At 72.6% G+C, this 112416-nt stretch carries 100 protein-coding genes, 1 tRNA gene, 3 pseudogenes and 1 riboswitch (1 of these 105 cut by a window edge); of the genes and pseudogenes, 47 read left to right on the top strand and 57 right to left on the bottom strand.

Annotation, left to right across the window (positions count from 1 at the left end):
- Nucleotides 1–35: 35 nt before the first annotated feature.
- On the top strand, nucleotides 36–464 hold the full coding sequence (locus ABTY04_RS00230; RefSeq protein WP_352211032.1) for a hypothetical protein: 429 nt from the start codon (nucleotides 36–38) through the stop codon (nucleotides 462–464).
- Nucleotide 465: 1 nt separating this feature from the next.
- Here ABTY04_RS00230 and ABTY04_RS00235 read toward each other — a convergent pair whose 3' ends face one another.
- From ABTY04_RS00235 to ABTY04_RS00285, 11 genes are all read right to left on the bottom strand, one after another.
- Nucleotides 466–963, bottom strand: coding sequence for a methylated-DNA--[protein]-cysteine S-methyltransferase (locus ABTY04_RS00235; RefSeq protein WP_352211033.1), 498 nt, complete (start codon nucleotides 961–963; stop codon nucleotides 466–468).
- A gap of 15 nt (nucleotides 964–978) precedes the next feature.
- On the bottom strand, nucleotides 979–2460 hold the full coding sequence (locus ABTY04_RS00240) for an AlkA N-terminal domain-containing protein (RefSeq protein ID WP_352211034.1): 1482 nt from the start codon (nucleotides 2458–2460) through the stop codon (nucleotides 979–981).
- A gap of 185 nt (nucleotides 2461–2645) precedes the next feature.
- Entirely contained in the window at nucleotides 2646–3428 is a 783-nt protein-coding gene (gene pssA, locus ABTY04_RS00245; RefSeq protein ID WP_352211284.1) for a CDP-diacylglycerol--serine O-phosphatidyltransferase, read from the bottom strand.
- Nucleotides 3429–3501: 73 nt separating this feature from the next.
- Nucleotides 3502–4158 carry a phosphatidylserine decarboxylase gene (locus ABTY04_RS00250; RefSeq protein WP_030868027.1) on the bottom strand — a complete coding sequence of 219 codons (657 nt, stop codon included), beginning with the start codon at nucleotides 4156–4158 and terminating at the stop codon, nucleotides 3502–3504.
- Between the two features lie 186 nt (nucleotides 4159–4344).
- A complete protein-coding gene (locus ABTY04_RS00255; RefSeq protein WP_030868030.1) occupies nucleotides 4345–5550 on the bottom strand; it encodes an acyl-CoA dehydrogenase family protein in 1206 nt (401 codons plus the stop codon).
- A gap of 2 nt (nucleotides 5551–5552) precedes the next feature.
- A complete protein-coding gene (locus tag ABTY04_RS00260) occupies nucleotides 5553–6065 on the bottom strand; it encodes a MaoC family dehydratase (protein ID WP_030155134.1) in 513 nt (170 codons plus the stop codon).
- Between the two features lie 15 nt (nucleotides 6066–6080).
- Nucleotides 6081–7055 carry an HpcH/HpaI aldolase/citrate lyase family protein gene (locus tag ABTY04_RS00265; RefSeq protein ID WP_352211035.1) on the bottom strand — a complete coding sequence of 325 codons (975 nt, stop codon included), beginning with the start codon at nucleotides 7053–7055 and terminating at the stop codon, nucleotides 6081–6083.
- Nucleotides 7052–9103, bottom strand: coding sequence for an ethylmalonyl-CoA mutase (locus tag ABTY04_RS00270; protein WP_352211036.1), 2052 nt, complete (start codon nucleotides 9101–9103; stop codon nucleotides 7052–7054). The genes ABTY04_RS00265 and ABTY04_RS00270 overlap by 4 nt, the downstream gene beginning before the upstream one ends.
- Before the next feature lie 31 nt (nucleotides 9104–9134).
- On the bottom strand, nucleotides 9135–10472 hold the full coding sequence (ccrA, locus tag ABTY04_RS00275; RefSeq protein WP_352211037.1) for a crotonyl-CoA carboxylase/reductase: 1338 nt from the start codon (nucleotides 10470–10472) through the stop codon (nucleotides 9135–9137).
- 403 nt (nucleotides 10473–10875) lie between these two features.
- Nucleotides 10876–11697 (bottom strand): TetR family transcriptional regulator, encoded by an 822-nt coding sequence (locus tag ABTY04_RS00280; RefSeq protein WP_352211038.1) that lies wholly within the window; start codon nucleotides 11695–11697, stop codon nucleotides 10876–10878.
- A gap of 175 nt (nucleotides 11698–11872) precedes the next feature.
- Nucleotides 11873–13675 carry a 3-hydroxyacyl-CoA dehydrogenase family protein gene (locus tag ABTY04_RS00285; protein WP_352211039.1) on the bottom strand — a complete coding sequence of 601 codons (1803 nt, stop codon included), beginning with the start codon at nucleotides 13673–13675 and terminating at the stop codon, nucleotides 11873–11875.
- Between the two features lie 398 nt (nucleotides 13676–14073).
- Between ABTY04_RS00285 and ABTY04_RS00290 the strand changes: the two genes are divergently transcribed.
- Both ABTY04_RS00290 and ABTY04_RS00295 read left to right on the top strand, forming a co-directional pair.
- The gene (locus tag ABTY04_RS00290; protein ID WP_352211040.1) at nucleotides 14074–14634 is read left to right on the top strand and encodes an adenylosuccinate lyase; all 561 of its coding nucleotides are present in this window, start codon (nucleotides 14074–14076) and stop codon (nucleotides 14632–14634) included.
- Nucleotides 14635–14647: 13 nt separating this feature from the next.
- On the top strand, nucleotides 14648–15106 hold the full coding sequence (locus tag ABTY04_RS00295) for a RidA family protein (RefSeq protein ID WP_352211041.1): 459 nt from the start codon (nucleotides 14648–14650) through the stop codon (nucleotides 15104–15106).
- Between the two features lie 9 nt (nucleotides 15107–15115).
- On the opposite strand, the gene ABTY04_RS00300 is transcribed toward ABTY04_RS00295, so the two are convergent.
- From ABTY04_RS00300 to ABTY04_RS00310, 3 genes and pseudogenes are all read right to left on the bottom strand, one after another.
- Nucleotides 15116–16522: an acyltransferase family protein gene (locus ABTY04_RS00300; protein WP_352211042.1), complete on the bottom strand. Its 1407-nt coding sequence runs from the start codon at nucleotides 16520–16522 to the stop codon at nucleotides 15116–15118.
- Nucleotides 16523–16651: 129 nt separating this feature from the next.
- Nucleotides 16652–18244 carry an alpha/beta hydrolase gene (locus ABTY04_RS00305; protein ID WP_352211043.1) on the bottom strand — a complete coding sequence of 531 codons (1593 nt, stop codon included), beginning with the start codon at nucleotides 18242–18244 and terminating at the stop codon, nucleotides 16652–16654.
- 112 nt (nucleotides 18245–18356) lie between these two features.
- Nucleotides 18357–18671, bottom strand: a pseudogene (locus ABTY04_RS00310) (Rv2578c family radical SAM protein); the annotation flags it as partial.
- Between the two features lie 812 nt (nucleotides 18672–19483).
- Between ABTY04_RS00310 and ABTY04_RS00315 the strand changes: the two are divergent.
- From ABTY04_RS00315 to ABTY04_RS00330, 4 genes are all read left to right on the top strand, one after another.
- Nucleotides 19484–19927 (top strand): SRPBCC family protein, encoded by a 444-nt coding sequence (locus tag ABTY04_RS00315; RefSeq protein ID WP_352211044.1) that lies wholly within the window; start codon nucleotides 19484–19486, stop codon nucleotides 19925–19927.
- Nucleotides 19928–20163: 236 nt separating this feature from the next.
- Nucleotides 20164–20997 carry a M55 family metallopeptidase gene (locus tag ABTY04_RS00320; RefSeq protein WP_352211045.1) on the top strand — a complete coding sequence of 278 codons (834 nt, stop codon included), beginning with the start codon at nucleotides 20164–20166 and terminating at the stop codon, nucleotides 20995–20997.
- A gap of 1 nt (nucleotide 20998) precedes the next feature.
- Nucleotides 20999–22369 (top strand): M20/M25/M40 family metallo-hydrolase, encoded by a 1371-nt coding sequence (locus tag ABTY04_RS00325; RefSeq protein ID WP_352211046.1) that lies wholly within the window; start codon nucleotides 20999–21001, stop codon nucleotides 22367–22369.
- Nucleotides 22370–22382: 13 nt separating this feature from the next.
- Nucleotides 22383–24377, top strand: a complete 1995-nt coding sequence (locus tag ABTY04_RS00330) for a S9 family peptidase (RefSeq protein WP_352211047.1) — start codon at nucleotides 22383–22385, stop codon at nucleotides 24375–24377.
- Here the strand turns inward: ABTY04_RS00330 and ABTY04_RS00335 are convergent.
- A complete protein-coding gene (locus tag ABTY04_RS00335; RefSeq protein ID WP_352211048.1) occupies nucleotides 24374–25186 on the bottom strand; it encodes an NAD(P)H-binding protein in 813 nt (270 codons plus the stop codon). The two genes, ABTY04_RS00330 and ABTY04_RS00335, sit on opposite strands and share 4 nt — an antisense overlap.
- An 85-nt stretch (nucleotides 25187–25271) precedes the next feature.
- On the opposite strand from ABTY04_RS00335, the gene ABTY04_RS00340 reads away from it, so the two are divergent.
- On the top strand, nucleotides 25272–25685 hold the full coding sequence (locus tag ABTY04_RS00340) for a winged helix-turn-helix transcriptional regulator (RefSeq protein WP_352211049.1): 414 nt from the start codon (nucleotides 25272–25274) through the stop codon (nucleotides 25683–25685).
- 114 nt (nucleotides 25686–25799) lie between these two features.
- On the opposite strand, the gene ABTY04_RS00345 is transcribed toward ABTY04_RS00340, so the two are convergent.
- Both ABTY04_RS00345 and ABTY04_RS00350 read right to left on the bottom strand, forming a co-directional pair.
- Nucleotides 25800–26117 carry a hypothetical protein gene (locus ABTY04_RS00345; protein WP_352211050.1) on the bottom strand — a complete coding sequence of 106 codons (318 nt, stop codon included), beginning with the start codon at nucleotides 26115–26117 and terminating at the stop codon, nucleotides 25800–25802.
- Nucleotides 26118–26381: 264 nt separating this feature from the next.
- Nucleotides 26382–27086, bottom strand: a complete 705-nt coding sequence (locus tag ABTY04_RS00350; RefSeq protein ID WP_352211285.1) for a hypothetical protein — start codon at nucleotides 27084–27086, stop codon at nucleotides 26382–26384.
- 38 nt (nucleotides 27087–27124) lie between these two features.
- On the opposite strand from ABTY04_RS00350, the gene ABTY04_RS00355 reads away from it, so the two are divergent.
- From ABTY04_RS00355 to ABTY04_RS00365, 3 genes are all read left to right on the top strand, one after another.
- Nucleotides 27125–27703 carry a GNAT family N-acetyltransferase gene (locus tag ABTY04_RS00355; RefSeq protein ID WP_352211051.1) on the top strand — a complete coding sequence of 193 codons (579 nt, stop codon included), beginning with the start codon at nucleotides 27125–27127 and terminating at the stop codon, nucleotides 27701–27703.
- A 4-nt stretch (nucleotides 27704–27707) separates the two neighbouring features.
- Nucleotides 27708–28607, top strand: coding sequence for an arginase family protein (locus ABTY04_RS00360; protein WP_352211052.1), 900 nt, complete (start codon nucleotides 27708–27710; stop codon nucleotides 28605–28607).
- An 89-nt stretch (nucleotides 28608–28696) separates the two neighbouring features.
- Nucleotides 28697–30664 (top strand): DUF5107 domain-containing protein, encoded by a 1968-nt coding sequence (locus ABTY04_RS00365; protein ID WP_352211053.1) that lies wholly within the window; start codon nucleotides 28697–28699, stop codon nucleotides 30662–30664.
- Between the two features lie 104 nt (nucleotides 30665–30768).
- Here the strand turns inward: ABTY04_RS00365 and ABTY04_RS00370 are convergent, their stop codons facing one another.
- Nucleotides 30769–31587 (bottom strand): methyltransferase domain-containing protein, encoded by an 819-nt coding sequence (locus ABTY04_RS00370; RefSeq protein WP_352211054.1) that lies wholly within the window; start codon nucleotides 31585–31587, stop codon nucleotides 30769–30771.
- Between the two features lie 193 nt (nucleotides 31588–31780).
- Here ABTY04_RS00370 and ABTY04_RS00375 point away from each other — a divergent pair, with 193 nt between their 5' ends.
- The 3 genes from ABTY04_RS00375 (at nucleotide 31781) to ABTY04_RS00385 (ending at nucleotide 34864) form a co-directional block, all read left to right on the top strand.
- Nucleotides 31781–32353: a TIGR03086 family metal-binding protein gene (locus ABTY04_RS00375; RefSeq protein ID WP_352211055.1), complete on the top strand. Its 573-nt coding sequence runs from the start codon at nucleotides 31781–31783 to the stop codon at nucleotides 32351–32353.
- 110 nt (nucleotides 32354–32463) lie between these two features.
- Entirely contained in the window at nucleotides 32464–33681 is a 1218-nt protein-coding gene (locus ABTY04_RS00380; protein ID WP_352211056.1) for an aminotransferase class I/II-fold pyridoxal phosphate-dependent enzyme, read from the top strand.
- A gap of 58 nt (nucleotides 33682–33739) precedes the next feature.
- Nucleotides 33740–34864: an MBL fold metallo-hydrolase gene (locus tag ABTY04_RS00385; RefSeq protein ID WP_352211057.1), complete on the top strand. Its 1125-nt coding sequence runs from the start codon at nucleotides 33740–33742 to the stop codon at nucleotides 34862–34864.
- A gap of 18 nt (nucleotides 34865–34882) precedes the next feature.
- Here the strand turns inward: ABTY04_RS00385 and ABTY04_RS00390 are convergent, their stop codons facing one another.
- Nucleotides 34883–35518 carry a DedA family protein gene (locus ABTY04_RS00390; protein ID WP_352211058.1) on the bottom strand — a complete coding sequence of 212 codons (636 nt, stop codon included), beginning with the start codon at nucleotides 35516–35518 and terminating at the stop codon, nucleotides 34883–34885.
- Nucleotides 35515–36291, bottom strand: coding sequence for an MBL fold metallo-hydrolase (locus tag ABTY04_RS00395; protein ID WP_352211059.1), 777 nt, complete (start codon nucleotides 36289–36291; stop codon nucleotides 35515–35517). The genes ABTY04_RS00390 and ABTY04_RS00395 overlap by 4 nt, the downstream gene beginning before the upstream one ends.
- A 153-nt stretch (nucleotides 36292–36444) precedes the next feature.
- Between ABTY04_RS00395 and ABTY04_RS00400 the strand changes: the two genes are divergently transcribed.
- From ABTY04_RS00400 to ABTY04_RS00415, 4 genes are all read left to right on the top strand, one after another.
- Nucleotides 36445–36849, top strand: a complete 405-nt coding sequence (locus tag ABTY04_RS00400; RefSeq protein WP_352211060.1) for a recombinase family protein — start codon at nucleotides 36445–36447, stop codon at nucleotides 36847–36849.
- 156 nt (nucleotides 36850–37005) lie between these two features.
- Nucleotides 37006–39111, top strand: a complete 2106-nt coding sequence (locus ABTY04_RS00405; protein WP_352211061.1) for a phage holin family protein — start codon at nucleotides 37006–37008, stop codon at nucleotides 39109–39111.
- 74 nt (nucleotides 39112–39185) lie between these two features.
- Entirely contained in the window at nucleotides 39186–40613 is a 1428-nt protein-coding gene (locus ABTY04_RS00410; RefSeq protein ID WP_502996520.1) for an amino acid permease, read from the top strand.
- Between the two features lie 54 nt (nucleotides 40614–40667).
- Nucleotides 40668–41108: an SRPBCC family protein gene (locus tag ABTY04_RS00415; protein WP_352211062.1), complete on the top strand. Its 441-nt coding sequence runs from the start codon at nucleotides 40668–40670 to the stop codon at nucleotides 41106–41108.
- A gap of 59 nt (nucleotides 41109–41167) precedes the next feature.
- Here ABTY04_RS00415 and ABTY04_RS00420 read toward each other — a convergent pair whose 3' ends face one another.
- Together ABTY04_RS00420 and ABTY04_RS00425 are read right to left on the bottom strand one after the other, a co-directional pair.
- Nucleotides 41168–42754: an RNA polymerase sigma factor gene (locus tag ABTY04_RS00420; RefSeq protein ID WP_352211063.1), complete on the bottom strand. Its 1587-nt coding sequence runs from the start codon at nucleotides 42752–42754 to the stop codon at nucleotides 41168–41170.
- A gap of 234 nt (nucleotides 42755–42988) precedes the next feature.
- Nucleotides 42989–43240, bottom strand: a pseudogene (locus ABTY04_RS00425) (SAM-dependent methyltransferase); the annotation flags it as partial.
- A gap of 188 nt (nucleotides 43241–43428) precedes the next feature.
- Nucleotides 43429–43508, top strand: a riboswitch (ZMP/ZTP riboswitch).
- A 64-nt stretch (nucleotides 43509–43572) separates the two neighbouring features.
- Between ABTY04_RS00425 and ABTY04_RS00430 the strand changes: the two are divergent.
- A complete protein-coding gene (locus ABTY04_RS00430) occupies nucleotides 43573–44463 on the top strand; it encodes a bifunctional 5,10-methylenetetrahydrofolate dehydrogenase/5,10-methenyltetrahydrofolate cyclohydrolase (RefSeq protein ID WP_352211064.1) in 891 nt (296 codons plus the stop codon).
- A gap of 320 nt (nucleotides 44464–44783) precedes the next feature.
- On the top strand, nucleotides 44784–46073 hold the full coding sequence (locus ABTY04_RS00435) for an NADH:flavin oxidoreductase/NADH oxidase family protein (protein WP_352211065.1): 1290 nt from the start codon (nucleotides 44784–44786) through the stop codon (nucleotides 46071–46073).
- Between the two features lie 22 nt (nucleotides 46074–46095).
- Here the strand turns inward: ABTY04_RS00435 and ABTY04_RS00440 are convergent, their stop codons facing one another.
- The 4 genes from ABTY04_RS00440 to ABTY04_RS00455 all read right to left on the bottom strand — a co-directional run bounded on the left by ABTY04_RS00440 (nucleotide 46096) and on the right by ABTY04_RS00455 (nucleotide 50485).
- Nucleotides 46096–47289, bottom strand: a complete 1194-nt coding sequence (locus ABTY04_RS00440) for an MAB_1171c family putative transporter (protein WP_352211066.1) — start codon at nucleotides 47287–47289, stop codon at nucleotides 46096–46098.
- Complete coding sequence (locus ABTY04_RS00445; RefSeq protein WP_352211067.1) at nucleotides 47286–48782, bottom strand: NAD(P)/FAD-dependent oxidoreductase; 1497 nt, start codon at nucleotides 48780–48782, stop codon at nucleotides 47286–47288. The genes ABTY04_RS00440 and ABTY04_RS00445 overlap by 4 nt, the downstream gene beginning before the upstream one ends.
- A 108-nt stretch (nucleotides 48783–48890) precedes the next feature.
- The gene (locus tag ABTY04_RS00450) at nucleotides 48891–49454 is read right to left on the bottom strand and encodes a toxin-antitoxin system, toxin component (RefSeq protein WP_352211068.1); all 564 of its coding nucleotides are present in this window, start codon (nucleotides 49452–49454) and stop codon (nucleotides 48891–48893) included.
- Nucleotides 49451–50485: a hypothetical protein gene (locus ABTY04_RS00455; protein WP_352211069.1), complete on the bottom strand. Its 1035-nt coding sequence runs from the start codon at nucleotides 50483–50485 to the stop codon at nucleotides 49451–49453. Before ABTY04_RS00455 ends, ABTY04_RS00450 begins: the two co-directional genes overlap by 4 nt.
- Nucleotides 50486–50784: 299 nt before the next feature.
- Here ABTY04_RS00455 and ABTY04_RS00460 point away from each other — a divergent pair, with 299 nt between their 5' ends.
- On the top strand, nucleotides 50785–51207 hold the full coding sequence (locus ABTY04_RS00460; RefSeq protein ID WP_352211070.1) for a hypothetical protein: 423 nt from the start codon (nucleotides 50785–50787) through the stop codon (nucleotides 51205–51207).
- On the opposite strand, the gene ABTY04_RS00465 is transcribed toward ABTY04_RS00460, so the two are convergent.
- Together ABTY04_RS00465 and ABTY04_RS00470 are read right to left on the bottom strand one after the other, a co-directional pair.
- Nucleotides 51193–51984, bottom strand: a complete 792-nt coding sequence (locus tag ABTY04_RS00465) for a helix-turn-helix domain-containing protein (RefSeq protein WP_352211071.1) — start codon at nucleotides 51982–51984, stop codon at nucleotides 51193–51195. The genes ABTY04_RS00460 and ABTY04_RS00465 overlap by 15 nt on opposite strands.
- Nucleotides 51985–52008: 24 nt before the next feature.
- Nucleotides 52009–53793 (bottom strand): hydroxysqualene dehydroxylase, encoded by a 1785-nt coding sequence (locus ABTY04_RS00470; protein ID WP_352211072.1) that lies wholly within the window; start codon nucleotides 53791–53793, stop codon nucleotides 52009–52011.
- A 215-nt stretch (nucleotides 53794–54008) separates the two neighbouring features.
- On the opposite strand from ABTY04_RS00470, the gene ABTY04_RS00475 reads away from it, so the two are divergent.
- Complete coding sequence (locus tag ABTY04_RS00475; protein ID WP_352211073.1) at nucleotides 54009–54314, top strand: 4a-hydroxytetrahydrobiopterin dehydratase; 306 nt, start codon at nucleotides 54009–54011, stop codon at nucleotides 54312–54314.
- Between the two features lie 136 nt (nucleotides 54315–54450).
- Here the strand turns inward: ABTY04_RS00475 and ABTY04_RS00485 are convergent, their stop codons facing one another.
- The 6 genes from ABTY04_RS00485 to ABTY04_RS00510 form a co-directional block, all read right to left on the bottom strand.
- Nucleotides 54451–54918 carry an RICIN domain-containing protein gene (locus ABTY04_RS00485; RefSeq protein WP_352211074.1) on the bottom strand — a complete coding sequence of 156 codons (468 nt, stop codon included), beginning with the start codon at nucleotides 54916–54918 and terminating at the stop codon, nucleotides 54451–54453.
- 7 nt (nucleotides 54919–54925) lie between these two features.
- Entirely contained in the window at nucleotides 54926–55774 is an 849-nt protein-coding gene (locus tag ABTY04_RS00490; protein WP_352211075.1) for an aldo/keto reductase, read from the bottom strand.
- Nucleotides 55775–55875: 101 nt separating this feature from the next.
- A complete protein-coding gene (locus ABTY04_RS00495) occupies nucleotides 55876–56706 on the bottom strand; it encodes an ATP-binding cassette domain-containing protein (protein WP_352211076.1) in 831 nt (276 codons plus the stop codon).
- A 281-nt stretch (nucleotides 56707–56987) separates the two neighbouring features.
- A complete protein-coding gene (locus ABTY04_RS00500) occupies nucleotides 56988–58811 on the bottom strand; it encodes an AMP-dependent synthetase/ligase (RefSeq protein WP_352211287.1) in 1824 nt (607 codons plus the stop codon).
- A gap of 285 nt (nucleotides 58812–59096) precedes the next feature.
- Nucleotides 59097–60755 carry a serine/threonine-protein kinase gene (locus tag ABTY04_RS00505; RefSeq protein WP_352211077.1) on the bottom strand — a complete coding sequence of 553 codons (1659 nt, stop codon included), beginning with the start codon at nucleotides 60753–60755 and terminating at the stop codon, nucleotides 59097–59099.
- A 309-nt stretch (nucleotides 60756–61064) separates the two neighbouring features.
- On the bottom strand, nucleotides 61065–61841 hold the full coding sequence (locus ABTY04_RS00510; RefSeq protein WP_352211078.1) for a helix-turn-helix domain-containing protein: 777 nt from the start codon (nucleotides 61839–61841) through the stop codon (nucleotides 61065–61067).
- A 593-nt stretch (nucleotides 61842–62434) separates the two neighbouring features.
- On the opposite strand from ABTY04_RS00510, the gene ABTY04_RS00515 reads away from it, so the two are divergent.
- The 3 genes from ABTY04_RS00515 to ABTY04_RS00525 all read left to right on the top strand — a co-directional run bounded on the left by ABTY04_RS00515 (nucleotide 62435) and on the right by ABTY04_RS00525 (nucleotide 64619).
- Nucleotides 62435–62899: a glycine-rich domain-containing protein gene (locus tag ABTY04_RS00515; RefSeq protein WP_352211079.1), complete on the top strand. Its 465-nt coding sequence runs from the start codon at nucleotides 62435–62437 to the stop codon at nucleotides 62897–62899.
- A gap of 6 nt (nucleotides 62900–62905) precedes the next feature.
- Complete coding sequence (locus tag ABTY04_RS00520) at nucleotides 62906–63646, top strand: class I SAM-dependent methyltransferase (protein WP_352211080.1); 741 nt, start codon at nucleotides 62906–62908, stop codon at nucleotides 63644–63646.
- A 280-nt stretch (nucleotides 63647–63926) separates the two neighbouring features.
- Nucleotides 63927–64619, top strand: coding sequence for a tyrosine-type recombinase/integrase (locus tag ABTY04_RS00525; protein WP_352211081.1), 693 nt, complete (start codon nucleotides 63927–63929; stop codon nucleotides 64617–64619).
- A gap of 88 nt (nucleotides 64620–64707) precedes the next feature.
- Here the strand turns inward: ABTY04_RS00525 and ABTY04_RS00530 are convergent.
- A tRNA-Leu gene (locus tag ABTY04_RS00530) sits at nucleotides 64708–64795 on the bottom strand.
- Between the two features lie 394 nt (nucleotides 64796–65189).
- On the opposite strand from ABTY04_RS00530, the gene ABTY04_RS00535 reads away from it, so the two are divergent.
- Nucleotides 65190–66356 carry a low temperature requirement protein A gene (locus ABTY04_RS00535; protein ID WP_352211082.1) on the top strand — a complete coding sequence of 389 codons (1167 nt, stop codon included), beginning with the start codon at nucleotides 65190–65192 and terminating at the stop codon, nucleotides 66354–66356.
- Here the strand turns inward: ABTY04_RS00535 and ABTY04_RS00540 are convergent.
- On the bottom strand, nucleotides 66340–67281 hold the full coding sequence (locus tag ABTY04_RS00540) for a beta-ketoacyl-ACP synthase III (protein WP_352211083.1): 942 nt from the start codon (nucleotides 67279–67281) through the stop codon (nucleotides 66340–66342). The genes ABTY04_RS00535 and ABTY04_RS00540 overlap by 17 nt on opposite strands.
- Before the next feature lie 219 nt (nucleotides 67282–67500).
- On the opposite strand from ABTY04_RS00540, the gene fdhD reads away from it, so the two are divergent.
- Together fdhD and ABTY04_RS00550 are read left to right on the top strand one after the other, a co-directional pair.
- Complete coding sequence (fdhD, locus tag ABTY04_RS00545) at nucleotides 67501–68364, top strand: formate dehydrogenase accessory sulfurtransferase FdhD (protein WP_352211084.1); 864 nt, start codon at nucleotides 67501–67503, stop codon at nucleotides 68362–68364.
- A gap of 576 nt (nucleotides 68365–68940) precedes the next feature.
- Nucleotides 68941–70800, top strand: a complete 1860-nt coding sequence (locus ABTY04_RS00550) for a choice-of-anchor P family protein (protein WP_352211085.1) — start codon at nucleotides 68941–68943, stop codon at nucleotides 70798–70800.
- A gap of 191 nt (nucleotides 70801–70991) precedes the next feature.
- On the opposite strand, the gene ABTY04_RS00555 is transcribed toward ABTY04_RS00550, so the two are convergent.
- Together ABTY04_RS00555 and ABTY04_RS00560 are read right to left on the bottom strand one after the other, a co-directional pair.
- The gene (locus ABTY04_RS00555) at nucleotides 70992–71414 is read right to left on the bottom strand and encodes a (2Fe-2S) ferredoxin domain-containing protein (RefSeq protein ID WP_352211086.1); all 423 of its coding nucleotides are present in this window, start codon (nucleotides 71412–71414) and stop codon (nucleotides 70992–70994) included.
- Between the two features lie 9 nt (nucleotides 71415–71423).
- Nucleotides 71424–72476, bottom strand: a complete 1053-nt coding sequence (locus tag ABTY04_RS00560; protein WP_352211087.1) for a bile acid:sodium symporter family protein — start codon at nucleotides 72474–72476, stop codon at nucleotides 71424–71426.
- A gap of 165 nt (nucleotides 72477–72641) precedes the next feature.
- Between ABTY04_RS00560 and ABTY04_RS00565 the strand changes: the two genes are divergently transcribed.
- Entirely contained in the window at nucleotides 72642–73493 is an 852-nt protein-coding gene (locus ABTY04_RS00565) for a LysR substrate-binding domain-containing protein (protein ID WP_352211088.1), read from the top strand.
- 415 nt (nucleotides 73494–73908) lie between these two features.
- Here ABTY04_RS00565 and ABTY04_RS00570 read toward each other — a convergent pair.
- Both ABTY04_RS00570 and ABTY04_RS00575 read right to left on the bottom strand, forming a co-directional pair.
- Nucleotides 73909–74625, bottom strand: a pseudogene (locus ABTY04_RS00570) (IclR family transcriptional regulator domain-containing protein); the annotation flags it as partial.
- Between the two features lie 791 nt (nucleotides 74626–75416).
- Nucleotides 75417–75938, bottom strand: coding sequence for an RNA polymerase sigma factor (locus tag ABTY04_RS00575; RefSeq protein WP_352211089.1), 522 nt, complete (start codon nucleotides 75936–75938; stop codon nucleotides 75417–75419).
- A 520-nt stretch (nucleotides 75939–76458) separates the two neighbouring features.
- Between ABTY04_RS00575 and metG the strand changes: the two genes are divergently transcribed.
- Nucleotides 76459–78174, top strand: a complete 1716-nt coding sequence (metG, locus tag ABTY04_RS00580; protein WP_352211090.1) for a methionine--tRNA ligase — start codon at nucleotides 76459–76461, stop codon at nucleotides 78172–78174.
- A gap of 134 nt (nucleotides 78175–78308) precedes the next feature.
- Here metG and ABTY04_RS00585 read toward each other — a convergent pair whose 3' ends face one another.
- Nucleotides 78309–79676, bottom strand: a complete 1368-nt coding sequence (locus tag ABTY04_RS00585; RefSeq protein ID WP_352211288.1) for a M20/M25/M40 family metallo-hydrolase — start codon at nucleotides 79674–79676, stop codon at nucleotides 78309–78311.
- A gap of 275 nt (nucleotides 79677–79951) precedes the next feature.
- Here ABTY04_RS00585 and ABTY04_RS00590 point away from each other — a divergent pair, with 275 nt between their 5' ends.
- The 4 genes from ABTY04_RS00590 (at nucleotide 79952) to ABTY04_RS00605 (ending at nucleotide 83646) form a co-directional block, all read left to right on the top strand.
- Nucleotides 79952–80371 (top strand): DoxX family protein, encoded by a 420-nt coding sequence (locus ABTY04_RS00590; protein ID WP_352211091.1) that lies wholly within the window; start codon nucleotides 79952–79954, stop codon nucleotides 80369–80371.
- 193 nt (nucleotides 80372–80564) lie between these two features.
- A complete protein-coding gene (locus tag ABTY04_RS00595) occupies nucleotides 80565–81995 on the top strand; it encodes an amidohydrolase family protein (RefSeq protein ID WP_352211092.1) in 1431 nt (476 codons plus the stop codon).
- Nucleotides 81996–82264: 269 nt separating this feature from the next.
- On the top strand, nucleotides 82265–82816 hold the full coding sequence (locus ABTY04_RS00600) for a hypothetical protein (protein WP_352211093.1): 552 nt from the start codon (nucleotides 82265–82267) through the stop codon (nucleotides 82814–82816).
- A gap of 50 nt (nucleotides 82817–82866) precedes the next feature.
- Nucleotides 82867–83646, top strand: coding sequence for a bestrophin-like domain (locus ABTY04_RS00605; RefSeq protein WP_352211094.1), 780 nt, complete (start codon nucleotides 82867–82869; stop codon nucleotides 83644–83646).
- Between the two features lie 57 nt (nucleotides 83647–83703).
- On the opposite strand, the gene ABTY04_RS00610 is transcribed toward ABTY04_RS00605, so the two are convergent.
- The 3 genes from ABTY04_RS00610 to ABTY04_RS00620 form a co-directional block, all read right to left on the bottom strand.
- Nucleotides 83704–84891, bottom strand: coding sequence for an MAB_1171c family putative transporter (locus ABTY04_RS00610; protein WP_352211096.1), 1188 nt, complete (start codon nucleotides 84889–84891; stop codon nucleotides 83704–83706).
- Nucleotides 84888–85445, bottom strand: a complete 558-nt coding sequence (locus tag ABTY04_RS00615; RefSeq protein WP_352211097.1) for a toxin-antitoxin system, toxin component — start codon at nucleotides 85443–85445, stop codon at nucleotides 84888–84890. Before ABTY04_RS00615 ends, ABTY04_RS00610 begins: the two co-directional genes overlap by 4 nt.
- 64 nt (nucleotides 85446–85509) lie before the next feature.
- On the bottom strand, nucleotides 85510–86178 hold the full coding sequence (locus ABTY04_RS00620; RefSeq protein ID WP_352211098.1) for a helix-turn-helix domain-containing protein: 669 nt from the start codon (nucleotides 86176–86178) through the stop codon (nucleotides 85510–85512).
- Between the two features lie 219 nt (nucleotides 86179–86397).
- Here ABTY04_RS00620 and ABTY04_RS00625 point away from each other — a divergent pair, with 219 nt between their 5' ends.
- From ABTY04_RS00625 to ABTY04_RS00635, 3 genes are all read left to right on the top strand, one after another.
- Nucleotides 86398–87384, top strand: a complete 987-nt coding sequence (locus ABTY04_RS00625; protein ID WP_352211099.1) for a helix-turn-helix domain-containing protein — start codon at nucleotides 86398–86400, stop codon at nucleotides 87382–87384.
- 114 nt (nucleotides 87385–87498) lie between these two features.
- On the top strand, nucleotides 87499–88854 hold the full coding sequence (locus ABTY04_RS00630; protein ID WP_352211289.1) for a 6-phospho-beta-glucosidase: 1356 nt from the start codon (nucleotides 87499–87501) through the stop codon (nucleotides 88852–88854).
- A gap of 94 nt (nucleotides 88855–88948) precedes the next feature.
- A complete protein-coding gene (locus ABTY04_RS00635) occupies nucleotides 88949–91021 on the top strand; it encodes an MDR family MFS transporter (protein WP_352211100.1) in 2073 nt (690 codons plus the stop codon).
- Between the two features lie 33 nt (nucleotides 91022–91054).
- Here ABTY04_RS00635 and ABTY04_RS00640 read toward each other — a convergent pair whose 3' ends face one another.
- The 3 genes from ABTY04_RS00640 to ABTY04_RS00650 form a co-directional block, all read right to left on the bottom strand.
- A complete protein-coding gene (locus ABTY04_RS00640) occupies nucleotides 91055–91312 on the bottom strand; it encodes a hypothetical protein (RefSeq protein ID WP_352211101.1) in 258 nt (85 codons plus the stop codon).
- A complete protein-coding gene (locus ABTY04_RS00645) occupies nucleotides 91299–91580 on the bottom strand; it encodes a DUF6400 family protein (protein WP_352211102.1) in 282 nt (93 codons plus the stop codon). The genes ABTY04_RS00640 and ABTY04_RS00645 overlap by 14 nt, the downstream gene beginning before the upstream one ends.
- Nucleotides 91581–91665: 85 nt before the next feature.
- Complete coding sequence (locus ABTY04_RS00650) at nucleotides 91666–92151, bottom strand: NUDIX domain-containing protein (protein WP_352211103.1); 486 nt, start codon at nucleotides 92149–92151, stop codon at nucleotides 91666–91668.
- A gap of 76 nt (nucleotides 92152–92227) precedes the next feature.
- Here ABTY04_RS00650 and ABTY04_RS00655 point away from each other — a divergent pair, with 76 nt between their 5' ends.
- Both ABTY04_RS00655 and ABTY04_RS00660 read left to right on the top strand, forming a co-directional pair.
- Nucleotides 92228–93268 carry an NAD(P)/FAD-dependent oxidoreductase gene (locus tag ABTY04_RS00655; RefSeq protein WP_352211104.1) on the top strand — a complete coding sequence of 347 codons (1041 nt, stop codon included), beginning with the start codon at nucleotides 92228–92230 and terminating at the stop codon, nucleotides 93266–93268.
- Between the two features lie 104 nt (nucleotides 93269–93372).
- A complete protein-coding gene (locus tag ABTY04_RS00660) occupies nucleotides 93373–94767 on the top strand; it encodes an NAD(P)/FAD-dependent oxidoreductase (protein WP_352211105.1) in 1395 nt (464 codons plus the stop codon).
- Between the two features lie 109 nt (nucleotides 94768–94876).
- On the opposite strand, the gene ABTY04_RS00665 is transcribed toward ABTY04_RS00660, so the two are convergent.
- Nucleotides 94877–95950, bottom strand: coding sequence for an ATP-dependent DNA ligase (locus tag ABTY04_RS00665; RefSeq protein WP_352211106.1), 1074 nt, complete (start codon nucleotides 95948–95950; stop codon nucleotides 94877–94879).
- A 74-nt stretch (nucleotides 95951–96024) separates the two neighbouring features.
- On the opposite strand from ABTY04_RS00665, the gene ligD reads away from it, so the two are divergent.
- From ligD to ABTY04_RS00680, 3 genes are all read left to right on the top strand, one after another.
- Nucleotides 96025–97044, top strand: a complete 1020-nt coding sequence (gene ligD / locus ABTY04_RS00670; RefSeq protein WP_352211107.1) for a non-homologous end-joining DNA ligase — start codon at nucleotides 96025–96027, stop codon at nucleotides 97042–97044.
- Between the two features lie 168 nt (nucleotides 97045–97212).
- The gene (locus tag ABTY04_RS00675; protein WP_352211108.1) at nucleotides 97213–98106 is read left to right on the top strand and encodes an alpha/beta fold hydrolase; all 894 of its coding nucleotides are present in this window, start codon (nucleotides 97213–97215) and stop codon (nucleotides 98104–98106) included.
- Nucleotides 98103–99629 carry an MFS transporter gene (locus tag ABTY04_RS00680; RefSeq protein WP_352211109.1) on the top strand — a complete coding sequence of 509 codons (1527 nt, stop codon included), beginning with the start codon at nucleotides 98103–98105 and terminating at the stop codon, nucleotides 99627–99629. Before ABTY04_RS00675 ends, ABTY04_RS00680 begins: the two co-directional genes overlap by 4 nt.
- Here the strand turns inward: ABTY04_RS00680 and ABTY04_RS00685 are convergent.
- A complete protein-coding gene (locus ABTY04_RS00685; protein WP_352211110.1) occupies nucleotides 99610–100275 on the bottom strand; it encodes a TetR/AcrR family transcriptional regulator in 666 nt (221 codons plus the stop codon). The two genes, ABTY04_RS00680 and ABTY04_RS00685, sit on opposite strands and share 20 nt — an antisense overlap.
- Before the next feature lie 97 nt (nucleotides 100276–100372).
- On the opposite strand from ABTY04_RS00685, the gene ABTY04_RS00690 reads away from it, so the two are divergent.
- Both ABTY04_RS00690 and ABTY04_RS00695 read left to right on the top strand, forming a co-directional pair.
- Nucleotides 100373–101164 carry a VOC family protein gene (locus ABTY04_RS00690; protein WP_352211111.1) on the top strand — a complete coding sequence of 264 codons (792 nt, stop codon included), beginning with the start codon at nucleotides 100373–100375 and terminating at the stop codon, nucleotides 101162–101164.
- An 81-nt stretch (nucleotides 101165–101245) separates the two neighbouring features.
- Nucleotides 101246–101485: a WhiB family transcriptional regulator gene (locus tag ABTY04_RS00695; protein ID WP_352211112.1), complete on the top strand. Its 240-nt coding sequence runs from the start codon at nucleotides 101246–101248 to the stop codon at nucleotides 101483–101485.
- A gap of 140 nt (nucleotides 101486–101625) precedes the next feature.
- On the opposite strand, the gene ABTY04_RS00700 is transcribed toward ABTY04_RS00695, so the two are convergent.
- On the bottom strand, nucleotides 101626–102597 hold the full coding sequence (locus ABTY04_RS00700; protein WP_352211113.1) for an acyl-ACP desaturase: 972 nt from the start codon (nucleotides 102595–102597) through the stop codon (nucleotides 101626–101628).
- Nucleotides 102598–102917: 320 nt separating this feature from the next.
- Between ABTY04_RS00700 and ABTY04_RS00705 the strand changes: the two genes are divergently transcribed.
- A complete protein-coding gene (locus tag ABTY04_RS00705) occupies nucleotides 102918–103394 on the top strand; it encodes an ATP-binding protein (RefSeq protein WP_352211114.1) in 477 nt (158 codons plus the stop codon).
- 44 nt (nucleotides 103395–103438) lie between these two features.
- Here the strand turns inward: ABTY04_RS00705 and ABTY04_RS00710 are convergent, their stop codons facing one another.
- The 3 genes from ABTY04_RS00710 to ABTY04_RS00720 all read right to left on the bottom strand — a co-directional run bounded on the left by ABTY04_RS00710 (nucleotide 103439) and on the right by ABTY04_RS00720 (nucleotide 106325).
- Nucleotides 103439–105079 carry an ABC-F family ATP-binding cassette domain-containing protein gene (locus ABTY04_RS00710; protein ID WP_352211115.1) on the bottom strand — a complete coding sequence of 547 codons (1641 nt, stop codon included), beginning with the start codon at nucleotides 105077–105079 and terminating at the stop codon, nucleotides 103439–103441.
- 235 nt (nucleotides 105080–105314) lie between these two features.
- Nucleotides 105315–105767, bottom strand: a complete 453-nt coding sequence (ssgD, locus tag ABTY04_RS00715; protein ID WP_502996521.1) for a spore wall synthesis regulator SsgD — start codon at nucleotides 105765–105767, stop codon at nucleotides 105315–105317.
- Nucleotides 105768–105908: 141 nt separating this feature from the next.
- The gene (locus ABTY04_RS00720; RefSeq protein ID WP_352211117.1) at nucleotides 105909–106325 is read right to left on the bottom strand and encodes a (4Fe-4S)-binding protein; all 417 of its coding nucleotides are present in this window, start codon (nucleotides 106323–106325) and stop codon (nucleotides 105909–105911) included.
- 74 nt (nucleotides 106326–106399) lie between these two features.
- Here ABTY04_RS00720 and ABTY04_RS00725 point away from each other — a divergent pair, with 74 nt between their 5' ends.
- Nucleotides 106400–107536, top strand: a complete 1137-nt coding sequence (locus tag ABTY04_RS00725) for a WD40/YVTN/BNR-like repeat-containing protein (protein WP_352211118.1) — start codon at nucleotides 106400–106402, stop codon at nucleotides 107534–107536.
- A 54-nt stretch (nucleotides 107537–107590) separates the two neighbouring features.
- On the opposite strand, the gene ABTY04_RS00730 is transcribed toward ABTY04_RS00725, so the two are convergent.
- Entirely contained in the window at nucleotides 107591–107890 is a 300-nt protein-coding gene (locus tag ABTY04_RS00730) for a YciI family protein (RefSeq protein ID WP_352211119.1), read from the bottom strand.
- Nucleotides 107891–107916: 26 nt separating this feature from the next.
- Here ABTY04_RS00730 and ABTY04_RS00735 point away from each other — a divergent pair, with 26 nt between their 5' ends.
- Nucleotides 107917–108594, top strand: a complete 678-nt coding sequence (locus ABTY04_RS00735) for an endonuclease V (protein ID WP_352211120.1) — start codon at nucleotides 107917–107919, stop codon at nucleotides 108592–108594.
- A 13-nt stretch (nucleotides 108595–108607) separates the two neighbouring features.
- On the opposite strand, the gene ABTY04_RS00740 is transcribed toward ABTY04_RS00735, so the two are convergent.
- From ABTY04_RS00740 to ABTY04_RS00750, 3 genes are all read right to left on the bottom strand, one after another.
- Nucleotides 108608–109831: a saccharopine dehydrogenase family protein gene (locus ABTY04_RS00740; protein ID WP_352211121.1), complete on the bottom strand. Its 1224-nt coding sequence runs from the start codon at nucleotides 109829–109831 to the stop codon at nucleotides 108608–108610.
- Between the two features lie 136 nt (nucleotides 109832–109967).
- Nucleotides 109968–111584, bottom strand: a complete 1617-nt coding sequence (locus ABTY04_RS00745; RefSeq protein WP_352211122.1) for a PKD domain-containing protein — start codon at nucleotides 111582–111584, stop codon at nucleotides 109968–109970.
- A gap of 245 nt (nucleotides 111585–111829) precedes the next feature.
- Nucleotides 111830–112416, bottom strand: the final stretch of a protein-coding gene (locus ABTY04_RS00750; RefSeq protein WP_352211123.1) for a hypothetical protein. It continues 1069 nt past the right edge of the window; the window shows 587 of its 1656 coding nt (coding positions 1070–1656); its start codon lies off the right edge, out of view — the gene reads right to left on this strand; its stop codon occupies nucleotides 111830–111832.

Below are 112416 nucleotides of genomic sequence, written 5' to 3' on the forward strand. Positions count from 1 at the left end.
CACCGGGCTTACTCGAAGCAGGACAGAATCATCTGATGATCACGATGTACGCCTGGCCCAGCACCGCCGACGGGCCCGATGCCCTGCCCATGGTCCACTTCACCACCGAGCAGCAGGAGGGCGGCGAGGTCACCCCCGAGGGGACGCCGGTGTGGCTGTTCGACACCGCGATACGCGAGGGCGGCTGGGCCCAGTTCACCGATTTCGAGGGCTGGTCCGTCCCGGCCGCCGACTGGCAGGCGTTCTACCGCCGTGAGGACGACCTCCTCGCCGTCACCGGCCCCGGCGCCTGCGAGGGCTGGTACCAGGGCAACCTCGGCGCCGACGCCGACTGGGTGGCGGCGGCCACCGCGCAGCAGAGCGTGGTCCTGCTCGCCGCCCCCGTCCCGCACCCCTCGCTCTACGGCTACGCGGTGGAGGCGGGAGCCGCGTTCGCCCTGCTCGTGCCGCTCGCGATCGTCTGACTCAGGAGGTGAGCCCGCCGGCCTCGAACGCCAGCAGGCGCACCTTGCGCTCGACGCCGCCGCCGTAGCCGGTCATGCTGCCCGAGGCGCTGATCACGCGGTGGCACGGCACGATGATGCTGACCGGGTTCTTCCCGTTGGCCAGCCCCACCGCACGCGAGGCGTTCGGCTTGCCGAGCCGGGCCGCGAGCTCCCCGTACGACCAGGTCTCGCCGTACGGGATCCGGACGAGCTGGTCCCACACGCTGCGCTGGAACGCGGTGCCCTCCAGCCGGACGGGCACCTCGAACTCGGTGAGCTCCCCGGCGAAGTACGCGGTCAGCTGGCGGGCCACCTCGTCGAACGGCTCCTCGGTCGCGGCGACCCGCTCCCCGAAGGACTCCTCGGCCGGCCGGTGCCGCTGCCCGGCCATGTACAGGCCGCTGAGGACGCCGTCCGTGGCGACCAGGGTGAGCGGGCCGTAGGGGCTGTCGACGACGGTGTGCTGCTTGGTGCTCATGACGGGATGCACTCCTCAGACGGGCAGGTGGTTGACGGGGTGGGCGTCCGTGGCCCACAGGTACTGCACGGCGTACGCGCGCCAGGGCCGCCAGCGGGCCGCCCGGGCGGTGAGCGCCGCGGGCGTGGACGGCAGCCCGAGCCCCTTCGCGGCCCGCCGGACCCCGAGGTCGGACGGCAGGAAGGCGTCGGGATCGCCCAGCGCCCGCATCGCGATCACCTCGGTGGTCCACGGGCCGAACCCGGGCAGCGCGCTCAGCTGCGCGCGGGCCGCCGCCCAGTCGCTGTCGATGCCGAGGGGGAGGGAGCCGTCGGCCAGCGCGCCGACGAGGGTGGTGAGGGTGGCGCGACGGCCGGCGGGGAGGGCCAGGGACTGCGGGTCCAGGCCGGCCAGCGCCTGCGGCGAGGGGAACAGGTGCGTCAGCCCGCCCTCGGGATCGGGGTCGGCCACCGGTTCCCCGTACGCGGTGACCAGCCGGGCGGCGTGCGTCCGGGCCGCCGCCGTGGACACCTGCTGGCCGAGCACCGCCCGTACGGCGAACTCCGCCGCATCGACCGTGCGCGGCACCCGGCGCCCCGGGGCCTTGTCCACGAGCGGGGCCAGCAGCGGGTCGGAGCGCAGCTGCTCGTCGACGGCCTCGGGGTCGGCGTCGAGGTCGAGCATCCAGCGGCAGCGGCTGATGGCGATGGTGAGGTCGCGCAGGTCGGTCAGGGCGAGCCGGCAGCCGATGTGGTCGGGCTGCGGGCTGAGGGCGACGACCCCGGTGCCGTACGGGAGCCGCAGCGTCCGGCGGTAGGCGCCGGACCGCCACTCCTCGACGCCGGGGACGGCGGTCGCCGCGAGGTGGCCGAAGAGGTTGTCCGGGTTGAGCGGGGCCCGGTAGGGCAGGCGCAGACTGATGGTCCCGGGCACCCTGGGCTCCCGCCGGCCGGCCTTCTCCGCCCGCAGGCGCAGCTCACCGGGCGCGAGGGCGAAGACCGCCCGGACGGTTTCGTTGAAGGTCCGGATGGAGGAGAACCCGGCGGCGAAGGCGACATCGCCCATGGGCAGCCCGGAGGTCTCGATGAGCAGCCGGGCGGTCTGGGCGCGCTGCGCCCGCGCGAGGGCGAGGGGCCCGGCGCCGAGCTCGGCGTTCAGCTGCCGCTCGACCTGGCGGGTGGAGTACCCCAGCCGGGCGGCCAGGCCGGGCACGCCCTCGCGGTCCACGACCCCGTCCTGGATGAGCCGCATGGCCCGGGCGACGGCATCGGCGCGGGCGTTCCACTCGGGGGAACCGGGGGAGGTGTCGGGCCGGCACCGCTTGCAGGCCCGGAAACCCGCCTGCTGGCAGGCGGCGGCGCTGGGCAGGAAGGTCATGTTCTCGACCTTGGGGGGCACCGCGGGGCAGCTGGGGCGGCAGTAGATCCGCGTGGTCAGGACGGCTGTGAAGAACCAGCCGTCGAAGCGGGCGTCCTTCGACTGCACGGCCCTGACGCAGCGGTCGGTGTCGGTGTACATGGCTCCAGCATCCCGGGGCGGGAGCGGTCGGGCTGGCGGTTTTCCGACATCAAGCGTAGCCCTGGCAGGGCCGTCAGGGGTGGCGCGGGATCGTCTCAGGAGCCCGCCCCCTCCGCAGCCCCCGGGCACGCGAAAGGGCCCCCGGTGCCACATCGGCACCGGGGGCCCTTCGCAAAGCAGCGGCGTTACGGGAGCTGCGCCGCACGCGCCTCGCGGCGGTTGTGGCGGATCGTGTTCGCCCGACGGGTCGTCGCGAACAGCGGGATGGTGGCCGCCAGGGCGATCTGGAGCGCGCAGCCGGTCTGGAGCAGCAGCTGACCGCCCGGGGCGTCGAACGCCCAGGCCGCCAGCAGGCCCATCGCACCGACGATCCAGCTCAGCATCGCCACCGCGAGGACTCCCCGCGGCTTCGGGTATTCGACCCGGCTCACCATCAGCCAGGCCACCCCGATGATCGCCAGCAGCGTCGGGACGAACGGCAGCTCCAGCAGCACGATCGAGACGACCGTCAGCGCGCCGAAGGGGCTCGGCATGCCCTGGAACATGCCGTCCTTCATCGTCACGCAGCTGAATCTCGCCAGGCGCAGCACCACGGCGAGCAGCACGACGATCGCCGCCAGTGCCGACATCTTCTGGTGCGCGTCGTCGGCGACCATGCCGTAGACCAGCACGAAGTACGCCGGCGCCAGCCCGAAGCTGATCAGGTCGGACAGGTTGTCCAGCTCGGCGCCCATCGGCGAGCTGCGCAGCTTGCGGGCCACGATGCCGTCGAAGAGGTCGAAGACCGCTGCGAGCAGCATCAGTATCACCGCGGTCGCCGCGCTGTGCCGGGCCATGCCCGACTCGCCGCTGCCGGTGAGGTGCGGGATGAGGATACCGGTGGTGGTGAAGTACACCGCCATGAATCCGCACGTGGCGTTGCCGAGGGTGAGGGTGTCCGCTATCGACAGCCGCAGCGAGAGCGGCATGTCGTCCTCTGCGGACTCCTCCTCGGCGCCCTCGGGGACCCACCCACCCGACGGTGTGGTGGGAGTCTCAGGGTCAGTCACGGTCAATTCGGGTCACCCCCGCGGTGGTGGCCTGACCGACCTCGACCGCGACCTCGACACCCTCGGGGAGGTAGATGTCGACGCGGGACCCGAAGCGGATCAGACCGATGCGTTCGCCCTGCTCCACCTTGGTGCCGGCCGGCAGGTAGGGGACGATGCGGCGTGCGACGGCACCGGCGATCTGCACCATCTCGATGTCGCCGAGCTCGGTGTCGAAGTGCCAGACAACGCGCTCGTTGTTCTCGCTCTCCTTGTTGAACGCCGGGACGAACCCGCCGGGGATGTGCTCCACGGACGTCACTGTGCCCGCGAGGGGCGCGCGGTTGACGTGGACGTTCAGCGGGCTCATGAAGATCGCGACGCGGGTCCGTCCGTCCTTCCACGGCATGATGCTCTGCACCACACCGTCGGCGGGCGAGATGACCCGGCCCTGCGTGATCTCACGCTCGGGGTCGCGGAAGAACCACAGCATGCCCGCCGCGAGCGCGGTGGTGGGCACGGCCACTGCCGCCCAGCGTCCGGACTTGCGGGCCCGGGTGAGGCTGAGCGCAGCGGTGGCGACGGTCGGCAGGAGCCACGGCGATGCTCCGCGTGCGAGACGTCCACCGAGGATGCCGACGCGAGGTGCAGAGGTTTGGCTGTGGGGCATGGATGACCTTCGTAGCGGGTGATTGCCGCGCCGCAAACAGGGGGACGGGACGGCGGCTTTACTGGAATGCTATCGGTTGCACGCAACAACTGGGCAAGCCAGAAGCCGAGTCGATGGCCGCCAGCCAGTGACTGCGAGTGATTCTTTTGCGACGGACCCCCGGAGGATCCGCCGCAAAAGGTACTTTCAGCCCTGGAGTCGGTACTCCTCAAGCAGGCGCCGACCGATGATCATCTTCTGGATCTCGGCCGTTCCTTCACCGATCAGCAGCATCGGTGCCTCCCGGTAGAGACGCTCGATCTCGTACTCCTTCGAGAACCCGTAGCCGCCATGGATACGGAAGGCGTCCTCCACCACCTCCTTGCAGTATTCGGAGGCGAGGTACTTCGCCATCCCTGCTTCGAGGTCGTTTCGTTCCCCGGAGTCCTTTTTGCGTGCTGCGTTCACCATCATGGCATGGGCGGCCTCGACCTTGGTAGCCATCTCGGCCAGCTTGAACTGAATGGCCTGGTGTTCGGCGATCGCCTTGCCGAAAGTGTGACGTTGCTGGGCATAAGAGACGCCCAGTTCGAATGCACGCTGAGCGACGCCGCAGCCACGTGCCGCCACGTTGACGCGGCCGACCTCGACCCCGTCCATCATTTGGTAAAACCCTCGGCCGGTCTGGCCGCCGAGGACGCGATTGGCCGGAATGCGAAGTCCGTCCATGATGAGCTCGGTCGTGTCGACGCCCTTGTAGCCCATCTTGTCGATCTTGCCCGGGATGGTCAGGCCCGGACGGACCTCTCCGAAGCCCGGCTCCTTCTCGACCAGGAAGGTCGTCATCGACTTGTGCGGCGCGGTGCCCTCGGGGTGGCCTTCGTCACTTCGCACGAGGACCGCCACCAGGGTGGAGCTGCCGCCGTTCGTCAGCCACATCTTCTGGCCGTTCAGGACGTACTCGTCGCCGTCCTTGACCGCCTTGGACGTGATGGCCGACACATCGGAGCCCAGGCCCGGCTCGGACATCGAGAAGGCGCCGCGCACCTCGCCCAGCGCCATACGGGGGAGGAAGTGGTCCTTCTGCTCCTGCGTGCCGTGCTGCTTGAGCATGTACGCCACGATGAAGTGGGTGTTGATGATGCCCGAGACGGACATCCAGCCCCGCGCTATCTCCTCCACGCACAGCGCGTAGGTGAGCAGCGACTCACCCAGGCCGCCGTACTCCTCGGGGATCATCAGCCCGAAGAGGCCGAGCTCCTTGAGGCCGTCGACGATCTGCTGGGGGTACTCGTCACGGTGTTCGAGCTCGGTCGCGACCGGGATGATCTCCTTGTCGACGAACTCCCGGACGGTCTTCAGGATCTCCCGCTGGACGTCGGTCAGCCCGGCGGTCTGGGCGAGTCGGGCCATGGCTACTTCCCCTGTTCCTTCAGCTGCGGGCGGCCGGGCTGCTCGCCGCCGCGCTCCTTGATGTACGTCTCGGTCGGGACCATCACCTTGCGCCGGAAGACGCAGACGAGGGTGCCGTCCTGCTTGTAGCCCTTGGTCTCCACGTAGACGATCCCGCGGTCGTTCTTCGACTTGGACGGGGTCTTGTCGAGGACCGTGGTCTCGCCGTAGATGGTGTCGCCGTGGAAGGTCGGCGCCACGTGCCGCAGGGACTCGATCTCCAGGTTGGCGATGGCCTTCCCGGAGACGTCCGGCACGGACATGCCGAGCAGCAGCGAGTAGATGTAGTTGCCCACGACCACGTTCTTGCCGAAGTCGGTCGTGTTCTCGGCGTAATTGCTGTCCATGTGGAGCGGGTGGTGATTCATGGTCAGCAGACAGAAGAGGTGGTCGTCGTACTCGGTGACCGTCTTTCCGGGCCAGTGCTTGTAGACCGCGCCGACCTCGAACTCTTCGTAAGTGCGTCCGAACTGCATAGTGCTCTGTCCTTGTCAGCTGGCGGGGATCTCGAACTTGGTGGTGCGCTGCATCCCGGCCGCGCGGCCCTTGCCCGCGATGACCAGGGCCATCTTGCGGCTCGCCTCGTCGATCATCTCGTCGCCGAGCATGGCCGAGCCCTTTTTGCCGCCGGCCTCGGAGGTGCACCAGTCGTACGCGTCGAGGATCAGCTCGGAGTGGTCGTAGTCCTCCTGGGAGGGGGAGAAGACCTCGTTGGCCGCGTCGACCTGGCCCGGGTGCAGCACCCACTTGCCGTCGAAGCCCAGCGCCGCCGCCCGGCCCGCCACCTCGCGGTAGGCGTCCACGTCGCGGATCTGGAGGAAGGGGCCGTCGATCGCCTGGAGGTTGTGCATGCGGGCCGCCATCAGGATCCGCATCAGGATGTAGTGGTAGGCGTCCGCGGGGTAGCCGGGCGGCTGCATGCCCACGACCAGGGACTTCATGTTGATCGAGGCCATGAAGTCGGCCGGGCCGAAGATGATGGTCTCCAGCCGCGGCGAGGCGGCCGCGATCTCGTCGACGTTGACCAGGCCCTTGGCGTTCTCGATCTGCGCCTCGATGCCGATCTTGCCGACCTCGAAGCCCATGGTCTTCTCGATCTGGGTCAGCAGGAGGTCGAGCGCCACGACCTGCTGGGCGTCCTGGACCTTCGGCAGCATGATGCAGTCGAGGTTCTGGCCCGCGCCCTCCACGACCGTGATGACGTCGCGGTACGTCCAGTGCGTCGTCCAGTCGTTGACGCGCACGACCCGGGTCTTGCCGGTCCAGTCGCCGTTGTTCAGCGCGTCCACGATCGTGTGGCGGGCGCCTTCCTTGGCGAGCGGGGCGCAGGCGTCCTCAAGGTCGAGGAAGACCTGGTCGGCCGGCAGGCCCTGGGCCTTCTCCAGGAAGCGCGGGTTCGAGCCCGGGACCGCGAGGCAGGAGCGGCGCGGCCGCAGCCGGTTGACCGGGGACGTGGGCGTGGTCATGCGGGGACCTCCAGAGGGTCGAGCTTGTTCGCTTTCCGGATCTCGTCGACGATACGTCCGATGATCTCCGTGATACCGAAGTCCTTGGGTGTGAATACGGCGGCGACTCCGGCCGCCTTGAGCGCGATGGCATCGGCGTTCGGAATGATGCCGCCGAGGACGACGGGGATGTCACCCGCCCCCGCGGTCCGGAGGCGTTCCAGCACGTCCGGCACGAGCGCGCTGTGCGAACCGGACAGGATGGACAGTCCCACGCAGTGCACGTCCTCGGCCAGCGCCGCCGTGGAGATCTCCTCGGGCGTCAGTCGGATGCCCTGGTAGACCACCTCGAAACCGGCGTCGCGGGCCCGTACGGCGATCTGCTCGGCGCCGTTGGAGTGCCCGTCCAGGCCGGGCTTGCCGACCAGCAGGCGCAGCCGGCCGGAGCCCAGGTCCTCGGCGGTACGGGAGACCTTCTCGCGGACGAGGGCCATCGGCGTGCCCTCCTCGGCGGTGACGGCCACCGGGGCCGAGGAGACCCCGGTCGGGGCGCGGAACTCGCCGAACACCTCGCGCAGGGCGTTCGCCCACTCGCCGGTGGTGACACCGGCCCGGGCGCACTCCAGGGTGGCCTCCATCAGGTTCTCGGTCCCGGCCGCGGCCTCCTTCAGCCGGTCCAGGGCCTGCATCACCGTCGGGAAGACGAACGGGTCGCCGCCCCCCTGCCGGTCCGAGGACTCCTGCCGCTCGGCCCGCCAGCGGCCGATCCGCTCCACGGTCAGCGCCTCCACGGCCCCGTCCACCGTCATGATCGCGCCGTCGAGATCGGCGGTGAGCGGGTTCGGCTCGGTCTGCTCGAAGCAGTTGACGCCGACGATCTTGTCCTCGCCGGCCTCGATCCGGGCGCGCCTCTCGGCGTGCGAGGAGACCAGCTGGGACTTCAGGTATCCGGACTCGACGGCGGCCATCGCGCCGCCCATCTCCTGGATCCGGTCGATCTCGGCCAGGCAGTCGGCGACCAGGGAGTCGACTTTGGCCTCGATGACGTGGGATCCGGCGAAGATGTCCTCGTACTCCAGCAGGTCGCTCTCGTGCGCCAGGACCTGCTGGATGCGCAGCGACCACTGCTGGTCCCAGGGCCGGGGCAGGCCCAGTGCCTCGTTCCAGGCGGGCAGCTGCACGGCGCGGGCGCGGGCGTCCTTGGAGAGGGTGACCGCGAGCATCTCCAGCACGATGCGCTGGACGTTGTTCTCCGGCTGCGCCTCGGTCAGGCCGAGGGAGTTGACCTGGACGCCGTACCGGAAGCGGCGCTGCTTGGCGTTCTCGATGCCGTAGCGCTCGCGGGTGACCTGGTCCCAGATGCGGCCGAAGGCGCGCATCTTGCACATCTCCTCGATGAAGCGGACGCCCGCGTTCACGAAGAACGAGATACGGGCGACCACTTCGCCGAAACGATCCTCCGGGACCTGGCCCGAGTCGCGCACGGAGTCGAGCACGGCGATCGCGGTCGACATCGCGTACGAGATCTCCTGGACCGGGGTGGCCCCGGCCTCCTGGAGGTGGTACGAGCAGATGTTGATCGGGTTCCACTTCGGGATGTGGTTGACCGTGTACGCGATCATGTCCGTCGTCAGGCGGAGCGAGGGCCCGGGCGGGAAGACGTGCGTCCCGCGCGAGAGGTACTCCTTGACGATGTCGTTCTGAGTGGTGCCCTGGAGCTGCGAGATGTCCGCACCCTGCTCCTCGGCGGCCACCTGGTAGAGCGCCAGCAGCCACATCGCGGTGGCGTTGATCGTCATCGAGGTGTTCATCTGCTCCAGGGGGATGTCCTGGAACAGCCGCCGCATGTCGCCCAGATGGGAGACCGGGACCCCGACCCGGCCCACCTCGCCGCGGGCGAGGATGTGGTCGGGGTCGTAGCCGGTCTGCGTCGGAAGGTCGAACGCGACCGACAGGCCGGTCTGGCCCTTGGCGAGGTTCCGGCGGTACAGCTCGTTGGACGCCTCGGCCGTGGAGTGGCCGGCGTACGTCCGCATGAGCCACGGACGGTCTTTCTGGCGCTCTGTCATCTCAGGCTGTCCCTTTGGCCCTTGAAGGATCTCAGACGTTGCGGAAGCGGTTGATGGCCTCGAGGTGCGTCGCGCGCATCTCGTGGTCGCGCACGCCCAGGCCCTCCTCGGGGGCCAGCGCGAGGACGCCGACCTTGCCCTGGTGGAGGTTGCGGTGGACGTCGTACGCGGCCTGGCCGGTCTCCTCCAGGGAGTAGACCTTCGAGAGGGTGGGGTGGATCTTGCCCTTGGCGACCAGGCGGTTGGCCTCCCAGGCCTCGCGGTAGTTGGCGAAGTGCGAGCCCACGATCCGCTTGAGCGACATCCACAGGTAGCGGTTGTCGTACTCGTGGTTGTAGCCGGAGGTCGAGGCGCAGGTGACGATCGTGCCGCCCTTGCGGGTGACGTAGACGCTCGCGCCGAAGGTCTCGCGGCCCGGGTGCTCGAAGACGATGTCCACGTCCTCGCCGCCGGTCAGCTCGCGGATGCGCTTGCCGAAGCGCTTCCACTCCTTCGGGTCCTGGGTGTGCTCGTCCTTCCAGAACTTGTAGCCCTCGGCGTTGCGGTCGATGACCGCCTCGGCACCCATGGCCCGGCAGATGTCCGCCTTCTCCGGAGAGGAGACGACACAGATCGGGTTGGCGCCGCCGGCCAGCGCGAACTGGGTGGCGTACGAGCCGAGGCCGCCGCTGGCGCCCCAGATCAGGACGTTGTCGCCCTGCTTCATGCCGGCGCCGTTGCGGGAGACCAGCTGGCGGTAGGCGGTGGAGTTGACCAGACCGGGGGAGGCGGCCTCCTCCCAGCTCAGGTGGCCGGGCTTCGGCATCAGCTGGTTGGACTTGACGAGTGCGATCTCCGCCAGGCCGCCGAAGTTGGTCTCGAAGCCCCAGATGCGCTGCTCGGGGTCGAGCATCGTGTCGTTGTGGCCGTCCGAGGACTCCAGCTCGACCGAGAGGCAGTGCGCGACGACCTCGTCGCCCGGCTTCCAGGCATTGACGCCGGGGCCGGTGCGCAGCACGACGCCCGCGAGGTCGGAGCCGATGATGTGGTACGGGAGGTCGTGGCGCTTGGTGAGCTCCGACAGGCGCCCGTAGCGCTCAAGGAAGTTGAAGGTGGACACGGGCTCGAAGATCGAGGTCCACACGGAGTTGTAGTTGACCGACGAGGCCATGACGGCCACGAGGGCCTCGCCCGGGCCGAGCTCCGGCACCGGGACCTGGTCGAGGTGCAGGGACTTGCGCGGGTCCTTCTCACGGGTGCTGAGCCCCGCGAACATCTCCGCCTCGTCCTTGTGCACGGTGATCGCGCGGTACGAGTCGGGGAGCGGCAGGGCCGCGAAGTCGGCGGCCGTTGCGGCCTGCGACTGGATCGCGTCCAGGATGTCCTTCACGGTGTTGCCTCCGGCGAAGCGCTGATGAGGGTGCGCTGAGGGGTACGCGGGTACGCGGGTGCGTGGAACGGGTGTGGCGTGGTGCTGCGGGTGCTGCGAGATGCCGTCGGTCTGGCGAAGCTGTTTGCGGCGCCCGTGGTGGGGCGTGCGGTGCCTGGTGACGCAGGCATCCGGGGCGCGGTTCGTGCCGTGTGGGCGAGGACCGCGGGGACATCCGGATGAGATTCAACGTATGGCACCCCGTGTCACTCGGCAAGGCACTGCGTGCCAAAACTTTCTCTCATTTGCCTATTGACCTGCACAGATGAGCGATGATCGATCAGAGTTACCCGCGAGTAGGGGCAAGTCGGACAAACAAAAGCGGCCGCCCCCGGAACGGGAGCGGCCGCTGTGATGCGTGCGACTACTGCTTGTTTCTCAGTGCTTCCTCGATGGTCCGCATGACCTCGTCGAGCGGGGCGTCGGTACGGGCCACCGCGACCAGCACCTCGCCCTGTGCCCGGACCTCCGCCGGCGCGGCGTGGGCCGGTGCGGTGCTCACGGTCCGGCCCGCGCCGATGCCCGTGCCGAAGGTCTTGCGCACGATCGCGAAGGCGTGGTCGAGCTGCGCCTCCACGTCCCCCTGGCCGCCCGCCCGCAGCCACCGCCGCAGCACGTGGTTGTGGGCCGTGACCACGGCCGACGCGGCCACCTCGGCCAGCAGCGGATCGTCGTTGCCGTCGTGGTGGTCGGTCTCGTCGAAGTGGGCCAGCAGATAGCGGGTGAACAGCCGCTCGTACCGGGCCACGGAGGCGATCTCCCGCTCCCGCAGCGCCGGCACCTCGCGGGTCAGCCGGTAGCGCTCCACCGACACCGCCGGCGAGGCGGCGTACATCTTCATGACTTCCTTGATCCCGCGGCACACCGTGTCGAGCGGGTGCTCGTGCGCCGGGGCCACGTCCAGCACCGCTTCGGCCCTGGTCAGGGTGTCGTCGTGGTCCGGGAAGATCGCCTCTTCCTTGGACCGGAAGTGCCGGAAGAAGGTCCGGCGCGCCACCCCCGCCGTCGCGGCGATCTCGTCGACCGTCGTCGCCTCGTACCCCTTGGTGGCGAACAGCTCCATGGCGGCGGCGGCGAGCTCGCGGCGCATCTTGAGCCGCTGCGCGGCCGCCTTGGTGCCGGCCGTGCTCTCCGGACTGTCGGAGGCCGTGGCGGCGCGGGGCGAGGTCTTGGCGGGCTGGGACATAGACCGAAAGTACTTCATTTGCGCCGGGGAGCGCGCCTGAGGGGGGTGGGACAGGGGTGGATGCGGGGGAGAGCCCGCACTGGGCTCGGAGGGAACGGCCTGCCGTGAGGGTGCGGCAGACCCGAGCAGCCCTCCCCACGCATCCGGCTCTGGGGGCCCTTGGCCAGGGCGCTGCTTACCGGCGGGCGTACTCACGGAATCCGCGGCCGGTCTTCCGGCCCAGGCAGCCCGCCGCCACCAGGTGCTCCAGCAGCGGGGACGGAGCCAGACCGGGGTCGCGGAACTCCTTGTGGAGGACCTTCTCGATCGCCAGCGAGACGTCCAGGCCGACGACGTCGAGGAGCTCGAACGGGCCCATCGGGTAGCCGCCGCCCAGCCGCATCGCGGCGTCGATGTCGTCGAGGCTCGCGTAGTGCTGCTCGACCATCTTCACGGCGTTGTTCAAATACGGGAACAACAGCGCGTTCACGATGAAGCCGGCCCGGTCCCCGCAGTCCACGGGGTGCTTGCGCACCTTCGTGCAGATCTCGCGGACCGTTGCGTGCACGTCGTCCGAGGTGAGGACGGTCCGGACCACCTCGACCAGCTTCATCGCCGGCGCCGGGTTGAAGAAGTGCATGCCGATCACGTCCTGCGGACGCGTGGTGGCGCGGGCGCAGGCGATCACCGGGAGCGAGGAGGTCGTGGTGGCCAGCACCGCGCCCGGCTTGCAGATCTTGTCGAAGGCCGCGAACAGCTCCTGCTTGACGGCCAGGTCCTCCGCGACGGCCTCCACGGCCAGGTCCACGTCCGCGAAGGCGTCCAGCGAGCCGGCCGGGGTGATCCGGTCCAGCGTCTGCGCCGCGTTCTCCTCGGTCAGCCGGCCCTTGGACACCGCACGGCCCAAGGACTTGCCGATCGCGGCCTTCGCGGCGTCCGCCTTCTCCTGGCTGCGGGCGGCGAGCACCACCGCGAAGCCGGCCTGCGCGAAGACCTGCGCGATACCGCTCGCCATGGTGCCGGAGCCGGCCACGCCGACGGAGGTGACCGGGCGGCCCTCGCCGAGCCGGGCCCCGTCCAGCGGGGTCTGCGCGTCGCGGACGATCGTGGAGCTGCCCGGCTCCTCGTACGTGTAGAAGCCGCGCCCGGACTTCTGCCCGGTCAGGCCGGCCTCGGCGAGCTGGCCCAGGATCGGGGCCGGGGCGTGCAGCCGGTCGCCGGAGGAGGCGTACATGGCCTCCAGGACGGTCCGGGCGGTGTCCACGCCGATCAGGTCGAGCAGGGCCAGCGGGCCCATGGGCAGGCCGCAGCCGAGCCGCATCGCCGCGTCGATGTCCTCGCGGGAGGCGTACTTCGACTCGTACATCGCGGCGGCCTGGTTGAGGTAGCCGAAGAGCAGGCCGTCCGCGACGAAGCCGGGGCGGTCGCCGACCGAGACGGGCTCCTTGCCGAGCTCGCGGGCCAGCGCCGTGACCGCCTCGACGGCCGGCGGGGCGGTCAGGACACAGGAGACCACCTCGACCAGCTTCATCGCCGGGGCCGGGTTGAAGAAGTGCAGGCCGAGGACGCGCTCGGGGCGCTGCGACTCGGCGGCGAGCCGGGTCACCGACAGGGCGTTGGTGCCGGTGGCCAGGATCGTGTCGGGCCGGACGATCGCGTCGAGCTCGCGGAAGAGGCGCTGCTTGAGCTCGTAGTCCTCCGGGACGACCTCGATGACGAGATCGGCATCGGCGGCGGCGCTCAGCTCGGTGAAGGTGCGGAAGCGGGCGAGCACGCCCTCCCGCTCCTGCTCGGTGAGGCGCTCGCGGGTCACCGAACGGGCCGTGGCGGCCGCGAGGGCGGCGGTGGCCCGGCGGGTGGCGGTGTCGCTGATGTCGATGCCGATGACCTCGCGGCCGGCCTGGGCGAGGACCTCGGCGATGCCGGTGCCCATCGTGCCGAGGCCGACGACGGCGATGGTCTGGAGGGTGGACTGACTGGACGTGGACGGAAGGTCCATCGCGGGACTCCAGTGGAAGAGGGTGACGACTGAGGGCGGCGCGCGGTGCACGACTCGCGGCCGGAGAACGGAGCATCGGCAGCCCCGGAGCCCGGGGATCCGAGGATCCGGAGATGCCGCACGAGAAGCCCGGAGGGCGGGCGGTGCGGCGGGCGGCGGACCCTGTCCCGGGGCCGCGCCGTACACGAGAGATACCTGAGGTACCGGACCGACTGATACGGGGCGGCTGCGTCACCAGGCCTGCCTCGTACGTTGAAGGGAGCGTAACCCGCCGGTAACTGGCGCGCCAGAGCGCGGAGATGTGAGCTGTACCGCCCAAATGTACCGATCATCGATCATCGATCACCCATCTGTGGAAACCCCCCGCGGCCACGGCCCCGCCCGCCTAGGGTGGCCGGGTGAACGACGTGCTGGAGCGCCTGCGGGCGGAAGCCGCCGGCTCGGCGGAGTACCCGGAGTACGAGGCGCTGCTCGCGGCCGGCCCGGACGCCCTGGCCGCCTCCCTCACCTCGGCAGGGCTGCCCCTGTGGGCCCGTGAACTGGCCGCGTACCGCCTCGGCCTGGCCGGCGACCGGCGCGCCTTCGAGCCGCTGGTGCTGCTCCTCAACCACCGCGACCCGCCGCGCTGCGCGGCCGCCGCCGAGGCCCTCGCCGTACTGGGGGACCCGCGCACCGCCCGGGCGGCGGCCGCCCTCGCCACCAACACCCTGCGCACGGCCTACGCCCTCCAGCCCGTCCGGCTCCTCACGGCGCTGCGCGCCCCCGAGTCGGCGCCCGTCCTGATGGCCACCCTGTCCCGGCTGCTGTCCCCGCACGACCCCTACTGGCGGGTGGCCCTGGCCTGCGTCGAGGGACTCGGCGCCCTCGCCGACGCCCGGTCCCGCGAGGTACTGACCCGCGCCCAGTCCCACCCGCGCCTCGCCGTCGCGGCGACGGCGGCGCTGCGCGCGCTCGGCTGACATGATCGCCCGCATGAGCGAACACGGCGAACACGGCGGACACGACGACGGCCACATCACCCGCATACCGGCACCGGACGGCGTCCACCCCGGTACGGGCTACAGCCATGTCGCCTGGGGCACCGGGCGGTTCATCGCGGTCTCCGGCCAGTGCGCCTTCGACGAGCAGGGCCGGATCGTCGGCGCGGGCGACGCCTCCGCGCAGGCCCGCCAGGTGTTCGAGAACCTCCGGCGCTGCCTGGCCGCGGCCGGGGCGACCTTCGACGACGTGGTGAAGCTGACCTATTTCGTCACGGACGTCGCCCACCTCCCGGCGGTACGGGAGGCGCGCGACGCCGTCATTCCCGCCGACCGGCTGCCGGCCTCCTCGGCCGTCCAGGTCGCCGCCCTCTTCCGGCCCGAGCTCCTGCTGGAGGTGGAGGCCTTCGCGGTGCTGCCGGTGCCCGCGACGCAACCGGTCCGCCCGGCCTGACCTGTTCGGTCAGCTCCGGGACGCCGCCGTCCCGCCCGGTGCGCGGGCGGGCTCGCGGTCCGCGCCCCCCGGCTGCCGGGGCACGAGACCACCGGGTACGAGCGCACCGGGCCCGGCCGCGGCCGCCCCGGCCGAGGCGGCCGGCCGGCGCCGGTCCGCAGCCTGCTGGACCCGCCGGCCGAGACGCTGCGCCGGCAGCTCGACCAGGCGGTACATCAGGTGGCTCGCCGCCAGCAGCACGGTGAGGAAGACAGCCGTCCAGGCGATCTTCCCGGGTGTCGACGAGGGCATCGGCGGAACTCCCACCAGCGGTCCGACGGCGCGCATCAGCGGGAAGTGCAGCAGGTACAGCGAGAAGCTGATCGTGCCGAGCCAGGTCAGCACCTTCGGGAAGCGCCGGCCCCGCAGCAGGAAGCCGAGGCCGAACAGGGCCCAGGCGGCGAGGTAGGAAGCCGACCACGCCTTCCAGCCGGAGGTCCAGGTGTGCACCTGGACCCCGTCCCGGTTGTACAGCCAGCCCACGAGCACGCCCGCCACGATCACGAAGGCGCAGCCGAGCAGGGCCGGGACCCGGCGGATCCCGCCGTGCTGGGCCCGGTACACCGCGGTTCCGGCGAACATGGTCGCGAAGATCGTCAAGGTCTCGAACGGGACGGCCCGGCCGTTCAGCGCGATCAGGACCAGGCCGAGCCCGCCGAGCAGCAGGGCCCCCGCCCCGGTCGCCTTGCGGTTGCCGCTGAGCACCCCCCAGAAGCCGATGAGGACGACCGGGGTGACGATCAGCAGGAGCAGCCGGACCGAGCCGAGTTCCGCGACCAGCAGCCCGGAGCCGACGGACGTGCCGACCGCAACCGCGGCGCCGGCGAAGACCACCGCGATCGTGGTGCTGTGCCGGTGCAGGCCCCGGGTGAACAGGGCGGTGACGAAGAAGTAGAAGACCATCTCGTAGCAGAGCGTCCAGGTGACGTTCATGCCGTTGACGACGCCGAGCAGGTCCTGGAGCAGCAGGCCGTTCGCGACCAGCGAGGCGAGGTCGTCGCCGGTCTGCAGCAGCGAGACCGAGAAGTCCCCGGCCGGCACCATCATGACCGAGACGGCCAGGGCGACGACGAGGGCCGGGTGGATCCGGAAGATCCGGCCGATCCAGAAGGCCCGGACGTCCCCCCGGCGCTCCAGCGAGGCCGGGACGATGTAGCCGCTGACGATGAAGAAGAGCATGACCCCGAACAGACCGAGGTCGAAGTTCTGCCGCACCGCAGCGCCGAAGGGCAGCATCCGCAGCACGTTGAAGTGGTGCAGGGCCACGACCAGGGCGGCGATGCCGCGCAGCGCGTCCAGCCAGCCGAGCCGGGCAGGGGCGCCGGCCGGTGCCCCTGCGGACTTCGGCAGGGCGGGAAGGGGTGTCGGCGTCTTCACCGCAGGGACCCTAGCCGATGACCCGGCCGCCCCGTCCCGTTCACCGGGGCGTAGGGGACGGGACGGGCCGATTGGGATCTAATCAGTGCAAACCAGGGCGTTCCGGCTGCCTGGCCCGGCCCCCGTGTCTCAGCCGCGGAAGCCGAGCAGGCCGTGCAGGGCCGCGCCGCCCGCCGAGGCGGGGACGGCGCGGGTGGACGCGGCCGGCGTCGGGTCCGCCGGGGCGGGGCAGGTCGCGTCCGAGGCCTGGCCCGTCCGCAGGTACGCCGCCACCTTCTCGTCCAGGCATTTGTTGCCGCTGAGGGCGACCCCGTGGTTGCCGCCGCCCTCCTCGACCACCAGGGCCGCGCCCTTCAGCTTCCCCTTCATGCTCAGGGCCCCGTCGAACGGGGTCGCGGCGTCGTCCGTCGCCTGGAGGAGCAGGGCCGGCGGGAGGCCGGCGTTGGTCACGTCCGGCGCCGCGAGCGGTTCCGTCTGCCAGAACGCGCACGGGGCGTTGTACCAGGCGTTGTTCCAGGTCATGAAGGGCGCCTTGGCGTGGGTGCGCCACATGTCCGCGCGCCAGCGGTTCCAGTCCTTCGGCCAGGCCGAGTCACGGCACTGCACCGCCGTGTACACGCTGTAGCTGTTGCCCGCCGACGGCTCCACCGCCCCGAACCGCTCGTACGCCGCCACCAGCGGCTTCGGGTCCGCGGACACCTCGTACGCCGAGAAGGCCTCGGCGAGGATCGGCCAGTAGCCGTTGTAGTACCCGCCCGGCATGTACGTGTCCTCCAGCTCCGCCGGGCCCACCTTGCCTCCCGCCGGGGTCGTGCGCAGGGCGTCCCGCATCGCGTACCAGCGCTCCTCGACGCCCGCAGGGTCGGTGCCGAGCCCGTACTTCTCGTCGTAGCGGGCCACCCAGGCCAGGAACGCCTTGTGCCGGGTGTCGAAGGCCTGGTCCTGCGCGAGGTTGTCCTCGTACCAGACCCCGCCCGGGTCGACCACGGAGTCCAGGACCAGGCGGTGCACCCGGTCCGGGTGGAGTTTGGCGTACACCGCGCCCAGGTAGGTCCCGTACGAGTAGCCGAAGTAGCTGACCTTCGCCGCGCCGAGGGCGCCGCGCAGCACCTCGATGTCGCGGGCGGCCGAGACGGTGCCGATGTACGGGAGCACGTCCGCGTGCCTGGCCTGGCAGGACTCGGCGAAGGACTTCACCCGGTCCAGGTTGGCCTGCTCGGTCTGCGCGTCGAGCGGTACGGAGTCCGGGCGCACGGGGGTGAAATGGCCGGACCCGCAGTCGAGTGCGGGTTCGCTCTTGCCGACGCCGCGCGGGTCGAAGCCGATCACGTCGTACTGGGCGGCCACGTCCTTGGGCAGCGCGGAGGCGATGAACCCGGCCAGGGTCCGGCCGCTGCCGCCGGGTCCGCCGGGGTTGACCAGCAGCGGGCCCTGGGAGGTGGCGGCGGTGTGCGGGACCCGGGTCAGCGCCAGGGTGATCTGGCGGCCGGCCGGGTGGTCGTGGTCGAGCGGGACCTTGAGGGAGGCGCACTGCAGCGTCGGGTAGCGCGGGGTCGCGCAGCCGGTCCAGCCCAGATCGGCGGGCGCGGCGGCCGGGGCCGCAGCCGCCGGGGCTGCGCCGACCGGGCTCGTGACGGCGGCGGCCACGGTCGCGGTCGCGATCGACAGCAGGACGGCGGCGCGCTTGGTGAAGGGGCCGCGCTTCTTCGCGGGGTGCAGCATGGGGCCTCCCAGCCGAGGGTTCTGGGCGGAATCGTCCCGGAAACCGTGTCCGGAAGACGGGATTGGAGTGCTGATTGGCCCGATGTGATGAGCTTTCAGGGGCCGTACGAGGTCACAGGGGGCCGAGCCGGACGGGGCCGGCCGGCGCGGCCTCGGCCGGGCGTTCGGGGACGGGGGTCCTGCGGGCCGCGGACCGCCGGGTGGGGCCGATGCCGAATTCCGCCGCGAGTTCGTGGACTTGGCGGGCGATCCGGCGCCGGTACCGGGCGGGCGCGTACGAGCCGCCCTCGTACAGCCGCTCGTACCGTTCGGCCGGCCGGGGGCGGTGGGCCCCCGGCCAGGCCGTCAACCACTCGCGGGCGCCCGGCCGCAGATGGAGTACGAGGGGTGTCACGGAGGTCGCCCCGGCCTCGGCGACGGCCCGGAATACCCGGTTGATCGGCGCGGCGGCCATGTGCCAATTTCCGGCCATGGCGAAAATGCGGATCGTGGTGTGCCTGCCGGGCGAGGCCCGGAGCCGGCTGGAAGAGGCCGTGGGCGAGGCCATGGCCCCGTTCGAGCTCGACTACAGCCGGGGCGAGGAGCTCGACATCTGGGACGGCTGGTCCGTGTACGGCGGCGCCGACGGGGGCGGCTTCCACCTCGCGGCCGGTTACGAGGCCGACCCGCGGATCGTGCACGACGGCCCGGACCTGGAAGGCGTCCGCCGGCCGGGCCGGCCCGGGATGTGCGCCGGAGGCCCCCGCGAGGCGCTGGCCTTCGCCGAGGTCCGGGCCGAGGCGGCCGCCTTCGCCGGCTCGGCCTGGGACCTGTGGCGGGAGCTGTCCCGCAGCCACCCGCCGGCCGAACCGCGGGCCGGTGCGCGGACCCGGCCCTGGAACACCGAGGCCGAGCGCGACGAGGGCGCCGCCGAGGACGTCATGTCCCAGGGCCGGGCGGATTTCGCCGCCAGGCAGGCCTCGCACGTGCTCGTCGCGAGCAGTGTCCTCACTCTGGACGGCTGGTGGTGCGAGAGCGGCGACGAGCCCGTCCACGGGGCCTGCGACGGCCCCGCCGCCTGCCCGCACACCCACCCGCTCACGGAGCCGAGCTGGAACGCCGCGCACCGGTACCTGGAGGCCTCCCCGGGGACACGCTCCTCGTCTGCGTCCGCTGTCACGTCCGACCCGGATTTGGGCGGTCGCCCCGGAGGTGGTTGGCTTGCCGCGACGAGCGAACACAACTGCTGGAGGAACAGCTATGGCGCAGGTCGAGGCCACCACGGAGCGGATCATCGCGGCCGACGCGGAGACCGTGTTCGACGCGCTGGCGGACTACACCGGGACCCGGGCGAAGCTGCTCCCCGAGCACTTCAGCGAGTACGAGGTGCGCGAGGGCGGCGACGGCGAGGGCACCCTCGTCCACTGGAAGCTCCAGGCCACCAGCAAGCGCGTGCGCGACTGCCTGCTGGAGGTCACCGAGCCCACCGACGGCCAGCTCGTGGAGAAGGACCGCAACTCCAGCATGGTCACCACCTGGGTCGTCACCCCGGCCGGCGAGGGGAAGTCCAAGGCCGTGGTCACCACCGTCTGGAACGGCGCCGGCGGCATCGGCGGCTTCTTCGAGCGGACCTTCGCCCCCAAGGGCCTCGGCCGGATCTACGACACCCTGCTGGCCAACCTGGCCGCCGAAGTCGAGGGCTGAGCAAGGCCGTTGCCCGACCGGGCGCCGGGCGGCTCACCGGATCGGGTGGAATTCCCGGCGGAGGCGGGCCGCCGGCCCCGGGCGCGGCCCCGGGCGCGGCCCCGGGCGCGGCCCCGGGCGCGGCCCCGGGCGCGGCCCCGGGCCCGGGCGGGCCCGGACGGCTAGGCTGTACGCCTGCGTGGACGACGCCGTCCGTGTCGGCCGCGCCCATGCGCAGCCGACCGCCTGGAGGCCCGATGAAGATCCTCGTCTCCGCCGACATGGAAGGCGCCACGGGCGTCACCTGGCCCGCCGACGTACTGCCCGGCACACCCCAGTGGGAGCGTTGCCGCCCCCTGTTCACCTCCGACGTGAACGCGGCCGTGGTCGGCTTCCTCGACGGCGGCGCCGACCGGGTCCTCGTCAACGAGGCGCACTGGACCATGCGCAATCTGCTGCTCGAACAGCTCGACGAGCGGGCCGAGATGCTCACCGGCCGCCACAAGTCCCTCAGCATGGTCGAGGGGGTCCAGCACGGGGACGTCGACGGCGTCGCCTTCGTCGGCTACCACACGGGCGCCGGCGCGCAGGGCGTCCTCGCGCACACGTACCTCGCCAACTCCATCACCGGGGTCTGGCTGAACGGGGTCCGCGCGAGCGAGGGGCTGCTCAACGCGCACGTCGTCGCCGAGTTCGGCGTGCCCGTCGTCCTCGTCACCGGCGACGACCTGACCTGCGCCGACGCCGATGGATACGCGCCGGACGCCGTGAAGGTCGCCGTCAAGGACCACGTGTCACGCTACGCCGCCGTCTGCCGCACACCGGCGCGCACCGCCGCCGACATCCGGGCCGCCGCCAAGGAGGCCGCGGCGCTCGCCGTGCGCCGGGATCCCGTGCGCGGCGGGCCGTACACGGTCGAGCTGGAGTTCGACGCCGAGCACCTGGCGATGGCCGCCACCGTCGTCCCGGGCGCCGAACGCTCCGGGGAACGCAGGGTCGCGTACACCAGCGAGACGATGTACGAGGGGATCCGGACGTTCAAGGCGGTCACGACGGTCGTCTCGGCGGCCGTGGAGGAGCAGTATGGCTGACATGCCCGCAGTCACCCAGGAGAGCCCCGCCGAGGAGTCCCCGGTGGACCAGGCGGCGCTCGACGAAGCCGTCGAGTTCACCTCCGACCTGATCCGCATCGACACCACCAACCGGGGCGGCGGCGACTGCCGCGAGCGCCCCGCCGCCGAGTACGTCGCCGAGCGGCTGGCCGCGGCGGGCCTGGAGCCGGTCCTGCTGGAACGCACGCCGGGCCGCACCAACGTGGTGGCCCGGATCGAGGGCACCGACCCCGCGGCCGAGGCCCTCCTCGTCCACGGCCACCTCGACGTGGTCCCCGCGGAAGCCGCCGACTGGAGCGTGGACCCCTTCTCGGGGGAGGTCCGCGACGGGGTGGTCTGGGGCCGCGGAGCCGTCGACATGAAGAACATGGACGCGATGGTGCTGGCCGTCGTACGGGCCTGGGCGCGCGCCGCCGAGAGAGGGCAGCACTGCAAGCCGCGCCGGGACATCGTGATCGCCTACACCGCGGACGAGGAGGACAGCGCGCTCGACGGTTCGGGTTTCCTCGCCGACCGGCACGCGCACCTCTTCGAGGGCTGCACGGAGGGCCTGAGCGAGTCCGGCGCGTTCACCGTGCACAACGGCCCCGGCCAGGCCCTCTACCCGATCGCGGCGGGTGAGCGAGGCACCGCCTGGCTGAAGCTGACCGCCCACGGCACGGCCGGCCACGGCTCCAAACCCAACCGCGCCAATGCCGTCAGCCGGCTCGCCGCGGCCGTGGCCCGGATCGGCGAGTACCGGTGGCCCGTCCGGCTCACCGCCACGGTCGCCGCGTGCATCACCGAACTCGCCGCCCTCCAGGGCCTGTCGGTCGACCCCCGAGCCCGCAGCTTCGACCTCGACGCGGTCCTCGGCAAGCTCGGCCCGGCCGGTCTCCTCGTCGAGGCGACCGTGCGCAACAGCGCCAACCCGACCATGCTCAGCGCCGGATACAAGCTGAACGTGATCCCCGGACAGGCCACCGCGTACGTGGACGGCCGGACGCTGCCCGGTGGCGAGGCCGAGTTCATCGCCACCCTGGACGAGCTGACCGGCCCGGACGTCACCTGGGAGTTCCACCATCGCGAGGTGGCCCTCGAAGCCCCCGTGGACGGGCGCACGTTCGGGATCCTGCAGAGGTCCGTGGAACGCTTCGACCCCGAAGGCCGCGTGGTGCCGTTCTGCATGGCGGGCGGCACCGACGCCAAGCAGTTCTCCCGCCTCGGGATCACCGGCTACGGCTTCTCCCCGCTGAAGCTGCCGCCGGGCTTCGACTACTGGTCCCTCTTCCACGGCGTGGACGAGCGGGTTCCGGTGGACGCCCTGCACTTCGGGGTGCACGTCCTCGACCACGCCCTGCGGACCTTGTGAGGGGGAGCCGGCGATGACGGTTCCGACCGGGCCCTACGGAAGCTGGCCCTCGCCCATCGACGCCGCGGTCGCCGCCTCGCTCGACGGGCGGCCCGAGTACGTCGGCACGGTCGGCCCCGAGGTGTGGTGGACCGAACCCCGGCCGGCCGAGGGCGGCCGCCGCACCCTGGTGCGCCGGACGGCGGACGGCGGTCCCGAGGCCTCGGTGCTGCCCGCCCCGTGGAACGTCCGCAGCCGCGTCACCGAGTACGGCGGCCGGCCGTGGGCCGGCACCGAACGGCCCGCGGGCGGTCCCTTGGTGGTGTTCGTCCACTTCGCCGACCAGCGGATGTACGCGTACGAGCCCGATGCGCCCGGCGGCCCCGCCCCTCGGCCCCTGACCCCCGTCTCCGCGGTCGGCGGCGGACTGCGCTGGGCCGACCCCGTCCTGCGGGACGGCGAAGTCTGGTGCGTGCTGGAGGAGTTCACCGGCCCGGCCCCGACGGACGTGCACCGGATGCTGGCCGCCGTACCGCTGGACGGCTCGGCCGCCGAGGACCGGTCCCGCGTACGCGAACTCACCGACGACCGGCACCGGTTCACCACCGGACCCCGGCTGTCCCCCGACGGGCGCCGCGCGGCCTGGCTGGTCTGGGACCACCCCCGGATGCCGTGGGACGGCACCGAGGTGCGGCTCGCCGAGGTCGCCGCCGACGGGACGCTGACCGGGGCCCGTACCGTACTGGGCGGCCCCGAGGAGGCCGTGGCCCAGGTGGAGTGGACCCCGGGCGGGGCCCTCCTCGCCGTGAGCGACCGCAGCGGCTGGTGGAACCCGTACCGGGTCGACCCGGACACCGGCGAGGCGGTCAACCTGTGCCCGCGCGAAGAGGAGTTCGGCGGCCCCCTCTGGAAACCGGGGCTCAGCTGGCTGGCCCCGCTGCCCGGCGGGCTGCTCGCCGTCCTGCACGGCCAGGGCTCCTCCGCGCTCGGCGTCCTCGACCCGGAGAGCGGCGACCTGGTGGACGCCGCCGGTCCGTGGACGGCCTGGCAGCCCACGCTCGCCACGCACGGGACCCGCGTCTACGGGGTCGCGGCCAGCCCGCGCAGCGCCTACGAGGTGGTGGAGCTCGACACCGCGGACGGGCACGCCCGCGTGGTCGGCTCGGCCGGTGTGGACCCGGTGGACCCCTCCTACTACCCGGAACCGCAGAGCCGGACCTTCCTCGGCCCGGGCGGCCGGGAGATCCACGCCCACGTCTACCCGCCGCACCACCCCGCGCGCCGGGCCCCTGCCGACGAACTGCCCCCGTACGTGGTGTGGGCGCACGGCGGCCCCACCGACCACGTGCCGCCCGTACTCGACCTGCACATCGCGTACTTCACCTCGCGCGGCATCGGCGTGGCCGAGGTGAACTACGGCGGCTCCAGCGGCTACGGGCGCGCCTACCGGGAGCGGCTGCGCGAGCAGTGGGGCGTCGTCGACGTGGAGGACTGCGCGGCGGTGGCCCGGTCGCTGGCCGCCGAGGGCACCGCGGACCCGGACCGGCTCGCCATCCGGGGCGCCAGCGCGGGCGGCTGGACGGCGGCGGCCTCGCTGGCCGCCACCGATCTGTACGCCTGCGCCGCGATCATCTACCCCGTGCTGGACCTGCGGGGCTTCGCCGAGGAGACCCACGACCTGGAGTCCCGGTACGTCGACGGCCTGGCCGGACCCCCGCAGACCCTGGCCGTACGCTGCCGCGAGCGCTCCCCGGTGGCCCGCGCCGACCGGATCACCGCGCCCTTCGTGCTGCTCCAGGGCCTGGACGACCCGGTGTGCCCGCCGTCACAGGCCGAGCGCTTCCTGGCCGCCCTCCGGGGACGGCCGGTCCCGCACGCGTACGTCGCCTTCGAGGGCGAGGGCCACGGATTCCGGCGGGCGGACACCATGATCCGCGCACTGGAGGCGGAACTCTCCCTGTACGTCCAGGTGTTCGGCGTCGAACGGACGGACGTCCCCCGCCTGGCCCTGGAACCGGCCGGACCCTAGGCGAGGGCGGCCGCGAGGGCGGATCGGGGCGCGCGCCCCAGCAGTCGACGCAGGTCACCGCCGGTGCGGGACATGAATCCGGCAGCGATGGCGGAGTAGGTGCCCACCACCATCGGCACCTGGAACGGTTCGGCGCCGGAAGCGGCGATGCGTGCACGGGCCGCGGCGAGTGTCTCCGGCTCGTAGGCGACGTGCGGCCCGTGCGCGCGGGCCAGGTCGGCGCCGCCTATGGCGTGCTCGCCGACGAGTTCATGGATGCGCCCCGCATGAACGGATGCCTCCACCGCCACGCGCGCCGCTGCGTCGGCCAGATCCGCGCGGGCCACGGCTGCCAGGCGGCCCTCCCCGAGCGGGGCCGTGATCCGGCCGTCCGCCGACGGCGCCGCGAGTCCGGCCAGCAGTTCCGCATAGAGGCCGTTGCGCAGGATCGTCCAGTCCATGGTGCTCTCCCGGAGCCGGCGCTCGGTCCAGCGGTGCGGCAGGGCGTAGGGGAGGTGATCGCCGTCGGCGGTCAGGCTCGTGTAGACGACGTGCCCGACACCGGCCTTCTCGGCGGCGTCGAGGGCGGCGCCGTGCCGGGCGATGACGGTGTCGTCCTCGCCGTAGCCTGCCGAGACCAGCAGCAGCACCTCAACGCCCTCGAAGCCCGTGACGAGAGTGCCGGGGTCGTCGAAATCGACACGGCGGACCGGTAGTTCGGCCCGGAGCCGCCGCGGGTCGCGTGTTCCGATGACGGTGTCGTCATGCCCGGACAGCCGTTCGGCGATCAGTGAGCCCAGGGAGCCGGAGGCTCCGGTAACCAGGATCATCAGGGTCTTCCCGTTCCGGTAGGTTCTCTTCGGTAACCGGGCTCATCCTGCGGGTTCGCGCCGGGAGGCGTAAGGAGGCACTTCCATGTCAGCCAGGCACACAGCGGTAACCACCCCACCCGTCGTCGGTTGCGGCGACGAGCACGAGGACTGCGGGATCCGCGACGTGCTCGACCGGATCGGCGACAAATGGTCGGTCCTGGTCGTCGTCGAACTGGCCGGGGGCGTCCGCCGCTTCCGCCAACTCCAACGCGCCGTACCCGGCATCTCGCAGCGCATGCTCACGCTCACCGTGCGCCGCCTGGAACGCGACGGGCTGGTCAGCCGGACCGTCCACCCGACGGTGCCACCGCAGGTCGACTACGAACTCACCACGACGGGCCACAGCCTCACCCACCTGGTGAGGGCCCTCGCCGACTGGTCGGCGGAACACCGCGATGCCATCGCGCGAGCACGCCGGGAATGGGATGCCGTGCACCCCGAGGCAGGAATCCGCTGACCGGACGGCCGATCGGGCACGCCTGGACGGTGGGGAGGTCGAGCCCGGTGTGGATCTGGTTGAGCAGGGTGGGCAGCAGGGCCTGGGCCGTGGTCCGGCCGTCCGGGGACACGGTCAGGTTCGTCCGCGGAAGTGGTCGCCCGTGTCCGGCGGCCGCGCCGTTCCCGGCTGCGTCGTGCCGGCCGACGCCCGGAAGGTCCCCTGCGGGGTGCGGAGCAGGACCATCGCGCCGGGGACCAGGAGCTTCCTCGCGGTGCGGTCCACGGCGGCCTGGAGGACGGCCGGCCGGATCGGCTTCAGCGGCGACGGTATGCGGCTGGGGGCGGGGGAGGGCATCGTCGGCGCCGGCGTGGGCCTGGGCGACGGGGCCGCGAGCGCCGCGGCGTCGGCCGGGCCTGGAAGAGCGGCGCCGGCCGCGATCAGGAAGGCCACACAGGGTGCCAGCAGAGCCGTGCGCCGGCGGGCGGTGAGTGCGGGGTGGGCGGTGCCGGGACCCCGGCCTCTCCCGCGCGGGCCGTCCGGGGTGGTCTCAACCGCTCGACAAGGTCCCATGCGCGCGTCACAGCCGTTGCGTCCTGCTGCCCGGTACCGCCGCACGGCGCGCCGCGTACCGGCCTGTCCACTCCGGCCTGGGCAGAATCACCCAATTTTATCAGTTTCGGGCAGAGCGGGCAGGGTTTCGGGTGGCGGGCAGGCTTAGGCCGTGTGCAGCCAGACCCGGAGCGGGCCGAGCGGGCCGAAGCCGTGACGGACGGCCGTGTCGAGGTCGTCCCCTGCCTCGTAGCCGACGACCGGAAGGCCGGGCCAGAGGTCCAGGACCGCCGTGAGGGCGCCCGCCCAGGCCTCGTCGTCGGAGGTGCCGTCTGCGGTGAACACGTTGGAGAGGCCGACGACCCCGCCCGCCCGGTTGGCGGCGGCCCCGGCGACGATGCGCCCGTCGGCCGACCGTCCTGCGAAGAAGGCGATCTCCGGCGTGAGCAGGGCCGGGTGGAACAGGCCCGTGCTCTCCTCGCCGTCCCAGGCCGCCTCCCAGGCGGCCAGCTCCCCGGCATCGGCGACACGGCTCCAGGCCAGGGCGGACGCGGCCGGAGCCGGGGCCTCTGCCGGGCGGTGGATCCACTCCGCTCCGAACAGGACCTCGAAGCCCGCCGGGGCCAGGTCGAGCGCGGCGAAGCTGTCCTTGACCGAGCAGCCCGGGGAGGCGGTGTCCATCCCGGCGAGCAGAGCCTCCGCCGGGGCGTCCCGGGTCAGGGTCACGCCGTCGGGGTAGTACGGCGGGGTGCGGCGCGCGCTGGTCCAGGCGCCGGCCGCGAACGAGCCGCCGCCGCTGACCGCCGCACACCACTCGGCGTTGTTGAGCGCCGCCGCGCGCAGCAGTTCTTCGGTGTCCGGGGTGATCATCACGCGGGGAATCCTGCCACAGCTCGTAGCCTGGGCGGATGTCATATTCCACGTACGTCGCGGAGGGCGAGCACGTCGGGCTGCGGCCCTTCCGGCTCGCCGACGGCCCCGAGTTCACCGCTCGCGTGAACGAGAGCCGGGACCTCCATCACCCGTGGCTCTCCCCGCCGGCGACGGTCGAGGAGTACGAGCCGTACGCGGCGCGCCTGATCGAGGGCGCGAGCCGGGCGGGATTCCTCGTCTGCGAGCGCGGCACCGGGGCCATCGCCGGCTTCGTCAACATCAACAACATCGTCCTCGGCGCCTTCGAATGCGGGGCGCTCGGCTACGGCGCCTTCGCGCACGCCGCCGGGCAGGGGCACATGCGGGAGGCGCTCGGGCTCGTCGTGGCCCACGCCCTCGCCCCCGAGCGCGAGGGCGGCCTGGGGCTGCACCGGCTGGAGGCCAACATCCAGCCGGGCAACACGGCGTCCCTCGCCCTGGTCCGCGGGGCCGGGTTCCGGCTGGAGGGGTTCTCGCCGGACTTCCTCTTCGTCGACGGGGCCTGGCGCGACCACGAACGCTGGGCGATCACCGCCGAAATGGCTGGTCCCGGCGCCGCCGATCGCGCACGATGAGGACATGCGAAGCCTGGTGCTGCTCGACGCCCCGTCCAACCTGGGCCTGCGCCCGCCCGCGCCCGGCGCCGTCCCCGGTGTCTGCAAACTGGCGGGCGCCCTGCGCGACCAGGGCCTGCTGAGCCGGCTCGGAGCCCGCGAGGGCGGGGTCGTGGTGCCGCCGCGCTACGACCGCGGCAACTGGAAGGAGGGCGACGGAGTCTTCCACGCCGGCCCCCTCGCTGCGTACACGCTCGCCCTCGCCGACCGGATCGAGATGCACCTGCAGGCCGGGGAGTTCCCCGTCGTCCTCGGCGGGGACTGCTCGATCCAGCTCGGCGCCTCCCTGGCCATGCGCCGCCTCGGGCGGTACGGACTGGCCGCGATCGACGGCTCCGCCGATTTCCGCCACCCGGGCAACGAGGCGGTCAACGGGCCCGTCGGAGCCGCCGCCGGGGAGGAGCTCGCCCTCGCCACCGGCCGCGGCCAGGCCGACCTCGCCGATCTGGAGGGGCTCGGGCCCTACCTCCGGGACGAGGACGTACGCCTCTTCGGCCTCCGCGACGGCGACGGGGACCTGCCGGAGCTGCGCGCGGCGGGGATCTCCGCGGCCACCGTCGGGGACATCCGCGCCCGCGGCGCCGCCCCGGTGGCGCGCGCCGCGCTGGAGGGGCTGCACCCGCCGGACACCGACGGGTTCTGGGTCCATCTGGACGCCGACGTGCTCGACCCGGACGTGATGCCCGCCGTCGACAGCCCCGACCCCGGCGGACTGCTCCCCGCCGAACTCGCCGAGCTGCTCGCGGTGTTGATCGGCTCCCCGCGGTGCGTCGGCCTCAACGTCACGATCTACGACCCGGACCTGGACCCGGGCCTGCGGGCCGGGGCGCTGCTCGCCGACCTGATCGCAGGGGCGTTCGCGTAGGGCTTCGGCCAGGGCTTTGCGTAATCCTGACCGGTGGTGATCCGCGGAACCCCTGTGCACCGGCCGCCGCGGCGTGTTCCATTTCCAGCATGGCCACCACCGTCCGCCGTGCCGTACTGACCCTGCCCGCAGCCCCCTTGGGGCCCGAGAACCCGCTGCCCGTCCTGCGCGCCCCCGCCGACGTGCACACGCTGGACGAGCGCTCGCGCGACGGACTGCCGCGCGACATGGCCCGGCAGATCGGGTACGAGCCGCTGCGCTCGCTGCTTCCCGTACGGCTCCTGGACGGGTACCGGCGGAGCAGACGGGAGGCCGGGTTCGAGGCGGTCGTCATGGAGAACGCGCACCTGCGCGTCACCGTGCTGCCCGGTCTCGGCGGCCGGGTCCACTCGCTCGTGCACGTGCCCACCGGACGTGAACTGCTGTACCGCAACCCGGTGTTCCAGCCCGCCAACTTCGCCCTCAACGGCGCCTGGTTCTCGGGCGGCATCGAGTGGAACATCGGCGCCACCGGCCACACCACCCTCTCCTGCGCCCCGCTGCACGCAGCGCTCGTACCGGCGCCCGACGGGGGCGAGATGGTCCGGCTGTGGGAATGGGAGCGGCTGCGCGACCTCCCGTTCCAGGTGGACCTGTGGCTGCCCGGGGACTCCGAGTTCCTCTACGTCGGCGTCCGCGTCCGCAACCCGCACGAGCGGCCCGCCCCCGTGTACTGGTGGTCCAACATCGCCGTCCCGGAGGGCCCCGGCACCCGAGTGCTCGCCCCCGCCGACGAGGCCTGGCACTTCGGGTACGAGCGCGCGCTGCGGCGGATCCCCGTACCGCAGTGGGAGGGCGAGGACCGCACGTACCCGCTGCGCAGCACGTACCCGGCCGACTTCTTCTACGAGGTCCCGGACGGGGCCCGGCCCTGGATCGCCTCGCTGGACGCCGAGGGGCACGGGCTCGTCCAGACGTCCACGGCCCGGCTGCGCGGGCGCAAGCTGTTCGTGTGGGGCGCGGGGGAGGGCGGCCGGCGCTGGCAGGAGTGGCTGACCGAGACCGGGACCGGCGGCTACGCCGAGATCCAGGCCGGGCTCGCCCGGACCCAGCTGGAGCACGTACGGCTGGAGGCCGGCGCGGAGTTCAGCTGGCTGGAGGCGTACGGGCCCCTCTCCGCGGATCCGGGGCCGGTGCACGGTCCCGACTGGGCGGCGGCCCGGTCCTGCGCGGAGGCGTCCCTGGCGGCCGCCCTCCCCCGGGAGCGGGTCGAGGAGGCGTACGGGGCGTGGCGCGTGGCCGCCGACACCGAACCGGGGGAGCGGCTGGCCGCCGGCTCGGGGTGGGGCGCGCTGGAAGTGCTGTGCGGCGGGCACGAGCTGCCCGGCACTCCCTTCCCGGAGTCGGGGCTCGGCGAGGCCCAGGCGCCCTGGACGGAGCTGTGGCGCACCGGGGTCTTCCCCTCCCCGCGGCGGGTGGCGCCGCCCGGGCCCAGCCTCGTTGCCCCTCACTGGCGGGACATGCTGGAGACGGCCCCGGCGGATCCGCTGACCGAGTACCACCTGGGCGTGGCCCAGTGGCATGCGGGCGACGTGGCCCAGGCGGTGCGCAGCTGGGAGCGCGGCCTGGCGCTGGCGCCCTCGCGGTGGCCGCTGCTGCGCTGCCTGGCCGTGGCGGACGCGCTGGCCGGCGACCGGGCGCGGGCGGCGCAGCGATTCTTCGAGGCCTTCGAGGACCTGGCCGAGGAGAGCCGGGGCGGTGAGCCGTGGACGGCCGCGGAGTCCGCGCTGGGGCGGGAGGCGATGACGGCGCTGCTGGCGGCCGGCCGCCTGCCCGCGGCGCGGGCGGTGTGGGACCGGCTGCGGCCGGCGCTCCGCGAGGAGGGCCGGTTCCGCCTGCTGGCCGCCCGCCTGCTGGCGGCGGAGGGCCATGTGGGCGCGGCCCGCCGGGTGTTCGAGGAGGGCTTCGAACTTCCCGACCTCCGCGAGGGCGACGAGATCCTCTCGGAGGTCTGGTCGTCCCTCGCCGACCGCCCGCTGCCGCAGGCTTACAACTTCCGGATGCGGCCGCCGGGCTAGGCCCTGTCGTCAAAGTGGCGCCCGTCAGGCCCGCGGCATCCGGTGCCGTGCATCGCCGCCCCGGCTTCACCGGCGCCGCATGGGACTGCCCGCAGGACCCGGCATCAGGCGCGGCACAGGATTTCGCCGTTCAGGACCGAGAACCAGGCGTCCGGAGCCGCGCTCCAGCGGTGCCAGGACTCGGCGACGGCGGCCAGCCCGGTCTCGGTCGCGTGGCCGCCGCCGATGGCGAGGGACGCGTACGACGAGGCCGTCGTACGGTCCGCCCACAGGGCGGACCACCATGCGGTCTCCTCCGCGGTGGCGAAGCACCAGGCCGTCGCGGAGGACGCCACCTCCGTGAAGCCCGCCGCCCTCGCCCAGGACAGCAGGCGGCGCCCGGCATCGGGTTCGCCCCCGTTCGTGCGGGCCACCCGGCGGTACAGGTCCAGCCACTCGTCCAGGCCCGGCTGTGCCGGATACCAGGTCATCGCCGCGTAGTCGGCGTCCCGGGCGGCCACGATCCCGCCGGGCCGGCAGACCCGCCGCATCTCGCGCAGCGCCCGCACCGGGTCGCCGACGTGCTGCAGCACCTGGTGGGCGTGGACCACGTCGAAGGAGTCGTCCGGGAAGTCCAGCGCGTGCACGTCCGCCGTGGCGAAGGTGACCGCCCCGTCCAGGCCGCGCTCCTCCACGTACGCGGCGGCCTGCTCCAGGACGCCCTGTGCCGCATCGACCGCCGTCACCCGACCGTCCGGAGCGACCAGTTCCGCCAGGTCCGCCGTGATCGTGCCCGGGCCGCAGCCCACGTCCAGGACCGTCATCCCCGGCCGCAGCTCGCCGATCAGGTATGCCGCCGAGTTCGCGGCGGTGCGCCAGCGGTGCGAGCGCAGTACGGATTCGTGGTGCCCGTGCGTGTAGACGGCCGTTTCCCTCGCGGTCATGACCCGACTCCTCCTGGTGGTTGAAGCGTTGTGATCACGGTAGAGGATGGATTCGGCATATGAGATATGCATTTTGACATGTGGACACAGGTCCTGTGCGGCAAGGAGATCGGGAAGGTCGGTGGCAGGGTAAAGCCGCTGCGAGGACAGTGGGCTCCAGAGGCCGGCCCCCTGGCAGAGGACGGTGAGAGCCATGCCGGACACGCTGCTCGAACGGCACGCCGAGGCCCTGCGGCTCTTCGGAGACCGGGTGCGCGCCGTCGAGGACGGCCAATGGGGCGCGCCGACCCCGTGCACCGAATGGACCGTGCGCGACCTGGTCAACCACGTCACCGGGGAACAGCTCTGGATCCCGCCGATGGTCACCGACGGGCGCACCGTGGAGGAGATCGGCGACGCGTTCTCAGGCGACGTGCTCGGCGACGACCCGGCCGGCGCCTGGGAGCAGGCGGCGGCCGACGCGCACGCCGCGTTTACCGCGCCCGGGGCGCTGGACCGCACGGTCAGGCTCTCGTACGGGCCCGCGCTGGGCCGGGCCTACTGCGCGGAGCTGACCGCCGACTGCGTGGTGCACGCCTGGGACCTCTCGCGGGCCATCGGCGCCGACGACCGGCTCCCGGACGGCCTGGTCGCGTTCGCCCTCGACGAGGTCACCCCGTACGCCGACGGGCTCGCGGCCGGCGGGATGTTCGCCGAGCCGCTGGAGGTGCCGGCGGACGCGAACGCCCAGACCCGGCTGCTGGCCCTGGTGGGCCGGCGGGGCTGAGCTCCGCCGCCGGACCGCGACAACGGGCGTATCCCTGCAAACAATCGTATAAAGGGCATGGTTGGTCGGCGGCACACACGGAACGGGGAAGGCGGGGCGAGGTGTCGGGGATGCAGCGCACGGCGGAGGGCCGCGGCCCGGTCCGCTACGGGCCGCTCGCGCCCCAGCCCGGCCTGCCCGTGCTCCCCGAGCTCACCGCCGTGATCGCCGCGGCCGCCGAGCGGTCCGCCCCCGAGCCCCCGGGCGGCGGTGACCCCGTACGCGAGGCCGCCTGCCGGCACTGGGGGCGGCGCGGGCTCCCCACCGTGCCGGAGAACGTGGCCGCCGGGCCCGGCGCCCCCGCCCTGCTGCTGGCGCTGCTCGGCGCGTACGGCGGCGACGCGATGCTGCCCCGGCCCTGTCCCGCCTGGTGGACCCCTCAGGTCCGGCTGCTGGGACGGCGGGCGTACCACGTGCCGACCCCGGCCGAGTGCGGCGGCATCCCGGACCCGTACGCCCTCCTGGAGACCGTACGGCGGGTGCGCGCCGAGGGCGGCGACCCGCGCGTGCTGCTGCTGTCGGTGGCCGACGACCCGACGGCGACCGTGCCGCCGCCCGAACTGCTGCGCGAGGCCTGCGAGGCCGCCGCGGACGCCGGGCTGTTCGTCATCAGCGACGAGAGCTGGCGCGACACCGTCCACCGGCCGCACGAGACCCTCGTCCTCAGCCCGGCCGAGATGCTGCCCGACCAGGCCGCCGTGCTCCTCGACCTGTCCGGTGCGCTGCTGCCCGCCGGGTGGCCCGCCGCGGTGGTCCGCTTCCCCGGCACCCCGCGCGGCACGTGGCTGCGGGCGCGCACCCTCGACATCCTCACCGCGACCGGCGCCATGGTCGCGGGCCCGGTCGCCGGGGCCGCCGCGCACGCTCTCGACGAACCCGACGCCGTCGCCGGGCGCGCCCGCGCCGCGGCCGCGCTGCACGGGGCGGTGGCCGCAGCCGCGCACCGGGAGCTGCTGGCCGCCGGCGCCCTCGCCCGGCCACCGCAGGCCGGGCGCCACCTGTACGCCGACCTGACCCCGCTGCGCGCCGGGCTGGCCCGGCAGGGGGTCCGCGACGCGATGGAACTGGAGGACCACCTCGGCGGCCGGCTCGGCGCGCCCACCCCCGGCGGGCAGCGCTTCGCGGACGACCTGGGTGCGCTGCGCGTCCGCCTGTCGACGGGGCCGCTGCTCGGCGCCACCCCGGACGAGAGGCTCGCCGCACTCACGGCGCGCGATCCCCTGGAGCTCCCGCACGTACGGCGCTCCCTGGACCTCCTCGGATCGGTCCTGGCCGGGCTGGCCTCCTGACCGGATCTTTCGCCGACCGACGCGACGAGCCCGCTGTGCGGTGAACGGAGAGTTCTTGATGAGGGATCAGACGGACGCCCCCGGGGCCACAGACCTCGCGGGCGCGCCACGACCCGGTACCGCCCCGTACCCGGCGCCGCGACCCATCTCCCCGGCACGCCCGGCCCCCACCCCCGGCCGCCCCGCCCCCGCCCGCCCCGGGCCCGCCCCCGCTCCCGCCGCGCCCCGCCCGCTGGGCGAACTGCGCAGCTGGCCCCGCTCCTTCGCCGGACGGCTCACCACCCCGCTGCCCGGCGTGCGCGCCTACGCCCGGCTCGCCCGCGAGGGAGCCTTCCGGCCCGGCCCCGACGGACTGCGCGGCATCCCCGACCTCCCGTACGCCCCGGCCCCGCTCCCCGCGGCCGGCCCCGGCACCGTGTGCGCCACCTGGGCGGGCCACGCCAGCTGGGTGCTGCGCCTCGGCGGGCTGACCGTGCTGACCGACCCCGTCTGGTCCCGGCGCATCCTCGGCACCCCGGCGCGGATGACCCCGGTGGGCGTGCGCTGGGAGGAGCTGCCGCCCGTGGACGCCGTCGTGATCAGCCACAACCACTACGACCACCTCGACGCCCCCACTCTCCGGCGGCTGCCCCGGCACACCCCGCTCTTCGTCCCGGCCGGCCTGGCCCGCTGGTGCCGGCGCCGCGGTTTCAGCCGGGTCACCGAGCTGGACTGGTGGGAGTGCGCGGAACTGGGCGGCGTACGGTTCGACTTCGTCCCGGCGCACCACTGGTCGAAGCGGTCGCTCGTCGACACCTGCCGGACCCTGTGGGGCGGCTGGGTGCTCACCGACACGCGGGCCGCGACGCCGAGGCGGGTCTACTTCGCGGGCGACACCGGGTACGGGCACTGGTTCGGCGAGATCGGCCGCCGCCATCCGGGGATCGACCTGGCCCTGCTGCCGATCGGGGCGTACGCGCCGAGGTGGTGGCTCAGCGACGTCCACGCCGATCCGGAGGAGGCGGTCCGGGCCTGTCTCGACGTCGGCGCGCGCCGGATGGCCCCCATGCACTGGGGCACCTTCGTCCTGTCGGCGGAGCCGGTGACGGAGCCGCTGCACCGGGTCCGGGCGGCCTGGTCCCGGGCCGGCCTCGCCCGCACGGACCTGTGGGACCTCCCCATCGGCGCCTCCCGCTCCCTGTGACCCCCGGCCCTGCGCGGGTCACGGCGCCGGCGGGGGGCGCAGGCGCCGCCAGAGCGCGGGGGCCGCGCTGACCAGGAGGGCCAGGGCCACCGCCGCGGCCACGCCCTTCCACGGCTCCGAGAACAGCGAGCCGCCCAGAATGCCGATCAGGCAGTACGTCGCCGCCCAGGCGAGACAGGCCGGGGCGTCGCCGCGGGCGAACCGGCGCAGCGGGAGCCGGGCCAGCAGGCAGGCCAGCATCACCGGGATGCGGCCCGCCGGCACGAGCCGGGAGACCACCAGGACCAGCACCCCGTGTTCGTCCAGCCTGCCCTGTGCCTGGGCGAGGCGCTCCGGCGTGGCCCGCCCGCGCAGGGCCTCCAGCCACCGCGAGCCGTTGCGGGACCGCACCCCGCGCTGCCCCAGCCAGTACAGCGCCAGGTCCCCGGTGAAGGCGGCCACCGCCGCCACCGCGAACACGAACAACAGCCCGAAGGGCAGCGACTGCTGGTGGAACGCCACCACCGCCGCCGTGCTCACCAGCGCCCCCGTCGGGATCACCGGCACCAGCGCCCCCAGTGCCACCAGCAGGAACAGCGCCGGGTAGCCCACGGCCTGCCGGGTCGTCTCCGGCGGGACCTGCCCGGCCGCCGCCGCCAGCCCGTGCCACGTCACGGCAGCCGCACCCGTTCACCGTGCCCGGGCACCCGTACCGTCACCTTCGGCGCCAGCTGCCCGGCCCGCCGTACGAACTCCTCGCCCGGCGCGTGGAACTCGTGCGGCCGCACCGCGTCCAGCCCGATCGGCCAGTACGTCCCGTAGTGCACCGGCACCGCCGCCGCCGGTGCCAGCGCGGCCAGCGCCTGCGCCGCCCGGCCCGCGTCCAGATGCCCCGGCCCCAGGTACGGGCCCCAGCCACCGACCGGCAGCAGCGCCACGTCCACCGGCCCGACCTCCGCGGCCATCGCGTCGAACAGCCCGGTGTCCCCGGCGAAGTACGTCCGCGCCGCGCCCCGGACCACGTACCCGAGGGCCGGCGCGAAACGCGGCCCGAACGGCAGCCGCCGCCCGTCGTGCCGCGCACTGACCGCCCGTACCCGCACGCCGGCCCGTACGCCGACCTCGTCGCCCGGGGCCACCTCCGTGACCGCCAGCCCGCGCACCCCCGCGACCCGCGCGAGCCCCGGCACGGCCCTGCGCGCACCGCGCGGCACCAGCAGTCGGGTCCCGGGCGCCAGCCGGGCCAGCGACGGCAGATGCAGATGGTCGGCATGCAGGTGCGACACCAGGACCACGTCCGCCTCGGCCGCCTCGGGCGGGGGCAGCGCACCGCGCCGCCGCCGCAGGTGCGCGAGCCGCCGGGCGAACAGCGGATCCGTCAGCAGCCGCACCCCGGAGTCCTCGACCGTGCACGTGGCATGCCCCCACCACGTGATCTCCACCGGCACCCGGCCTCCCCGTCGCTCATGCGTCCCGGGACATCCCGGACATCCCGTATCTCCCGGTCCTCCGCAGCCTAGAGTCTGCCCGGCCGCTGCGCCCCGAACCGAAGCCCGCCGACCCCTCCTCGCCGACGGCGGATCGGAGTAGGGTCGGGCGGCATGGATGAGCTGCGCGTGGCCGCGATCGCCAGCCTGGCCCCGCTCGAAGATCTGGACACCGACCCCTTCGTCGTCGACACCAGCAGCCAGCACGCCATGTGCGCCCGCTGGGCCGCCGAGCGGGGCTACGTCGTGACGACGGAACTGCTGTTCTACGGGCTGCGTGCCGACCACTGCGGGCTCTGGCGCGACGTCGACGCCGGACAGGTCGACCTGTTCGTCGCCCCCAACCACCGGGTGCTCGCCCGCGCGCTGCGCTCCGTCGAGGAGTTCACCGCCGAGTGCGAGCGGCGCGGCGTACGGCTGGAGACCGCCGGGCTCGTCGAACCGCAGTACACCCCCGCCATGAAGGCCGAGGTGCACCGCCGGCTGTCCATGCCGACCGCCGGCTACGACGGCACGTAGGCTCTCGCCTCCGCCCCGCGCCCCGGCCGGCGCGTCCCGTACGCCCGTGCGCCACCCGTGTCACCCCGCCGTGTCCGCCGCCCTGTGCGACGCTGGAAGGTGCGGCGGGGACCGCCGGCGGGGCGCGGGTCCGGGGGAGACACGAGGCGGTACGGCGTGTGGCGAGGACGGTGGCGGACCACGGGCGGCGCCCTGGTACGGGTGATCCTCGTCTGGGCGGTGTCCACCCTCACCATGCTCGCGCTGGCCGGCATCCTCCCCGACTTCCGGCTCCAGTCCGGCGACGGCGACAGCATCACGCAGATCGGGCTGACCGCGGCCTGGGGCGCCGGAGCCTTCGGCCTGCTGAGCGCACTGGTGTGGCCGGTGCTGGTCCGGGCGCTGCTGCTGGTGCCCGCCCTGGTGCTCGGCCTGCTGGTCTTCTTCCTCAACGGCTCGCTGCTGCTGCTCGCACTCAGCCTCATCCCGTCCGGCCGCGGCCAAGTGGCCCCGGAGACCGCCGTGGTGGTGGCCGCGGTGATGTCCGCCGTCGCCTCGGCGACCTCGACCGCCCTCGCCGTGCGCGACGACGAGGCGTACCGGCGCAGGCTCTACCGGCTCGCAGACCGGCGCCGCCGCCGTCGGCCGCAGCGGGGTGCGTCCGGCGCCGGCGAGAGCCCCCCGGGCATGCTCTTCCTCCAGCTCGACGGGGTCGGGTACGAGGCGCTGCGGCATGCGGCCGGCCGCGGCCTGATGCCGACGGTGGCCGGCTGGCTGGACGGCAGCCACCGCATCGCCTCCTGGCGCACCGACTGGTCCAGCCAGACCGGCGCAAGCCAGCTCGGCATCCTGCACGGCTCCAACTTCGACGTGCCCGCCTTCCGCTGGTACGAGAAGGACACCGGCGAGGTGGTGGTCTGCAACCGGCCCACCAGCGCGGCCGAACTCCAGCGCCGGGCCGTCGCGCGCACCAGGGACGGCGGGCTGCTCACCCTCGACGGAGCGAGCCGGGGCAACCTCTTCAGCGGCGGCGCCGACCAGCTGGCCCTCGTCCTGTCGGTCTCGGCACGGCGGGGCCGGGCGAACCGCTCCCGCGCGGGCTACTTCGCGTACTTCAGCGACCCGGCCAACGCCGTCCGCACCGCGCTGTCCTTCGTCGCCGAGGCCGCCCGGGAGATCGGCCAGTCGCTGCGGGCCCGGCTGGCCCGGGAACGGCCGCGGGTGTCCCGGGGCGGGATGTACCCGCTGATCCGGGCCTTTGCGACGGTGGTCGAACGGGATGTCGTGGTGGCGGCGGTGATCGGCGACATGCTCGCGGGCCGCGCCGCGGTCTACGCCGACCTGGTCGCCTACGACGAGGTCGCCCACCATTCGGGGCCGCACGGCCGGGACACCGACCGGGTGCTGGCCCGGCTCGACCGGAGCCTCGCGCTGCTCGCCCGGGTCGCCGAGCACGCGCCCCGGGAGTACCGGATCGTGCTGCTGTCGGACCACGGCCAGAGCCCGGGCGAGACCTTCCTGGGCCGGTACGGGCTGACCCTGAAGGACCTGGTCCGCGCGGGCTGCGGGCTGCCGGTCTCCCGCCGGGCCGGCCGCACCCGCAGCGGCGCCGAGGCCCGCACGGCGGTGCTCGCGGCGCTGCACCGGCCGGTGGAGGAGGACGCGGAGGCCCACCCCGAGCGGGGCCCGGACCCGGTGGTGCTGGCCTCCGGCAACCTCGGGCTGATCTCCTTCCCGGACGTGCCGGGCCGGGCCTCGCGGGAGCGGATCGAGCGTGCGCACCCGGCCCTGCTGGCGACCCTGGCCAACCACCCGGGCATCGGGTTCCTGCTGGTGGACGGGGAGGTGCTGGGCCCGGACGGGACGGTGGCCCGCCTCGACGACCCCGGTGCGGCGGAGGAGCTGCTGGCACGGTACGGACCGGGCGCTGCACAGGCGGTCCGCCGGACCGACGCCTTCCCGCACGTGGCCGACGTCATGGTGAACTCGGCGTACGACCCGCGGACCGGGTCGGTGCACGCCTTCGAGGAGCAGATCGGCTCGCACGGAGGCCTGGGCGGTGAGCAGGGCCACCCGTTTCTGATGTGGCCGGTCCTGCTGTCGGAGCCGGGCCAGGATCTGGTGGGCGCGGAGGCGGTGCACGAGGTGCTGCGGCGCTGGCTGCGCGAGGCGGACGGCCCGCAGCTGCCGCTGACGGCCCCGGCGGAGGATCCGCGGCCGGAGGCCCGTTCGAGCGGAGCCTTTCCGTCCGCAGGGGTGCCCGTACAGGACGAAAGCACGTGATTTGGCGCGGCTTTTCGTGTGTCCGACGATATGTCGTCCTGTCCGGCATATGAAACACCCGAGGCGTACCACCCGTGAGCTCCACCCTGCCCGCCCCTGCCCCGACACCGCCTTCGACGACGCCGGGACCGGCGCCGCAGCCGCCGCCGGCCGTCGAGGAGGCGGCGGGCCCGCACGCCCGGCGTTTCGGCCTCCCGATTGCGACCTGCCTGGTCATGGGCAACATCATCGGCGGCGGGATCTTCCTGCTGCCCGCCTCGGTGGCGCCGTTCGGCACGATCAGCCTGGTCGCCTTCGGCGTGCTCACCGCCGGCGCGATCGCCCTGGCCCTCGTCTTCGGCCGGCTCGCCGAGCGGCTCCCGCAGACCGGCGGCCCGTACGTCTACGCCCGCGCCGCGTTCGGTGACTTCGCCGGCTTCCTCGCGGCCTGGAGCTACTGGATCACCACCTGGGTCTCGAACGCGGCCCTCGCGGTGGCGGCGGTCGGCTACCTCAGGGTGCTCTTCCCTGCCATCGGGGAGCACAAGGCGGCGATGTGCCTGGCCGCCCTCGCCGTCCAGTGGCTCCCGGCGCTCGCCAACCTGGCCGGCACCCGCTATGTCGGTACCGTCCAACTGGTGTCCACCGTACTGAAGTTCACCCCGTTGCTGCTGGTCGCCGTGGGCGGGCTGTTCTTCTTCGACCCGGCGAACCTCGGCCCCTTCCGGGCCACCGGTCAGAGCCCCGTCGGAGCGGTCTCCGCCGCCGCGGCGATCCTGCTCTTCAGCTACCTCGGCGTGGAGTCGGCCGCCGTCAGCGCGGGCGAGGTCCGCGATCCGGCCCGCAACGTCGGCAGGGCCACGATCCTGGGCACCGTCGGCGCTGCCGCCGTCTACCTCCTGGGCACGCTCTCCGTCTTCGGCCTGGTCCCCCACGACAAGCTGATCTCCTCCCAGGCCCCCTTCACCGACGCCGTCAACGCCATGTTTTCCGCGGACGGAGGGGCCGGCGGCACCTGGGGTGGCGTTCTCGTCGCCTGCGCGGCCGTGATCTCGATGGTCGGCGCCCTCAACGGCTGGACCCTGCTCAGCGCGCAGACCCCGTACGCCGCCGCCCGCGACGGGCTCTTCCCGAAGGTCTTCGAGACGAAGAAGCGGGGCGTCCCGGTGGCCGGCGTGCTCGTCACCGCCGTGCTGGCGTCCGGGCTGACCGTCTACAACTACACGGCGGGCTCGGCCGGCGTCTTCGAGATCCTGGTCCTGGTCACCACCTTCACGGCCACCGTGCCCTACCTGCTCTCTACCGCCGCGCAGATCTTCTTCCTGCTCTCCGGCCGGTCCGATCGGGTCCACCGCGGCCGCCTGGTCCGCGACGGCGTCCTCGCCGCCTCGGCCTTCGCCTTCTCGATGTGGCTGGTCGCCGGATCCGGCTACGCGGCCGTCTACCAGGGGACCCTGTTCCTCTTCGCGGGCGTCCTCGTCCACGCCGCGATGTCCGCGCGCAAGGCCCGCGTCACCGCCTGACCTGCGCGGTAACGTGGAAGGAGGAGGGAAATCAGGGGGCAGTAAGGGGTCGCCATGTCCGCGATCAGACAAAGCATCGACATTTCCCGCAGTCCCGAAGACGTCTTCGAATACGTGACGGACCCCACGCATCTGCCGGAGTGGCAGGACAGCGCCGTCTCCGCCCGGCCGCTCGACGGCGCACCCCTCCACGTCGGCTCCAAGGTCGCCGTCACCCGGCGCATGGGCAAGCGGGAGTTCCCGATGACCATGGAGGTCACGGAGCTCGACCCGCCGCGCAGCTGGCACATCCAGGGCGTCGACGGGCCCGTACGCGGCGATGTGCGAGGGACCATCGAACCCCTCGACGGCGGAAAGCGCTCGCGCGTGACCCTGGACCTCGACTTCGAGGGCCACGGCATCGGCAAGGTCGTCGCGCCGCTCGTGGTCAAGCCGTACGCCCGCAGGGAGATGCCGCGCAACGAGGAGAAGCTGAAGCACCTGCTGGAGAACTGACTCCCCCGGGGCGCCGCCCTCGGGCCGGTCTCGCGACCGGCCCGGGGGCGTGGCCGGGATCAGTCCAGGTAGTCGCGCAGCACCTGCGAACGCGACGGGTGGCGCAGCTTCGACATCGTCTTGGACTCGATCTGGCGGATGCGCTCACGGGTGACCCCGTACACGCGGCCGATCTCGTCCAGGGTCTTCGGCTGGCCGTCGTTCAGGCCGTACCGCATGGAGACCACGCCCGCCTCACGCTCGGAGAGCGTGCCCAGGATCGACTGGAGCTGCTCCTGGAGGAACGTGAAGGAGACCGCGTCGGCCGGGACGACCGCCTCGGAGTCCTCGATGAGGTCACCGAACTCGCTGTCGCCCTCCTCACCCAGGGGGGTGTGCAGGGAGATCGGCTCGCGGCCGTACTTCTGGACCTCGATGACCTTCTCAGGGGTCATGTCGAGCTCCTTGCCCAGCTCCTCCGGAGTGGGCTCCCGGCCGAGGTCCTGGAGCATCTGGCGCTGGACGCGGGCCAGCTTGTTGATGATCTCGACCATGTGGACGGGGATGCGGATGGTGCGCGACTGGTCGGCCATGGCACGCGTGATCGCCTGCCGGATCCACCAGGTCGCGTACGTGGAGAACTTGAAGCCCTTGGTGTAGTCGAACTTCTCCACGGCGCGGATCAGGCCGACGTTGCCCTCCTGGATCAGGTCCAGGAAGAGCATGCCACGGCCGGTGTAGCGCTTGGCCAGCGAGACCACGAGACGGAGGTTGGCCTCCAGCAGGTGGTTCTTGGCACGACGGCCGTCCTCGACCAGGATCTCCAGCTCGCGCTTGAACGCGGGCTTGTGGTCCTTCTCCTCTTCGAGCTTGTACTCGGAGAAGAGACCCGCCTCGATGCGCTTGGCGAGCTCGACCTCCTGCTCGGCGTTGAGGAGCGGCACCTTGCCGATCAGCTTGAGGTAGTCCTTGACCGGGTCGGCGGTGGCGCCGGCCACCATGACCGTCTGCGCCGGAGCGTCGTCCTCGTCGTCGTCGGACAGGACGAAGCCCTGGGTGCCGCCGGCCTTGGGGGCCTCCTCCTCGACGTCGTCGACGAGGTCCTCGGCGGCCCAGTCCTCACCCTCGGCGACCGGGTTCTCACCCTCGTCGGCGTCCTTGGCGCTGGTCTTCTTGGCCGCGGCGGTCTTCTTCACCGCGGTCTTCTTCGCGACGGTCTTCTTGACCGTCCGCTTCTTCGGGTCGGCGGCGTCGGCCGTCACCTCGTCCGCGGCAGCGGCGGCCGGCGAAGCGGATATCGCCGCCGCGGTGGTCGGGGCCGGGCTGGTGGCCGACGCCTTGCGCGCACCGATGGGGCGCGGCGCTGCCGCCGCCTTCTTGGTCACGGTGCGGGCAGGCGCGGCGGCCGCCTTGCGGGGCTTCTTCGCGGCAGCCTTCGTGGCGGGGGCGGCGCTGACGTGCAGCGCGACACCCTCCTCGTCCAGGACCTGGTTCAGGCTGCGCAGGACCCGCTTCCACTGGTCCACCGGGATGCGGCCGGCCTCGAAGGCCTGGCGCACATCGTCACCGTTGATGTGACCCTGCTCGCGGCCGCGCTCGACGAGCGCGACGAGGGCCTCCGATTCGGCGATCTCCGGAGGGAACGTACGGGACGGGCTGAGCGACACAAGGAGCCTCTCGTTGCGAACAGATAGGGAGTGGGCGGGACATCATCGCGCGGACTCGGGAAACAGGCCCGAGGGGGGTCTGTATTCCGGGGCCGCGCGAGGACACCTGTCGGTTCATCGCATGCCCGAGTCGATTCGTTACGCGCTGAATTGAGTGACCTGCGCCACGCTGTGGGCGCGCAACCGATCGGCTGGGAAACCGTCCGCGCCTCCGCCGCCCTCCCGTCGGCCCGTTTTGCGGGCCTCGATGAGGAAACGGGCGGTGTGCGCCACGAACGGACCGTCGCGTTCGATCTGTTCGTGGAGCTCGCGCAGCCGGTCCCGGTACTGCCCGACCGTGAAGCCGGGCACCATCCAGATCACCTTCCGGAGGAAGTAGATCACGGCTCCGATGTCGTGGAACTCCGTATCCGGTCTTTCGGAGCGCAGATCGACGACTTCGAGGCCGGCCCTGGTGGCGTCGGCGACCGCGTCCTCGGGGTGCCGGCCGTCGAGCCAGGAGAAGTCCCAGCCGTCGACGGAGACCGACTCGGCTTCGGCGACGAGGGAGTCGAAAGTACGCGTCATGTCTCAATCGTCCCCGGCGGGGCGCCTGTGATCCACCGGTTTTGCCGGATTTCCGGCCCTCGGGGTCCTCGCGGGCTCCGGACGCGCCGGCCAGGTCCATTAGAGTGGGGGCGGGCCGTGACTGGCGTTCGGGTGGATCACCACCGGGGAGCGGCCCGGCGCACCTGCCGTGCGCCCGGCGTACCGCACGTACACCGACTGCCGCGCGCCTGGGCGAACCGCGATCCCGCAGCGACGCTCAGGAGACCCCCATGACGACCGCCCAGACCCTCCAGCCTGCCCGGACCGCCCGGCTCATGGACGGCACCGCCCTCGCCCGCCGCATCTCGGAGCAGACCGCCGCCCTCGCGGCGAAGATCACCGAGCGCACCGGCACCGCCCCCTGCCTCGCGACCGTGCTGGTCGGCGAGGACCCGGCGTCCGTCACGTACGTACGGATGAAGCAGAACCGCTGCGCCAAGGCCGGAATCACCTCCCGCCACGTGGAGCTGCCGGCCGAGACCACCACCGAGGAGCTCGTCGCCGCCCTCACGGCCCTCTCCGAGGACCCGGAGATCAGCGGCATCCTGCTCCAGCACCCGGTCCCGCACCACATCGACGAGCGCGCCGCCTTCGAGGCCATCGCCCCGGGCAAGGACGTCGACGGCGTCACCATGCACTCGTTCGCCGCCATGGGCTTCGGACTGCCGGGCTTCGTCTCCTGCACGCCCGGCGGCATCATGCGGCTCCTCGCCGAGTACGACGTGGACCTGACCGGCAAGCACGCCGTCGTCGTCGGCCGCAGTGCGATCCTGGGCAAGCCGGCGGGCATGCTGCTGCTGGAGCAGAACGCCACCGTCACCTACTGCCACTCCCGCACGGTGGACCTGCCCTCGATCGTGCGCCAGGCCGACGTGCTGGTCGCCGCCGTCGGCAAGGCCGAGTTCATCCGCGGCGAGGACATCAAGCCGGGCGCCGTGGTCCTGGACGCCGGCTACAACGAGGGCAACGTCGGCGACGTCCACTTCGAGTCGGCCGCCGCCCGCGCCTCGCTGATCACCCCGGTCCCCGGCGGCGTCGGCCCGATGACCATCGCCGTCCTGCTGGAGCAGACCGTCCGGGCGGCCGCCGCCCAGGCCGGGCTGGAGCTCGCGGACCTCTGACGCGACCGGCACCCACCCCCGTACGGGAACGCCCCGGGCCCTTCGGCCCGGGGCGTTCCCGCGTGTCCGGTTTCTTGCGGCCTTCTCGCGGCTCTCGTGCGGCCTGGCGGCCCTGCCGGCCGCCCGGCCTGCGACCGGAAGGCACGGCTTCCGCAGCGGGTGACGCGGCCCTCACGGCGGGTGCCGGGACGGCCTTCTGCCCCAAGCGCCCCAAGGGAATCACCAGTGCCGGCACCCGGCCGGAGCCGTCGCGAACCGGTTCCCGCAGCAGCCTGCCGGGGGCCGGGGAGGGGGCTGTATCTTTGCGCCCGGGCGCGGGGATGACACGTGCAACACGCTTCCTGGGGGAACTGCTGATGGACCTGTTCACGCCACTGGAGCTGCCGTGCGGGACGGTCCTGCCGAACCGCCTGGCGAAGGCCGCCATGGAGGAGAGCCTCGCCGGGCCCGGCCAACTGCCGGACGAGCGCATCGAACGGCTCTACCGCCGCTGGGCGCAGGGCGGCGCCGGACTCCTGATCACCGGGAACGTCATGGTCGACCGCCGCGCGCTGACCGCACCGGGGACGATCGTCCTCGACGCCCGCTCCCCGCTCGACCCCTTCCGCCGCTGGGCCGAGGCCGCAACCGGCGCCGGCGGCCGGGTCTGGATGCAGATCAACCACCCGGGCCGGCAGGTCGGCTCCGAGATGCCCGGCACGGCCTGGGCGCCCTCCGACATAGGCGTGAGCCTCGGCAAGCACACCAAGCGCTTCGCCCGCCCCACCGCGATGACCGAGGCCGACATCGAGGCCACCGTCGCCCGGTTCGCGGTCACGGCCCGCCGGGCCGAGCAGGCCGGCTTCGACGGGGTGCAGATCCACGCCGCCCACGGCTACCTCCTCAGCCAGTTCCTCTCCCCGCTGGTCAACCGGCGCACCGACCGTTGGGGCGGCAGCCTGGAGAACCGGGTCCGGCTGCTCACCGAGGTCGTCGGGGCCGTCCGCGCGCAGGTGGGCTCCGGCTTCGCCGTCGGGGTCAAGCTCAACACCGCCGACTTCCAGCGCGGCGGCTTCGACACCGAGGAGGCGGCGCAGGTCCTCGCGGTCCTCGGCGGCCTCGGCGTCGACCTGGTCGAACTGTCCGGCGGCAGCGTCGAGAGCCCGGCCACCCTCGGCCGCACCGCCGACCGGCGGACCCTGGAGCGGGAGGCGTACTTCCTCGCCTTCGCCGAGCAGTTCCTGGACTCGGCCACGGTGCCGCTGATGCTGACCGGGGGGATCGGCCGCCGGCAGACCGCGCAGCGGGTCCTGGAGCGCGGCGTGTCCGTCGTGGGACTCGCCTCGGCCCTGGCCTTCCGCCCCGACCTGCCGGCCCGCTGGCGCGTCGGGGAGGACGTACGGGTGACCGTGGAGCGGCTGCGGTGGAAGGACCGGGACCTGGCCGGCGCCGGAATGCTGGCCTTCGTACGGTTCCAGCTGCACCGGCTGGCCCGCGGTCTGGAACCGCGCCCGGAGGCCTCCCCGCGGGCCACGTTCGCCCGCGACCAGCTCCAGCACTGGCGCAGGGTGCGGGCCTACGGGGCCTGGCTCGCCCGCAACCCCGAGTCCGAGGACGCCCTCGCCGGCTGACGGCAGCCGCCGCGCGGGCCGCTCAGAGGGCGACGGGGTCCCTTCGTACGGCCGCCACGATCGGGGAGGCCCGGAACTCCCGGGCCAGCGCGGCCAGCGGCCGGGAATCCAGGCGGTACGGCTCGGGCAGCCCCTGGCCGGCCTCGCCGGGGGGTTCCCCGTCGCCGTCCGCCAGGTCCGCGGCCTCCCGGCGCAGGCAGGCCGCGGCGAGCATGGCCGCGTCGGCCACGACGGAGGCCCGCGCCTCGCACATGCCCTGGCCGAGCGCGGCCTCGTACGCGGAGCCCCGGACGGCCGGGTCGAACCAGCGGCTCAGGGCCAGGATCCCGTCGTCGATCACCGATTCCCGGTGGATCAGCCGGATCCCGATCGGCGACCACCAGGTCAGCGGCACGATGGTCACGCTCGACGCGGCGAATCCGCGCAGCGCCTTCCACAGCGGGTGCAGCCGCCGGTACTGGCTGAAGTCCCGCCAGGCCGCCGAGCCGCCGACCAGCGGCACGATGAACCCCGACCCCACCATCAGCGCCGCCGCGGAGGCGAAGGGCGGGGCCACGTACGTGGACAGGCCGTCCCAGTCGCGGCCCGCCCAGCGGGCGCCCACCGCCATCCACTTCGTCACGAGGTAGCCGAGGTCCAGCGCCCCGCCGAGCACGATCATGGCGAGTCCGGTGCGCAGCGGGCGCAGCGAGGGGCGTACGCGCAGCAGCCACTTCCAGCACAGCAGGGTGAGCGTCGAACTGCCCACGGTGTGCGCGAGCAGGTAGCAGACGATCATCTCGCGCAGCCAGGGAGTGTTCGCGTAGTAGGTGTCCAGGTCCCTGAGCCGCTCGACCGGGGCGTCGCCGATCGCGAACAGGGCGACGATGAGCAGCGTGACGGCGCCGAACACGGCGACCGTCAGCCGGGTGGCCCGCCGTACGACCGCGGGCGGTCCGCCGCCCCAGTGCAGGACGAGGACGATGCACGATCCCGAGAACGCGGTCAGCGCGCTGTACACGAGCGGAGCCGAGAAGTTGACGATCCCGGTGAGCCGGTTGACCGCGGAGATCGTCGGGGGCGCCGCCAGGAACATGACGAGGCAGCCGACGACGAGCAGGGTGCACACGGCCCGCATGAGCGGCTGGTCCCAGCCCCGGCGCAGGGTCGGTGCCTTGATCAGCAGCGCCAGGATCATCACCGACCCCGGAACGTAGAGGATGAGACCGTCGGTCATCGCGCCTGACCGACGGGACCGACGGGACCGACGGGACCGGCCGGGCCCATGGGGTCGGCGGGATCGGCCGGGTCCGCCGGCCCGACCGGCCCGGAACCCTGGTCGAGCCCCGCGACGGCCCGCTCGGCCGCCGTCAGCGGCGGCGCCTTCGGCGCACCCTGGTCCGAGGCGCGCAGCACGTGCCAGACCACCGACGGGCGCAGCCAGTACGTGGGCGGGCTGCTCATGGTGATGACCTGGAGGAACGCGGCGGTCAGCGCCTCACGGGTGGTGGCCCCGGTCATCAACCGGTTGACGTACGCGTTGAGCAGCCCGGCACCGGCCCGCGGCTTCATGCCGGTGGCTCCGGGATACAGGATGTCCTGCGAGGTGGCGAGCTCCCAGGCGGTGGCCACCTGCGGGACCAGCGCCCGCTGTGCCTCGCGCCCGAAGGCGGGATGGCCGGGTCCCTTGGCGCGCAGCAGGGTGCGTACAGCGAGCAAGCCCTGCGCGGCGACGGTCATCCCCTGCCCGTAGAGCGGGTTGAAGGTGGCGACGGAGTCGCCGACGGCGAAGAAGCCGTCGGGCAGGTCCGCCTTCTCGAAATAGACCCTGCGGTTGGCGGTCCCCTGGGTGACGGCGACGTCGGTGAGGGGCTTCCTGCCTTCGAGGAGCTCGCCGACGACGGGATCGCGTATGCCCTTGGCGAACGGGATGAACTGCTCCGGATCCCCGGTGGGCTGGCCGCCGCGGGTGCCCGAGAGGGTGGCCTGCCACTGGCCGTTCTCGATCGGGACGATCGTCGCCGTCTGGCCGGGTACGTACATCCGCGGATCGGACTGCACGTTGACGATCGGGAAACCCATCTCGTGGGCTCCGGCGGGCGCTTCGAAGATCCGGGTCGCATACACCAGGCCGGAGTCGACCTGGGCCTGTCTGATCCCGCCGACCCCGAGCTCCTGCAGCCACGCCCGGGCCCGGGAGCCGCGCCCGCTCGCGTCGACCACGAGGTCGGCGGTCAGCAGCCGGCCCTCCTCCTCGGGGGTGTCGACACGGACGCCGGTGACGCGGGCCGCCGTGCCCTCCAGGGCCCGTACGCGGCTCTGCTGGAGCGTGGTGACGCCACGCAGGCCGGTCACCCGGGCGCGGACCACCGAGTCGAGGAGGTCGCGGCTGCACGAGATGTTGAACTGCTTCTCCCCGCAGCGCGGGATCCAGCCCTGGGCGGTCATGGTGACCAGGTCGGTGGGCAGGCTGCGGCGGATCGCGCCCGCCGCCGTCCAGTCGTCGGTGATGCCCGGGAGCAGCTTCTCGATGGCGCGCGCCCCGCCCGACCACATGACGTGGACGTGCCGGGCCTGCGGGAGTCCGCGCCGCGCCGCCGGGCTGTCGGGCAGCGTGTCGGCGTCGATGATCGTGACCGTCGCGTGCTCGGCGAGCACGGCCGCCGCGAGCAGGCCGGCCATGCTGCCGCCGATGACGACGGCGTGGCGGGGCGGGGAAGACTGGGTCATCGTGGTGCTCTCTGTCAGGGCCGCGCGGGGGCAGCGGCGCGTGAGGTGCGTCGGCAGGAGGAGACGGCGTTCACCGGGGCGTCATCGGCACGCCGCGCGGGCGTGCACTCAACGGCCCCAGCCGAGCGAGGACTTGATGCGCTCGATCGCCTCCGGGAACTGTTCCTCGCGGGGCCCCGGCAGGAACGCCTTCAGGAGCTGGCCGAGGTACAGGCCGAAGGTCTCGGCCCTGACCTCCGCCGGATCCTCCCGGTCGGCGCGGGCCGCCGCCTGCCGCACCACACTGCTCAGCCCGGTCTCCGAGTGCAGCAGCTCGGCCAGACCGCCCCGGCGTCCCGTGAGCCGGGCCGCCACGGCCATGCCCGGGCCGTGGCTGTCGCAGGTGCCTTCCTCCAGGTGCCATAACTCGTGGCAGGCGATGACGAGCTGGTGCTCGGGCCGGGTGCGCTCCTCGATGACGAGCAGGTCGCGCTCCTCCATCTCCAGCCACAGCCCGCTGGCCGTGTCGGGCGGGAATCCGGCGAACCGGAACTCCACCGGCCGGCCGCCGCGCCGGCGGCCGTACGCGGCGCACAGACTCCCGATGATCCCGGCGGCGTCGGCCGGCCGCGCCAGGCGCGCCTCCGCCAGCAGATCTCCGCCGAGTTTCCGCATGGTCCGTGTGGTCCTCATGGCGCTCCCCCCTCGGCAGCCTTCCGGTCGTCCGGCACTGCCACGCGGTACGGGCGTTCGCCGCCCGCACCCGGCCGCCCCAGCTGGCCCTCGCGTGCCAGCAGGTCGTCGAGGTGGTCGGCCAGGGACTTCCAGCCCGCCGGAGAGAGCCGTCCGGCCCGCGTGACGATGCTGCGTACATCGTGCGCCCGCAGTACGGCGAGCATCGGGTTTTCCGCGTTCCGTCCGGCGGTTTCCAGCTCCCGCTCGATCCCGGCGAGGGCGGTGGCGAGCGCCTCGGTTTCGTCGGCCAGCAGGAAGCCGCCGTCGACCCCGTAGAAGCGCTGGATCCCGGCGGCCGCGGCGAGGTTGGGCAGGCCCTCGCCGCGCGCGAGGCGGGTCAGCGACTGCCCCGACGCGTCGAAGGACTGGGCGATGGCGGCGAGCGAGTGCGCCTGGCCGTCGGGGCGCGGCCGGGTGCGCCGCAGGTGCTCGAACCGCTGGTGCACCTGCTCCTTCAGCGGGAGCCGGGGCGGTGCCCCGTCCAGCGTGAGCCGGATGTCGTGCGGGGGCATGCCCGTCAGGTACGAGAGGTGGTCGAGGTCCTGGGTGCCGCCGGAGCCGGTGGCCGCGAGTGCGCGTTCCACCGCGCACTGGCTGTCGGCGAGGAGGAAGCCGGAGTAGACCCCGAAGAACCGCTGCACGCCCGCCGCGTGGCCGAGACGGGGCAGCCCGGTGCCCGCGTTGAGGGGGCCGAGGGAGGCGCCGGGCGCCTGGAAGTCCTCGGCGATGGCCGCGAGGGACCACTCCCGGCCGTGCTTGTCGCGGCGGGTGGCCCGCAGCCGCAGGAAGCGCCGGTGCACCCGCCGGCACAGGGGCACCTCGGGTGCGGTCCCGGCCAGGACGCGGGGAATGAGCGCGGGATCGACTCCGCAGAGGCGGCTCAGCCGCTCCGGGCACAACACCTCGTCCGGGTCCCGGCCGCTCCGCTCCGCCAATGCCGCGACGCGGGCCCAGGCCGGGGCCGGATCGGGTCGGGCGGAGGCTGGCACCGTGAGGTTCTCCGTATGTCGAGAGGACGTTCGAGATCTTCGGCTCCGTGAAGCGTAGCCCTCAGCCCCCCGGCGAAACAGGAGAACCCCAACGTTTCTTGCGATGTGAGTCAAAGAAGGTTGGCACGCCCACCGGCGGCGCCCTCATGACCCCGGAGGTAATCGACCCCGGCGCGGGGCGGCGGCACAGTGGAGCCATCGGGTTCCGAGACCGCGCACTCGGCCTCGGAACCCGTTCCCACCAGCGCATCCGGCCGTTCCGGCCGAGCGCCCCCGACCTTGACGGAGGCTGATCCGCCATGTCCGCAACCCTGCTCGGCAGCGTCGCCCGCACCACCGTCCCGCAGACCGCGCTGCGCCGCTTCCTCGCCCTCGACTCCGTGGTCACCACCGGGAACGGCCTCGCGTACGCGGCCTTCTCCGCCCCGCTCGGCCGGCTGCTCGGCGTCGGCCAGGCCGCCCTGCTCGAACTCGGCGTCTTCCTGGCCCTCTTCGGCGCGGGCGTGGGATGGCTGGCCTCGCGCCGCCGGCCCCCGGTCCTCCCGGTGAAGTTCGTGATCGGGGCCAACTGCGCCTGGGCCGCGCTCAGCCTGGTCTCCCTCCTCCTCTGGGACGCCCCCACCACCGCCGGCCTGGTGTGGATCCCGATGCAGGCCCTCACCGTCGCCTCCTTCGCCCTGCTCCAGCAGCTGGCGCTGCGGTCGGCCTCAGGGCCCCAGTGAGCGCAGGTACTTCACCGTCGCCGGGTCGGCCGGGAGGAAGGTCTCGATGGCCAGCTCGGCGACGGTCACGTCCATCGGCGTGTTGAAGGTCGCGATGGACGACACGAAGGAGAGCAGCTGCCCGTCGTGCTCGATGACCAGCGGCAGCGCGATGTACGGCACGGGCTCCTCGGGCGCCGCGTCCCCCGGCCGGTCGGCGACCGGATAGGCGGACACCTCCTCGTACAGTGCGCGCAGCGGCGCCGAGCGGGCCAGCGCGATCTGCCGCTCCATCTGGGCCAGCAGATGGCCGCGCCACTCCCTGAAGTTGTGGATCTTCGGGGCCAGGCCCTCGGGGTGCAGGGTGATCCGCATGGCGTTCAACGGCGGGGCCAGCAGGTGCTCCGGCAGGCCGTCGAGCAGCATCGCGATGCCGCGGTTGGCGGCGACGACGTGGTACGTGGCGTCCACGACCAGCGCGGGGTAGGGCTCGTAGCCGGTCAGCAGCCGTTCGAGGCCCTCGCGCAGCGGCCCCATCGAGGGGTCGTCCAGCGGGGTCTGCGCGTAGTGCGGGGCGTAACCCGCCGCGAGCAGCAGGTCGTTGCGCTCGCGGACCGGTACGTCGAGGCGGTCCGCGAGCCGCAGGACCATCTCCTCGCTCGGCCGGGACCGGCCGGTCTCGATGAAGCTGATGTGGCGGGAGGAGGAGTCGGCGCGGCCCGCCAGCTCCAACTGGCTGATGCCGCGCCGCTCCCGCCACGTGCGGAGCAGGGCGCCGACAGACGTCGTGGTGGTCATGCCCACGACGGTAGCCCAGGAGGGTCACCCCAGGTCGAAGATGTTTCGCAGGCCGAGGCGGTGGCGCCACAGGTCGTGCCGCCTGAGCGGCTCCAGCTCCGGGGCCCGGTACATCGGCTGCACCGCGCACCGCTCGGCCTTCGAACCGTCGCGGTCCAGCAGGGCGTTGACGGCGGCGCGGGCCGAGGCGTTGGCGCCCTCCATCGTCGCCAGGTCGATGTCGACGGCCACGTAGTCCCCGCTGAGGAAGAAGTTGGGGACACGCGTCTCCGCGCTCGGCCGGTCGGGGAAGGTGCCGGTCGGGTGGATCAGCAGCTGGTCCTGGTTGGTCGGGTCGGGGGTGCCGAGCCCGTCCACCCCCGGGTCCAGGAACCACGAGTGCAGGGTGCGGTCCGTCAGCAGGGTCTTCCCGGTGTCGTTGAGGGAGGCCTTCAGCTGTGCCCACACCTCGCGGGCGACCTCCTCGCGGGTGCACTGCTTGGCCGTCTTCCCGTACAGGATCCCCGGCTCGTCCCAGTCCGAGACGTCCACCGACAGGCAGTCCACCGCCGTTCCGTCGCCGTAGTCCGCCGGGAAGTCCCGGGAAGGCCAGTGCTCGGCCTGCTGGATCGCCGTCAACGACCAGGGGGAGTCGATGCAGTTGAGGTGCCCGTGGACGAGGGGGGCGCGCTCGGTGAGGTAGAACTGGATGCCGGTCATCCAGTCGGTCTTCAGCCGGTCGCAGCGGCCCAGCATCGGGTCGGCGGCGCGCAGCCCCGCGCTCCAGGTGCGCCGGGCGTGCTCGACCGGCAGGGCGCTGACGTAGTGGTCGGCGGTGACGGTCTGCCGGGCCCCGGCCGGGTCCAGGGCCACGACCCCGCTCACCCGGCCGGCCCCGTACTGCACCTCCTGCACCGTCCAGCCCATCCTGAACTCCACGCCGAGGGAGCGCAGATGAGCCTCCCACGGGTCGATCCAGGCCTCGTTCGTCGGCAGGCTGAGGATCCGGTCCGGCGGGCCGTCCGCGCCGCGCCCCAGCGCGTTGAAGACGAAGGCCTCGCCCAGGGTGCCGACCGTACGGGTGGAGGCCTCCTCGGCCTTCGTCGCGACGATGTTGCGGGTGATGCCGACAGCGAGGATGCGCTGGTACTCGTTCGACATCTGGGCGGCGCGTACGAACTCCCACCAGGGGGTGTGTTCCCAGACCTCGTTCCGGCGCTCGTCGCAGCTGGTGAGGAAGACCAGTACGCGGTCGGCGAAGTACGCGCTCTCGTGCGGCGGCAGGCGGACCAGCGACTGGACGATGCCGGTCAGGGCGCGGCGGATCTCGTCGGGCGTCAGGGTGGCGGGGGAGTGGCCGGGCCAGGGGATGGGTGCACGCAGGTCCTCGCGGCCGCCCGACCGGGCGAACATCATCTCGGGCGGGGCGACGAGGTTGTCCCACACGCCGCGGGCGTTGCCGGGGAACGGGATGCGCCGCATCGTGTCGGGCAGGTTGTGGTAGATGCCGGGGATGAAGCGGAAGCCGTGCTCGGCGGGCAGGGGCCGGCGGCCGCCGCGGGCGCTGCCGGGGACGTCCATGCTGCGGGCCTTGCCGCCGAGCGCGCGGCGCTCGTACACGGTGACGGCGTAGCCGCGTTCGGCGAGTTCGTGGGCCGCGGTGAGTCCGGCGACCCCGCCGCCGAGGACGGCGACCCGGCGGCCGGCCGCGGCGGCGGCCCGGGCGTGGGCGTGTGCGGGGGCGGCCGCCGCCCCGGAGGCACCCAGCGCCCCGGCGGCGGCCGCCGCACCCGCGATGAACGTGCGCCTCGAACTGCCCGTGCGCGTCATGAAGAAGCCCCTTTTGGTGTCCGGAACGGAGGTCCAGTGCGGATTACCGGCGGTAACAGTCACGTTCGGCGCAGGAGCATAGGGGCGCCGCCGCAGACCCGGAAGGCGCGGAAGCACCCGCACGCACTATGGCGCGAAACCTTCCCTCCGGCGCACGCTGTGGGAACCTTGACCCCACGTCAGAAGTCGGGCCCGAACGGTGAAGGAGCATGCCGATGGCAGACGAGCCGCTTTCGCAGAAGGAGATCGAGGACCGGCTGCGGGAACTCCCCGGCTGGGCCTTCGAGGATGACCGGATCATCCGCACCTACCGGCTGGGCACCCACTTCGCGGCCAGCGCGCTCGTCGCCCACATCGCCGCGGTCCAGGACGAGTTGAACCACCACTCCGACCTCACCCTCGGCTACAACACGGTGCGGGTGTCGGTGAACACGCACAGCGCCGGCGGCGCCGTCACCGGCACCGACTTCACCCTCGCGGAACGCGTCGAGGCCATCGCCCCCGCCCACGGCGCGAGCTGACGACGAGAGCGAAGACGCTGCTCGACCACGACGCCGAAGCCGAGGCCTACGACGCCGTCCGCGGTGGCACGCCGCGCGCCGAGGCCGCCGCCACGGCGGTCCTCGGCCGCGTGTGCGAAGACGTCCGCGCGGCGAGCTACGAGGCGGCCGTCTCCGGCCGACCCCCGCCCCGGGCCGGGAGGACCGGCTCCAGGCGCCACCACTGCGACGGTGAGTCGGTGTCCTCGCACTGGCGGGCCCGGCCCTCCTCGTCCGCCTCCAGCGGCAGCCCGCTGATACAGGCGATCAGGGACACCACACCGGGATCGTCGAGATGCTCCTCGACGATCCACTCCTGCGCGCCGAACGCGTTCGGCCGCCACACCTGGACGCGGGTGCCGCTCTCCGTCGACGCGTTCGCGACGTCCAGCCGCTTGCCGTTGTGCACGCTGACGATGTGGACGATCCCGCCGCCGCTGTGGACCGGGGAGATCCGCCACTCCCGGCCGGCCGGGGGCCCGGGCGGGCCGTCCGGGCCCACCCCCACCCCGGTCCCGCCCTCCAGCCGCAGCAGCAGACCGCCGGCGACGTTCCGGATCCGGTAGACCCCGTCGGGCAGGCTCATCCGCGGTTCAGACATCGAAGACGGCCGGGTCCGGACCGATCCGCCCGGCCGAGGGACCGGTGGCCAGCGCGTCCAGCGCGGCGAGGTCGGCGGCGTCCAGCTCGAAGCCGAAGACGTCCAGGTTCTCCCGGATCCGCGACGGGGTCACGGACTTCGGGATCACGATGTTCCCGAGCTGCAGGTGCCAGCGCAGCACCACCTGGGCGGCGGAGCGGCCGTGCTTGGCGGCTGTCTCGGCGACGGCCGGGAGCGTCAGCAGCTCCTTGCCCTGGCCGAGCGGCGACCAGGCCTCGGTCGCGATGCCGAGACGGCCGTGCAGCGCGCGCAGCCCGGCCTGCGGGAAGAGCGGGTGCAGCTCGATCTGGTTCACGGCCGGGACCAGCGCGCTCTCGCCGCCGAGCCGTTCCAGGTCGGCCGGACGGAAGTTGGACACGCCGACGGCACGGGCGCGGCCGTCCGCCGCGATCTCCTCGAAGGTTTTCCAGATGGTGAGGAAGTCGTCGCGCATCGGGCGCGGCCAGTGGATCAGGTACAGATCGATCTGTTCGAGGCCCAGCTTGGCGAGGGAGCCGTCGAACGCGCGCAGCACGTCGTCGCGGCGCCAGGTCCGCGAGCGCCCGTTCCACAGCTTCGTGGTGACGAACAGCTCCCCGCGCGGCACCCCGGCGGCTGCGATGGCCTTGCCGGTGCCCCTCTCGTTGCCGTACGCGGCCGCCGTGTCGATGCTGCGGTAACCCGCCTCCAGCGCGGTCCCGACCGCCTGCTCGGCCTCGGAGTCCGGGATCTGGAAGACGCCGAACCCGAGCCGGGGCATGAGCGTGCCGTTGTTGAGCCGGATGACGGGTACCTGGTTCACGTCTGGGCCGTTCCCTCGGATCGTCGGGCGGGTACGAGGGGCGACAACCAGCCGCCCTGGAGAGCCTATTCCCGCCAGGGCCCGGACGGGCGGACACACCGTCAGGAAACGCCCAGATAGGCCTCCCGGACGAGCGGATCGGCCCGGATCGCGGCGGGACTTCCCTCGGCGAGGACCGTTCCCAGGTCCAGGACGACCACCCGCGTGCAGAGGTCCATCACGAAGGCCACGTCGTGTTCCACCAGCAGCACCGCGCACCCCTCTTCCGCCGCCAGCCGGCGCACGACCGCCGCGAGCTGCTCCCGTTCGGGCGCCGACAGGCCGGACGCGGGCTCGTCCAGCAGCAGCACGCGCGGCGGATCGGCCACGGCGCGGGCCTTCTCCTCCACCAGCAGTAGTGCGGTCCCGGCGTCGCGGAGCTCGGTGAGCAGCGCGTACACCTCCTCGGTCACGCGGGGGGCGAGCGCCAGCGACGGCTCGTCGGCGATCAGCACCCGCGGCGGGCGCTGCAGCAGCGGAGCGAGGGCCAGCATCTGCTGCTCCCCGCCGGAGAGGGCCCCGGCGGCGACGCCCCGCCGCTCCCGCAGCCGCGGGAACCGCGCGTACACGGCGTCCCGCTCGGCGGGGTCCTCCAGGTACAGCGCCAGGTTCTCCTCGATGCCGAGGGAGGGGAAGATCCCCCGCGCCTCGGGAGCGAGCAGCACACCGCTCCGGGCCCGCCGTACGGGCCCGTCACGGGTCACGTCCCGCCCGTGGACGAGGATCCGCCCGTCCGCGGCGGCCAGGGCTCCGGCGGCCACCCGGCACGCGGTGCTCTTCCCGGCTCCGTTCGGCCCGAGCACGGCCAGGATCTCCCCCGGCCGCACCGCGAGATCCACCCCGCGCAACACCGTCCCACCGCCGTACCCGGCCCACACCCCGTCCAACTCCAACGCGGGAGCTCCAACCGGACCCGGATACACCCCGGCCGACGCTTGAGCTCCGCCGGCCCCGCCGGTGTTTGAGGCGCAGGGGTCCGGGGGCGGAGCCCCCGAGGGGGTCAGGGGCGGAGCCCCGGTTCCGGGAAGGGGCGGGGTGGGGGAGAGTCCCGCAGGGTTCGGGCCCAGGTCGGCAGCCCCTGCGGGCCCGGCAGCCACCGCTCCTCGCCCTGTCCCCACAGCGCGCACCGTAGGCGTCCCCACTGACACCCCCGCGGCCCGGCAGGCCCGTCCGGTCAGGCCTGGTAGAGGGCCGCCACTTCCATCGCGTACGCCTTCTCGATCGCCCGCCGCTTCAGCTTCAACGAGGGCGTCAGCAGGCCCCGTTCCTCCGTGAACTGCTCCGCCAGCACCCGGAAGGTGCGGATCGCCTCTGCCTGTGAGACCAGCGTGTTCGCGGCGACCACCGCCCGCCGCACCTCCGCGGTGAGATCCGGATCGTGGATCAGCTGCGCCGGTGGCAGCTGCGGGAGCCCGCGCATCGACAGCCAGTGCGCGACGCCCTCCGGGTCCAGCGTGAGCAGGGCGGCCACGTACGGCCGGTCGTTGCCCACCAGCACGCACTGTGCGACCAGCGGATGCGAACGCACCCGCTCCTCCAGGGCGGCCGGGGCGACGCTCTTGCCGTTGGAGGTCACCAGGATCTCCTTCTTGCGCCCCGTGATGGTGAGGTAGCCGTCCTCGTCCAGCCGGCCCAGGTCGCCCGTCGCCAGCCAGCCGCCCCGGAGCACCTCCTGCGTGGACCGGGGGTCGTTGAGGTAGCCGGTGAAGATGTGGCCGCCGTGCAGCCAGACCTCCCCGTCGTCGGCGATGTGCACGCTGCTGCCCGGGATCGGCCGGCCCACCGTGCCGTACTTCGTCGCGCCCGGCGGGTTCGCGGTGGCCGCCGCGCAGGACTCGGTCAGGCCGTAGCCCTCGAACACCGTGATCCCGGCCCCGTCGAAGAACAGCCCGAGGCGGCGCGACATCGCCGACCCGCCCGACATGGCGTGCCGCACCCGGCCGCCCATCGCCTCGCGGACCTTGCCGTACACCAGCTTCTCGAAGAGCTGGTGCTCCATGCGCAGCCCGGCCGAGGGTCCCGGCCCGACGCCGAACGCCTTCTGCTCGCGGGCCTCGGCGTACCGCACGGCCGTCTCGACCGCCCGGTCGAAGGGACCCGTACGCCCCTCCGTCTCCGCCTTCCGGCGGGCCGCCGCGAAGACCTTCTCGAAGACGTACGGAACCCCCAGCACGAACGTCGGCCGGAACGCGGCCAGGTCCGGCAGCAGCTCGGCCGCCGCCAGCACCGGCTGGTGCCCGAGCTTCACCCGCGCCCGCACGGCCGCCACCTCCACCATCCGGCCGAAGACGTGGGCGAGCGGCAGGAACAGCAGGGTGGAGGGCTGCTCCCCGGGCCCGGCCTGAAAAACGGACTCCCACCGGGCCACCATCGTGTCGGCCTCGTACATGAAATTGCCGTGGGTCAGGACGCAGCCCTTCGGGCGCCCGGTCGTTCCCGAGGTGTAGATGACGGTGGCGACGGCGTCGGGCGTGACCGCGGCCCGGTGCCGGTGCACCAGGTCCTCGGCGACCCCGCGGCCGTCCGCGACGAGCGCGTCGACGGCCCCGGCGTCGAGCTGCCACAGCCGCCGCAGGTGCGGCAGCCGCTCGATGACGGACCCGACGGTCATGGCCTGGTCCTCGTCCTCGACGACACAGGCGGTGCAGTCGGAGTCCTGCAGGATCCAGTGCACCTGCTCGACGGACGAGGTCGGGTAGACGGGAACGGGCTGGGCGCCGATCGCCCACAGCGCGAAGTCGAACAGGGTCCACTCGTAACGGGTCCGCGACATGACGGCGACCCGCTCCCCGAACCGGACCCCCTGGGCCAGCAGTCCCCGGGCGAGCGCGAGCACCTCGGCGGCGAGCTCCCCGGAGGTCACGTCCCGCCAGACCCCGTCCTCCTTCCGCCCGAGCACCACCCGGCCGGGATCCTCCTGGGCGTGCCGGAAGACGGCGTCGGCAAGCCCGCCGACGGGTGCCGCAGTAACGACCGGTGGGACGGTGATCTCGCGCATGCCCCGCTCCTCTCCGCGCAGCGCGGCGACGCTACCCCACACCTCTGCGCGGTCGATCACCGCGAGAAGACCTCCACAAGACCTCCCCAGGGCAGGGCGCAGGCCCCGTCGACGGATCCGGCCGGAGGTGGGGAAGCGCCGGCCGGGAAGTAACTCCCCGCAGCGCAGGACCGGAAACGCGCAACGTCGCGTCGATCCCGTACCGATCCGGGGCCGGGCCCGAGCCGGGCCCGAGCCGGGCCCGAGCCGGGATCGGTACGGGGATCGGTACGGCGGCGCGGATGCTCAGCGGGCGGCGGCCGCCGGCCCGCCCGGAACGAAGGAATCCAGCGCCGTGTCGAAGTGGCTCCGCGCCTCCGCGAGCCGGCCCACGGGCGCGGACACCCAGACGTCGTACATGCGCCCGTTCTCGTTCCAGCAGACGTCGAAGGTGTGCCGGGCGCCCTCGGCCGTACTGAAGCCGTTCCAGGTGAACTCCCAGAGGGCGGCGGGCAGTCCGTTGTGGGTGGTCGGCACGACCGCGCCGTCGCGGTAACCGGGGTTGGTGGCCGGGCCGCTTGCGTGCGAGAGCCGCATGACGCCGACCGGCCCGTCGGACGACGCGGAGGTCACCTTGACGCCGATCCGGAAGGCCCCGTCCGGCGAGATGTAGAAGACCCGCTGGTCGTCGGTGGCGCGCTCGAAGCCGTCGGGTACGGCGAGGCTGAATCCCTCGGGGTCGGCCACGGACCGGTACCCGGCGGGCGCGGGCTTGGCGGGCGCCGACACCGGCACGGACACGGTCCGGGTGGGCGCCGCCGCCGGCGCGGGGGAGGTCTGGGCGGGCGTGGCGGCGGCCGGGCTCGAACCGGAGGCGGCGCCCGCCGTCTGGTCGCCGAGGCGTGCGGTGACGGCCACGGCTGCGGTGACCGCGATGACGAAGAGCGCGGCGACCAGCCCCGCCCGGACGGCGGGCCGGATCCGCCGGGCCCGTGCCGGGGAAGGGGCGGCCGGCCGGGTGACGTGTTCGGTCGGCGAGTACCCGACCGGGGCGGCGACCGCGGCGCCCGCGCCGGACACGGCCCCGCGCGGCGGAGACGACGGCGAAGCAGGCGGCGCCGGGCCGAGGACCGGGTCGACGACGGGCATCGTCCCGGTGCTCACGTAGGCCGACAGCAGCCGCTCGGCCTCCGCCGCCCCCATCCGCCGCTCCGGGAGGCGCTCCAGCAGGCCGCGGATGACCGGGATCAGCGGCCCCGCCTGCGCCGGGGGCCGGATCTCCTCGTACACGACGGCATGCAAGACCCCGCCCAGCGAATCGCGGTGGAACGGCGACTCGCCGGTCAGCGCCGCGCACAGCAGCACGCCGAGCGACCACAGGTCGGACTCGGGTCCTGCGGCGGCTCCCTGCATGCGCTCGGGCGAGGTGTACTCGGGCGAGCCGACGAACGCGCCGGTCTCGCTGATCGTGGTGGACCCGGCGAGCCGGGCGATGCCGAAATCGGTGAGCACCACCCGCCCGGTCCCCGCCTCCATGAGGACGTTGGCCGGTTTGACGTCGCGGTGGAGCACCCCGCGGGCGTGCGCCGCGGTCAGTGCGCCGAGCAGGGCGAGCCCCGTCCGCGCGGTCTCGGCGGGGCTCAGCGGCCCGTCGGCGCCGAGCCGGTCGGCCAGCGATCCGCCGTCGACGAGTTCCATGACGATGTGGGGGCGCCCGTCGTGCTCCACGACGTCGTGCACCACGACGACGTGCGGATGCCTGACCTGCGCGACGGTGCGGGCCTCCCGCAGGGCGCCCTTCGTCTGTGTTCCCCCGTCGACGTGGAGCTCCTTGACGGCGACGGGACGCCCGAGGAGCTCGTCGGTGGCCCGCCAGACGGTCCCCATGCCGCCTCGGCCCAGCCGCTTTTCCAAGCGGTAGCGCCCGGCGATCACGCTGCTGTTGTCCGGCCCGTCGTGCGACACGTTGTTTCCCCTCCGACACCGTGGGGCCATGATGCCGCACCACCGGATCCGGCCACCGCGCACCGGGAAGGGAATGCAAAAGAACCCCACCGGAGTGGGGTTCTTCCTCTGTTCTGTCTGTGTCCGAGGGGGGACTTGAACCCTCCACTCGGGCACCAGCTTCTTACTTCACTGACCTGCATGAACACCCTCGTGGAGGGCGCCCAGGGCCAGCCATGGTTGGTCACCCTCACCTGCTGTTCCTCGGTGTTTCGGACCGCTGTTGGTCATGCGTTGGTCACGTGACCGACCCGCCCCCGCAGCGGTTCTTTACTCCGGAGGTCGGCTGTACTGCTCCAGCGCAGCCTTCGATGTGGACCGGTCTACTAGCCGCAGTTCCCACGGCCCCGTGTTCACATCGAAGTCCTTGCCGAACCCGACCCACTTTCCCGCCATGCGTCGGCCGGTCGGTTCCACAAGCATTTGAACTGCTCCGTGGTAGCGGGCGCCGTTGTAGTAGCCGTCCGAAGCGGTCTGCTCCACCCACGAGCCAGTGACCACGTTGCGATCCACGGTCAGGTCCAGGGTGAGGGGGCTGTCCGGGTTCGAGGACGCACCGGGCAGGCTCTGAGCCGTCAGCCGGTTCCCATGCTGGACGATCACTACATAGTGCTTGCCCTCATAGGTCTCATCCCGACTTGACGAGAAGAACTCGTAGCGGCTGAGCCACACCCCCGAGTAGGTCTCGGCGGCCGTCTGAGCCGCCTGAGGGGTTGCAGCAGCGGAGGTGACCCCGTCTGCTCCCGCATCCATGTCATGCCCTCCCTTGCCGTCAGCGTGGACCCTAGCCATCGGTACCGGCAGGGTGAACCCCAGGGCCTCCACCGGACGGCCCGTGACCCGCTCTAACGCCCTTGCGTACACGCCCCGGGGTGTCTTACTTGTCCCTGACTCCCAGCGCTGTACCAGTCGCTTCGATGCCTCGTTGTGCTCTCCGAGTTCTACGCCTGCCCGACGGATGGCCTTGGCAAAATCGTCTTGGCTCATGCGCAGGCCGATACGTACGGCCCGCAACACATCATTCGGCACTACGGCGGTCGTCGTCATGACGTCAAAGCTAGACCGAAGTGCCGCTCAATGACACCGGTTTGACGCCCTCTGAGGCGTCATTGACGCGCGTTTGAGGGACGCCCACCTGACGCCCGTTCCGCCGTCGCTCTGTCCTGCACTTCCGGAGCAACATCAAGGCGTCGTGAGGCAGCCGCATCAGGAGGGTGAGCGAATGGCCAAGGAGTTCAGGAACCAGGGGCTTCCCGGAGGCAGCCCCGGAGGCCCGATCACCCTCGCACTCCCGGCCTTGCAGCCGACGCCCGTCGAAGGCTGCGGGATCTGCACGACGGTTGCGCAGGAGCGGGAGGCGGCATGGAGGCGCGGAGACAAGTCCGCCGCGTCTGACGCGAACGTGAAGCTCCGCAACCACCGGTACCACGCCTCATGATCATGACTCTGCGGGTATCCCGGGACGGCGGCCAGACATACGGCGGACAAGTCGTGTATCCGACCGACCGAAGCGAGAAGCCGCTGACTCCGGCAGCGTCGGCCAGATGGCCCCCGTGTGCGTGCCCACGATGCTCCCCCACGATCACGCACCATCCGCAGGGACCGGCCCCAGGTCGTCCCATGACCAGGAAGGCACAGACGTGACGATCACACAGCAGTCGACCGAGGTCTCAGACCTCATCAGCCCCGACCTTCGGGGCAGCCTGATCCAGGACGTACGCAAGACCTGGCCGGAGCTGTCCGACGAGATGGGCGAGCGCGGCGTGAACCAGATGGTGGCCTTCCTGGTCGCCTCGACGCGCTCTGAGGAGCCGCTCACCCCGTCACTTCGGGTGGACCTCTTCTGGCACGCGTTCCTTCAGCGGAGCGTGCCTTACGTCGCGTTCTCCAAGGCGCTCGGCACCGAGTACATCCACCACGTCCCGGACGACACCGAGACCGGTTCGGACCCTGAGGCGGGCCGGGCCGCCATGGACGCGACGAAGGCCGTGATCCGCGCGGCCGGGTTCACCCTCGACCCCGAGTTCTGGCCCAACGAGGGCGCGGCGGACTGCTCGCAGTGCCACGCTGGGTGCACGGACAGCCCGGTAAGCAAGGGCAAGTAGTACCCCATGAGCCATCAGCCGCCCGGCCACCCGCCGGGCGGCTGCCCTCATTCAGCAAAAGGACGGAAAGTGCCAGACACGCGTAGTGCTGCTTGGGACGCCTACTCGAAGACCAAGCCCCAGCGGCGTACGACGAACGCCAAAGGCGAGACCACGTGGTTCAACTGGACCCAGCACCCGGACCACGGCCCCGGGGCCGAAGTACTCGCCTTGCAGCCGGGCGAGACCGTACTTGACATCGGGTGCGGGGCAGGTGGAAACCTAGCCCACTTGGCCACCCTCGGCATGAAGGCCGTAGGCGTGGACCTGTCGCGCGCACAGCTCTCCAAGGCCTGGGAGCGCTGGTCGGACGTGGACGGCATGGAGTTGCACCAGGGCGAGGCGCTTGCCTTCATGGCGACCGCGCAGGCCCCCTTCAACGCGATCTATTCCGTGTTCGGCGCTGCCTACTTCACCGATCCCGGGCTCATGCTCCCCGCAGCGCATGACGCACTCGCCCCCGGAGGGGTGTTCGCCATGTCCCAGCATCCGGCCGTAGAGGGCTGCTACGGATGCCAGGCGTCTTACATCCCACGAGATCCTGAGGAGGACCCTGCCGTGGTGAGGCGGTGGGACTATGAACCGGCAACCTGGGCCATGATGCTCAAGGAATACGGCTTCGCGGACGTGACTGCCACCGTGCTCTCAGCCCCAGCCGATGGGAAGCGCCGGATCGGCACCCTGCTTATTCATGGCAGGCGAGCGTAGGGGGGTGTGCATAACAGCGGGTGCCGCGTCAAAGAAACCCCGCCCCGTTCGGCGTTCCGGTTTGGCCTGCGCTCCTGAGCCTGCCAGTCCCCGACCGTCCCGTCCTGCCCACTCGGACAAGGGGAAGCCCCTGGGCGCCAAGAGTGTCCGGCACGTTCACAACATCCTGTCCGGCGCTCTCGGGGCAGCGGTACCCAAGCTGATCCCTGCCAATCCGGCCGCGACGGCACACCCGCCCACGGCCCGGCAGATCAAGGCGCAGGAGCAGAGCTATCCGACCGTGGACGACGGCCAGACAGCGCGGTTTCTGGGCTCTGTGTGGGAGCCGTGCGGCAACCGGGCCTGTGACGGCGGCCTGACTCACCACTGCCTTCGGGACGCTCCGCTGTGGACGGTCTACGCCGCGACCGGTGTCCGGCGCAGTGAGGCTCTGGGAATGAAGTGGTCTCTCGTGCGCTGGGATGAGGGAGCTATCGAACTGGGCTGGGTGGTGGTCGAGGAGGGCAACGCGTACCGGCTTCGGAAGCTGACCAAGGATGGTGATGCCAACGCGATCATCTATGTGGATCAGAGCGTGATGAATGTCCTCAAGTGGCAGAAGGCCCGGCAGGACGCCGACCGTGCCCGCATGGGCACCGCATGGACGGACCATGACCTTGTGTTCGCCCGGGACGGCTTCAAACTCTACCGAGGCGAGGCCGGAGGACCCCAGGACCCTGAGAAGGTGTCGGCACGCTGGCGCACGCTCCGGACCCGGCTGCACCTGCCGGAGGACTTCCGGATTCACGACTGGCGGCACAGCAAGGTCACGAACGATCTGGAGGCCGGGGAGAACCCCGTAGAGGTCTCAGCGAACGTCCGGCACCACTCGCCGGGCTACACCATGGCCCGGTACGGGCACTCACGTAAGGACGGAGCGCGGAAGCTCGCCGCCTCTGGTGCGGGCCGACTCGGCCTGTCATCCCTGGTCTGACCTGGGGATCCGCTGGGCTGTTGGTCACGTGGTTGGTCACGCCACAGCCCGGAAAAGCAGAAAACCCCACATGAAGTGGGGTCTCAGCTGGTGTCCGAGGGGGGACTTGAACCCCCACGCCCGATAAAGGGCACTAGCACCTCAAGCTAGCGCGTCTGCCATTCCGCCACCCGGACTAGGTGATCGGCCCCGGTCTCCCGCGGCGACAAGGACAACAATAGCAAAGGATCGGCGTGCTTCCGACCAGGTATTCGGCCCGGCCCGCTCGCTGACCTGCATGCATGCCCCGGAGGGCTCGGCGAGACCCTGCGTCTCGCCGGTCAGCGGGCCGCTGTGGCGCGCTCCGCCCTCAGCCAGTCGTCGTTGCGGCTTTCGCTTTCCTCGGCGGCTGACGGCGTGCCCATCCTCCGGTCGCCCCCGGGGCCGGCGCGTCCCTCCGCCGGGCGGGATCCGCGTACCTCTCAGGTCGTACGGGCCCGGAGGGCGCCCGGATGCCGATACGCGCTGGACACCGCGGGTGCCGAGGAGGTCGGATGAACGCCGCAGGTCTGCATCCGGGGGGAGCCGCGCATGGAAACACCGCACCGCGTCAGTACGTTGGAGCTTTTCTTCGACCTCGTCTTCGTCTTCACCATCACCCAGCTGACGGTGCTGCTCGCGGACGACATCGGCTTCCGGGGCGCCGGCCAGGTGCTGGTGATCTTCACTGTGCTGTTCTGGATGTACGGGGGCTACGCGCACCTGACCAACCAGGTGCCGCCCGACCGCACGGTGCGCAGGGTGCTGCTGATCCTGGCCATGGGGGCGTTCCTGGTGTGCGCGCTGGCGGTGCCGACCGCCTTCGGCGCCGGCGGGGTCGCCTTCGGCCTGGGGTACGTGTGCGTCGTCCTCGTGCACAGCGCGCTCTACACGCAGGCGCACGGGTTCGGAGTGCTCTGGTTCGCGCTGCCCAACATGCTGTGTGCACTGTCGGTGCTGGCAGCCGGGTTCTTCGACGGGCCGCCCGCCTGGGGGCTGTGGATGCTCGCCCTGCTGATCCAGTTCGCCGTGCCGCAGCTCGTGCAGCGGGTGGCGGCGAGCGGGGCGGGGTCCGCCGAGGCCGTGTCCGCGGTGACGACCGTCAGTGACCAGCTCGGCGGCATGAGTTCCGCGCACCTCGTGGAGCGGCACGGGCTGCTGCTGATCATCGTCTTCGGCGAGTCCGTCATCGCGATCGGCATCGGGACCGGCTCGCTGCCGCTGTCCGTGGGGATCGCCGGGGGCGCCTTCCTCGCGCTCGCCGTCGCGTCGGCGCTGTGGTGGATGTACTTCGTACGCGACGAGGGCCGGGCTGAGGAGGTCTTCGCCGAGACGGCGCCGGAGAACCGTTTCAAGCTGGCGATGCTCGCGTACTACTACGCCTTCCTGCCCATGCTGCTCGGGATCGCCGCCTTCGCGGCCGGCGTCAAGAAGACCATCGGGCACCTGGGCGAGCACCTGCACACCGGCCCGGCACTCGCCCTCGCGGGCGGGATCGCCGTCTACCTGGCCGGGAACCTGGCCTTCCGGGCCGTCCTCGGGATCGGCCCGGCCCGGTTCCGGGCGGCGGCGCTGGTGCTCGTCCTGCCGACGGTCCCGATCGGCATGGGCACCGCCGGGCTCTGGCAGCTGCTGGCGCTGGTCGTCGTGCTCCTGGGGACGCTGGGTGCCGAGGTCCGCTGGACCCCGGGCTGCTCGGCGGCTACGGGCAGCGGATGACCTGGCCGGCGTAGGAGAGGTTGCCGCCGAACCCGAAGAGGAGGACCGGGGCGCCGGAGGGGATCTCACCGCGCTCGACCAGCTTCGAGAGCGCCATCGGGATGCTGGCGGCGGAGGTGTTCCCGGAGTCGACGACATCGCGGGCCACCACCGCGTTCACGGCGCCGATCTTGGCCGCGAGCGGCTCGATGATCCGCAGGTTCGCCTGGTGCAGGACGACGGCGGCCAGGTCCTCGGGGGCGACCCCGGCCTTCTCGCACACCTTGCGCGCGAGCGGCGGGAGCTGGCTGGTGGTCCAGCGGTAGACGGACTGGCCCTCCTGGGCGAAGACCGGCGGGGTGCCCTCGATCCGGACCGCGTGGCCCATCTCCGGGACCGAACCCCACAGGACCGGGCCGATGCCGGGCTCCTCGCAGGCCTCGACCACGGCCGCACCCGCACCGTCGCCGGTCAGCACACAGGTGGTGCGGTCGGTCCAGTCGGTGATCTCGGTCATCTTGTCGGCGCCGATGACCAGGGCGCGGCGGGCCGAGCCGGCCCGGATCGCGTGGTCGGCGGTGGCCAGGGCGTGCGTGAAGCCCGAGCAGACGACGTTGAGGTCCATCACGGCCGGGCTGCCGCCCATGCCCAGCTTGGCGGCGACCCGGGCCGCCATGTTGGGTGACCGGTCGATCGCGGTGGAGGTGGCCACCAGGACGAGGTCGATGTCGTCGGGGGTCAGGCCGGCACCGGCCAGGGCCTTGCCGGCGGCGTGGAAGGCGAGCTCGTCCACCGGTTCGTCGGGACCCGCCACGTGCCGGGTCTTGATGCCGACACGGGAGCGGATCCACTCGTCGTTGGTGTCGACCATGGCCGCGAGGTCCTCGTTGGTGAGCACTTTCGCGGGCTGGTAGTGCCCTAGCGCCACCACGCGTGAACCGGTCATGGGCGGGGTCCCCCCTCGTACGGAAGTCAGGATCACCCAGCTTGACCTGCTACTGGTGGGTACAGGTGCACGTGACCCAACAGGATTAGTGCCCCTGAATTTGGAGATTCCGGAGGATCTTCCTGCCGGGAGCGCCGGGGAGCGCGGATCCGGGAGAATGGGCCCGGTCAGGTGCACGACGGGGTGCGCGACGAGCACAGAACGGGTGGGCTGATCACCATGGGACGGGTCACCGAGCGCCGCCGTGTCGTCCGGGTGCGGAACGGGATGACCGTGGTCCGCCCCGACACGCTGGCCGCCGAGGAGCCGCTGGAGATACGGCTGAACGGCAAGCCGCTGGCCATCACGATGCGCACCCCCGGAGACGACTTCGCGCTGGCCGTGGGCTTCCTCGTGAGCGAGGGCGTGCTCGGCTCCGCATCGGACGTACGGGCCGTGACCTACTGCGAGGGGGCGACGGAGGACGGCTCGAACACGTACAACGTCGTCAACGTGCAGCTCGCGCCCGGGGTCCCGGTGCCGGACATCACACTCGAACGCAACGTCTACACCACCTCCTCCTGCGGCCTGTGCGGAAAGGCCAGCCTGGACGCGGTGCGCACGGCGACCCGGTTCCCGCAGGCCGCCGCCGACACGCTACGGATTCCCGTGGATCTCCTCGGTGAGCTGCCGGACCGGCTCCGGGCGGCGCAGAAGGTGTTCGACCGCACGGGTGGTCTGCACGCGGCAGGGCTGTTCTCGCCGGAGGGCGAGCTGCTGGACATACGGGAGGACGTCGGCCGCCACAACGCCGTGGACAAGATCATCGGCCGGGCGTTCCAGGCCGGCCTCCTGCCGCTGGCGGGAGCGGTGCTGCTGGTGTCGAGCCGGGCCTCCTTCGAGCTCGCGCAGAAGGCCGTGATGGCGGGCATCCCGGTCCTGGCCGCCGTCTCCGCGCCGTCGTCGCTGGCCGTGGACCTGGCGGTGGAGTCGGGCCTGACCCTCGTCGGCTTCCTGCGCGGGCAGAACATGAACATCTACGCAGGCGAGGAGAGGGTCGTCCTCCGGGATGTGGAGGACTCCGGAGCGTCTCTGATCGGCTAAGCGATCCCGTGCAAGACGTAGCAGCCGGTTCCGGCCCGTTGGCGCGTGTCCCGGTGTTGCGGCCGGGACCGTCACGATGGCGATGCCTTGGCCTCGGGCACGTTGTACGCGGTGGCCGGCAGCCGGTCCGCCGGCCGTAGCCGTCGAGGCCGGCCGCTCGGGCGTGCACCAGCGGCAGCCGGCAGCTCCGTCTACCCGGCCGTTCCGGCGGCCGGGCCGCGGGCGCCGGTTGCGGTACTCGGCGAGATGCGCCGCCCGCGTCCCGTCATGGCTGCGGGCTGGCTCACCGCCGCTCCTTCCGGGGTCACCGTGCGGTGCGGCGGTGCGGTCGGCATGGGACGACCGCGGCACGACGGGCGAATTGCCGATGTGATTGTTGGACCACTTGAGTGCTTTCTCGGCCGACGCAACAGATCCCTCGAAGTGGCGATCAGGTGTGATCGTTCCGCGTGACGAAGATGATCCTGCCGCTCTCACGGTCAGTCTCCCGATTCGCCGCACAGGCCGGGGCATCCTGTCTGCCGTGAGCGACTGTCAAGGCCAGCTCCCCTACCTTGCAACCCAAGGGACTTCTCTATGGGCTCACCCAACAGGCGTGGCTTCGCCATTGCCGTACTCACCGCTTTCACGGGCGCGTTGTGCTCCGCAGCACCGGCCCACGCAGCGCTTGCCTCGCCGACCGCGAACGCGTACGTCGCCTCGGCCGATGCCATCGGGTCAATCGTCGCCGTGGCTCCCGTACCGGTCTCGAACTACCCACCCGGTGGTACGACGACCCAGGTGGGCCTCAACGTCGGGCCGTTCATCACCAGCTCCACCCTGACCGCCAAGACCGCCGGCGACCCCGTCACAGGGACCTCCAGCGCCTCCGCCACGGTGCAGACCATCAAGGCCGACTTCGGTTCGCCCATCGGAGGTTTGAACGTCGTCGGGGACAACGTTCTGAACCTCACCGGGGTCAACTCCCACTGCGAGGCGACCCCCAGCGGGGCGACCGGGGATGGCGTGATCGCCGCCGGCACCGTCGTCGTCGGTGCCGGCGTCCCGATCGTCCTCACGGCGAACGCGGCGCCCAATACCGTCATTCCCGTCGGCGCCCTGGGACAGGTCACGCTGAACGAGCAGTCGACGGACGCGAACGGGGTCCTCACGATCAATGCCGTGCACCTGGAGGTGCCTGATGGCGAAGGCGTAGACAACGTCATCCTGGGCCACGTCGTGTGCGGAGGCGCGGCTCCCGCTCCGACGATCACCAAGAAGGCAGCGGAGAAGTCGTTCGTCGAGGGTGAGACGATCCACTACACGTTCACCGTGACGAACAACGGCACCGAGCCGCTGACCAACATCGCGGTGACGGACAACGGACCGGGTTCGCCGACGGTCACCTGCCCCCCCGGCTCGCTGGCGCCGGGCGCCTCGGTGAACTGCACCGCCAGCTACACCGCGACTGCCGCGGACGTGGCCGCGGGGGAGATCACGGACACCGGAACGGTTACCGCTGACCTCCCCGACGAAGAAGGGACCGTGACCGGTGTCAGCGAGGAGCTGACCATCCCGCTCAGGGCGCTGTCGATCACGAAGTCGGCGATCGACGCGGACTTCAAGGCCCCGGGCGAGACGGTCCACTACACCTACACCGTCACCAACACCGGCCAGGCTCCGCTCACCGACGTGACCGTGACCGATCTGACGGCCGGTGTCACCGTCTGGGGCTGCGGCACCGACCAGCTGGCGCCCGGTGAGACCACGACCTGTCAGGCGACCTACACCACGACGGCGGCCGACGTCGCCGCAGGGACGATCAACGACCAGGGCAGGGCCACCGGCACCGCCCCGGGTGGGGAGAAGGTGACGGCGACCAGCAACACGGTCTCCACCCCGCTTGCGGCACTGTCGGTGGTCAAGACCTCCGACCTGACCCAGTTCACGGCAGCGGGTCAGACAATCCACTACACCTACAAGGTGACCAACAACGGGACGCAGACCCTGAGCAACATCAGTGTCGTGGACACCGGCCCGGGTTCGCCGACGGTCACCTGCCCGGTGAGCACACTGGAGCCCGGTGAGTGGATGAACTGCACGGCCAGCTACACCACGACCCAAGCGGACGTCGCTGCGGGCAAGGTCGTCAACGGGGTGACGGTCACCGGCACCACCCCCAACGGCAGCACCTTGAGCGGCGCCGGCAACACGGTCAGCGTCTTCAAGTACCCGCCGTGTGACGACAAGAACAACCGAAGTGGCTGCGAGGGCGAGAAGGGCCACGGCGACAAGGGCAGGGGTGACAAGGGCCAGGGCGACAACGGCAGGGGCGACAAGGACAGGGGAGACAAGGGCAGGGGCGAAAAGGGCCATGGCGAAAAGGGCAAGGGAGACAAGGGCCACGGCGAAAAGGGCAAGCGTGACAAGGACAAGGGTGACAAGAGCCACCCCTAGAGCCGTGATCACGGCCGACGCCGTGGCCTCGGACTCAAACCGAGCGACCGACCAGGCCTGATCCGCCACAGTGGTCCGGGAACCCTCCGGTTCCCGGACCACCGCTTTTCTCGGAACGTGTTCAGGCGTCCGGCCCCGCCCGCCGGTCCCGGGCAACGCCATGGACCCGGCCCGTACCGCGGTGAGCTCATTCAGCGGCGGCGGCCCCGGCGGGTCGGGGCCGGCTTCGGTTCCGGGGGGTCGATGCGGTGGAGGTCCAGGGTCGCCGGGACCGGGGTGACTCCCGGGCCGCCGGATTCCGCCCACGCGATGACCTCGTCGGTCGCGGTGTCGTCCAGGGCCCAGCCGAACCAGGTCGCGCGGGCGCCCCGGCGACGCGCCTCGGTGGTGGGCTGGACCACGATGACATTGGCTTGCGCGCACGGCCCGAGGCAGTCACTCGTACGGACGGCCAGCCGGCCCCCCGAGGCGGCGGCCGCCTCGCGCAGCCGGGCCAGCTGGCCGGCGTGGTCGGAGCCGGGGTTCTTGCGGGGGTCCCCGCAGCAGCAGCCGCGGCAGACCACGAGGGTGCACGGGCGTTCGGCGTGGGCGGCGAGCGGGCGTATCCAGGTCACCGCCGCACGTTACCGGGCCTGCTGCACGGGGTGTTGGACCCCGGGGGAGACCTCCACCACATGTCCGGCGGGCAGTTCGCCGCCCGCGTCGGCCGCGGGGTCCTGCGCGCGGCGGCGCGCCAGCACCGCGCACACCATCAGCTGCATCTGGTGGAACAGCATCAGCGGCAGCACCGCGAGGCTCGCCTGGGCCCCGAACAGCACGCTGGCCATGGGCAGTCCGGCCGCGAGGCTCTTCTTCGACCCCGCGAACTGGATGGCGATCCGGTCCGCGCGGCCGAACCCGAGCCGCTTCGCCCCGTACCAGCTCACCAGGAGCATGACGGCGAGCAGTACGGCCTCCACCGCCAGCAGGGCGGCCAGGCGCGGGACGCTGACCTGGTGCCAGATCCCGGCGGCCATGCCCGCGCTGAAGGCGGCGTAGACGACGAGCAGGATCGAGCCGCGGTCGACGTGGCCCAGGACCTTCTTGTTCCGGACCAGGAAAGGGCCGGTCCAGCGGCGCAGCGCCTGGCCCAGCAGGAAGGGCAGCAGGAGCTGGAAGACGATTTTGAGGAGGGAGTCGGCGGAGAAGCCGCCCGCGTTGTTGCCGAGCAGGCCGGCGGCGAGGAGCGGGGTGAGGAAGATGCCGGCGAGGCTGGAGAAGGAGCCCGCGCAGATCGCCGCCGGGACGTTGCCGCGGGCGATCGAGGTGAAGGCGATCGAGGACTGGATCGTCGAGGGGACCAGGCAGAGGAAGAGCAGTCCGCTGTGCAGCGCGGGCGTGAGCAGGGTGGGGACGAGGGCGCCGGTGGCCAGGCCGAGCAGTGGGAAGAGTACGAAGGTGCAGGCCAGCACGGTGAGGTGGAGCCGCCAGTGGCGCAGGCCGTCGAGGGCCTCGCGGGTGGAGAGCCGGGCGCCGTAGAGGAAGAAGAGCAGGGCCACGGCCCCGGTCGCGGCCCCCTCGGCGGCGGAGCCGGCCGGGCCGCGGGCCGGCAGCAGCGCGGCGAGGCCGACCGTGCCGAGGAGGGCCAGGACGTACGGGTCCAGGGGCAGCCGGGCGGGCATGTGCGGGCGGCGCATCCAAGGGGACTTTCTTGCTGGTGCGGCGGCGGGGCGGGGCTCGTCCCGCCCCGGGTGCCTCTTCGTCTTCGTGTTCATCGTCGTACGCCCGCGGTGATCGGGAAACCCGCACACCGCACTGACTGCCATTGTGTTCCGTGATGGCCGTGGGCCAGCATGGGAGCCATGTACGACCCCGTCCAGTTGCGCACCTTCCTCACGGTGGCCCAGACGCTCAGCTTCACCCAGGCCGCGGGCCGGCTGGGCATCCGGCAGTCCACGGTCAGCCAGCACGTACGGCGGCTGGAGGAGGCGACGGGCCGTCCCCTCTTCCTCCGGGACACCCACAGCGTCGAGCTGACGGAGGACGGCGAGGCGCTGCTCGGCTTCGCCCGGACCATCCTGGAGGCGCACGAGCGGGCCGCCGCCTTCTTCACCGGGACGCGGCTGCGGGGGCGGCTGCGGTTCGGGGCGTCGGAGGACTTCGTGCTGACCCGGCTGCCGGAGATCCTGGAGGGCTTCCGGCACGAGCACCCAGAGGTGGACCTGGAGCTGTCGGTCGAGCTGTCCGGGACGCTGCACGAGCGGCTGGACGCGGGCCGGCTGGACCTGGTCCTGGCGAAGCGGCGCGGGCCGGGGGACGAACGGGGCCGGCTGGTGTGGCGGGACCGGATGGTGTGGATCGGGGCGGAGGGGCTGCGGGTGGACCCGGACCGGCCCGTGCCGCTGATCGTCTTCCCGCCGCCGGGGATCACCCGGGCCCGGGCGCTGGAGGTACTGGAGAGGGACGGGCGGGCGTGGCGGATCGCGTGTACGAGCGGCAGCCTGAGCGGGCTGGTCGCCGCGGCCCGGGCGGGGCTGGGCGTGATGGCGCACACGCGGGGGCTGATCCCGCCGGGGCTGGTACGGGTGGGGGGTCTGCCGGATCTGGGGCCGGTGGAGTTCGCGCTGCTGCGGGGGGAGCGGGGATCGGCGCCGGCGGAGGCGCTGGCCGCCGCGATCCTCTCGGGCGCGGACCGCCTCACCCGCGCCGGCTGACGCCCGCCGGCGGGGCCCGGCCCGCGCCTCGAAGGGAGGCGGGGCCGGGGAAGAGGACGGACCCGCGCCGCGAGCGTCGCGGGGGCCGGAATCCCCCGGCGGACGGGGGTCAGGTGCCCAGGACCAGGAGGCGCTCGCCCGTCGGGAGGCTGCCCGGGCTGAGGGGGGCGAAGGTGAGGGGGAGGGACAGGCGGGGCGGGCCGGATTCCGGGAGGGGGTCGAAGAAGTACGCGGCCTCCGCCGTCGTGTCGCTGACCAGGTGGGGGTCGGCCGGCGAGGCCGTCGGACGGGTCAGCGGGGTACGGAAGAGCCTGCGAAGGTGGCGCAGGGTCTCCGGAGTGAGTGTTTCCGCAGTGCCGCGGGACGGGCGGGGCACGGGGGCGGCCGCCGGCGCGTCCGGGGGGATCGCGCCCGACAGCAGCAGCGCCAGGAGCACGGGGACGGCCTTGCGGCGCAGGGCCTCGGTCGCCTCGTGCAGCCGGTGGGCATGGGTGGCGGGCAGCGACAGCGCGAGGCTCCCGGCGGCGTCGCCGGTCGCGATCGGGACCGCCGAGCAGACCACGCCGGGGGAGTACTCGCGCAGGTCGAAGACCGGCGCACCCGGAGCCAGCGAGTCGAGGGCCGTGAACAGGACCCGGCTGTCGGTGATCGTCTGCGGGGTGAACCGGGTCGGCCGGTGCCGGGCGACGTGGTCGCGGCGCCGGTCGTGGTCGAGCTGGGTCAGCAGGCACTTGCCGACGGCGCTGGCGTGCGCGGCGGCCCTGAAGTCCACCCACTCCCGCACCGGTGGCGCCCCGGGCCCGTCGGCCATCTGGGTGATCCTGACCTCCCCCTCGGCATACCGGCTCAGGTACACCGCGGCGCGCGCGCTGTCCCGGGCCAGGGCCAGCGTGCGCTGGAGCTGGCACGCCAGTCCGCCGCCGGGGGCGGCGAGCCGGTCGAGGGCGGGCCCGCGCGCGTACACGCCCGCGCCCGGCCGGTACGCGTACTCCTCCTCGCACAGCATCGCCAGCAGCGGCCGCAGCTCTGCCTCGGCGAGGCCGGACTCCCGCCCCAGCTGGGCGACCCGCACCCCGAGCGGGTGCTTTTCGAGGACCCGTACGACGGCCAGCGCGCGCCGCGCCTGGCCCAGCGCCTCGCTCGTTCCCGCCTTTCCCGGGCTTCCGTGCGCCGCTGCCGCGAGGTGCCGCAGCGGCCCCGCGCCCGGCCGGGCCCGGGGCACGGTCTCCGTCACCACCGGGGGAGGCGGCCGGAACGCGGCCAGCACCGACGGCAGTCCGGCCCGCGGCAGCGGCACCGGGCCCAGGTCGGGATCGTCGAGCTGCTCGACGTGGCGCAGGACGGTCGCCTGCGCGCACAGCCGCACCTCGCGCAGATCCCGGCGGCCGCCGGGCCGGTAGCCGCGCCGGCCCAGTTCGCGCGCCCACACCCGGGCGTCGTGGTGCTCCCCGCGCCGGGAGTGGTCGAGGAAGAGGCAGTAGGCGGCCGATGCGGTGCGCGCCCGCCCGGAGCCGGCGGCGAACTGCCACCAGAAGCGGGCGCCTTCGCGCAGCCCGGCCAGGTGCAGCAGGCAGCCGAAGACCACGGCCCCGGCCAGATCGGTGTGCCCGCTCTCGACGAAGGCCGTGAGCTGGGCCTCGGCCTTCGGAGTGCACACGGCGGCCAGGCAGACGGCCTTGAGGTCGCGCCGGGCCCGTTCGGAGTCGAGCGGGCAGTCCCGGAGGGGGTCGCTCCAGCCGTAGGCGGCCCGGCGCCGGGAGGGCGCCGCCGAGGACTTCCCCCGGGAGGCGCGCAGCAGCCGCGCCTCGGCCGCACCCAGGTCGTAGTGCGGGTACCGGTCGCGGACGCCGGCCCGGGTCAGGAACTCGGCCAGGGAGCGGCGGGCGGCGTCGCCGCCGCGCTCCTCCTTGCCCTCGCGGCGCCTCATGACTCGGCGGAGGTGTCGAGCATGCGGGCGAGCCGCCGGTGGGCCTGGCCGAGCTGCGAGCGGACGGTGGCCTCGTCGACGCCCATCACCGAGGCGGCTTCACCGGGGCTGCACTGGAGCCCGTAGCGCAGCAGCACGGTGTCCCGCTGGCGCTCGGCGAGCCGGGACACGGCGGAGTAGAAGCGGATGGTGTCGGTCAGCACCTCGTACTGGTCGGCGTGGGCCTCCTTGAGGGCGGCCTCGAAGGCGCTGATGTCCATGGGTTCGGGCAAGGTGCCGCGCCGCTGCTGCCGGTCGACCAGCCGCTGCTTGAGGATGGTCCAGGCGTAGGCGTCGAGCCGGTCCATGTGGAGCATGCGTAACCACTCGTTCATGATCGAGTCGAAGGTGGCGTCCACCGCGTCCTCCGCAGCCGCGTCCGAGCCCAGCTGCAGATACGCGAAACGCATGTACGAGGGCCTCCGGTTGGCGTGGAAGGCCCAGTACGACAGGCGGGCCGTCGGGTTCCACTGACTCATGGGCGTCGGCCGCCGCCGTCGGCTGGGCAGTCCCACGGCCCCACCGGACTCCTCTGGTCCGCCATCGCTCACCGTTCCACCTCACCTCATCCCCTGTGCGCGGACAGCCTGGCAGTGCAGGCGCACCCGGAGCGTGCAGAAGAGAGACCTCGAAGGATTACGTTCGGTGATGATCGGCGAGTGACCGACTTCGATCATGCGCGGGCTCAGTCCGCGCATCCGCATATGCCCCGGCCATGCCGGGCCGCCGTGCACCGGCGTACGCCGTGTGACCAGCCAGGACGACCCGCCCGACGGGCCCGGCCGACCGAACCGCGGACACCGGTCCGCGGTGATCCGCTCCGGCTGTAGCATGGGCCCATTGCGAGGGCCGTGACGCAGAGGTCACTTCCCTCGCTTTTGCGTTACATCCACCCCGCGGAAATGCGGCACGTGGCCTTTCGGCGGTTCGATACGATGAACCGCATCACAATCCGTCACGCCACGTTGTCACCGCATAGATGAAATGGAGCATCCGAGGATGGCTCGACACCTGATCACCAGCGCGCTTCCGTACATCAACGGGATCAAGCACCTGGGCAACATGGTCGGGTCGATGCTTCCGGCGGATGTGTACTCCCGGTACCTCCGCCAGCGCGGCCACGACGTCCTCTACATCTGCGCCACCGACGAGCACGGCACCCCCGCCGAACTCGCCGCGAAGGAGGCCGGCCTCTCGGTCGCCGAGTTCTGTGCGCAGGCCCACGACGCGCAGAAGGCGGTCTACGACGGCTTCGAGCTGTCCTTCGACTACTTCGGCCGCAGCTCCTCCGCGCAGAACCGCGAGATCACCCAGCACTTCGCGCGCAGGCTCCAGGAGAACGGCTTCATCGAGGAGCGCGCGATCCGGCAGGTCTACTCGCCGGTCGACGGCCGCTTCCTGCCGGACCGCTACGTCGAGGGCACCTGCCCGCACTGCGGCTACGACAAGGCCCGCGGCGACCAGTGCGAGAACTGCACCCGCGTCCTGGACCCGACCGACCTGATCGAGCCCCGCTCGGCCATCTCCGGCTCCACCGAGCTGGAGGTCCGCGAGACCAAGCACCTCTTCCTGCTCCAGTCCGCGCTCCAGCACGAGGTCGAAGGCTGGGTCGCCGAGCACGAGGAGGAGTGGCCGCAGCTGGCGTCCTCCATCGCCCGCAAGTGGCTGACCGAGGGTCTGCACGACCGCGCCATCACCCGCGACCTCGACTGGGGCGTCCCGGTCCCGGCCGACACCTGGCCCGAACTGGCCGCCGAGGGCAAGGTCTTCTACGTCTGGTTCGACGCCCCGATCGAGTACATCGGAGCCACCAAGGAGTGGTCCGACCTCGACGCGGAGAACCGCGACTACAAGTCCTGGTGGTACGAGGCCGGGAACGTCCGCTACACCCAGTTCATGGCCAAGGACAACGTCCCGTTCCACACGGTGATGTTCCCGGCCACCGAGCTGGCGACCCGCGAGCCGTGGAAGAAGGTCGACTACGTCAAGGCCTTCAACTGGCTGACGTACTACGGCGGCAAGTTCTCCACCTCGCAGAAGCGCGGCGTCTTCACCGACCAGGCCCTGGAGATCCTCCCGGCCGACTTCTGGCGCTACTTCCTCATCGCCAACGCGCCGGAGTCCGACGACTCGTCGTTCACGTGGGAGCACTTCGCCGCCACGGTCAACAAGGACCTCGGCGGCACCCTCGGCAACTTCGTGAACCGCGTGCTGACCTTCTCCCGCAAGAAGTTCGGCGACGAGGTCCCGGCCGGCAGCCCCGCCGGCGAGGCCGAGGCCAAGCTGGGCGAGCAGATCGCCGAGCTGCTGGCCGAATACGAGGGCCACATGGAGTCGCTCCAGTACCGCAAGGCCGCGGCCGCGCTGCGCGCCCTGTGGTCGGCCGGAAACGCGTACCTCGACGAGAAGGCCCCCTGGCTGGAGGTCAAGACCGACCTGGAGGGCGCGGCGCTCACCCTGCGCACCGCGATGAACCTCATCCACCTCTACTCGGTGGTCTCCGAGCCGTTCATCCCGGCCTCGGCGCGCGCCATGCGCTCGGCCTTCGAGCTCGCCGACGACACGGCGACGTGGGTCACCCCGGAGCAGGCCAGGTCCCTGGACGCGGTCCCGGCGGGCACGCCGTTCACCGTGCCGCCGGTGCTCTTCGCGAGGGTCACCGAGGAGGACCTGGAGTCCTACCGCGAGCGCTTCGGCGGTACCGAGGCGGGCTGACACCCGGCTGAACGAAGGGGCGCGACCCACCCGGGCCGCGCCCCTTCGGCGTACCCGGGCCCGGCGGGGCAGGAGAGACCAGGCCCCGCAGTGTCCACCTGAACATGCGGCCGGCCTCTGCCCTGTCCCGTGCATCACGCCGGGCCGCCGTCCGCCGGGCCGCCGACCGCCGCGCGGTAGTCCGCCGCGTACTCGCGTACGAAGGCGGCCAACGCCACCACCGTGTTGCGCAGTTCGGACAGCAGCACCCGCTCGTTCGGCGCGTGCAGGTTGCACATGCTGTCCTGCGCCCCGAACAGCAGCACCTCGGCCTGCGGGGCGGCCTCGGCCAGACCTTTCACCAGCGGGATCGAACCGCCCGTGGCCACGTACGAGGCCGGTGTGCCCCAGGCCTCCTGGAGCGCGGTGAGCGCCGCCCGGTATGCGGGCCCGCCCGTCGGCGTCTCGAAGCCGGGGCCGGTGTCGCCGGGGGTGACGGTGAGCGGGATGCCGAAGGGGCGCTGCGCCCGCAGGTGTCCCACCAGCCGCGCCTGGGCCTCCCCGGGGTCCTGGTGCGGGTGGAAGCGGAGGTTCAGCCGGGCTCGGGCGTACGGCACGACGGCCGAGGCGGCCTGGTCCACGGCGGGTGCGTCCAGGCCGATGACGGTGATGGCGGGGCCGCTCCAGAGCCGCTCGCCGAGCGAGCCGGTGCCGAGCAGCGGCAGGTCGTCGGGGATCGAGGCGAGGTCGCGGAACTCCTCCTCGGTGTACGTCGCCTCCGCCCACGGCTCGCGCCGCAGGCCCGGAACGGCGACGTCGCCGTTCGCGTCGTGCAGGGTCGACAGCGCGTGGAGCAGCACCAGCAGGGCGTCGGGGGCGGCGCCGCCGAACTCGCCGCTGTGCCGCGGCTCGGCGAGGGTGCGCACCTCCACCGTCACCTCGGCGGCCCCGCGCGTGCCGGTGGTCAGGGTCGGGGTGCCCGGGCGCAGATTGCCGAGGTCGCCGATCACGATGGCGTCGCAGGCGAACCGGGCGGGGTCGGTGGGCGGGTACGCGTCGAAGGCGCTGCCGTACTCCTCCTGCCCCTCGATCACCAGCTTGATCCCGACCGGCGGGCGGCCGCCGTACAGCCGCAGCATGCCCAGGTGCGCGATCACGTTCGACTTGTCGTCGGCGATGCCGCGCGCCCGCAGCCCGCCGGGGACCGGTGTGGGCTCGAAGGGCGGAGAGTGCCACAGGGCGGGGTCGCCGGCCGGCTGGACGTCGTAGTGCCCGTACAGCAGCACGGTGGGGGCGTCGGGTTCCGGCGGCGGGATCACCCCGTAGACCACCGGGGCCGTGTCCGGGAGGTCGAGCCGCTCGACGGTGGCGACTCCGGCCTCGCGCAGCAGGGAGACCACCAGGTCGTGCGCCTCCTCGACCGGCTCCGGCGGATGGCCGGGAAAGGCGATCGACGGGATCGCGGCCAGCCGCTCCAGATCGGCCCGCAGGCCGTCCATGAGGGCGTCGACCTGCCGCTCCAGCCGGGTTCCGAAGCCGTCCGCCCCGTCCGCCCAGTCCGCTCCGCCCTCACCGTCCGCCACGTCCGGAACGCCCAGCCTGTCCGCTGCCACCCGCCACCGTCCTTCCGCTACCCGGTAGATCCCCGCATGGAGCGCCGCTGAGCTGCGGATTCGCTGATCCGATGATGGGGCGGGGGAGGGGCGGGTGCCGTGGCGGAATAGGCCGGGCGGGTGAACGGTCATTATGAGGGCAGGAGTGACATACGCGGACAACCTGGTGCTCCACGGAGGTCATCATGGATGTGCTCGTGCTCATAGGCCGTCTGCTGTTCATCGGCCTCTTCGCCGCCTCCGCGGTGAACCACCTGACCAACACCAAGGCGATGGCCGGATACGCGGCATCGCGCGGATTGCCGTTCCCCGTCCCCGCCACGGTCGTCAGCGGGCTGGCCATGCTGGTCGGGGCCGTGAGCGTGGGCGTCGGCCTGTGGGCCGACATCGGTGCACTGGTGCTGGCCGCGTTCTCCTTCTCGGTGGCCGTCCTGATGCACGGCTTCTGGGCCGAGAAGGACCCGCAGGCCAAGATGATGGAACAGGTCCAGTTCCTCAAGGACGTGTCGCTGGGCGGCGCGGCCCTGGTCCTGTTCGCGTTCTTCGCGTACGCGGGCCACGACCTCGGGCTCATGGTCACCGGACCCGCTCTGTCCCTCGGCTAGGGGCACGAGGCCGGGACCCTCCGGTCACCGGCATGACCCGTACACGGCCGGAGCGGAAAATGTTTTCCGAAATCGACTTTCGAGAGGCCGTTCGCTGGGAATGCTGCGGGTAATCTCCCGCCCGTGCCCGACGCTCCGTCACCGTGTCGTCCGGGCGGGCCTTCCGTACTGAGCTCTCGGGAGGTTTCACGCCATGCAGTCAACCCCCGCACCGCGGCCGGCCCCCAGCCGCCGCGATCTCCTCACCGGCGTCGGTCTGGCCGCCGCCGCCCCGCTCCTCCTCGGCGTCACTGCCCGCTCCGCACCCCCCGACCGCCCCGCCCACCCGCCGGTCCCCGCCGGTCGTGCGGTCCTGCTCCGCGGGGCCGCGCTCGTGCTCACGCTGGATCCGGCCTTGGGCGCCGGGCCCCTCGGCTTACTGGAGAACGCCGACGTCCTGATGCGGAACGCAACCATCGCCGCCGTCGGTACGGGCCTCCAGGCGCCGCCGGACACCTCGGTGGTGGACGCCTCGGGCAAGCTCGTCATGCCGGGCTTCGTCGACACCCACACCCACCTCTGGCAGGCGGCGATCCGCGGCGGCTGTACCGACGGCGACCTGTTCGACTGGCTCGAACGGTGTACCGCCCCCCGGCGCGAACGCCTGACACCTGCGGCGGTCCACAGCTTCGTACGCCTCGCGGCACTGGACGCCGTCCAGTCGGGCGTGACCACGCTCGTGGACTGGGTGGACATCTTCGCGTACGACCTCGTCGAGAGCTACGTACGGGCCCTGGCCGGCACCGGGGTGCGGTTCACGTACGCCATGTTCCCGCCAGAGCCCGGCGCGACGCTGGTCGCGAAGGTGAAGAAGGAACTCGTCGACCCGGTACCGCTCGGTTCCTTCCAGGTCGCCACGCACGCGGCGCGAGCCGTCAAGGACCTCAACCGCGCGCACTGGGAGGCCGCCCAGGACCTGGGGGTCATGCTCAACTCCCATGTCCTGGAACGCTCCGATCAGCGCGCCGACGATCCCATCGGGGTCCTCGCCGACATCGGCGCGCTGGGGCCGCGGCTCCTGATCAACCACGCGATCCACCTGACCGACGACGAGATCGCCGCCGTCGCCGACCACGACGCGCGCGCGGCCCACTGCCCGCTGAGCAACATGCGGCTGGCCTCAGGCGTCATGCGGCTGTCCGAGTTCAGGCGACGGGGTGTCAAGGTCGGGCTGGGGCTGGACGGCGGCACCAACGACAGCTCGGACTTCCACGCGCTGATGAAGACGGCCATCGGCCTGCAACGCGCCCGCGCGACGGACGCCGGAGTCTTCCCGCAGGTGCACGACGTCCTGCGGATGGCCACGCTGGGTGGCGCCGAGGCACTCGGCATGGCCGACCGGGTGGGCTCCCTGACCCCCGGCAAGCGGGCCGACGTCGTCGTCATCGACCCGGCCGCCCTGAACTTCGCGCCGCGCTTCGACTGGATCGGCCAGATCGTCTTCAACGGGCGGCCCGAGAACATCGACTCCGTGTTCGTGGACGGACGGGCGCTGAAGTTCGGCGGCCGGCTCGTCGACATCGACACGAACCGCGTCGTACGGGAGGCCGAGGCGGCAGCCGCCCGCCTTCGCGTGGCCGGATAGCGCGCCGACGCGGTCGCCGCGAACCGGTCGGTCTTCGGCGAGCAGCAGAACGGGGCCTCGCAGGCGGCGAGCGCCGCACGAGTGGGCACAGCACCAGCGCGGTGCCCAGCACCCCCTTACGGCGGATGGCTTGAAGTAGTCCATGTGCCGGGGATCTTGACGCGTCTGCGGCGTATCGAAGCACCGCTGTGATCGTTTCTCCAGCCGAAACCCTCACAACCGTCCCCCGCTACCGCCGGGGGCGCCCCAGCGGTACGGGAGGACGCGCGGTGACCGCTTGGCAGTACTTCGCCGGAGCAGGCCTGGTGGCGGCGCTCTGCCCGCTGCAGGGCCATGTGGCGGTCGCGGACGACGGCATCGGCCGCCACGGGGCCCGGCTCGACGTCTGCGTGCCGGCCGGGCAGCCGGGCCGGCCCGCCGCCGCACCCCCCGGGGTCCGGCCCCCGGCACGGGCCGTCGTACCCGGCCGGCCGGCCGTGCACCACCCCGGGCGGGGCCCCGTGCCGGCCGTGGCCGCCCCCGGGCGCCCGGAGCCGTCCGGGCCGACGGCGAAGGCCGAGGCCGCGGAGCCGGAGCCCGTGGCGCCCGCGCCGGACGCCGGGCCCGTGGCCTCGCCGCCGCCGGCCGAAGCACCTGCCCCGCCCCGGGCCGCAGCCGCGCCCGCGCCCGCAACCGCCTTCCACGTGCGCCCGTACCACCCGTCGGCCCTGGAGCGGCGCGGCCCGGGCGGCATGTCCACCGTGATGCTCATGGCCGTCGTCACCACCCCGGCCGTGCTCGCCGCCGCCGCGCTGCGGCCGCGTTCCAAGAGCCGCGGCTGAGTCCCGCTCTCAGCGCATCCACCCACCGATCCACCAACGGGAGAACCCTCGTGTCCGAATGGCTGGTCCTGGCCGTCGCCATGGCGCTCGTCTGCGCCCTCGTCCTCGCCTGCACCGCGCTCCGGCACCGCCGGGTCGCGGAGGACGAGGACACCAGCGAAACCCCCGATGTCATCGAGTACATGACGATGATGGTGGGCGTGGTCTACGCGATCGTGCTCGGCCTGGCCATCGCCGGCGTCTGGGAGGCGCGCGGCGCCGCCGAGGACAGCGTGCGCCGCGAGGCCCAGTCGCTGTACGAGGTCACCCAGCGCGCCGACGTCTACCCGACCCCCGTGCGCGACCGGATCCGCGGCGAGGTCGACGCGTACGTCTCCCACACCGTCGCCGTGGACTGGCCGCTGCTGACCTCGGGCCGGGGCGCCTCGCCCAGGGGCGCCGAGCTGCTCGGCAAACTCCGCACCGACGTCACCCACCAGAGCCCGGCCAACGAGCTCCAGGCACAGGCCTACCAGCCGCTGCTGGACCACATCGCGGCCGCCGACGACGCCCGCCACTCGCGCGTGCAGGCCGACGAGTCGACCCTGCCGGGCGTCGTGTGGTTCGGGCTGCTGGTCGGCGGTGTGGTCACCGTGGGGCTGATCTTCACCCTGCAGATCCGGCGCTCCGGGCGCGAGCTGCTGCTGGCCGGGCTGTTCAGTGCGCTGATCGTGTTCCTGCTGTTCATGGTGTGGAGCTTCGACGCACCCTACGGCCGGGAGGGAATCGATTCCGCAGGCCCGTTCCAGGACCTGTTCCCGAAATCGGCGCCGGCCGTGGCCGCGCGCTGACGCCCGGCCGCCCCGAGGGGCCGCGGGGCCGCCCCGACGAGGCCGCTGCGGGCCGGCTCAGGCCGGCCCGCTCTCCGTCAGCGCCACCTGCCGGCGTACGGCCTGCACCACCGGCGAATGACGCAGCGCGTGGGAGATCCGTACGAGGTCGCGTGCTCCGCCGAGCGTGTCGAGGACGCTCTCCTCGGTGGCCCCGATGACGGAGCCCTCCGGGTCCGCCGAGCGGGCCTGGACGGCGGCCGCGACCATCGCCGCGTCGGCGACCGCGAGCGCCGTCTCCTCGTCCGCGCCGGCCGCGAGGGCGCTCGCGTACGCGTCCTCGCGGCGGTGCAGGTCGAAGTACGGGCCGAGGTGCAGGAATCCGTCGTGGATGTCCGACTCGCGCTGGATCACCCGCAGTTCCGCCGGAGCCCACCAGGACATCTGCACGCAGGGCGTGCCGCTGGGGGCGCCGATCTGCACCTCGTGCCAGAGCGCGCCGAGCCGCCGGTACGTCGTCCAGGTCTGCCAGCTGTCGGAGAGCCGCTGGCACAGCAGGGGCAGCACGAAGCCGATCGCGCTGATCAGTGCACCGACGGAGGCGAGCGGCGGGGCGATGTAGGTGCTCAGGCCGTCGAGGTTGTGGCCCGTCCAGCGGGCGACGACCGCGGTGATCTTGGTGGCGTCGTAGCTGAGGTTGAAGACGTAGCCCGAGACGATGATCATCAGGCCGATCCGCAGCCAGCCGTGCACCTGGAGGGACCAGCGCCAGCACATGGCCACCATCACGACGGCCGCCACCAGGTGCGCCGTCAGGTAGAGGGCGATCATCTGCTGGGTGTAGGGGGTGTTGGCGTAGTAGGTGTCGAAGTCGCGCAGCCGCTCGACCGGGGTGTCGCCGAGCGCGAAGAGTGCCACCAGCACCACGACGACCCCGGAGTAGCCGAGGATCCAGCGGCGCGAGATGCGCCGGGTCAGCTCGGGCGGGCCGCCGCGCCAGTTCACGATCAGCACCAGGCAGGCGGCGCTGAACATGGTGATGAGGCAGTAGACGAGCGGGGCGGAGATGTTGGCGACGCCGGTCCAGCGGTTGACCGCCACGATGGTCGGCGGAGCGGCGAAGGTGAACACCGATCCGGCCAGGATCAGCAGGGCGCAGACCGACCGCAGGAGCGGGTCGCGCCAGCTGTGCCGTAGCGCCGGCACCTTGAAGGCGAGTGAGACCGCAAGGGCGGCTGCCGGTATGTAGTAGTCCTGGCCGTTCAACGGTCGTTCCTGTGCCCCCGGTATCCGAGCGAGGCCTCGATGCGGCCCGCCAACTGGTCACGCTGTGCGGGAGCCCGGTGGTTCGCGGAACCGGCGAGCCAGGTCCGGCAGCGGCTGCCCAGCAGTAAGCCGAACGTCTCCGCCTCCGTCTCCTCCGAGACGTCCGCGCGCGTGCGCGCGGCGACCCGCCGGACGGTCTCCCCGAGATCGGCCTCGTCGGACAGCAGCCGGGCGGCGACGGCTGCACCGTCGACGTGGTGGCTGCAGTGGCCGGCCTTCATGTGCCACAGCTCGTGGCCCAGGATGACCAGCTGGTGGTCCGGTGCGGTGCGTTCCTCGATGACCACCAGATCGCGGTCCGCCATGTCGAGCCACAGGCCGCTTGCCGTCCCCGGCGGGAACGAGGCCATCCGGAAGTCCACCCGGCGGCCGCGGTGCTTGCTCATGCCCTCGCAGAGGGCGGCGTAGAGGTCCACGGGTTCCACGGGCGCGGTGAGCCGGATACCGGCCACCAGTTCGCCGCACAACCGGCGCTGCTCTCTGCCTATGCTCACCGTTCTCCCCGTCGGCGCGGATCCGGATCAGGACTCAAGGATCAGACCCAGATTTTCGACTGGGTCAGGACTCATTCGGTTTGACGCTTTCGAGAAGCATGTCCAGCCATTCGGTCACCTTGTCCCGGTGCTTGTCGCTGGGCAGTTGCGCGGCGCGCCAGGCGATGCCCCGGACTCCGTGGTTCTGCAGGAGTCTTGCCAGCGGATCGCCGGTCGAAGCCGCCGGGGCGGGTGCGGTTTCGCGGGCGCGGCCCGCGTAGTCCTGGAGCATCTGCTGCTCGGTCCGCTGGAGCGCGTCGGTGAGGGCGTCGGCGTCGTGCGCCGTGAGGAACCCGGCGTGGACGCCGAAGAAGCGCTGGATCGCGTCGCAGTGCTCCATGGTGGGCCTGCGGTCACCGTTGATCAGGGCTCCTGCCTGCTGCCGGGACATGCCGGCGCCGTCCGCGATCTCCTGCTGCGTGTACCGGCGCCCGTTGGGTTTCAGCCGGGTCCGCCGGAGCAGGTCGAGGCGCTGGAGGAAGCGGGTCTGCAGGCAGGGCTCGCCGGCGGGGCGGCCGTCCAGCAGGGTCCTGATCACGTCGGCGGGTACGCCGGAGGCCTCGGAGAGGCGGCGCAGGTCGAAGACCCTGTTCAGGTCGCGGCCCATTTTGCCCGCGAGTTCGGCGACGCGCGTGACGGTGGCTGCCAGGGGCGCGTTGGCCACCGCGACGGGAGCCGGGAAGCCGTCTGTCACCAGTGGTTCTCCTAGATCGCGGCGGGGTCGGTTCGGGCACATGGTCGGCTTTTGGAATCTAGCCGCTCCGCCGCCACAGGGCCAGAACTTGCCACAGCTGTGGCGGGAATGAGCTGTCAAGAGGCCGGAACTGCCACGATAGTTGACACTCGAATGAAGTCGGTAGCAGGATCGCCAGAGGTAATTGAAGATCCAGACCGTGAAGAGGGGGAGCTCTCGGTGCCACATCTCGCAGCGGTGGGCCCGTCCGATGGCCTCGCCCGAGCCGGTGAGGAGCGCCTGGCGGGCGACGAGTCCGCACGCGGCGCAGTGCGGTCGGAGCGACGCAAGGAGATTTTGCGCCAGCGGCGCGAAGAGCTCGGCCTGAGCCAGGAGGACCTCGCCGCCCGGCTCCGTATCAGTGTCCGCGCCTACGGGAACTGGGAACGCGGCCTGGTCAAGGAGTGGACGGACCGCAAACTGCTCGCCCTGGCCGAGGCCTTGGAGATGAGCGAGCGGCAGTGCTTCTGGCTCTTCCGCGTCATGGTCGACCGCGACCCCCCGCCGACCTGGCGGGCGGCCGAGGAGAGCCGGCTGCCCCAGGACCCCGCCCAGCGCGACTACCTGTGCGACTACGCGGCCCTCATGGAGTCCGTGCCGTACCCGAGCTTCCTGGTGGACCACCGCTGGGACGTGGCGCTGACCAACTCGGCGTTCGACAAGCTCTTCCAGTCCGTGCGCCCGCACCCGACCGCCCTGCCGGACGACAACTTCCTGCGGTTCGTGCTGTTCCACCCGGACGCCGCGGCCGTGCTGGAGGACCACGAACCGGCCTGGTGCGTGCCGCTGCTGGCCCAGTTCGCGAACGCGCTCGCCGCCGCTCCGGAGGACGAGGGCCTGAGCAGCATCCGCCAGGAGGTGGCCCGCGACCCGTTCATGGAGGCGGCCTACCGCTACGGGGTACCGCACTGGCTGAGTACCCACGGGGCCGATGCCGCCGAACGCGACGGGGCCGTGCGGACCGTCCGCCACTGGGACCCGCGCTGGGGGCTCGTACGCTGTCGGCTGGTGGCCGAATCCAGCCGGATGCTCGACGGGATGGGCCTCACCCGGATCACCATGATCCTGTCGGCGCCGCAGGGCGTCGCGACGGGTCCGGTTCCGGGCGCAGCCGCCCCGCTCCACCAGGGGCCCCGGCTGCGCGCCGTGCCGTCGCTGGAGGACTGACTCCCCCCCCCGCCCGCCCGCGGCGGGGGACACTGGAGCCCTCCATCAGGTGTCGCGGGTCGGATGCCACGGATCGTGGCACCGGTCGTGGCGCGGGCGAAGGGCGGTAGGGGCGTGCGGCTGACCATCCTCGGCGGGGGCGGATTCCGCGTGCCGCTCGTCTACGGCGCACTGCTCGGCGACCATGCCGAGGGCCGGGTGTCCCATGTGACCCTGTACGACGAGGACCCGGCCCGGCTCGGCGCCATGGCCCGGGTACTCGCCGACCAGGCGGCTGCCTCCGCCGCGCCCGACGCCCCGGCCGTCACCGCCACCGGGGACCTCGACGAGGCCCTGCGCGGGGCCGACTTCGTCTTCTCCGCCATCCGTGTCGGCGGCCTCGACGGCCGCGCCGCGGACGAGCGGGTCGCCCTGGCCGAGGGGGTGCTGGGCCAGGAGACCGTCGGCGCGGGCGGGATCGCGTACGGCCTGCGGACCGTGCCGGTCGCCCGGGAGATCGCCCGCAGGGTCGCCCGTATCGCCCCCGAAGCCTGGGTCATCAACTTCACCAACCCGGCCGGGCTGGTCACCGAGGCCATGGCCGAGGAGCTCGGCGACCGGGTCATCGGGATCTGCGACTCCCCGGTGGGGCTCGGCCGGCGCGTCGCCCGGCTGCTCGGCGCCCGCCCGGAGGAGGCCTGGATCGACTACGTCGGCCTCAACCACCTGGGCTGGGTCCGCGGGCTGCGCATCGGCGGCCGCGACGAACTGCCCCGGCTGCTGGCCGACACCGAGGCGCTGGAGTCCTTCGAGGAGGGCCGGCTGTTCGGAGCCGAATGGCTGCGCTCGATCGGCGCGATCCCGAACGAGTACCTGCACTACTACTACTTCAACCGTGACACCGTACGGGCGTACACGGAGGCCAAACAGACCCGCGGCGCGTTCCTGCGCGACCAGCAGCGCGGCTTCTACGCCGAGGCGGGCCGGGCGGACCGGCCGGCCGGGTCGGCGCTGGCCGCCTGGGACCGGACCAGGGCGGAGCGGGAAGCCACCTACATGGCCGAGAACCGCGAGGCGGCCGGCCTCGGCGAGCGCGACGAGAGCGATCTGGAGTCCGGGGGGTACGAGAAGGTGGCGCTCGCCCTGATGCGGGCCATCGCCCGGGACGAGCGGGCCACGCTGATCCTCAACGTCCGCAACGGCAGGACGCTGTCCGTGCTCGACGCGCGGGCGGTCATCGAGGTGCCCTGCCTGGTCGACGCGAACGGCGCACACCCGGTGGCCGTGGACCCGCTGCCGCTGCACGCGGTGGGCCTGGTGGCCTCCGTCAAGGCGGTCGAGCGGGAGGTCCTCGCGGCCGCCGCGAGCGGCTCCCGGGCGACCGCGGTCAAGGCCTTCGCCCTGCACCCGCTGGTGGACTCGGTCGGGGTGGCCCGGCGGCTCCTGGACCGCTACGCGGCCGAGCACCCGGGGCTGGCCTACCTGCGCTGATCCGGTACGGGAGCCCTGCGGCGGCGCGGAGGGGTTCGCCCGTACGGCCCCGTGCCGCATGCGTCGGCGCGGGGGCGCTGTGAGAGTGCGAGATGTGACCACTGCCCCTGACGAAGCGGCCGTCGCAGCCGCGGCGCCTATCGTGCTCGACCGGCGGCGGCGCAACGTCGTCTTCGGCACGATCATGCTGGGAGTGCTGCTCGCGGCCCTCGACCAGACGATCGTCGGCACCGCTCTGCCCACGATCGTGGCGGATCTCGGCGGTGGGGACCACATGTCGTGGGTGGTGACCTCGTACCTGCTCGCGGAGACCGTCGCGACCGTGCTGGTGGGCAAGTTCGGCGACCTCTTCGGCCGGAAACTCGTCTTCCAGGTCTCGGCGATCGTGTTCATCACCGGCTCGTTCCTGTGCGGCCTGGCGAGCAACATGTCCCTGCTCATCCTGTGGCGGGGCGTCCAGGGCGTCGGCGCCGGCGGTCTCATGGTCACCTCCATGGCCCTGATCGCCGACGTGGTCCCGCTGCGCGAACGCGGCAAGTACCAGGGCGCGATCGGCGCCGTCTTCGGGGTCGCGACCGTCATCGGGCCCCTGCTCGGCGGCCTGTTCACCGACCACCTGACCTGGCGCTGGGCGTTCTACGTGAACGTCCCGATCGCGATCCTGGTGGTGGTCGCGGCGGCCCGGACGATCCCCTCGGTCCGTGCCGCCGGGGGGACGCGCATCGACTACCTGGGCATCGCCCTGGTCGCGGTGGGCTCCAGCGCCCTGATCCTGGCCACCAGCTGGGGCGGCAACGAGTACGCCTGGGGATCCGCGACGATCACCGGGCTCTTCGTGGTCGGCGTGCTGGCCCTCGCCCTGTTCTGCGTGGTCGAGACGCGGGCGGCGCAGCCGATGCTGCCGATGCGGCTCTTCCGCAACCAGGTCTTCACGGTCTGCTCGGTGCTCAGTTTCGTGGTCGGCTTCGCCATGCTCGGCGCGATGACGTTCCTGCCGACGTACCTGCAGTTCGTGGACGGGGATTCGGCCACGGTCTCGGGCGTACGGACGCTGCCGCTCGTGATCGGCCTGCTGATCGCGTCCGTGTTCAGCGGCAACGTGACCAGCAAGACCGGGCGGTACCGGATCTTCCCGATCCTGGGCTGCCTGGTGATGGGGATCGGGCTGTACCTGCTGTCCCGCATGGGACCCGGGACCGGCGCCTGGCTGGAGTCGCTGTACATGTTCGTGCTCGGTGCGGGGATCGGCCTGTGCATGCAGGTCCTGACGATCGCCGTGCAGAACACCGTGGACTACGCCGACCTCGGCACCGCCACATCAGGTGTCACGTTCTTCCGTACGCTCGGCAGCTCGTTCGGCACCGCGGTCTTCGGCACGATCTACGCCAACGCCCTGGGCCCCGCACTGGAGAAGGCCGTCGCGGAGGCGGCCCGGGCCACCGGGGCCGATCCGGCGCAGCTGGCCGAGGCGGCCCGGAGCCCCAAGGGGGTCCACGGGCTCGACCCGGCGGCGGCCGGCCCGATCGTCGAGGCGTACGCGCAAGCCCTGCACACGGTGTTCCTGTGGACCGTGCCGGTGGCCGGGATCGGCTTCGTCGTCGCGCTCTTCCTCAAACAGGTCCGGTTGCGCGACACCGCGCGGGCGGCGTCCACGGACATGGGCGAGGGCTTCGCCTCACCCGTCACGGCCTCAGGCGACTCGGCCAAACTGCTGGAGCTGGCGGTCGGCCAGCTCGTACGGAACATGGGGCCGGAGACGGCGCGGGCGATCGTGAACGCCTCGGACACCCGGCTGGACATGGCGGGTGCCTGGGCGGTGATGCAGGTGGAGATCATGACCCGGACCGTCGGGCACGCGAGCCTCGGACTCATCGCCTCGCGCCGCTCCGTGCCCCCGGAAGTCCTGCTGCCCGTGTTCGACCGGATGATGGAGGAGGGGTACCTGACCCGCGAGGGCACCTTCTTCACGCTCACCCCGGCGGGGCAGCGGGAGGCGGCGACCATCTCCAGGGCGTGGGGGGACTGGCTCGGCGGCGAGCTGGAGAAGGACCGAGGCCGCCCGCGGAGCGAGGAACTCAGGGCGGCGGCCGACGCGATCGCGAAGCGGCTGCTCGCGGAGGACCTGGGCGAGGGCTACTTCGCGCAGAAGGCCCCGGCGGGGGTGTGAGTCCCGGCCCCGGCGGACCCCGCGGCCCCGCGGTCAGAGTCCGGCGCGGCCGCCGGTGATGCGGCTCCACAGGGAACGGGTCGCGCCGAATCCGCTCTCGTGCACCCAGACGTGGGTGCAGGACGGGCACTGCAGGTGCAGCAGGCTGCCGGTGTTGGAGAGCAGGTAGCGCCAGTGGTCGGAGCAGGTGCGCTGCTCTTCGCACGGCGTGCACCCGCGGCTGTCGTTGCAGCTCGGACAGGTCACCCACGCGCGGCGCCCGAGGTCCGCATGCGGGTCAAGCGGGAGCATGGCCGCCCCCGCGCGAGGGGAGCACGCCGGCCGCGACCAGGTCGTCGTAGGTGCGCTGCTGCTCCTCGTCGAGGCCGGAGTACAGCAGGTCGTACGCCGCCTCCTCGCCGCGCAGGACCTCGATCGGGTCCCAGTCGGGGCCGAGGGCTTCCATGACCTGGGCCCGCCGCAGCACTTCGATCCCCGTGAGGTCGAGCGTGAAGTCGGCCGGCGGAGGGGTGCCCGGACCGGTGGGGGGTGTGGGGGGTGTGGGGTGGTGTGGGGCCATAAGTCAGAACTTAGGAATGCCTTCTTTCCCGTGGCAAGAGGGGGTGGGAGATGTCACAGCGGGCCGGCGGCCCCTGCGGGAGGCGCTACGCCGTCGGGTAGTCGTACGACGGCTCGGGCGGCAGGGTCGCCCCGAGCTCGGGGCGCCAGGCGCGCAGGACCGCGGTGGAGGGGGCGTAGAGGGCATCCGGGATATCGGCCGGGGCGAACCACTGCCAGCGCAGGATCTTGTGCGGCTCGGTGACCCTCGGGGTGCCGTCGGCGGCAGTGGTGACGGCTGCCGCCGTCAGCCGGGTCGCTCCGGTCCTCGGCGACAGCTGCACGGCCAGGACCCGGACGTCCTCGGGGGCCACCCGCAGATCCGCCTCCTCGGCCAGTTCCCGGGCGGCGGCCTGCTCGAAGCTCTCCCCGGGGTCGACCTTCCCGCCGGGCAGCTCCCAGCGGCCGTCGTGCGCCTGCCCGAGGAGCACCCGCCCGTCGGCGTCGGACACGACCAGCCCGACACCGACGACGGCGTTGGGCTGCGGGACGGCCCGTGCCGGGCGCTCGGTCCGCTCGTTCGGCGTTGTCATCGATCTGCTCCGCTTCCCTTGCCGGTACGGCAGCAGAGTTTGTCAGGAGTGCGCACCGGGCCACACCCTCACCGGTATGGACAACGTGGACGACGCAAGGGGAAACGCGGTGACGGGCTCTTCGGGCTCTTCCGGCTCTTTCGACGTGGTGGTCGTGGGCGGCGGGACCGCCGGGCTCGCCGGGGCGCTGACCCTGGCCCGGGCGCGCCGTTCGGTGCTGGTGCTCGACTCCGGCAGCCCCCGCAACGCCCCCGCCGCACATCTGCACGGCTACCTGGGCCGGGACGGGGCGAGCCCTGCGGAGCTGCTGGCCGCGGGGCGGGCGGAGGTCGCCGGGTACGGGGGCGGGATCCGGTCCGGGGCGGCCGGCACCGCGATCGCCGCCGACCGGCTGCCCGGCGGCGGCTTCCTGGTCCGGTGCGCCGACGGGTCGACGGTCCGGGCCGGCCGGCTGCTGATCGCCACCGGGCTGGTGGACGAGCTGCCGGACCTTCCGGGGCTCCGGGAGCGCTGGGGGCGGGACGTGCTGTACTGCCCGTACTGCCACGGCTGGGAGGTCCGCGACGAGCCGATCGCGGTGCTGGCCACGGGTCCGCTCGCCGTGCACCAGGCGCAGATGTGGCGGAACTGGAGCGACCGGGTGACCCTGCTCTCCCACACCTCGCGGCTCACCGACGAGGAGCGGGAGCTGCTCCGCGCCCTGGGCATCACGGTGGCGCAGGGCCGGGTGACCGGCCTCGAAATCACCGGCGACCGGATGGCCGGGGTGGCCCTTGACGGCGGTGCGGCCGTGGAGTGCACGGCCCTCGTGGTGGCTCCGCGGTTCACCGCCCGCGCCGGGGTGCCGGCGAGCCTGGGGCTGCCCGTCGCCACCGTGGAGCGGGCCGGAGCGGCGATCGGCACCTGCCTGGAAGCGGATCCGCTCACCGGGGCCACCGCGCTGCGGGGCGTCTGGGCGGCCGGGAACGTGACCGGCCCCATGGAGCAGCTGGCCGGGGCTGCAGCGGCCGGGCTGCGGGCGGCCGTGGCGATCAACACCGACCTGATCGAGGCGGAGACCCGGCGGGCCCTCGACGCCCACCGCGCGGGCCGGGGCCCGGACGGGAGCCGGGCCTAGTCCGTCGGACAGGTGTGCGGGTTTCGGCCAGGGCCCGTCCGTGCAGGCTCTGAGCGGTCTGATCTTCGTACCGTTCATCGGCTCAGGGGCTCGGGGGGCACGCAATGGCACATGTGCTGGTCATCGGCGGAGGTGTCGGAGGGCTCGCGACCGCACTGCTCGCGGCGCGCCGCGGACACACCGCCGAACTCTTCGAACGCGATGCGCGAGCCCCCGGTACCGCGCTCGACCGGGACTTCTTCGGCTGGCACCGGCCGGGCGTCCCGCAGGCCACCCAGCCGCACGCCCTGCTCGGCGCGGCCCGCACCGTCCTGCGCGACGATCTGCCCGACGTCCATGCGGAGATGCTGCGCCTCGGCGCCCGCGAACGGCACGAACTGGACTGGTTCGACGTACGCCCCCCGGAGCGGCCCGGCGACGAGGACCTCGTGATGCTCCTGGCCCGGCGCATCGTGCTGGAGAGCGCGCTGGCCGGCGCCCTGCGCGCCGAACCCGGGGCCGTCATGCACCACGGGGAGCCGGTGACCGGGCTGATGGCCGAGCCGGCAGGCCGCGCGATCCGGGTGGCGGGGGTGACCACGCAGGCGGGCGCGTACGAGGGGGACCTCGTCGTGGACGCGGCCGGTCGGCGCGGCGGCATCGAGCGCCTGCTCGGCGCGGCCGGCTGCCGGCCGCCGGTCGTGGAACGGCACCGCACGGGGCTGGCGTACTTCTGCCGCTGGTACCGGCTGCCCGAGGGGATGGAGGAGGGGCCGCGCCGGCCCTGGACGGTGACCGGCGGGACCTTCGCCGGGTGCGCCGTCTTCCCGGCCGACAACCGGGTGTTCGCCGTGACGCTGTTCGTCCACACCCGGGACACCACCCGCTCCGCGCTGCGCGATCCCGTCGTCTTCGAGGCCGCCGCCCGGGCCTTCCCGCCCGGCGCGGCCTGGCTGGACCTGGGAGCCGCACCGCTGTCCGGCGTACTGGCCACGGCGAGCCTGGACAACCGGTGGAGCGCGCTGGCGGACGAGCGGGGGCCGGTGGTGACCGGGCTGGTGCCGGTCGGGGATGCGGTCGCGCACACCAACCCGACGCTCGGGCAGGGCACCTCGCTCGCGCTGTGGGCCGCCCGCAGAGTGGCCCGCACGGCGCACCGGGACCCGGGATCGGACCGCTTCGCAGCCGAATACCACGCGTGGGCCGTGCGCACCCTGAAGCCGTGGTTCGACTTCCAGGTGGTGGCCGACGCGGCCATCGGCGAGCGGTTCGCGACCCGGACCGGGCGGACGGGGACGGCCCGCGAGGTCGCCGCGCTGTTCGAGTGCGCACTGGAGGACCCCGAGGTGATGCGGGCCCGGGCGCGGGTCCGGCACCTGGCCGAGCTGCCGGAGCGGGCGTACGCGGACCCGGAGGTCCGGGCCCGGGTGGCACGCTGGCTGGCGGCCCGGCCCGGCTTCGCGCCGAACGAGGTGGGCCCGGACCGGGCGGAGTGGGAGAAGCTGACGGCGCTCTGCTGACCCGGGGGACCGGTGGCGGGTGCGGGCCCGGCGAGTACGCGTACTCCTCGTGCCTCGTGCCTCGTGCCTCGTGCCTCGTGCCTCGTGCCTCGTGCTCGTACGGGGCGGCCTACGCGCCGGCGGCCGGGCCGAGGACCTCGGCGAGGTCGTAGCCGACGACCTCTTCGAGCTGGGCGTACGTACAGCTCTCCGGAGCCCGGTCGGGCCGCCAGCGGCGGAACTGGGCGGTGTGCCGGAACCGGTCGCTCTCCATGTGGTCGTACGCCACCTCGCAGACGCGTTCGGGGCGCAGCGGCACCCAGGAGAGGTCCTTCTTGCCGGTCCAGCGGCTCTGCGCGCCGGGCAGCCGGGCGCTCTCGTGGGCGGACTCCTCGGCCCAGGCCGCCCACGGGTGCCCGGTGGAGTCGGCCATCCGCAGCGGTGCGAGCTCGTCCACCAGCTCGGCGCGGCGCTTCATGGGGAAGGCGGCGCATACCCCGACGTGCTGGAGGGCACCCCGGGCGTCGTACAGGCCCAGGAGCAGCGATCCGACAATCGGACCGCTCTTGTGGAAACGGAATCCCGCGATGACGGTATCGGCCGTACGCCCGTGCTTGATCTTGAACATGAGACGGGCATCGGGCCGGTAGGGGAGATCGAGCGGTTTGGCGACCACCCCGTCGAGCCCGGCGCCCTCGAACCGCTCGAACCACTCCTGCGCGAGTGCGAGGTCGGTGGTCGCGGGCGCGAGGTGAACGGGGGGCCGGGCGGTGGACAGGGCGCCGGCAAGGGCGGCGCGGCGGTCGGTGAGCGGGGTGTCGAGGAGCGCCTCGTCGCCGAGCGCGAGCAGATCGAAGGCGACGAAGCTGGCGGGGGACGTCTGCGCCAGCATGTCGACACGGGACTGCGCGGGGTGGATCCGCTCGGTCAGCCGGTCGAAGTCGAGCCGTCCGCCGTGAACGATGACGATCTCGCCGTCCACCACGCAGCGGGCCGGCAGGTTGTCCTTCAGCGCGGCCACCAGCTCGGGGAAGTACCGGGTCAGGGTCTTGCCGGTGCGGCTGCCGATCTCCACCTCGTCGCCGTCGCGGTGCACGATGGCCCGGAAGCCGTCCCACTTGGCCTCGTACTGCATACCCGGCGGGATCTTGGACGCCGACTTGGCGAGCATCGGCTTCACGGGAGGCATCACAGGCAGATCCATGTCTAGATTCTGCGGTGGTACGTCCCTGCACGCCCGGTATGCACACCTGGCCGGGCCCGCCTACCGTGGCGCACATGGGTGCATCCGGTCATGCGATCGAGCTGGAAGCGGGCGGGCGGACCGTGCGGCTGTCCAGCCCGGACAAGGTCTACTTCCCCGAGCGGGGCCTGACGAAGCTGGACGTGGCGCAGTACTACCTGGCCGTGGCCGACGGGATCACGCGCGCCCTGCGCAACCGGCCCACCACCCTGGAGCGCTACCCCGAGGGGGTGGAGGGCGAGTCCTTCTTCCAGAAGCGCGCGCCGAAGAACCTGCCTGACTGGATCCCGACCGCGCACATCGCATTCCCCAGCGGGCGGTCGGCCGACGAGATCTGCCCGACCGAGCCGGCCGCCGTGCTGTGGGCGGCCAACCTCGGCTGCCTGACGTTCCACCCCTGGCCGGTGCGCCGCGAGGACACGGACCGGCCCGACGAGCTGCGCATCGACCTGGACCCGCAGCCGGGCACCGACTACCACCACGCGGTGATCTGCGCCCACGAACTGCGCGACGTACTGGAGGACCTGGGCCTGCGCGGCTGGCCCAAGACCTCGGGCGGGCGCGGGCTGCACGTCTTCGTCCCGATCGAGCCGCGCTGGACGTTCACCGAGGTCCGGCGCTGCGCGATCGCGATCGGCCGCGAGCTGGAACAGCGGATGCCCGGCAGGGTGACCACGGCGTGGTGGAAGGAGGAGCGGGGCGAGCGGATCTTCGTCGACTACAACCAGACCGCCCGCGACCGCACGGTCGCCTCCGCCTACTCCGTGCGCCCGCGCCCCCACGCCCCGGTGTCGGCCCCGCTGCGCTGGGCCGAGATCGACTCCGCCGAGCCCCGCGACTTCGACATCACCACGATGCCCGCGCGCTACGCCGAACTCGGGGACCTGCACGCGGACATGGACGACCACGCCTTCGTCCTCGACGCCGCACTGGAACTGGCCGACCGGCACGAACACGACCACGGCCTGGGCGACATGCCGTACCCGCCGGACTACCCGAAGATGCCGGGCGAACCCAAGCGCGTCCAGCCGAGCCGGGCGAAGCGCGAGGACTGAGACGGCCGGAAGGCAACGCTGCGCCGCGCCGGGTGCGGGTCGGGCGCTGATGCACCTCAAAAACAACACGAACGATCGTGCTAATATCTTCTCGTCATCCCGCCAGCGCCCTCCGGGCAACTGGCCATCTGGCCATCGGGCCATCCGAGGAGATCCGGAGAACCGGGCATGCACCCCACGGCTTCACTCCTGAGCACGACCCTCAACCTCACCGCCCGGCTAGCCCCGGGCCTGGCCGGGCGGGCGGCCTTCGCGCTGTTCGTCCGCCCGCTCGGCCGCCCCGGGCTCCGCCCCGACGAGGCCGCCCTCATGGCCGAGGCCGCCACCGGCCGGCTGACCGTCGACGGCATACCGGTCACCACGTACCGCTGGGGCGACGGCGAGCGGCCCGTCCTCGTGGTCCACGGCTGGACCTCGCGCGCCTCGCGGTTCGCCGGCTTCATCGCGGCCCTGCGCGCCCAGGGCCGCACCGTCGTCTCCTTCGACGCGCCCGGACACGGCGAGTCCGGCGGCCGGGCCACCACCATCCGCAGGCAGCGCGCGATCATCCGCCTGCTGCACGCCGAGCACGGGGACTTCTCCGCCGTCGTCGCCCACTCCTTCGGGGTGGTCTCCACGTTCTTCGCGCTGCGGGACGGCATCTGGGCCGACCGGATCGTCGCCCTCGGCGGCATCGCCGACTTCGACTACCTGCTGGCGCGGTTCCGCCGCATGACGGGCCTCGGCCGGGCCGTCGACCGCGCCCTGCGCGACCACGTCCAGTACCGCCTCTTCCCCGACGAGCCCGGCATCTGGTCCCGCTTCGACGCCACCGGCAGCCCCGACGAGATCCCCTCGCGCATCCTGCTCGTCCACGACGCCGACGACGACGTGGCCGCCCCCGGGCAGTCCCGCGCCATCGCGGCGGCCTACGGCGACCGCGCCCGCCTGATCGAGACCAAGGGGCTCGGCCACCGCCGCATCCTCAAGGACCCCGAAGTCATCGCCGCGGCCGTCGGGTTCCTCGCCGAACCGGCCCCCGCCCGGCAGGCCCCCGCCGGGATCCGGGCGGCCGCCCGATGAGCGCCGCCCGGCCCGGGCCGATCACGCCCGCGCGCGCTTCCGCCGAGAGTGCCGAGAGTGCCGAGAGTGCCGAGACGGCCGAGAGTGCCGAGACGGCCGAGACGGCCGAGACGGCGGAGACCGCGGAGAGCGCCGGCGAGACGGCCCGGGGCCGGCAAGGGCAGCAGATCCTGCTGCTCGCCTGCGCCGCCACCTTCCTCGCCTTCCTCGACTCCACCGTCGTCAACGTCGCCTTCCCCGACCTGCGGCGCGCCTTTCCCGAGGTGACCCTCGCCCGCCTCACCTGGGTCGTGAGCGCCTACGCCGTCCTGTTCGCCGCGCTGCTCGCCGCCGCCGGCCGCCTCGCGGACACCCTGGGCCGGCGCAGCCTCTTCCTCGGCTCGGCCCTCGCCTTCACCGCAACCTCGCTCGCCGCGAGCACGGCGCCCACCGCTGGCCTGCTGATCCTCGCCCGCGCCCTGCAAGGGGCGGCCGCCGCCGGGATGATCCCGGCCGCGCTGGGCCTCGTCCTGGCGCACACACCGGCCGGCCGGCGGGCCGCCGCCCTGGGCGCATGGGGCGCCGCCGGCGGGCTCGCCGCCGCCGTCGGGCCCACACTCGGCGGACTCCTCGTCGAACTGTGGGACTGGCGTGCGATCTTCCTGATCAACGTGCCGCTCGGCATGGCGCTCTGCCGGGCCGCCGCCCGCGCCGTGCCGCGGGAGGCACCTGCGGTGCGCCGGCTCCCCGACCCCGTCGGCACGTTCGCCCTCGCCGCAGGGATCGGCGGCGTGGTGGCCGGCCTCTCCCAAGGCCGGGAATGGGGCTGGACCGCCCCCGCCGTGCTCGTACTCGTCCTCGGCGGCGCCCTGTCGACGGCCCTCGCCCTCCACCGCTCGCGCCGCCACCCCGCGCCCGCTGTCGACCGGGACCTGTGGCGTGATCCGGTCTTCGCCCGCGCCAACGCCGGCGCGCTGTTCTTCGGCGCGGCCATGTACGCATGGCTGCTGACCGGGCCCTCCTACCTCATCGCCCGATGGGACTACTCCGTCCTGGAGGCCGGGTTCGGCGTCACGCCCGGCGCCGTCCTCGCGATGGCGGGCGCGCTGTTCGTGGGCCGCAGGGTCCCTGCCCGCCTCCAGTGGGCGGCCGCCACCACCGGGTCCCTGCTGTTCGCGGCCAACGCCCTGCTGCTGTGGGGCTGGGCCGCGGACTCGGACTCGTACGCCCAGGTCTTCCTGCCGGCCGGGCTGCTGGGCGGCCTCGGCATCGGCGTGACCTTGACCGCACTCTCCACGGCGGCTTCCGCCACCCTCCCGCCCGCGCGGTTCGCCGCCGGCACCGGCCTGCTGATGACGGCCCGCCAACTGGGCGGCGCCCTCGGCATCGCGGCCACCGCCGCCCTGCTGACCGGGGCCGGGGACCACTGGCGCGGCGTCTTCCTGATGGTGGCGCTGGCCGCCCTCGGCGCCGCGGCCGCGGGCTGCGCGCTGCGTGTGAGCGGCGGGGCCGGGCGGAGCGGGCTCAGGCGAGCCGGGAGCTGACGGCCGGCGGCCGCTGCGGGAGTTCACCCGGAGCGGCCGCCACCGCGCGCAGCCGGTCGAGGATGCCCCGGCCGGCCCGCTCGTACGTCGTCGGGTCGTCGTGCAGCACGGAGCCCGCGTTGGCCAGTTCCATCAACGCGATGATCTCGAACGCAAGCTGCGGGACGTCCGCCCGGTCCGTGCCCTCCCGGAATCCGCCGGCGAGCCGGGCCTCGTCCAGCTGCTGCTCCATGTAACGGGTCCACTCGGTGCGGGCCTTGGCGATCTCGTCGCGCACGGGGCCGGGGCGCGAGTCGAATTCGGCGGCGGCGGAGTAGAAGAAGCAGCCGCCGGGAAACACGCGGCCGGCCGAGTAGTCGATCCACTGCTCGCACAGCCGCCAGACCTTGACGATGCCCGCAGGCTCCTCGCGCACGGGCTTGACGACGTGTTCCGCGAACACGGCCGCGGCGGCGCGCACGGTCGCCAGCTGAAGGTCCTCCTTCGACCCGAAGAGGGCGAAGACTCCGCTCTTGCTGAGACCGAGATCCGTGGCGATCTTCCCCAGGGACAGGCCCTCCAGGCCGTCCGTCGAGGCGATGTCCATCGTCCGCCCGAGAACGGTCCGCCGCGTCTGGTTCCCGCGCTCCACGCGTCCGTCTGCCATACCGCCATCTTACCGAACGCACGGTCGTTCACTCTGTGGAGCGGCCGCTGTCAGTGGCGGGTGCCATGCTCTTAGAAGGACGGAAGGAGTACGGGTCATGCTCACAACGGACTACAAGGACGGCTCCCCGAACTGGGTCGACCTCGGCTCGCCGGACATCGACGGCGCCGCCGGGTTCTACGCCGGACTGTTCGGCTGGGACTACCAGCCGGGCGGCGAGGAGGTCGGCGGATACGGGATGTTCCACCTCGGCGGCAAGACGGTCGCGGGCGGGATGACCGTCACGGCGGAGCAGGGGCCGGCCGCCTGGACGGTGTACTTCCAGAGCGCAGACACGGACGCCACCGCGGCCGCGGTGGTCAAGGCGGGCGGGACGGTGGCGTTCCAGCCGACGGACGTCATGGACTCCGGCCGGATGGCGATCTTCGCCGACCCGGCGGGCGTCGCCTTCGCGACCTGGCAGCCGAAGGAGCACAGGGGCCTGGGCGTGGTGACCGAGGTGGGGTCCCTGTGCTGGGCCGAGCTGTACACGGGCGACGTACAGGCGGCCGAGGCCTTCTACGGCTCCGTCTTCGGCTGGGAGATCAGCAAGACCTTCGAGGGCGGCTCCTACACCATGGTCAAGGCGTCCGGAACGCCGGACGAGGCGGCCTTCGGCGGCCTGGTCCCGATCGGGGCCGACCCGGTGGAGGACGCCGAACGCCCCTACTGGACCCCGTACTTCGAGGTCGCGGACTGCGACGTGACCGCGGCCAAGGCCGAGGAGTCGGGTGGCAAGGTCCGGCTGGCGCCGGTGTTCATGGAGGGAGTCGGCCGGTTCGCGAAGCTGGCGGACCCCTACGGTGCGCGGTTCGCGGTCATAGCCAGCGCTCCCGCGCAGGGGGCGTGAGGCCGTCCGGCCGGCGGGCCGTGCACCGGTGTTGATCAGGCGTTGATCGGACGTCCATCGGCGGCGGTGAGGATCTCCGGCATGTCGATGAACACCGCCGCCACCGCGCCCGCCTGGTACGACCTCGCCCTCTGCGCCCAGACGGGCCCGGGCTTCTTCTTCCCGGAGCCCGGCTCGTCCCTGCGGGAAGCGAAGCGGCTGTGCGGGGCCTGTGAGGGCCGTGCGGCGTGCCTGGAGTACGCCCTGGCCAATGACGAGCGCTTTGGCGTCTGGGGCGGCCTGTCGGAGTCGGAACGCCTCGCCCTGCGCCGGCGCAGCTGACCGGGCCGCCCAGCGAGGACGGCACGTGCGGACGTCACGGCGAGGACGTCACGCCGGAACCCTGGCAGAGCGCGGCTCTGCCAGGGTTCCGGCGGTGTCGTCCACCCGGGCCCCGGGTGGACGGATGCAGGTCGGACCGGTCAGCCCTTGCGGGCCGCGACACGGGCCGCGCGGGCGGCCAGGCGCTCGTCGAACTTGCGGGCCTCGGAGTCCAGGCCGTTCATGAACAGGCCCAGCTCCTCCTGGGCCTTCTGCCCGTCGGGGCCGAGGCCGTCGATGTCCATGATCTTCAGGAAGCGGATCACGGGGCTCAGCACGTCGTCGTGGTGGATCCGCAGGTTGTAGACCCCGCCGATCGCCATCTGCGCGGCCATCCGCTCGAAGCCGGGCATGCCGTGTCCGGGCATCCGGAAGTTGACCACGACATCCCGCACGGCCTGCATCGTCAGGTCCGGGGCGATCTCGAAGGCGGCGCCCAGCAGGTTCCGGTAGAAGATCATGTGCAGGTTCTCGTCCTGCGCGATGCGGGCCAGCATCCGGTCGCAGACCGGGTCACCGGACTGGTGGCCGGTGTTGCGGTGCGAGATGCGGGTCGCCAGTTCCTGGAAGGCCACGTACGCCACCGAGTGCAGCATCGAGTGCCGGTTGTCGGACTCGAAGCCCTCCGACATGTGCTGCATGCGGAACGCTTCCAGCTTGTCCGGGTCCACGGCGCGCGAGGCCAGCAGGTAGTCGCGCATCACGATGCCGTGGCGGCCCTCCTCGGCCGTCCAGCGGTGCACCCACGTGCCCCAGGCCCCGTTGCGGCCGAACAGGGTCGCGATCTCGTGGTGGTAGCTGGGGAGGTTGTCCTCGGTCAGCAGGTTCACGACCAGCGCGATCTTGCCGATGTCGGTGACCTTGGACTGCTCCGGGTCCCACGCCTCGCCGTCCTCGAAGAACCCCGGGAAGTTCCGGCCGTCGCTCCACGGCACGTACTCGTGGGGCATCCAGTCCTTGGTGACCTTCAGGTGGCGGTTGAGCTCCTTCTCGACCACCTCTTCCAGCGCGTACAGCAGCTTGGCGTCGGTCCACGCCTCCGAGCTGCCGAGGTGGGGAGAGGTGATCGTCACGGGTGCTCCTGGGGACAAAGCGAATTACCTACGGTTCCGTAGCCTACGAATCCGTAGGTTAAGCGGAGCGTGAGAGCCAGCCAAGCCCCAGGCGTTCATATGTCCGGTTACGTCCGGTTATCTGTGCAGTTTAAAGGGGTGTTGGAGAGGGGTAACGGAGCGAAAGTCACGCCTGCAGGTGGTCCGCGGAGTCGGCCTTGACGGCAGAGACGGACGCGCGGAGTCCGGCATTGGGCTACGGTCGGTAGCGCACATCTCACACGGGGCGACCTTGCGCCCCTTGTCCCGGCCATACGCATTCGGAATCTTGGAGCAGCACGATGACGGGCACTCTCCGCGGCCTGCGGCCGGTCCACGAGGTCCGGCGGATCCCGCGCGAGGCGGAGAAACTCAACCATTCGATACGCCTGCCCGGCAGCGCGTACTGCGCAGGCAGTGCCCGCACCGGCGTACGGTCCCTGCTCACCCGGCACGAGCTGCCCGACCTGTGCGACACCGCGGCACTCGCCGCCTCGGAGCTCGTCGCGTGCGCCCACCGGTTCACGCCCGGCAAGGAGATGGTGCTGAACGTCCGCTGGCAGTTCGATGCACTGCGCGTCGTGCTCTACGACCAGCATCCGGCGCACTCCTCGCCCGAAGCGAGCGAGGAGTGCCGCGGCAGGCGCAGCCGGAGGATGTGGCTGCTCGCCGCCACCGTCGACGCGTGCGGCGGGGACTGGGGGCTCACCCCCGTCCTCACCCCGGCGGGCGGCACCAAGGCCTGGGCCTTACTGCCGCCGCCACCGCCGGCGCGCTGACCGCCCGCGGTTGCGGAGCCCGCGGTCCGAATACGTCACGCCCGTCACTCGTGCCACAGTGCCTCCCGGACCTCCTCGGCCGTGGTCGGCCGCAGCTCGCCGTCCAGCAGCAGCCACCGCGTGATGCCGATCGACTCCAGGAACGGCACGTCATGGCTGGCCACCAGCAGCGCGCCCTCGTACGACTCCAGAGCGTCCGTCAACTGCCGTACGCTCGCCAGGTCCAGGTTGTTCGTCGGCTCGTCCAGCATCAGCAGCTGCGGAGCCGGCTCCGCGAGCAGCAGCGCCGCCAGCGCCGCGCGGAACCGCTCGCCGCCCGAAAGGGTGCCGGCCGGCCGGTCCGCCCGCGCGCCCCGGAACAGGAAGTGCGCGAGCCGCGCCCGGATCAGGTTGTTCGAGGCCTGCGGGGCGAGCCGCGCCACGTTCTCCACCACCGAACGGCTCTCGTCGAGCACGTCCAGCCGCTGCGGCAGGAACCGCGTCGGCACATGGGTCACCGCTTCCCCGGACACCGGGGCGAGCGCCCCCGCGATCGTGCGCAGCAGCGTCGTCTTGCCCGAACCGTTGCGGCCCACCAGCGCGATCCGCTCCGGACCGCGCAGATCCCACTCGCCCGCCGCCCAGGCCCCGTGGGCCAGGTGCACGTTGCTCAGGGTCAGGACCCGGCGCCCCGGCGGAACCCGCGTGGCGGGCAGCTCGATCCGGATCTCGTCGTCGTCCCGGACCGCCTCCGCCGCCTCGTCCAGCCGCTCCTTCGCCTGCGCCAGCTTCTCGGCGTGCATGATGCGGTGCTTTCCGGCCGACTCCTGCGCCGCCCGCTTGCGGGCACCCATGACGATCTTCGGCTCGCGCTTCGTCTCGTTCATCTTCTGGCCGTACCGCTTGCGCCGCGCCAACTTGACGTGGGCGTCGGCCAGTTCCCGCTTCTGCCGCTGCACATCGGCCTCCGCGACCCGGACCATCCGCTCGGCCGCGTCCTGCTCGGCGGCGAGCTGCTCCTCGTATGCGGTGAAGTTCCCTCCGTACCAGCGGACTTCGCCGTCGTGCAGGTCGGCGATCTGGTCGACGCGCTCCAGCAGCTCCCGGTCGTGGCTGACCAGCAGCATCACCCCGGACCAGGACTCGACCGCCGCGTACAGGCGGCGCCGGGCCCGCAGGTCCAGGTTGTTGGTCGGCTCGTCGAGCAGCAGGACGTCGGGACGGGAGAGCAGCAGGGCTGCGAGGCGCAGCAACACGCTTTCGCCGCCGGACAGTTCACCGACCGTACGGTCGAGTCCGATCCGGGCGAGACCGAGCTGGTCGAGGGTGGCCAGGGCCCGTTCCTCGACGTCCCAGTCGTCGCCGACCGCGGCGAAGTTCGCCTCGGTGGCCTCGCCCGCCTCGATGGCGTGCAGCGCGGCGCGGGTGGTGTGGATGCCGAGCGCCTCGTCGACGCGCAGGCCGGTGTCGAGGGTGACGCTCTGCGGGAGGTAGCCGACGGTGCCGGCCACGGACGACTGGCCGTCGTGCGGGGACAGCTGCCCGGCCAGGAGCTTCAACAGGGTGGATTTCCCACAGCCGTTGAGCCCGATGAGGCCGGTGCGGCCGGGGCCGACGGTCAGGTGGAAGTCCTCGAAGACGGGAGTGCCGTCAGGCCAGTCGAAGGACAGGGCGGAGCAGGTGATGGATGCAGGGGTATGGCTCATGGAGGCCTCCAGGTTGCGTGAGTGGTGCGTGCAACGCGGGGAGACAGCCGACGGGACGGCGGATACGGCCACGACGGTGATGAAGGGTCACGAGGTGGCGGGCGTGGCGGTGGTCTGTCGGTGTCTCGACCTCAGACGAGCAATGTCCTGCTCCGTTTCGACGGCAGTGGGGCGTCTGCGAAGCTACGGGCGGCCGGGGCCGCCCGCAAACGAATAACGGCGTACGTGCCGGATGTCAGCGCGGGTCGCGCATCAGCTCGGCCAGGCTGTGGTCCAGGTCGAGGTACAGGTGCTCCAGGCCCGGCGGGACGACCGTCGCGGCGCGCTCCAGGAACCGGTGCAGTTCGGCCGTCAGCATCAGCACGATCGCCACGCCCTCGGGCGCGTGGAACTCGATCGTGGTCCGGTCGACGTCGTACGGCCGGACCCGCACGTCGCCGCACCCCGTCGGGCGGTCCAGCCCCGATTCGAGGAGCTCGCGCGCGAAGGTCCACGAGACCTCGACGCCTTCGAGGGTGGCGGGAGCGGGGAAGGCCATGCGCACGGCGAAGGGATCCGCGCGGTCGTAGCAGAGCGTGACGGGCACGGTCTCGACCTTCGGGGCGGTGGCGACCAGACGGGCCTGCACGGCCTGCTCGATAACAGTGATCAAGGCTCGCTCCCTTGCGGCGGATCTGCTGCCGGGCATGGGTGGAACCCGGCAACCGGATAGACGCCGGAATCGGCAATTCCGTGCATGCGAACCGACGTGAGCTGTGTCACCGATTGGCTGGAACGCGTCCGTTTGATCGCACAGAGTGACGGCCCGAGAGGTGTGTGCGAAGGGCTGTCAGTCGCCGCCGCAGGCCCCGGAGTGGTCGCAGAACGGCTGGTTACCGCTCACTCCACAGGCGCAAAGCATCGCCCTGGTCTCCGTGCGGACGCCCCCGTCGGCGCTCGTCACACGCAGATCGCCGCGCATCACGAGCTGGCCGGCGGGCGACCTTACGACCGTGGTCGGCCGGTCCGGCTCCTCGGCCGGCCCGTCATCGGCGAACCGGTACTGCAGTGCGCCCGAGGGGCACCGGCGGATCACCTCGGCAACCTGCTCCGGCTCGGCGCCGTCCGGCTGCACCCACGGGTGCTTCCCGGTGTCGAACACCTCGGGCAGGCCGCGCACGCATTCGGCGGCGTGCAGGCACCGCCCGGTGTCGTAGGTGACGGTGATGCGCTTGCCGTCGTAGGCCTTGGGTTCCTTGGAGGGCATGGCCTCAGCCTAGGAACGCGGCGGCGCGGACGCACCCTGGACGCCGAATCCGGGGTGCATTAGCTTCCGGCGCCATGAGACTTCTGGGAGTTGGCATGTGCGCGGCGGCTCTGGCGTTGGGTCTGGTGGCCGCCCCGGCGCAGGCGCAGAGCGGGACGGGCGGCCAGGGCGGCCAAGGCGTGCGGAACGTGCAGGACGTGCAGGACGTGCAGGGCTTACGGGGCGCCGGCTGGGCGCTGAAGGACACCGCCAAGGACGCCCGCTTCCGCGGGCTCGCGGCGGTCAGCCGCTCCACGGCCTGGGTGGCCGGCTCCAAGGGCACGGTGCTGCGGACGGTGGACGGGGGCCGCAGCTGGCGTGACGTCTCGCCGCCGGTCGCGGTCGCGGAAGGCCTGGAGCTGCGCGACATCGAGGCGTTCGACGCGCGGCGCGCGGTGGCCCTGTCCATCGGGGAGGGTGCGGCTTCGCGGGTGCTGCGCACCGAGGACGGCGGCACCACTTGGGCCGAAACGTTCCGCAACCCCGATCCGCGCGCCTTCTACGACTGCCTGGCCTTCTCCGACTTCCGGTACGGGCTGGCCGTGAGCGACCCGGTGGACGGCAAGTTCCGCATCCTGTCGACGGACGACGGCGGCCGCACCTGGGCGGTGCTGCCGAGTGCGGGGATGCCGGACGCACTGCCGGGCGAGGCGGGCTTCGCGGCCGGCGGCCAGTGTCTGGTGAGCGCCGGGTCGCACGACGTCTGGCTGGCCACGGGCGGCGCCGCGACCGCCCGGGTCCTGCACTCGGCGGACCGCGGCCGCACCTGGCAGGTCGCCGAGTCGGGCATCCCTGCGGGCGACCCGGCCAGGGGGGTCTTCGCCCTGGCGTTCCGCGACCGTACGACAGGTCTCGCGGTCGGCGGCGACTACCGCACCGGCCAGGCATCCCCGCAGGCCGCGGCCGTATCGGCGGACGCGGGCCGCACCTGGCGCCCGGCCCGGACCCCGCCGCCCGCGTACCGCTCGGGCGCGGCCTGGCTCCCGCACCTGCGCGGCGCGGCCCTCGCGGTGGGCCCGACCGGCACGGACGTCACGACGGACGGGGGCCGCAGCTGGCGTGCGCTGGCACCGGGCTCGTTCGACACCGTCGGCTGCGCGGATGACGGGGGCTGTTGGGCGGCGGGGGAGAAGGGACGCGTGGGAAGGCTGGAACGCACCGACCGACCCTGACGATGACCCTGACGCTTGCGCGTGAGGAGTCTGCCCGGCGGGCTTCCCGGCCCGCTACGCCGCCGGGTTCTCGCGGACCGGGGCCAGGTCCGACGACGTTTTCGTCGCGATGAACTCGATGATGCGGTAGGTGCAGACGCCTGCGACCGTGAAGGGGTCTTCCTCCGCGATCTTCTCGATCTCCGCGCGGGAGACCCCGGCGGCCAGGATGATGCCGCCGTCGCGCGGGACCTTGCGGCCCGAGGCGAGGAAGACGCCCGATGCGTAGTAACCGTCCAGCCAGGCGATGTGCGCGTCCAGCTGCTCTTCGACGGCTTCGATGGGCGCGGTGTAGGTGAGCTCCATGACGAACATGATCGCCAGGCTACTCTCGCACCATCATGACGAGCGTAAAGACCCCCGCCACCGAGGCCGAGGCCCGGGCGATACAGGACGAACTTCGTATACAGGTCGTGCTCGGTGAGCCCGGACCGCCGCCCGGACGGGGGCTCGTCGCAGGCGTGGACGTGGCCTACGACGACGAGCGCGACCTGGTCGCCGCCGCGGCCGTCGTCCTCGACGCCGCCACCCTGGAGGTCGTGGAGGAGGCGACCGCCGTCGGGCACGTCAGCTTCCCGTACGTGCCCGGACTCCTCGCCTTCCGCGAGCTGCCCACGGTGCTGGCCGCGCTGGACGCGCTCACCGCCGCCCCGGACCTCGTCGTCTGCGACGGCTACGGGCTGGCCCACCCCCGAGGCTTCGGCCTCGCCTGCCACCTCGGGGTGGTCACCGGCCTGCCGAGCATGGGCGTGGCGAAGAACCCGTTCACGTTCACCTACGAGGAGCCCGGGGCCCGGCGCGGCGACGCCGCCCCGCTGCTCACGGCCGACGGCGCCGTCGTCGGGCGGGCGCTGCGTACGCAGGACGGGATCAAGCCGGTGTACGTCTCCGTCGGCCACCGGGTCTCGCTCGACAACGCCTGCGCCCACGCCCTCGCGCTGAGTCCCCGCTTCCGGATCCCCGAGTCCACCCGGCACGCCGACTCGCTGTGCCGACGCGCCCTGCGCGAAGCCTCCTGACCGCCGGCCCGGTTCACCGCACCGCGGCCACCCTGAAGCGGATGCCGGCCTTCTGGAGCCGGTCCAGCAGGGCGTCGCCCATCGCCACCGCCGTGGTGAGCTGGCCGGCCCGCTCCGGCAGGGCGTCGTACGCCAGGCACAGCGCCGACTCGGCCAGCATCTTGGCGGTCTCGCCGTAGCCGGGGTCGCCGCCCGAGACCTCGGTGAACACGCGGCGGCCACCGCCCTCGCCGACGAAGCGGACCGTGAACCAGCTGCGCGCCCGGCGCTCCGCGTCCGGGCCCCGGCCCGGCTCCCAGCGGCTCATCAGCCACCGTCGCGCTGCCGGGAGCTGCGCCAGGGCCACCGTCGCGCCGATCGCGGCCGTACCGCCCAGGGCGACCGGGAGGTGCTTCACCGAGGCGTACTGCCGGTACCGGAAGTCTGGCCCGTACCGCTCCAGGGCCGCTGCCGAGCGGGTCACGATCCGGGGGTCCAGGGTCGGCAGCGGCAGCGCCCAGGTGCCGGTCTCCCGGCTGAACCGCGGTGCTCCCAGGGGGCCCCGTACGCGCCGCTGCGGCAGTCGGGGCTCGTGCAGCCGGCGCTCGTGCGCCGCGGCCAGGGTCTGCGGTCCGCGACCCATGGCGGTCAGGGCGGAGGCCAGGGTTCCGCCGGAGAAGACGGCGTTGGACCGCATGAACCCGTCCACCCGCAGCGGGACGCCCTCCGGCAGCTGCCCCACGGTGAAGTACGCGCCGAGGTCGGCCGGTATGGAATCGAAGCCGCAGGCGTGCACCAGCCGCGCGCCGGTCTCCCGGGCGCGGGCGTCGTGCTCGACGTACATCCGGTCCACGAACTCCGGCTCGCCGGTGAGGTCGACGTAGTCCGTACCGGCCGCGGCGCAGGCGGCGACCAGCTCCGCCCCGTACAGGACGTACGGTCCGACGGTGGTGGCCAGGACCCGGGTCGAGGCGGCCAGTTCCCGTACGGCGCCTGCGTCCCCGGCGTCGGCGCGGAGCAGCGGCAGCGACGCGCACCCGGGGGCGAGCGTGGTCAGCCGCTCGCGCAGCCGCTCCAGCTTCCCGAGGTCGCGGCCCGCGAGGGCCCACCGGCAGCCGGCGGGGGCGTGCGCGGCGAGGTACTCGGCGGTCAGGGCCCCGACGAATCCGGTCGCCCCGAAGAGCACCACGTCATAGGTCCGTTCGGGGGCCCGGTCACGCCCCGCGGCCTCGTCGGCCTGCCGAATCTCTTCGTTCATCACGGATCCTCCGCGCTCGTGTCGGTGGCTGAGGCTAACGTGCGGCTGGTGCTGCACGGACAGCGCCCCGGGTCCGGCCTGGACGGCCGTTCCCGGGGCGCTGTCCGCGGCGTGCGAACGGTCACCTGCCGGTGGGTCAGTTCTCCTGGTACATGCCGAAGACGTCGACGATGAGGTCGGTGTTGCCGTCGCTCTGGTTCCAGAAGTCGATGACGCCGGTGGAGCCGGTGCTCGCCTGGACCAGGTTCGGGACGGTCTTGCCGGTCGTCCAGTTCAGGGTCGAGGAGCCGGGCGGGGTCGGCTGGCTCGACGTGTTGCCGTCGTACTGGTCCATTGTGTTCGGGTCGGGGGCGACCGCGAGGAACCCGCTGTCCTTGGTGTTGGTCACCGTGGTGTTCAGCACGAAGCCGGTGACGCCGTCACCGGGATCGGACATCGACGTGTAGATGTAGTCGCGGCCGGCCAGGGGGCCGTGGACCGGGTCCTGGGGATCGCGGGTGTCGAGCATGCGCACCGGTGTGAACGGCAGGTACGAGCCCTTGCTCTGCGGGCTGTAGTAGCCGACCACGTCGACGATGACGTCGGCCGGGTTCCAGCCGCCGTTGCGGACGCTGATCTTGCCGTCGGGGCCGACGGGGACGATGACCGAGTTGGCGATGGTCTGGCCCGTGGTGAAGTTCACGTTGGACGCGGTCGGGGCCGCCTGCCCGCTCGGGTAGACGGTCAGGTGGCCGTCGCTCTTGGGGCCCGTGACGGTCACGTTGAGCGCCACGGCGGTGACGCCGGAGGCCGGGACCTTGCCGAGGCCCGTGATCTGGGTGCTGAAGGACCCGTAGCCGGCGAGCTGGCCCTTGGCGGTGCCCGTGCCGCTGCGGGTGTCGACGAAGCGCTGCGGCGCGAGGGGGGTGTAGCCGCTGGAGGCGGTCTGGGTGAAGTAGCCGGTGACGTCGGCGATGAGGTCGACCGACTCCCAGCCGCCGTTGTAGAGGTTGACGTAGCCGTTCTCGCCGACCGGCACGATGACCAGGTTCGGGACGGTCTGGCCGGGGACGAAGTTGACGTTCGACGTGCTCGGCTTGTCGTCGCCGTCGGCGAAGGCGGTGACGTGGCCGCCGCTGGTGGTGTTGGTGACGGTGACGTTGAGGACGACCGCGGTCACGCCGGCGGGGATGCCGCCGTTCCCGCCGATCTTCAGGTGTGCGGAGGAGTACGGGGCGACCTTGGTCTTCGGGGCGCCGGTGCCGTTGCGGGTGTCCAGCAGACGGGTCGGGCCGTACGGAGTGTAGTCCGAGCCCCCGGTCGTGACGGCCACCTCGTTGGTGACCACGGTGTTGGCGGCCGCGTCCGTCACGGTGACCTTGACGGTGTAGGTGCCGAGCTCCGCGTAGGTGTGCTCCGACTGCACGTGCTGGGTGCCCGTGGCCGAGGCGGCGGTGACGGCCCCGTCGCCCCAGGCGATGCTGACGTCGAGCGGGGTGGACGCGCTGGTGATGGAGCTGTCCAGCATGACCCCGTGCGCCGTGGCGGCGAAGGCCTCCAGGCCGACCGCGAGGGTCGGGTTGGAGCCTGCGGTCTCCGTCATGGGCGCGGCTGCCGTCCCGCTCTTGGCGGCCGGCGCGGACTGCGTGGTCTGCCGGGTCGACTGGCTGGCGGGGCTGGAGAACGTGGCGCCGTCCGTCATGCCGGCCTGGGTGAGGTCGGGCGTGCTGACGCCGCGGGCATCGCCGGAGGCCTGGTCGACCGCGTGCGCCATGCCCGGAATGAGAGAAATGCCGGCCGCGAAGACGGCGGCAGAAGCTGCGAGTCGGCGGTAGGACACCGAGCCCCCTATGTTTCCGTGAGCCCTTGGCCAGGGCTGAAAGTCCGCTCAGATTACATACCCTCCGAGCTTCCGCTTACGGGCCCCCGCCTTAAGTCGCCACTCCCGTGGGCAGTGGCCCGGGAGCGGCCTGGAAGCCGCCCCCGAGCCACTGTGACCAGCAGTTTCGCCGAGGCGTATCAGTTGTCCGTGTAGACACCGAAAAGGTCGACGACGAGGTCGATGTCGCCATCGCTCTGGTTCCAGTAATCGATGACGCCGGTGGATCCGGTGCTCGTCTGGACCAGGTTCGGGACCGTGTCGAAGTAGGACCAGTTCAGGGTGGAGGAGGTCGGAGTGGTGGGCCAGGTGTTCGTGCCCTTCTCGTAGTCCTCCTTCGTGTTCGGGTCGGGGGCGACCGAGAGGAAGCCGCGGTCGCGGGTGTTGGTCACCGTGGTGTTCAGGACGAACCCCTTGGTGTGCGGGTACCCCGAGGCGAGGGGCATGTGGACGTAGCCGCGGCCGCCCAGCGGGCCGTAGACCCACTCGCGCGTGTCGAGCAGGCGGAACGGCTGGACCGGCAGGTACGCGTTCGCGCTGGACGGGCTGTAGTAGCCGACGACGTCGACGATGACGTCGGCCGGGTCCCAGCCGCCGTTGCGGATGCTGATCCTGCCGTCGGCGCCGACGGGGACGATCACCGAGTTGGCGATGGTCTTGGCCGGGGTGAAGTTCACGTTGGACGCGGTCGGCGCCTGCTGCCCGCTCGGGTAGACGGTCAGGTGGC

This window comes from Streptomyces sp. NPDC097981, assembly GCF_040302565.1.
GTDB lineage: Bacteria > Actinomycetota > Actinomycetes > Streptomycetales > Streptomycetaceae > Streptomyces.

Bases quoted from the DNA above. Each gene is read 5' to 3' on its own strand.
- ABTY04_RS00230 (WP_352211032.1), top strand. From the start codon at position 36: ATGATCACGATGTACGCCTGGCCCAGCACCGCCGACGGGCCCGATGCC.
- ABTY04_RS00235 (WP_352211033.1), bottom strand. From the start codon at position 963: ATGAGCACCAAGCAGCACACCGTCGTCGACAGCCCCTACGGCCCGCTC.
- ABTY04_RS00240 (WP_352211034.1), bottom strand. From the start codon at position 2,460: ATGTACACCGACACCGACCGCTGCGTCAGGGCCGTGCAGTCGAAGGAC.
- pssA (WP_352211284.1), bottom strand. From the start codon at position 3,428: ATGCCGCTCTCGCTGCGGCTGTCGATAGCGGACACCCTCACCCTCGGC.
- ABTY04_RS00250 (WP_030868027.1), bottom strand. From the start codon at position 4,158: ATGCCCCACAGCCAAACCTCTGCACCTCGCGTCGGCATCCTCGGTGGA.
- ABTY04_RS00255 (WP_030868030.1), bottom strand. From the start codon at position 5,550: ATGGCCCGACTCGCCCAGACCGCCGGGCTGACCGACGTCCAGCGGGAG.
- ABTY04_RS00260 (WP_030155134.1), bottom strand. From the start codon at position 6,065: ATGCAGTTCGGACGCACTTACGAAGAGTTCGAGGTCGGCGCGGTCTAC.
- ABTY04_RS00265 (WP_352211035.1), bottom strand. From the start codon at position 7,055: ATGACCACGCCCACGTCCCCGGTCAACCGGCTGCGGCCGCGCCGCTCC.
- ABTY04_RS00270 (WP_352211036.1), bottom strand. From the start codon at position 9,103: ATGACAGAGCGCCAGAAAGACCGTCCGTGGCTCATGCGGACGTACGCC.
- ABTY04_RS00280 (WP_352211038.1), bottom strand. From the start codon at position 11,697: ATGTCCCAGCCCGCCAAGACCTCGCCCCGCGCCGCCACGGCCTCCGAC.
- ABTY04_RS00285 (WP_352211039.1), bottom strand. From the start codon at position 13,675: ATGGACCTTCCGTCCACGTCCAGTCAGTCCACCCTCCAGACCATCGCC.
- ABTY04_RS00295 (WP_352211041.1), top strand. From the start codon at position 14,648: ATGAGCGAACACGGCGAACACGGCGGACACGACGACGGCCACATCACC.
- ABTY04_RS00305 (WP_352211043.1), bottom strand. From the start codon at position 18,244: ATGCTGCACCCCGCGAAGAAGCGCGGCCCCTTCACCAAGCGCGCCGCC.
- ABTY04_RS00315 (WP_352211044.1), top strand. From the start codon at position 19,484: ATGGCGCAGGTCGAGGCCACCACGGAGCGGATCATCGCGGCCGACGCG.
- ABTY04_RS00320 (WP_352211045.1), top strand. From the start codon at position 20,164: ATGAAGATCCTCGTCTCCGCCGACATGGAAGGCGCCACGGGCGTCACC.
- ABTY04_RS00325 (WP_352211046.1), top strand. From the start codon at position 20,999: ATGCCCGCAGTCACCCAGGAGAGCCCCGCCGAGGAGTCCCCGGTGGAC.
- ABTY04_RS00330 (WP_352211047.1), top strand. From the start codon at position 22,383: ATGACGGTTCCGACCGGGCCCTACGGAAGCTGGCCCTCGCCCATCGAC.
- ABTY04_RS00335 (WP_352211048.1), bottom strand. From the start codon at position 25,186: ATGATCCTGGTTACCGGAGCCTCCGGCTCCCTGGGCTCACTGATCGCC.
- ABTY04_RS00340 (WP_352211049.1), top strand. From the start codon at position 25,272: ATGTCAGCCAGGCACACAGCGGTAACCACCCCACCCGTCGTCGGTTGC.
- ABTY04_RS00350 (WP_352211285.1), bottom strand. From the start codon at position 27,086: ATGATCACCCCGGACACCGAAGAACTGCTGCGCGCGGCGGCGCTCAAC.
- ABTY04_RS00355 (WP_352211051.1), top strand. From the start codon at position 27,125: ATGTCATATTCCACGTACGTCGCGGAGGGCGAGCACGTCGGGCTGCGG.
- ABTY04_RS00360 (WP_352211052.1), top strand. From the start codon at position 27,708: ATGCGAAGCCTGGTGCTGCTCGACGCCCCGTCCAACCTGGGCCTGCGC.
- ABTY04_RS00365 (WP_352211053.1), top strand. From the start codon at position 28,697: ATGGCCACCACCGTCCGCCGTGCCGTACTGACCCTGCCCGCAGCCCCC.
- ABTY04_RS00370 (WP_352211054.1), bottom strand. From the start codon at position 31,587: ATGACCGCGAGGGAAACGGCCGTCTACACGCACGGGCACCACGAATCC.
- ABTY04_RS00375 (WP_352211055.1), top strand. From the start codon at position 31,781: ATGCCGGACACGCTGCTCGAACGGCACGCCGAGGCCCTGCGGCTCTTC.
- ABTY04_RS00380 (WP_352211056.1), top strand. From the start codon at position 32,464: ATGCAGCGCACGGCGGAGGGCCGCGGCCCGGTCCGCTACGGGCCGCTC.
- ABTY04_RS00385 (WP_352211057.1), top strand. From the start codon at position 33,740: ATGAGGGATCAGACGGACGCCCCCGGGGCCACAGACCTCGCGGGCGCG.
- ABTY04_RS00400 (WP_352211060.1), top strand. From the start codon at position 36,445: ATGGATGAGCTGCGCGTGGCCGCGATCGCCAGCCTGGCCCCGCTCGAA.
- ABTY04_RS00415 (WP_352211062.1), top strand. From the start codon at position 40,668: ATGTCCGCGATCAGACAAAGCATCGACATTTCCCGCAGTCCCGAAGAC.
- ABTY04_RS00430 (WP_352211064.1), top strand. From the start codon at position 43,573: ATGACGACCGCCCAGACCCTCCAGCCTGCCCGGACCGCCCGGCTCATG.
- ABTY04_RS00435 (WP_352211065.1), top strand. From the start codon at position 44,784: ATGACACGTGCAACACGCTTCCTGGGGGAACTGCTGATGGACCTGTTC.
- ABTY04_RS00440 (WP_352211066.1), bottom strand. From the start codon at position 47,289: ATGACCGACGGTCTCATCCTCTACGTTCCGGGGTCGGTGATGATCCTG.
- ABTY04_RS00445 (WP_352211067.1), bottom strand. From the start codon at position 48,782: ATGACCCAGTCTTCCCCGCCCCGCCACGCCGTCGTCATCGGCGGCAGC.
- ABTY04_RS00450 (WP_352211068.1), bottom strand. From the start codon at position 49,454: ATGAGGACCACACGGACCATGCGGAAACTCGGCGGAGATCTGCTGGCG.
- ABTY04_RS00460 (WP_352211070.1), top strand. From the start codon at position 50,785: ATGTCCGCAACCCTGCTCGGCAGCGTCGCCCGCACCACCGTCCCGCAG.
- ABTY04_RS00465 (WP_352211071.1), bottom strand. From the start codon at position 51,984: ATGACCACCACGACGTCTGTCGGCGCCCTGCTCCGCACGTGGCGGGAG.
- ABTY04_RS00470 (WP_352211072.1), bottom strand. From the start codon at position 53,793: ATGACGCGCACGGGCAGTTCGAGGCGCACGTTCATCGCGGGTGCGGCG.
- ABTY04_RS00475 (WP_352211073.1), top strand. From the start codon at position 54,009: ATGGCAGACGAGCCGCTTTCGCAGAAGGAGATCGAGGACCGGCTGCGG.
- ABTY04_RS00485 (WP_352211074.1), bottom strand. From the start codon at position 54,918: ATGAGCCTGCCCGACGGGGTCTACCGGATCCGGAACGTCGCCGGCGGT.
- ABTY04_RS00500 (WP_352211287.1), bottom strand. From the start codon at position 58,811: ATGCGCGAGATCACCGTCCCACCGGTCGTTACTGCGGCACCCGTCGGC.
- ABTY04_RS00510 (WP_352211078.1), bottom strand. From the start codon at position 61,841: ATGACGACGACCGCCGTAGTGCCGAATGATGTGTTGCGGGCCGTACGT.
- ABTY04_RS00520 (WP_352211080.1), top strand. From the start codon at position 62,906: ATGAGCCATCAGCCGCCCGGCCACCCGCCGGGCGGCTGCCCTCATTCA.
- ABTY04_RS00535 (WP_352211082.1), top strand. From the start codon at position 65,190: ATGGAAACACCGCACCGCGTCAGTACGTTGGAGCTTTTCTTCGACCTC.
- ABTY04_RS00540 (WP_352211083.1), bottom strand. From the start codon at position 67,281: ATGACCGGTTCACGCGTGGTGGCGCTAGGGCACTACCAGCCCGCGAAA.
- fdhD (WP_352211084.1), top strand. From the start codon at position 67,501: ATGGGACGGGTCACCGAGCGCCGCCGTGTCGTCCGGGTGCGGAACGGG.
- ABTY04_RS00550 (WP_352211085.1), top strand. From the start codon at position 68,941: ATGGGCTCACCCAACAGGCGTGGCTTCGCCATTGCCGTACTCACCGCT.
- ABTY04_RS00560 (WP_352211087.1), bottom strand. From the start codon at position 72,476: ATGCGCCGCCCGCACATGCCCGCCCGGCTGCCCCTGGACCCGTACGTC.
- ABTY04_RS00565 (WP_352211088.1), top strand. From the start codon at position 72,642: ATGTACGACCCCGTCCAGTTGCGCACCTTCCTCACGGTGGCCCAGACG.
- ABTY04_RS00575 (WP_352211089.1), bottom strand. From the start codon at position 75,938: ATGAGTCAGTGGAACCCGACGGCCCGCCTGTCGTACTGGGCCTTCCAC.
- metG (WP_352211090.1), top strand. From the start codon at position 76,459: ATGGCTCGACACCTGATCACCAGCGCGCTTCCGTACATCAACGGGATC.
- ABTY04_RS00590 (WP_352211091.1), top strand. From the start codon at position 79,952: ATGGATGTGCTCGTGCTCATAGGCCGTCTGCTGTTCATCGGCCTCTTC.
- ABTY04_RS00595 (WP_352211092.1), top strand. From the start codon at position 80,565: ATGCAGTCAACCCCCGCACCGCGGCCGGCCCCCAGCCGCCGCGATCTC.
- ABTY04_RS00640 (WP_352211101.1), bottom strand. From the start codon at position 91,312: ATGCTCCCGCTTGACCCGCATGCGGACCTCGGGCGCCGCGCGTGGGTG.
- ABTY04_RS00645 (WP_352211102.1), bottom strand. From the start codon at position 91,580: ATGGCCCCACACCACCCCACACCCCCCACACCCCCCACCGGTCCGGGC.
- ABTY04_RS00650 (WP_352211103.1), bottom strand. From the start codon at position 92,151: ATGACAACGCCGAACGAGCGGACCGAGCGCCCGGCACGGGCCGTCCCG.
- ABTY04_RS00655 (WP_352211104.1), top strand. From the start codon at position 92,228: ATGGACAACGTGGACGACGCAAGGGGAAACGCGGTGACGGGCTCTTCG.
- ABTY04_RS00660 (WP_352211105.1), top strand. From the start codon at position 93,373: ATGGCACATGTGCTGGTCATCGGCGGAGGTGTCGGAGGGCTCGCGACC.
- ABTY04_RS00665 (WP_352211106.1), bottom strand. From the start codon at position 95,950: ATGGATCTGCCTGTGATGCCTCCCGTGAAGCCGATGCTCGCCAAGTCG.
- ligD (WP_352211107.1), top strand. From the start codon at position 96,025: ATGGGTGCATCCGGTCATGCGATCGAGCTGGAAGCGGGCGGGCGGACC.
- ABTY04_RS00675 (WP_352211108.1), top strand. From the start codon at position 97,213: ATGCACCCCACGGCTTCACTCCTGAGCACGACCCTCAACCTCACCGCC.
- ABTY04_RS00680 (WP_352211109.1), top strand. From the start codon at position 98,103: ATGAGCGCCGCCCGGCCCGGGCCGATCACGCCCGCGCGCGCTTCCGCC.
- ABTY04_RS00685 (WP_352211110.1), bottom strand. From the start codon at position 100,275: ATGGCAGACGGACGCGTGGAGCGCGGGAACCAGACGCGGCGGACCGTT.
- ABTY04_RS00690 (WP_352211111.1), top strand. From the start codon at position 100,373: ATGCTCACAACGGACTACAAGGACGGCTCCCCGAACTGGGTCGACCTC.
- ABTY04_RS00695 (WP_352211112.1), top strand. From the start codon at position 101,246: ATGTCGATGAACACCGCCGCCACCGCGCCCGCCTGGTACGACCTCGCC.
- ABTY04_RS00705 (WP_352211114.1), top strand. From the start codon at position 102,918: ATGACGGGCACTCTCCGCGGCCTGCGGCCGGTCCACGAGGTCCGGCGG.
- ABTY04_RS00710 (WP_352211115.1), bottom strand. From the start codon at position 105,079: ATGAGCCATACCCCTGCATCCATCACCTGCTCCGCCCTGTCCTTCGAC.
- ssgD (WP_502996521.1), bottom strand. From the start codon at position 105,767: ATGCCCGGCAGCAGATCCGCCGCAAGGGAGCGAGCCTTGATCACTGTT.
- ABTY04_RS00720 (WP_352211117.1), bottom strand. From the start codon at position 106,325: ATGCCCTCCAAGGAACCCAAGGCCTACGACGGCAAGCGCATCACCGTC.
- ABTY04_RS00725 (WP_352211118.1), top strand. From the start codon at position 106,400: ATGAGACTTCTGGGAGTTGGCATGTGCGCGGCGGCTCTGGCGTTGGGT.
- ABTY04_RS00730 (WP_352211119.1), bottom strand. From the start codon at position 107,890: ATGTTCGTCATGGAGCTCACCTACACCGCGCCCATCGAAGCCGTCGAA.
- ABTY04_RS00735 (WP_352211120.1), top strand. From the start codon at position 107,917: ATGACGAGCGTAAAGACCCCCGCCACCGAGGCCGAGGCCCGGGCGATA.
- ABTY04_RS00740 (WP_352211121.1), bottom strand. From the start codon at position 109,831: ATGAACGAAGAGATTCGGCAGGCCGACGAGGCCGCGGGGCGTGACCGG.
- ABTY04_RS00745 (WP_352211122.1), bottom strand. From the start codon at position 111,584: ATGGCGCACGCGGTCGACCAGGCCTCCGGCGATGCCCGCGGCGTCAGC.